At 56.4% G+C, this 110,143-nt stretch carries 115 protein-coding genes, 1 tRNA gene, 1 rRNA gene and 1 pseudogene (1 of these 118 running past the window's edge); 57 read left to right on the top strand and 61 right to left on the bottom strand.

Going from position 1 to position 110,143, the window contains the following annotated elements:
• From HKD40_RS04405 to HKD40_RS04395, 3 genes and pseudogenes are all read right to left on the bottom strand, one after another.
• Positions 1-62, bottom strand: a 16S ribosomal RNA gene (locus tag HKD40_RS04405); the annotation flags it as partial.
• Between the two features lie 545 nt (positions 63-607).
• Positions 608-1,410: pseudogene (locus HKD40_RS17815) on the bottom strand (DUF3445 domain-containing protein).
• A gap of 98 nt (positions 1,411-1,508) precedes the next feature.
• The gene (locus tag HKD40_RS04395; RefSeq protein WP_169194503.1) at positions 1,509-1,940 is read right to left on the bottom strand and encodes a MarR family transcriptional regulator; all 432 of its coding nucleotides are present in this window, start codon (positions 1,938-1,940) and stop codon (positions 1,509-1,511) included.
• A gap of 80 nt (positions 1,941-2,020) precedes the next feature.
• Between HKD40_RS04395 and HKD40_RS04390 the strand changes: the two genes are divergently transcribed.
• A complete protein-coding gene (locus HKD40_RS04390) occupies positions 2,021-2,539 on the top strand; it encodes a cytochrome b/b6 domain-containing protein (protein WP_169194502.1) in 519 nt (172 codons plus the stop codon).
• On the opposite strand, the gene HKD40_RS04385 is transcribed toward HKD40_RS04390, so the two are convergent.
• From HKD40_RS04385 to HKD40_RS04370, 4 genes are all read right to left on the bottom strand, one after another.
• Positions 2,536-3,840, bottom strand: a complete 1,305-nt coding sequence (locus HKD40_RS04385; protein WP_169194501.1) for a serine hydrolase — start codon at positions 3,838-3,840, stop codon at positions 2,536-2,538. The genes HKD40_RS04390 and HKD40_RS04385 overlap by 4 nt on opposite strands.
• Before the next feature lie 128 nt (positions 3,841-3,968).
• On the bottom strand, positions 3,969-4,496 hold the full coding sequence (gene ppa, locus HKD40_RS04380) for an inorganic diphosphatase (protein ID WP_169194524.1): 528 nt from the start codon (positions 4,494-4,496) through the stop codon (positions 3,969-3,971).
• A gap of 99 nt (positions 4,497-4,595) precedes the next feature.
• The gene (locus HKD40_RS04375; RefSeq protein ID WP_169194500.1) at positions 4,596-5,045 is read right to left on the bottom strand and encodes a universal stress protein; all 450 of its coding nucleotides are present in this window, start codon (positions 5,043-5,045) and stop codon (positions 4,596-4,598) included.
• Between the two features lie 82 nt (positions 5,046-5,127).
• Positions 5,128-5,574 (bottom strand): TerB family tellurite resistance protein, encoded by a 447-nt coding sequence (locus HKD40_RS04370; RefSeq protein WP_169194499.1) that lies wholly within the window; start codon positions 5,572-5,574, stop codon positions 5,128-5,130.
• 199 nt (positions 5,575-5,773) lie between these two features.
• Between HKD40_RS04370 and HKD40_RS04365 the strand changes: the two genes are divergently transcribed.
• The 3 genes from HKD40_RS04365 to HKD40_RS04355 are packed head-to-tail and all read left to right on the top strand — an operon-like array spanning position 5,774 to position 11,599.
• Positions 5,774-6,586, top strand: coding sequence for a hypothetical protein (locus HKD40_RS04365; RefSeq protein ID WP_169194498.1), 813 nt, complete (start codon positions 5,774-5,776; stop codon positions 6,584-6,586).
• Positions 6,507-8,147 (top strand): DNA polymerase Y family protein, encoded by a 1,641-nt coding sequence (locus HKD40_RS04360; protein WP_169194497.1) that lies wholly within the window; start codon positions 6,507-6,509, stop codon positions 8,145-8,147. The genes HKD40_RS04365 and HKD40_RS04360 overlap by 80 nt, the downstream gene beginning before the upstream one ends.
• Positions 8,144-11,599: an error-prone DNA polymerase gene (locus tag HKD40_RS04355; protein ID WP_169194496.1), complete on the top strand. Its 3,456-nt coding sequence runs from the start codon at positions 8,144-8,146 to the stop codon at positions 11,597-11,599. Before HKD40_RS04360 ends, HKD40_RS04355 begins: the two co-directional genes overlap by 4 nt.
• Here the strand turns inward: HKD40_RS04355 and HKD40_RS04350 are convergent, their stop codons facing one another.
• Complete coding sequence (locus tag HKD40_RS04350) at positions 11,600-11,887, bottom strand: 4a-hydroxytetrahydrobiopterin dehydratase (protein WP_169194495.1); 288 nt, start codon at positions 11,885-11,887, stop codon at positions 11,600-11,602.
• A 147-nt stretch (positions 11,888-12,034) separates the two neighbouring features.
• Between HKD40_RS04350 and HKD40_RS04345 the strand changes: the two genes are divergently transcribed.
• Together HKD40_RS04345 and HKD40_RS04340 are read left to right on the top strand one after the other, a co-directional pair.
• A complete protein-coding gene (locus HKD40_RS04345) occupies positions 12,035-14,347 on the top strand; it encodes an EAL domain-containing protein (protein WP_169194494.1) in 2,313 nt (770 codons plus the stop codon).
• Between the two features lie 121 nt (positions 14,348-14,468).
• The gene (locus HKD40_RS04340) at positions 14,469-15,218 is read left to right on the top strand and encodes a hypothetical protein (RefSeq protein WP_169194493.1); all 750 of its coding nucleotides are present in this window, start codon (positions 14,469-14,471) and stop codon (positions 15,216-15,218) included.
• A gap of 11 nt (positions 15,219-15,229) precedes the next feature.
• On the opposite strand, the gene HKD40_RS04335 is transcribed toward HKD40_RS04340, so the two are convergent.
• The 5 genes from HKD40_RS04335 to hemC all read right to left on the bottom strand — a co-directional run bounded on the left by HKD40_RS04335 (position 15,230) and on the right by hemC (position 19,640).
• Positions 15,230-15,305: transfer RNA gene (locus HKD40_RS04335), tRNA-Thr, on the bottom strand.
• A 33-nt stretch (positions 15,306-15,338) separates the two neighbouring features.
• A complete protein-coding gene (locus HKD40_RS04330; protein WP_169194492.1) occupies positions 15,339-16,724 on the bottom strand; it encodes a heme biosynthesis HemY N-terminal domain-containing protein in 1,386 nt (461 codons plus the stop codon).
• Positions 16,721-17,950 carry a hypothetical protein gene (locus HKD40_RS04325; protein WP_169194491.1) on the bottom strand — a complete coding sequence of 410 codons (1,230 nt, stop codon included), beginning with the start codon at positions 17,948-17,950 and terminating at the stop codon, positions 16,721-16,723. The genes HKD40_RS04330 and HKD40_RS04325 overlap by 4 nt, the downstream gene beginning before the upstream one ends.
• A 26-nt stretch (positions 17,951-17,976) precedes the next feature.
• Positions 17,977-18,714 carry a uroporphyrinogen-III synthase gene (locus HKD40_RS04320; RefSeq protein ID WP_169194490.1) on the bottom strand — a complete coding sequence of 246 codons (738 nt, stop codon included), beginning with the start codon at positions 18,712-18,714 and terminating at the stop codon, positions 17,977-17,979.
• A complete protein-coding gene (gene hemC / locus HKD40_RS04315; RefSeq protein WP_169194489.1) occupies positions 18,702-19,640 on the bottom strand; it encodes a hydroxymethylbilane synthase in 939 nt (312 codons plus the stop codon). Before hemC ends, HKD40_RS04320 begins: the two co-directional genes overlap by 13 nt.
• 77 nt (positions 19,641-19,717) lie before the next feature.
• On the opposite strand from hemC, the gene tsaD reads away from it, so the two are divergent.
• Genes tsaD through HKD40_RS04295 form a run of 4 tightly spaced genes read left to right on the top strand, consistent with a single transcriptional unit; the run spans position 19,718 to position 22,488 of the window.
• Positions 19,718-20,776 carry a tRNA (adenosine(37)-N6)-threonylcarbamoyltransferase complex transferase subunit TsaD gene (gene tsaD / locus HKD40_RS04310; protein WP_169194523.1) on the top strand — a complete coding sequence of 353 codons (1,059 nt, stop codon included), beginning with the start codon at positions 19,718-19,720 and terminating at the stop codon, positions 20,774-20,776.
• Positions 20,766-21,752: an NAD(P)H-dependent glycerol-3-phosphate dehydrogenase gene (locus HKD40_RS04305; RefSeq protein ID WP_169194488.1), complete on the top strand. Its 987-nt coding sequence runs from the start codon at positions 20,766-20,768 to the stop codon at positions 21,750-21,752. Before tsaD ends, HKD40_RS04305 begins: the two co-directional genes overlap by 11 nt.
• A gap of 2 nt (positions 21,753-21,754) precedes the next feature.
• Positions 21,755-22,048, top strand: coding sequence for a YciI family protein (locus HKD40_RS04300; RefSeq protein ID WP_169194487.1), 294 nt, complete (start codon positions 21,755-21,757; stop codon positions 22,046-22,048).
• 5 nt (positions 22,049-22,053) lie between these two features.
• Positions 22,054-22,488 carry an EVE domain-containing protein gene (locus HKD40_RS04295; protein WP_169194486.1) on the top strand — a complete coding sequence of 145 codons (435 nt, stop codon included), beginning with the start codon at positions 22,054-22,056 and terminating at the stop codon, positions 22,486-22,488.
• 49 nt (positions 22,489-22,537) lie between these two features.
• Here HKD40_RS04295 and HKD40_RS04290 read toward each other — a convergent pair whose 3' ends face one another.
• The 4 genes from HKD40_RS04290 to dapF all read right to left on the bottom strand — a co-directional run bounded on the left by HKD40_RS04290 (position 22,538) and on the right by dapF (position 26,600).
• Entirely contained in the window at positions 22,538-23,137 is a 600-nt protein-coding gene (locus HKD40_RS04290; RefSeq protein WP_169194485.1) for a septation protein A, read from the bottom strand.
• A gap of 109 nt (positions 23,138-23,246) precedes the next feature.
• The gene (gene ftsY / locus HKD40_RS04285; protein WP_169194484.1) at positions 23,247-24,470 is read right to left on the bottom strand and encodes a signal recognition particle-docking protein FtsY; all 1,224 of its coding nucleotides are present in this window, start codon (positions 24,468-24,470) and stop codon (positions 23,247-23,249) included.
• Positions 24,471-24,489: 19 nt separating this feature from the next.
• Positions 24,490-25,752, bottom strand: a complete 1,263-nt coding sequence (mtaB, locus tag HKD40_RS04280; RefSeq protein ID WP_169194483.1) for a tRNA (N(6)-L-threonylcarbamoyladenosine(37)-C(2))-methylthiotransferase MtaB — start codon at positions 25,750-25,752, stop codon at positions 24,490-24,492.
• Positions 25,752-26,600, bottom strand: a complete 849-nt coding sequence (dapF, locus tag HKD40_RS04275) for a diaminopimelate epimerase (protein ID WP_169194522.1) — start codon at positions 26,598-26,600, stop codon at positions 25,752-25,754. The genes mtaB and dapF overlap by 1 nt, the downstream gene beginning before the upstream one ends.
• 282 nt (positions 26,601-26,882) lie before the next feature.
• Here dapF and HKD40_RS04270 point away from each other — a divergent pair, with 282 nt between their 5' ends.
• The 4 genes from HKD40_RS04270 to rpsP all read left to right on the top strand — a co-directional run bounded on the left by HKD40_RS04270 (position 26,883) and on the right by rpsP (position 31,200).
• Positions 26,883-27,836: a hypothetical protein gene (locus HKD40_RS04270; RefSeq protein ID WP_169194482.1), complete on the top strand. Its 954-nt coding sequence runs from the start codon at positions 26,883-26,885 to the stop codon at positions 27,834-27,836.
• A 240-nt stretch (positions 27,837-28,076) separates the two neighbouring features.
• A complete protein-coding gene (locus HKD40_RS04265; RefSeq protein WP_169194481.1) occupies positions 28,077-29,006 on the top strand; it encodes a GNAT family N-acetyltransferase in 930 nt (309 codons plus the stop codon).
• 220 nt (positions 29,007-29,226) lie between these two features.
• Positions 29,227-30,810 carry a signal recognition particle protein gene (gene ffh, locus HKD40_RS04260; protein ID WP_169194480.1) on the top strand — a complete coding sequence of 528 codons (1,584 nt, stop codon included), beginning with the start codon at positions 29,227-29,229 and terminating at the stop codon, positions 30,808-30,810.
• A 27-nt stretch (positions 30,811-30,837) separates the two neighbouring features.
• Positions 30,838-31,200, top strand: coding sequence for a 30S ribosomal protein S16 (gene rpsP, locus HKD40_RS04255; protein ID WP_169194479.1), 363 nt, complete (start codon positions 30,838-30,840; stop codon positions 31,198-31,200).
• A gap of 80 nt (positions 31,201-31,280) precedes the next feature.
• Here the strand turns inward: rpsP and HKD40_RS04250 are convergent, their stop codons facing one another.
• Together HKD40_RS04250 and leuB are read right to left on the bottom strand one after the other, a co-directional pair.
• Entirely contained in the window at positions 31,281-31,529 is a 249-nt protein-coding gene (locus HKD40_RS04250; RefSeq protein WP_169194478.1) for a hypothetical protein, read from the bottom strand.
• 207 nt (positions 31,530-31,736) lie between these two features.
• Positions 31,737-32,840, bottom strand: coding sequence for a 3-isopropylmalate dehydrogenase (gene leuB, locus HKD40_RS04245; protein WP_169194477.1), 1,104 nt, complete (start codon positions 32,838-32,840; stop codon positions 31,737-31,739).
• A 181-nt stretch (positions 32,841-33,021) separates the two neighbouring features.
• Between leuB and HKD40_RS04240 the strand changes: the two genes are divergently transcribed.
• Entirely contained in the window at positions 33,022-36,240 is a 3,219-nt protein-coding gene (locus HKD40_RS04240; RefSeq protein WP_169194476.1) for a S41 family peptidase, read from the top strand.
• Positions 36,241-36,308: 68 nt separating this feature from the next.
• On the opposite strand, the gene HKD40_RS04235 is transcribed toward HKD40_RS04240, so the two are convergent.
• The 4 genes from HKD40_RS04235 to argC form a co-directional block, all read right to left on the bottom strand.
• Positions 36,309-36,704 carry a RidA family protein gene (locus HKD40_RS04235; RefSeq protein WP_169194475.1) on the bottom strand — a complete coding sequence of 132 codons (396 nt, stop codon included), beginning with the start codon at positions 36,702-36,704 and terminating at the stop codon, positions 36,309-36,311.
• A 3-nt stretch (positions 36,705-36,707) separates the two neighbouring features.
• Positions 36,708-37,136 carry a GNAT family N-acetyltransferase gene (locus tag HKD40_RS04230; RefSeq protein WP_169194474.1) on the bottom strand — a complete coding sequence of 143 codons (429 nt, stop codon included), beginning with the start codon at positions 37,134-37,136 and terminating at the stop codon, positions 36,708-36,710.
• Between the two features lies 1 nt (position 37,137).
• On the bottom strand, positions 37,138-37,743 hold the full coding sequence (leuD, locus tag HKD40_RS04225) for a 3-isopropylmalate dehydratase small subunit (protein WP_169194473.1): 606 nt from the start codon (positions 37,741-37,743) through the stop codon (positions 37,138-37,140).
• Between the two features lie 118 nt (positions 37,744-37,861).
• Positions 37,862-38,809 (bottom strand): N-acetyl-gamma-glutamyl-phosphate reductase, encoded by a 948-nt coding sequence (gene argC, locus HKD40_RS04220; RefSeq protein WP_169194472.1) that lies wholly within the window; start codon positions 38,807-38,809, stop codon positions 37,862-37,864.
• 123 nt (positions 38,810-38,932) lie between these two features.
• Between argC and deoD the strand changes: the two genes are divergently transcribed.
• The 3 genes from deoD (at position 38,933) to HKD40_RS04205 (ending at position 41,343) form a co-directional block, all read left to right on the top strand.
• Positions 38,933-39,643, top strand: a complete 711-nt coding sequence (deoD, locus tag HKD40_RS04215; protein WP_169194471.1) for a purine-nucleoside phosphorylase — start codon at positions 38,933-38,935, stop codon at positions 39,641-39,643.
• A 215-nt stretch (positions 39,644-39,858) separates the two neighbouring features.
• Positions 39,859-40,389, top strand: coding sequence for a 50S ribosomal protein L19 (gene rplS, locus HKD40_RS04210; RefSeq protein WP_169194470.1), 531 nt, complete (start codon positions 39,859-39,861; stop codon positions 40,387-40,389).
• Positions 40,390-40,536: 147 nt separating this feature from the next.
• Complete coding sequence (locus tag HKD40_RS04205; RefSeq protein ID WP_169194469.1) at positions 40,537-41,343, top strand: exodeoxyribonuclease III; 807 nt, start codon at positions 40,537-40,539, stop codon at positions 41,341-41,343.
• On the opposite strand, the gene HKD40_RS04200 is transcribed toward HKD40_RS04205, so the two are convergent.
• The 3 genes from HKD40_RS04200 to HKD40_RS04190 all read right to left on the bottom strand — a co-directional run bounded on the left by HKD40_RS04200 (position 41,340) and on the right by HKD40_RS04190 (position 43,399).
• Positions 41,340-41,804: a cyclic nucleotide-binding domain-containing protein gene (locus HKD40_RS04200; RefSeq protein ID WP_169194468.1), complete on the bottom strand. Its 465-nt coding sequence runs from the start codon at positions 41,802-41,804 to the stop codon at positions 41,340-41,342. The two genes, HKD40_RS04205 and HKD40_RS04200, sit on opposite strands and share 4 nt — an antisense overlap.
• A gap of 93 nt (positions 41,805-41,897) precedes the next feature.
• Positions 41,898-42,581 (bottom strand): response regulator transcription factor, encoded by a 684-nt coding sequence (locus HKD40_RS04195; RefSeq protein ID WP_169194467.1) that lies wholly within the window; start codon positions 42,579-42,581, stop codon positions 41,898-41,900.
• Positions 42,582-42,706: 125 nt separating this feature from the next.
• A complete protein-coding gene (locus HKD40_RS04190) occupies positions 42,707-43,399 on the bottom strand; it encodes a YggS family pyridoxal phosphate-dependent enzyme (protein WP_169194466.1) in 693 nt (230 codons plus the stop codon).
• Positions 43,400-43,529: 130 nt separating this feature from the next.
• On the opposite strand from HKD40_RS04190, the gene leuS reads away from it, so the two are divergent.
• Both leuS and holA read left to right on the top strand, forming a co-directional pair.
• Complete coding sequence (leuS, locus tag HKD40_RS04185; RefSeq protein WP_169194465.1) at positions 43,530-46,136, top strand: leucine--tRNA ligase; 2,607 nt, start codon at positions 43,530-43,532, stop codon at positions 46,134-46,136.
• Positions 46,133-47,155 carry a DNA polymerase III subunit delta gene (gene holA / locus HKD40_RS04180; protein ID WP_169194464.1) on the top strand — a complete coding sequence of 341 codons (1,023 nt, stop codon included), beginning with the start codon at positions 46,133-46,135 and terminating at the stop codon, positions 47,153-47,155. The genes leuS and holA overlap by 4 nt, the downstream gene beginning before the upstream one ends.
• A gap of 55 nt (positions 47,156-47,210) precedes the next feature.
• Here the strand turns inward: holA and HKD40_RS04175 are convergent, their stop codons facing one another.
• The 8 genes from HKD40_RS04175 to hemE form a co-directional block, all read right to left on the bottom strand.
• The gene (locus tag HKD40_RS04175) at positions 47,211-48,086 is read right to left on the bottom strand and encodes a ParB/RepB/Spo0J family partition protein (RefSeq protein ID WP_169194463.1); all 876 of its coding nucleotides are present in this window, start codon (positions 48,084-48,086) and stop codon (positions 47,211-47,213) included.
• A gap of 9 nt (positions 48,087-48,095) precedes the next feature.
• A complete protein-coding gene (locus HKD40_RS04170; protein ID WP_169194462.1) occupies positions 48,096-48,896 on the bottom strand; it encodes a ParA family protein in 801 nt (266 codons plus the stop codon).
• Positions 48,897-48,914: 18 nt separating this feature from the next.
• Positions 48,915-49,562 carry a 16S rRNA (guanine(527)-N(7))-methyltransferase RsmG gene (rsmG, locus tag HKD40_RS04165; protein WP_169194461.1) on the bottom strand — a complete coding sequence of 216 codons (648 nt, stop codon included), beginning with the start codon at positions 49,560-49,562 and terminating at the stop codon, positions 48,915-48,917.
• Entirely contained in the window at positions 49,562-51,424 is a 1,863-nt protein-coding gene (gene mnmG / locus HKD40_RS04160) for a tRNA uridine-5-carboxymethylaminomethyl(34) synthesis enzyme MnmG (RefSeq protein ID WP_169194460.1), read from the bottom strand. The genes rsmG and mnmG overlap by 1 nt, the downstream gene beginning before the upstream one ends.
• 107 nt (positions 51,425-51,531) lie before the next feature.
• The gene (gene mnmE / locus HKD40_RS04155; protein WP_169194459.1) at positions 51,532-52,821 is read right to left on the bottom strand and encodes a tRNA uridine-5-carboxymethylaminomethyl(34) synthesis GTPase MnmE; all 1,290 of its coding nucleotides are present in this window, start codon (positions 52,819-52,821) and stop codon (positions 51,532-51,534) included.
• A 20-nt stretch (positions 52,822-52,841) separates the two neighbouring features.
• Positions 52,842-54,107, bottom strand: a complete 1,266-nt coding sequence (rho, locus tag HKD40_RS04150) for a transcription termination factor Rho (protein ID WP_169194458.1) — start codon at positions 54,105-54,107, stop codon at positions 52,842-52,844.
• A gap of 260 nt (positions 54,108-54,367) precedes the next feature.
• Complete coding sequence (hemJ, locus tag HKD40_RS04145) at positions 54,368-54,796, bottom strand: protoporphyrinogen oxidase HemJ (protein WP_169194457.1); 429 nt, start codon at positions 54,794-54,796, stop codon at positions 54,368-54,370.
• A gap of 14 nt (positions 54,797-54,810) precedes the next feature.
• Complete coding sequence (hemE, locus tag HKD40_RS04140; RefSeq protein WP_169194456.1) at positions 54,811-55,845, bottom strand: uroporphyrinogen decarboxylase; 1,035 nt, start codon at positions 55,843-55,845, stop codon at positions 54,811-54,813.
• A 440-nt stretch (positions 55,846-56,285) separates the two neighbouring features.
• Here hemE and HKD40_RS04135 point away from each other — a divergent pair, with 440 nt between their 5' ends.
• From HKD40_RS04135 to dnaQ, 4 genes are read left to right on the top strand one after another with little or no spacing between them, the layout of a single operon-like run.
• The gene (locus tag HKD40_RS04135; protein ID WP_169194455.1) at positions 56,286-56,888 is read left to right on the top strand and encodes a Maf family protein; all 603 of its coding nucleotides are present in this window, start codon (positions 56,286-56,288) and stop codon (positions 56,886-56,888) included.
• Between the two features lie 3 nt (positions 56,889-56,891).
• A complete protein-coding gene (locus HKD40_RS04130) occupies positions 56,892-57,719 on the top strand; it encodes a shikimate dehydrogenase (protein WP_169194454.1) in 828 nt (275 codons plus the stop codon).
• A 3-nt stretch (positions 57,720-57,722) separates the two neighbouring features.
• Positions 57,723-58,319, top strand: a complete 597-nt coding sequence (coaE, locus tag HKD40_RS04125) for a dephospho-CoA kinase (RefSeq protein WP_169194453.1) — start codon at positions 57,723-57,725, stop codon at positions 58,317-58,319.
• Positions 58,319-59,032 (top strand): DNA polymerase III subunit epsilon, encoded by a 714-nt coding sequence (gene dnaQ, locus HKD40_RS04120; RefSeq protein WP_169194521.1) that lies wholly within the window; start codon positions 58,319-58,321, stop codon positions 59,030-59,032. The genes coaE and dnaQ overlap by 1 nt, the downstream gene beginning before the upstream one ends.
• A 51-nt stretch (positions 59,033-59,083) precedes the next feature.
• On the opposite strand, the gene secB is transcribed toward dnaQ, so the two are convergent.
• Together secB and HKD40_RS04110 are read right to left on the bottom strand one after the other, a co-directional pair.
• Positions 59,084-59,596, bottom strand: a complete 513-nt coding sequence (secB, locus tag HKD40_RS04115) for a protein-export chaperone SecB (RefSeq protein WP_169194452.1) — start codon at positions 59,594-59,596, stop codon at positions 59,084-59,086.
• A gap of 78 nt (positions 59,597-59,674) precedes the next feature.
• Complete coding sequence (locus HKD40_RS04110) at positions 59,675-60,136, bottom strand: FxsA family protein (RefSeq protein WP_169194451.1); 462 nt, start codon at positions 60,134-60,136, stop codon at positions 59,675-59,677.
• Positions 60,137-60,306: 170 nt separating this feature from the next.
• On the opposite strand from HKD40_RS04110, the gene HKD40_RS04105 reads away from it, so the two are divergent.
• The 3 genes from HKD40_RS04105 (at position 60,307) to HKD40_RS04095 (ending at position 62,016) form a co-directional block, all read left to right on the top strand.
• Positions 60,307-61,032: a Tim44/TimA family putative adaptor protein gene (locus tag HKD40_RS04105; RefSeq protein ID WP_169194450.1), complete on the top strand. Its 726-nt coding sequence runs from the start codon at positions 60,307-60,309 to the stop codon at positions 61,030-61,032.
• Between the two features lie 121 nt (positions 61,033-61,153).
• Complete coding sequence (locus tag HKD40_RS04100; RefSeq protein ID WP_169194449.1) at positions 61,154-61,651, top strand: Smr/MutS family protein; 498 nt, start codon at positions 61,154-61,156, stop codon at positions 61,649-61,651.
• The gene (locus HKD40_RS04095) at positions 61,648-62,016 is read left to right on the top strand and encodes a helix-turn-helix transcriptional regulator (RefSeq protein ID WP_169194448.1); all 369 of its coding nucleotides are present in this window, start codon (positions 61,648-61,650) and stop codon (positions 62,014-62,016) included. Before HKD40_RS04100 ends, HKD40_RS04095 begins: the two co-directional genes overlap by 4 nt.
• 38 nt (positions 62,017-62,054) lie before the next feature.
• Here the strand turns inward: HKD40_RS04095 and hslU are convergent, their stop codons facing one another.
• Genes hslU through hslV form a run of 3 tightly spaced genes read right to left on the bottom strand, consistent with a single transcriptional unit; the run spans position 62,055 to position 64,460 of the window.
• Positions 62,055-63,365: an ATP-dependent protease ATPase subunit HslU gene (hslU, locus tag HKD40_RS04090; RefSeq protein ID WP_169194447.1), complete on the bottom strand. Its 1,311-nt coding sequence runs from the start codon at positions 63,363-63,365 to the stop codon at positions 62,055-62,057.
• On the bottom strand, positions 63,358-63,903 hold the full coding sequence (locus HKD40_RS04085) for a GNAT family protein (RefSeq protein WP_169194446.1): 546 nt from the start codon (positions 63,901-63,903) through the stop codon (positions 63,358-63,360). The genes hslU and HKD40_RS04085 overlap by 8 nt, the downstream gene beginning before the upstream one ends.
• Before the next feature lie 2 nt (positions 63,904-63,905).
• Positions 63,906-64,460: an ATP-dependent protease subunit HslV gene (gene hslV, locus HKD40_RS04080; RefSeq protein WP_169194445.1), complete on the bottom strand. Its 555-nt coding sequence runs from the start codon at positions 64,458-64,460 to the stop codon at positions 63,906-63,908.
• A gap of 155 nt (positions 64,461-64,615) precedes the next feature.
• On the opposite strand from hslV, the gene hisB reads away from it, so the two are divergent.
• The 7 genes from hisB (at position 64,616) to coaA (ending at position 69,170) form a co-directional block, all read left to right on the top strand.
• Positions 64,616-65,203 (top strand): imidazoleglycerol-phosphate dehydratase HisB, encoded by a 588-nt coding sequence (gene hisB, locus HKD40_RS04075; RefSeq protein ID WP_169194444.1) that lies wholly within the window; start codon positions 64,616-64,618, stop codon positions 65,201-65,203.
• 130 nt (positions 65,204-65,333) lie between these two features.
• Positions 65,334-65,987 (top strand): imidazole glycerol phosphate synthase subunit HisH, encoded by a 654-nt coding sequence (hisH, locus tag HKD40_RS04070; RefSeq protein WP_169194443.1) that lies wholly within the window; start codon positions 65,334-65,336, stop codon positions 65,985-65,987.
• Positions 65,984-66,712 (top strand): 1-(5-phosphoribosyl)-5-[(5-phosphoribosylamino)methylideneamino]imidazole-4-carboxamide isomerase, encoded by a 729-nt coding sequence (hisA, locus tag HKD40_RS04065; protein WP_169194442.1) that lies wholly within the window; start codon positions 65,984-65,986, stop codon positions 66,710-66,712. Before hisH ends, hisA begins: the two co-directional genes overlap by 4 nt.
• Entirely contained in the window at positions 66,709-67,032 is a 324-nt protein-coding gene (locus HKD40_RS04060) for a hypothetical protein (protein ID WP_169194441.1), read from the top strand. The genes hisA and HKD40_RS04060 overlap by 4 nt, the downstream gene beginning before the upstream one ends.
• A 2-nt stretch (positions 67,033-67,034) precedes the next feature.
• A complete protein-coding gene (hisF, locus tag HKD40_RS04055; protein ID WP_169194440.1) occupies positions 67,035-67,835 on the top strand; it encodes an imidazole glycerol phosphate synthase subunit HisF in 801 nt (266 codons plus the stop codon).
• Between the two features lie 70 nt (positions 67,836-67,905).
• A complete protein-coding gene (locus HKD40_RS04050) occupies positions 67,906-68,220 on the top strand; it encodes a phosphoribosyl-ATP diphosphatase (RefSeq protein WP_169194439.1) in 315 nt (104 codons plus the stop codon).
• A gap of 2 nt (positions 68,221-68,222) precedes the next feature.
• Complete coding sequence (coaA, locus tag HKD40_RS04045; RefSeq protein ID WP_169194438.1) at positions 68,223-69,170, top strand: type I pantothenate kinase; 948 nt, start codon at positions 68,223-68,225, stop codon at positions 69,168-69,170.
• Between the two features lie 42 nt (positions 69,171-69,212).
• On the opposite strand, the gene HKD40_RS04040 is transcribed toward coaA, so the two are convergent.
• The gene (locus HKD40_RS04040) at positions 69,213-69,563 is read right to left on the bottom strand and encodes a VOC family protein (RefSeq protein ID WP_169194437.1); all 351 of its coding nucleotides are present in this window, start codon (positions 69,561-69,563) and stop codon (positions 69,213-69,215) included.
• A 108-nt stretch (positions 69,564-69,671) separates the two neighbouring features.
• Here HKD40_RS04040 and dapB point away from each other — a divergent pair, with 108 nt between their 5' ends.
• Together dapB and HKD40_RS04030 are read left to right on the top strand one after the other, a co-directional pair.
• The gene (dapB, locus tag HKD40_RS04035; protein ID WP_169194436.1) at positions 69,672-70,484 is read left to right on the top strand and encodes a 4-hydroxy-tetrahydrodipicolinate reductase; all 813 of its coding nucleotides are present in this window, start codon (positions 69,672-69,674) and stop codon (positions 70,482-70,484) included.
• A gap of 11 nt (positions 70,485-70,495) precedes the next feature.
• On the top strand, positions 70,496-71,110 hold the full coding sequence (locus HKD40_RS04030) for a 2,3-bisphosphoglycerate-dependent phosphoglycerate mutase (protein WP_169194435.1): 615 nt from the start codon (positions 70,496-70,498) through the stop codon (positions 71,108-71,110).
• A gap of 70 nt (positions 71,111-71,180) precedes the next feature.
• Here HKD40_RS04030 and HKD40_RS04025 read toward each other — a convergent pair whose 3' ends face one another.
• Positions 71,181-72,050: a bifunctional helix-turn-helix domain-containing protein/methylated-DNA--[protein]-cysteine S-methyltransferase gene (locus tag HKD40_RS04025; RefSeq protein ID WP_169194434.1), complete on the bottom strand. Its 870-nt coding sequence runs from the start codon at positions 72,048-72,050 to the stop codon at positions 71,181-71,183.
• Positions 72,051-72,120: 70 nt separating this feature from the next.
• The gene (locus tag HKD40_RS04020; RefSeq protein ID WP_169194433.1) at positions 72,121-72,600 is read right to left on the bottom strand and encodes a DUF2244 domain-containing protein; all 480 of its coding nucleotides are present in this window, start codon (positions 72,598-72,600) and stop codon (positions 72,121-72,123) included.
• Between the two features lie 48 nt (positions 72,601-72,648).
• On the opposite strand from HKD40_RS04020, the gene nth reads away from it, so the two are divergent.
• From nth to HKD40_RS04005, 3 genes are all read left to right on the top strand, one after another.
• Complete coding sequence (gene nth / locus HKD40_RS04015; RefSeq protein WP_169194432.1) at positions 72,649-73,323, top strand: endonuclease III; 675 nt, start codon at positions 72,649-72,651, stop codon at positions 73,321-73,323.
• 47 nt (positions 73,324-73,370) lie between these two features.
• Positions 73,371-73,931 carry a TetR/AcrR family transcriptional regulator gene (locus HKD40_RS04010; RefSeq protein WP_169194431.1) on the top strand — a complete coding sequence of 187 codons (561 nt, stop codon included), beginning with the start codon at positions 73,371-73,373 and terminating at the stop codon, positions 73,929-73,931.
• Between the two features lie 96 nt (positions 73,932-74,027).
• Positions 74,028-75,032: an adenosine kinase gene (locus tag HKD40_RS04005; RefSeq protein WP_169194430.1), complete on the top strand. Its 1,005-nt coding sequence runs from the start codon at positions 74,028-74,030 to the stop codon at positions 75,030-75,032.
• Here the strand turns inward: HKD40_RS04005 and HKD40_RS04000 are convergent.
• The 4 genes from HKD40_RS04000 to HKD40_RS03985 form a co-directional block, all read right to left on the bottom strand.
• Positions 75,029-75,796: a TIM barrel protein gene (locus tag HKD40_RS04000; protein ID WP_210257014.1), complete on the bottom strand. Its 768-nt coding sequence runs from the start codon at positions 75,794-75,796 to the stop codon at positions 75,029-75,031. The two genes, HKD40_RS04005 and HKD40_RS04000, sit on opposite strands and share 4 nt — an antisense overlap.
• A gap of 4 nt (positions 75,797-75,800) precedes the next feature.
• On the bottom strand, positions 75,801-76,502 hold the full coding sequence (pyrF, locus tag HKD40_RS03995) for an orotidine-5'-phosphate decarboxylase (RefSeq protein WP_169194429.1): 702 nt from the start codon (positions 76,500-76,502) through the stop codon (positions 75,801-75,803).
• 64 nt (positions 76,503-76,566) lie between these two features.
• A complete protein-coding gene (locus HKD40_RS03990) occupies positions 76,567-77,136 on the bottom strand; it encodes a histidine phosphatase family protein (protein WP_282567635.1) in 570 nt (189 codons plus the stop codon).
• A gap of 38 nt (positions 77,137-77,174) precedes the next feature.
• A complete protein-coding gene (locus HKD40_RS03985) occupies positions 77,175-77,720 on the bottom strand; it encodes an NADPH-dependent FMN reductase (protein WP_169194428.1) in 546 nt (181 codons plus the stop codon).
• An 83-nt stretch (positions 77,721-77,803) separates the two neighbouring features.
• Here HKD40_RS03985 and HKD40_RS03980 point away from each other — a divergent pair, with 83 nt between their 5' ends.
• Positions 77,804-78,211 (top strand): glyoxalase/bleomycin resistance/extradiol dioxygenase family protein, encoded by a 408-nt coding sequence (locus HKD40_RS03980; protein WP_169194427.1) that lies wholly within the window; start codon positions 77,804-77,806, stop codon positions 78,209-78,211.
• Between the two features lie 60 nt (positions 78,212-78,271).
• On the opposite strand, the gene dnaJ is transcribed toward HKD40_RS03980, so the two are convergent.
• From dnaJ to HKD40_RS03965, 3 genes are all read right to left on the bottom strand, one after another.
• Positions 78,272-79,402, bottom strand: coding sequence for a molecular chaperone DnaJ (gene dnaJ, locus HKD40_RS03975; protein WP_169194426.1), 1,131 nt, complete (start codon positions 79,400-79,402; stop codon positions 78,272-78,274).
• Between the two features lie 347 nt (positions 79,403-79,749).
• Entirely contained in the window at positions 79,750-81,657 is a 1,908-nt protein-coding gene (gene dnaK, locus HKD40_RS03970; RefSeq protein WP_169194425.1) for a molecular chaperone DnaK, read from the bottom strand.
• A gap of 227 nt (positions 81,658-81,884) precedes the next feature.
• On the bottom strand, positions 81,885-82,217 hold the full coding sequence (locus HKD40_RS03965; protein WP_169194424.1) for a hypothetical protein: 333 nt from the start codon (positions 82,215-82,217) through the stop codon (positions 81,885-81,887).
• 112 nt (positions 82,218-82,329) lie between these two features.
• Between HKD40_RS03965 and pabB the strand changes: the two genes are divergently transcribed.
• Positions 82,330-84,105, top strand: coding sequence for an aminodeoxychorismate synthase component I (pabB, locus tag HKD40_RS03960; protein ID WP_169194423.1), 1,776 nt, complete (start codon positions 82,330-82,332; stop codon positions 84,103-84,105).
• Positions 84,102-84,737, top strand: a complete 636-nt coding sequence (gene pncA, locus HKD40_RS03955) for a bifunctional nicotinamidase/pyrazinamidase (RefSeq protein ID WP_248305895.1) — start codon at positions 84,102-84,104, stop codon at positions 84,735-84,737. Before pabB ends, pncA begins: the two co-directional genes overlap by 4 nt.
• 23 nt (positions 84,738-84,760) lie before the next feature.
• Here the strand turns inward: pncA and HKD40_RS03950 are convergent, their stop codons facing one another.
• The 3 genes from HKD40_RS03950 to hrcA all read right to left on the bottom strand — a co-directional run bounded on the left by HKD40_RS03950 (position 84,761) and on the right by hrcA (position 86,794).
• Positions 84,761-84,979: a DUF6500 family protein gene (locus HKD40_RS03950; protein WP_169194421.1), complete on the bottom strand. Its 219-nt coding sequence runs from the start codon at positions 84,977-84,979 to the stop codon at positions 84,761-84,763.
• A 71-nt stretch (positions 84,980-85,050) separates the two neighbouring features.
• Entirely contained in the window at positions 85,051-85,635 is a 585-nt protein-coding gene (gene grpE, locus HKD40_RS03945) for a nucleotide exchange factor GrpE (protein ID WP_169194420.1), read from the bottom strand.
• A 73-nt stretch (positions 85,636-85,708) separates the two neighbouring features.
• Entirely contained in the window at positions 85,709-86,794 is a 1,086-nt protein-coding gene (hrcA, locus tag HKD40_RS03940; RefSeq protein WP_169194419.1) for a heat-inducible transcriptional repressor HrcA, read from the bottom strand.
• A 139-nt stretch (positions 86,795-86,933) separates the two neighbouring features.
• On the opposite strand from hrcA, the gene rph reads away from it, so the two are divergent.
• From rph to HKD40_RS03905, 7 genes are all read left to right on the top strand, one after another.
• Positions 86,934-87,650: a ribonuclease PH gene (gene rph / locus HKD40_RS03935; RefSeq protein WP_169194418.1), complete on the top strand. Its 717-nt coding sequence runs from the start codon at positions 86,934-86,936 to the stop codon at positions 87,648-87,650.
• Positions 87,651-87,801: 151 nt separating this feature from the next.
• Positions 87,802-88,446: a non-canonical purine NTP pyrophosphatase gene (locus HKD40_RS03930; protein WP_169194417.1), complete on the top strand. Its 645-nt coding sequence runs from the start codon at positions 87,802-87,804 to the stop codon at positions 88,444-88,446.
• A gap of 81 nt (positions 88,447-88,527) precedes the next feature.
• The gene (gene hemW, locus HKD40_RS03925; protein ID WP_169194416.1) at positions 88,528-89,679 is read left to right on the top strand and encodes a radical SAM family heme chaperone HemW; all 1,152 of its coding nucleotides are present in this window, start codon (positions 88,528-88,530) and stop codon (positions 89,677-89,679) included.
• 71 nt (positions 89,680-89,750) lie between these two features.
• Positions 89,751-90,641, top strand: coding sequence for a 16S rRNA (cytidine(1402)-2'-O)-methyltransferase (gene rsmI, locus HKD40_RS03920; RefSeq protein WP_169194415.1), 891 nt, complete (start codon positions 89,751-89,753; stop codon positions 90,639-90,641).
• Positions 90,607-90,984 (top strand): YraN family protein, encoded by a 378-nt coding sequence (locus tag HKD40_RS03915; RefSeq protein WP_169194414.1) that lies wholly within the window; start codon positions 90,607-90,609, stop codon positions 90,982-90,984. The genes rsmI and HKD40_RS03915 overlap by 35 nt, the downstream gene beginning before the upstream one ends.
• 14 nt (positions 90,985-90,998) lie before the next feature.
• The gene (gene gshB, locus HKD40_RS03910; RefSeq protein ID WP_169194413.1) at positions 90,999-91,940 is read left to right on the top strand and encodes a glutathione synthase; all 942 of its coding nucleotides are present in this window, start codon (positions 90,999-91,001) and stop codon (positions 91,938-91,940) included.
• Between the two features lie 27 nt (positions 91,941-91,967).
• Positions 91,968-92,603, top strand: a complete 636-nt coding sequence (locus HKD40_RS03905; RefSeq protein WP_169194412.1) for a MarC family protein — start codon at positions 91,968-91,970, stop codon at positions 92,601-92,603.
• Between the two features lie 53 nt (positions 92,604-92,656).
• Here the strand turns inward: HKD40_RS03905 and HKD40_RS03900 are convergent, their stop codons facing one another.
• The 3 genes from HKD40_RS03900 to galE form a co-directional block, all read right to left on the bottom strand.
• Positions 92,657-93,826 (bottom strand): DUF459 domain-containing protein, encoded by a 1,170-nt coding sequence (locus tag HKD40_RS03900; protein WP_169194411.1) that lies wholly within the window; start codon positions 93,824-93,826, stop codon positions 92,657-92,659.
• Positions 93,827-93,896: 70 nt separating this feature from the next.
• Positions 93,897-95,081, bottom strand: coding sequence for a lytic murein transglycosylase (locus tag HKD40_RS03895; RefSeq protein WP_169194410.1), 1,185 nt, complete (start codon positions 95,079-95,081; stop codon positions 93,897-93,899).
• 12 nt (positions 95,082-95,093) lie between these two features.
• Positions 95,094-96,080 (bottom strand): UDP-glucose 4-epimerase GalE, encoded by a 987-nt coding sequence (galE, locus tag HKD40_RS03890; protein WP_169194409.1) that lies wholly within the window; start codon positions 96,078-96,080, stop codon positions 95,094-95,096.
• A gap of 106 nt (positions 96,081-96,186) precedes the next feature.
• Between galE and galU the strand changes: the two genes are divergently transcribed.
• A complete protein-coding gene (gene galU / locus HKD40_RS03885; protein ID WP_169194408.1) occupies positions 96,187-97,071 on the top strand; it encodes a UTP--glucose-1-phosphate uridylyltransferase GalU in 885 nt (294 codons plus the stop codon).
• A 3-nt stretch (positions 97,072-97,074) separates the two neighbouring features.
• On the opposite strand, the gene HKD40_RS03880 is transcribed toward galU, so the two are convergent.
• The 4 genes from HKD40_RS03880 to HKD40_RS03865 all read right to left on the bottom strand — a co-directional run bounded on the left by HKD40_RS03880 (position 97,075) and on the right by HKD40_RS03865 (position 100,777).
• Positions 97,075-98,250: an outer membrane beta-barrel protein gene (locus HKD40_RS03880; protein WP_248306619.1), complete on the bottom strand. Its 1,176-nt coding sequence runs from the start codon at positions 98,248-98,250 to the stop codon at positions 97,075-97,077.
• A gap of 173 nt (positions 98,251-98,423) precedes the next feature.
• A complete protein-coding gene (locus HKD40_RS03875; protein WP_169194406.1) occupies positions 98,424-98,873 on the bottom strand; it encodes an NfeD family protein in 450 nt (149 codons plus the stop codon).
• A gap of 3 nt (positions 98,874-98,876) precedes the next feature.
• A complete protein-coding gene (locus tag HKD40_RS03870; RefSeq protein ID WP_169194405.1) occupies positions 98,877-99,860 on the bottom strand; it encodes an SPFH domain-containing protein in 984 nt (327 codons plus the stop codon).
• 89 nt (positions 99,861-99,949) lie between these two features.
• Positions 99,950-100,777 carry a glycoside hydrolase family 25 protein gene (locus HKD40_RS03865; RefSeq protein WP_248305894.1) on the bottom strand — a complete coding sequence of 276 codons (828 nt, stop codon included), beginning with the start codon at positions 100,775-100,777 and terminating at the stop codon, positions 99,950-99,952.
• A 175-nt stretch (positions 100,778-100,952) separates the two neighbouring features.
• Between HKD40_RS03865 and HKD40_RS03860 the strand changes: the two genes are divergently transcribed.
• Together HKD40_RS03860 and HKD40_RS03855 are read left to right on the top strand one after the other, a co-directional pair.
• Positions 100,953-102,479 (top strand): YifB family Mg chelatase-like AAA ATPase, encoded by a 1,527-nt coding sequence (locus HKD40_RS03860; protein ID WP_169194403.1) that lies wholly within the window; start codon positions 100,953-100,955, stop codon positions 102,477-102,479.
• 74 nt (positions 102,480-102,553) lie between these two features.
• Positions 102,554-102,934 (top strand): DUF1294 domain-containing protein, encoded by a 381-nt coding sequence (locus tag HKD40_RS03855; RefSeq protein ID WP_169194402.1) that lies wholly within the window; start codon positions 102,554-102,556, stop codon positions 102,932-102,934.
• Between the two features lie 52 nt (positions 102,935-102,986).
• Here the strand turns inward: HKD40_RS03855 and HKD40_RS03850 are convergent, their stop codons facing one another.
• Entirely contained in the window at positions 102,987-103,694 is a 708-nt protein-coding gene (locus HKD40_RS03850) for a YafY family protein (RefSeq protein WP_169194401.1), read from the bottom strand.
• 87 nt (positions 103,695-103,781) lie between these two features.
• Complete coding sequence (locus HKD40_RS03845; RefSeq protein ID WP_169194400.1) at positions 103,782-104,792, bottom strand: aldose epimerase family protein; 1,011 nt, start codon at positions 104,790-104,792, stop codon at positions 103,782-103,784.
• Between the two features lie 135 nt (positions 104,793-104,927).
• Here HKD40_RS03845 and HKD40_RS03840 point away from each other — a divergent pair, with 135 nt between their 5' ends.
• From HKD40_RS03840 to HKD40_RS03820, 5 genes are all read left to right on the top strand, one after another.
• The gene (locus HKD40_RS03840) at positions 104,928-105,956 is read left to right on the top strand and encodes a LacI family DNA-binding transcriptional regulator (protein ID WP_169194399.1); all 1,029 of its coding nucleotides are present in this window, start codon (positions 104,928-104,930) and stop codon (positions 105,954-105,956) included.
• A gap of 89 nt (positions 105,957-106,045) precedes the next feature.
• Entirely contained in the window at positions 106,046-107,509 is a 1,464-nt protein-coding gene (gene xylB, locus HKD40_RS03835) for a xylulokinase (protein WP_169194398.1), read from the top strand.
• Entirely contained in the window at positions 107,506-108,813 is a 1,308-nt protein-coding gene (xylA, locus tag HKD40_RS03830; protein ID WP_169194397.1) for a xylose isomerase, read from the top strand. The genes xylB and xylA overlap by 4 nt, the downstream gene beginning before the upstream one ends.
• Positions 108,813-109,253 carry a GNAT family N-acetyltransferase gene (locus HKD40_RS03825; protein ID WP_169194396.1) on the top strand — a complete coding sequence of 147 codons (441 nt, stop codon included), beginning with the start codon at positions 108,813-108,815 and terminating at the stop codon, positions 109,251-109,253. Before xylA ends, HKD40_RS03825 begins: the two co-directional genes overlap by 1 nt.
• A 9-nt stretch (positions 109,254-109,262) precedes the next feature.
• Positions 109,263-110,143 carry the 5' portion of a glycoside hydrolase family 43 protein gene (locus HKD40_RS03820; protein ID WP_169194395.1) on the top strand. 742 nt of this gene lie beyond the right edge of the window, so the window shows 881 of its 1,623 coding nt (coding positions 1-881); the start codon lies at positions 109,263-109,265; the stop codon falls past the right edge of the window.

Here is a 110,143-nt window from a genome sequence, read left to right as displayed (position 1 = left end):
ACTTGCATGTGTTAAGCCTGCCGCCAGCGTTCGTTCTGAGCCAGGATCAAACTCTCAAGTTTAATCATGACTATTGTCGCTAGATGCACGTTTGCGTTTTGACGAGGACACACATCAAATTGCGCTATTAAAGCGCTAAAAGAGTGTACCTCTAGAAACGTGCACCCATCGAAGTCTTGTATAACTTCCACCGGAGTAAACCCCAGCTTCCGTTCGCAAGAACCTCGCCGTCCACGTTTCTCTTTCTTCAATCTTCACAATGTCAAAGAGCTGACCCATCGGCGCAAACCGGACACGTCATTTTGGAAGCAGAGCTTCCTGAGTTCTTAGAGACAAAGCTTTTCGCGCCGTTACCGGCCAAACTGCCTGATCTTTCAGATTTCTGTGCCGCTAGAACTCAGTGCCGGAAGGCGCTGTGCTCTGCAGCGATGACCGGGTTATAGGGGCAGGCCGTTTTGCTGGCAACCCCTCATGACAAAATCACGACAAAACTGGCCGTGTTTCTCTTCCCGCTGTGAACAAATGTTGCGAGACGGCTAGTTTTCAAGGGGTGACGCAGAAATCTCAATATTTCAGGCTTTTAGCACTCACGCATGTATGGAAGCGCTTATGCCGTAACAAGCTCATCGAGACGTTCGATGACACGGGACTTCTCACGCGTGAGTCCCTTGTAATCCAGTTGCTCTTCACTGAGTGCATTAATCTGGTCGATAAGCGCGTGGGCGATCTCCCCTTGCCTCGGATGACCACTTAGCTTCTCGATCGGGTCGACAGATACACGAATGGTAAAGGCCAGCGCCCCAGTCTTAGGAAGCTTCCGCAATGTCTGTCGTTCAACGCGCATAAAGATCGGGTCTGCCCGAACTGCTGTCCCGAACCTCTGTTCAGTAGGTCCAGTGCTCTGCGGATGAAAAAGTCGATGGTCGCCATAAAGAGAATAGTTCCAGCGGATCATTGGTGTTTCCGGTCGCGCGGTATCGAACATCCGAGCCATAATTTGAGCTGAGCGCGTGCCAGGCCCAAACCCCGGAACGGGGGCATGGATATCCGCAAGGGGTTTGCCGATCTTCTCCGCTAACAGCCAGGTGATGGGAAACAGAGGCAGGCTGCCGTGAGGCGCCAAGCTTCGGTGTCGCGCTGCAGGATCAGCAGATCGTCTTGCACGAGGCGCGCGGCGGTCAACAGCGGACTGTCCTTCCCAGTTATCGGACGGACCTCGTTGATCGCCGATATGGCTAGGCCATCGACGTGACGCTGGTAGGCGCCCGGATGCGCTTCAGGCAGGTATTGGGTTAGAAGCGAAAGGAGTTCCTGCTGTGCTTCATAGCTTTCGACTTGTTCGGCATAGACAGCGGGGCGGTACCCCGTCAGCAGCCTGTCTTTTTCCCTGAGATGCGGCGCTAGACACATGTCAGGCTCCAACCAATGGTCGGGGCTGATTGGTTTGGTGCCTATCTGAAAAAGCTTGGATGAACCGTCGTAGGGCGTTGAGATCGTCATGTCACACATCACAGAGACCGATCGAGCGACGATATCACCTTGTTTAAGAGCGCAAAGAGCTGATGCGTCTCTTTTTCATCTAGGTTTGATAAGGCAATTGCATTGAGGCGAGCGACAGCGGCCTCCACTTTGGGCAGTGCTGCAAGTGCCTTAGGCGTCAGTGAGGCCAAGACGCTCCGACCATCTTCCGGATTTTTGTGGCGATCAATCCAGCCATCACGTTCCATTCTGGTCAGCGTTGCGGTCATCGTGGGCTGCTCGACCTGCGCCGCTTCAGCGAGTGCTTTCTGCGAGTGCGCGCGGTGCTGCAGCGCCAGAAGAACCGGCATATAGGCCGGACTCAGGCCCAGCGGCGTAAGCTCCCGCTCCAATAAGCGGATCAGCAAACGGGCAGCGTGATTGGTCGTATAGCCAACGGAGGTAGTCTTGAGCAGTGCCATTTACACGGGGATCGCAATATATATAGTAGGCTAACTATATTCACTTAGTCACTAACGTCAAAACCGAGAATGTGACGCCGATGAAGAGTTCTTCTGACCGTTATGGCCGCACAGCTGCGTTGCTCCACTGGATCTCAGCATTGATAGTCATTTTAATGCTGGCTAGCGGCCAAGCTTTAGACTGGGCACCACAATCACAGGTCTCGCCGATCCTACCGTTTCACGTCAGCTTGGGCTTATTACTTGGTGTTCTAACTCTCGTCCGTGCCGCTTGGTGGATATTTTTTGACAAACATCCAGCTCCACACGTCGGCATGACTGCAGGGCAAGAACGAGCGGCTAAAGCGGTACACTTGCTGCTCTATGGCGCGATCGTGGTCATGGTCGGTAGTGGCGTCGCCATGCTACTTTTGAGTGGCGCGGGATCAGCTGTGTTTTCAGGCGGCGCACTTCCTCGCTTTTCGACCTTACCGCCGTTTGGAGCCCATACGATCTTCAGCAAGATATTGTTGTTGCTGGTCATTGGCCATATCGGTGCCGCGCTTTGGCACCAGCTCGTCATCAAGGATAATCTGCTGGCGCGAATGCGGCCCCATTAGGTTTTCTTTTCGGCCCTCTGATCAACGCCATTTTGATGGAGCGTCAGGGCAACCGCCGCTCCATCGACAATCTCAAAACTCAACTGGGCGTCGACGACCTTATAAAAAAATTCATGCTCTGCTTCAGGAAACACTTCGAACTGATCCTGCCCGGTGAGTTGGGCGTAAAGTCGTCCTGCGCTTTGGGTGATGGTGAAGGCAACATCCGGGGTGAGCTGATAGGTCCCTACATACATAGGCAACACAGACGGATCGATCTCGATTTCCGTACGCAACTTTGGCTGTTCGCGTAGAGGCAACGATGGATTGAGCAAATGCATCCCAATGTCGTCGATACCGGCTAATGTTGCCATATTGGATAAAACGACGACGCCGTTTCCACTGAGCTTGTCATATCCAACAAAGCTGCGGAATCCGCCGGTACCACCATTATGCCAGATGATGTCGCCCTGCCCTAAATCAGTGATGAACCAACCCATGGCAATGGATTGTCCTTGGCTGATCTCTCCGGGTCGCTCCAGCATTTTTTCAAACGCCGGTTTTAAAGATGTGTCGCTATTGCCGCTGGCGGCAGCGATAAATTTTGCCAGATCTTCCGCATTGGTCACGAGAGCCCCCGCGGGTGCGAAAGCATCAAATTTCCAATTGGCCGCAGGCTCCCGGGCAGAGTCATAGCCTGTCGCCATACCTTCGATGGTTTCCCCGGTGAGCTGTATGCGGCTAGACGACATTTCGAGAGGCTCAAAAATGAGCGTTCGCATCAGCTCGCTGTAAGACACCCCGCTGGCTTCTTCCATCGCGATACCGAGCAAGGCGGCGCCTGCATTAGAATACTCAAATGCCTCGCCCACTGGGCGCGCCAGCGTCAGGCCAGCTAACCATGCAAACAAATCCTCACGCGATGTATCCCGGTAAGGATCATCGAGGCCTTTGTCTGTGATGCTTTGCGGCAGGCCGGTAAGCCCAGCTGTATGCGTGGCGAGAGTAAACGCCGTGATAGGCTGCTCGCTCTCAGGCAGTTGAGTGCCCTCCGGCAGGTAGGTGCTTATGGGTGCATCAACATCCATCACACCATTGAGCGCGAGTTGCGCCAGCAAGAGACTGCTAAAGGTTTTGGTAATTGACCCCGCCTCAAACAAGGTCTTTTGGTCGACCGGAGTGGGATCATCCAGCGAGATGGTGCCATGAGAAACAAAACGCGTCTCACCATCTTCCACGATCGCAACGGCTATGCCGACATTGGCCTGATCGCGACCGATACGATCGCCAAGGATCTGCGCGACGTCGCCATCCGAGGGCATAGCTGCCTCCTGTCCCATCACAGATGAGAGCATAAATATGGTAGCAGCCAGAACGGCGAAAATTCTCATAAAAACAGCTCCGGCGTTGTCGGCTTTAACCCACAACGCCGGAGCTGCAATTTGGTTGGTTATTTCTTCGCCATCGCGATCGAATCTAGGATCACCTTGCGGGCGTCCTCAATACCACCGATGCCATTGATCTTGGCCCACTTGCCTGGTTCAAGATCCTTGTAGTGGGTGAAGAAGTGCTTGACGCGCTCGAGCTGGATTTCCGGCATGTCACCAATATCCAAGATATTGTCATACATGCGGGTCAACTTGGACACCGGCACAGCAATGATTTTCTCATCCTGGCCGCCGTCGTCTTCCATAAACAGCACGCCAACCGGGCGCGAGCGCACCACTGCACCCGGTACAAGCGGACGAGAATTCATTACGATCACATCCAGCGGATCGCCGTCGCCGCACAAAGTGTGTGGAACGAAGCCGTAGTTCCCCGGATAACGCATTGGCGTATAGAGGAAACGATCAACAAAGAGAGCACCGCTGTCCTTGTCGATCTCATACTTGATCGGCTCGCCCCCAAGAGGAACTTCAATGATGACATTGAGCTCTTCGGGCGGGTTCTTGCCGGTCGGGATCGCGTCGATATTCATGGTCGTAACCTTGCCGTTCAATTTGATGACGGAATATTGGGCAGCTTCTGCCCGCAAAACCGACCAAAAGGCAAGACGCAAACGGACGCAGACCGTTCCCTATTTAATGACAAGTACGGGGATGGTCGATCGCGCAAGCACCTCTGCCGCCTGACTGCCGAGGAGCATACGCTGAAAACCACGCCGACCATGCGAACCCATAACAATGGTGTCACAGCCGATTTTCTCAGCGGCTTCAAGGATTGCGTCAGCCGGACGGTGCTCTGCCAGATAGCGCGTTTCGATATTTACCCCTTGGGCCTGCGCAATGTCGCGAGCTTGAGCCAAAATGGTTTTCGCATGCTTGGCATAGCTCTCCTCAAGCTCCGACAAGATCGACCCTGCATCAATCGCACCGAAACTACCGCCACCCAATGCCGACACAATTGGATCGGTAGAGGTCAGCGCAATTACGCTGGCGCCGTTAAGCTTGGCGAGCTCCAATGCAGCCGACAAAGCCTTGCTGGCAAGCTCGGATCCATCCGTCGCGATCAGAATCGATTTAAACATGTCACTGCCTCCGTATGTGGATGCCGATATCTTGGCGCAAAAACACCCGGGCCGCTTTGATCTGGATCAGTCTTTGATAATTTCACTCGTCAGATGAGGACAATTGCCGAACCTGATTGCGCAAAATTGTACGATCACGGCTGGAGACACCGATCAATTCGGCGATACGCCAGACCAAATTGTCCTCCAGCTCATGATTTTTGCTGTCAGCGAACACTACGGTCCACATCATACGAATAATCTCGATACGGTCATCCATCGGCAGATGGGTGATGCCACTGGTAAACTTGTAAAAATCCACCGACTCCGCATCGCGGCGAGACGCTTCCTGAACCAACTTTTCTACGCTGGCCTCGTTGAGGCTGTAATAGTCGCCCAGCACCTCGCGGATCGCTTTTTTCTCATCATCCTTCACGGCACCATCAACGGCGGCCAAATGCACAAGCAGTGCTGCGACAGCAACTTGTGGATCGAGAAGATCGGTTTGCGACTGGGGCTTGGAGAACAGTCGGGTCAGGGCCTCAAACATATATTACTCGTAAGAAGAAAGACGGGGCTGAGGAAAACTTAGCCGTAAGGGGCACAAACACAAAGCCTTCCAAGGCCTTTGTTGCGCTCTAGCTCCCTATTGATGCAGCTGCGTCACACTGCAGAGCAAGAAAATGGACTCGACTCTTCGTGGATTTAGAGTCATTTTGTTCTCGTTATGTTCACATCAGCGGTGACCTATGCAGGCCCCAAATCGACACCAGCGCCTTGCCGCGCTGCGTGACGTCATTGCCGATATTGAGCGCAAACCCGCCTTGGCGGAGGCGCGCCATCGCGTTGACGCCGACACAGTAAGCACGAGATTTCCGCGCTTTGCCGGAGGCTTAGTACAGGAAGTTTTTACCGATGACACGCGCCATTCCAGCGTCAGCCTTGGCTTTGCCTTGGCACAAACACGTGGTCTTTTAGCGGGTCGACGAATGGGCATTCTCTATGTCCAGCTCATCAACCAAGCGCAAGACATGGGCATGCCTTATGGCCCAGGCCTGATCAGCTTCGGCATAGACCCCGCGGCCATTGTCTTGGTGCGCGTAGCCAATATCACCGAGCTGCTCTGGGCCTGTGAAGAAGCACTTAACTGCAAGGCTATTGCCGCTGTCATCGCTGATGTCGCAAAACCCTCAAAGCATCTCGATTTTACCGCAAGCCGCCGCTTGAGCCTGCGCTCGGCCCAATCAGGGGCCAGCCTTTTTCTCTTGCGTTACGGCAAAACGCGCGAAGCAAGCGCGGCGCAATTGCGCTGGCAGTTGGCACCTATCACCAGTGGCCGCAAACCTTTTGACGATCACGCTCCTGGCCCTGCACGTTGGACGGTCAAGCTCGAGCGAGGCTCCCTCATCAAGCAGCACGCAGAATGGGTGCTGGGATGGACGGAAAATGGATTCACCAGTTTTACACCGCGACGCGGCCCCAATGATCGGATCCGCACGAATACGCCGCTTCCTCGTCCTCTACCTACCAAGCTGGGCAACCGATTATCTCAAGCGAGCTGAACCCACCCTCACCGGCCCTTTGGCGCTTTATGAACGCGTACAGGGAGGCCTTCGGATTGCAGCGCTAGATAGGGAAGCGTCACAACTGGGTATTCGCCAAGGTCAAACCTTGGCCGATGCCCGGGCTCTGGTTCCTACTCTCATCGTGCGGGAGATGGATCGCGATTGGTTTGAGGCTGGCTTCGCCGATTTTGCCGACTGGCATTCCAATGCTAGTCCGCTTGTCGCCGTTATGCAGGACCCGTCGAAGTTCGGCGATCTCGTTATGGACACAACCGGCGTCGATCACCTCTTCGGTGGCGAGCCGAATATGTTGCGAACACTGCTTACACGCCTTCGCGCTCTTGGCTACACCGTGGCAGGCTCGATAGCCCCAACCATTGGGGCCGCTTGGGGGGTGAGCCATTATGCGCGCAGTCAAATCGTCTCCCCTGACACTCTCGACAACGTTCTCGATACCCTGCCTGTCGCCGCATTGCGCCTGGATCAAAAGCAACTCGCCACACTTGCCCAAATGGGCCTTAAAACCATTGGTGAACTGCGCACACGTCCGCGCAAGCCCTTGCAAGCCCGGTTCGGCCAAAGCCTGATTTTGCGTCTCGATCAGGCTTATGGGCACGTGCTTGAGCGGATGAACCCGCGCCTCCCGCAAACCGAACAATTTGCCGAACGCCGCTTTGCCGATCCCATAGCGCTCCTCGACGATGTTTTGGCCACCACCAAAGACCTCGCGATCACCCTCTCACATCAATTGGAAAAACAAGGACAAGGCGCGCAAAGCTTTCACCTTTTTCTTTATCGCGTCGATCATAAGGTCATGACGCTTTCGGTGAACTCAGCGCGCGTAACCCGCGACGCTCATCACATCAGCCAGCTGTTCGTTCATCGTGCCGACCGGCTATCTGCCGAATACGACCCGGGCTTTGGCATTGATATGGTGCGCCTTTCGGCCAGTTCTTTGGATGATTTGGGCGAAGCGCAGGCCTCCGCCTTCAGCCTAGAAGATGGCACGCAAGATCTCGACCAGCTTAACGATCGGCTCGCCAGCCGGCTCGGCGTGCTTTCTGTCGTCCGCACCCAGCTTTTGCCTTCACACATGCCCGAGCGCGCCGCGCGTCTTGTGCCTGTGCAAGCGTGCCAAACATTCGACAGGCCAGATCATTGGCCAGAGATGACGCGCCCATTGCGTCTCCTGCCCTCACCCGAACGCATCGACATTAGCGCCGAAGTTCCTGATGGCCTACCCGCCTTGATGGTTTGGCGTCGCCTGCACTATCGCCTCGTTAAAGGAGCTGGCCCCGAGCGCTTGGGCGCTGAATGGTGGCGCGCGCCCGAGCGCTTGCAGCTTGCCCCAGAGACACAGCCTAAAGAGCCAGCAGAGGGTGAGGCGCAACTGGCACTGCCCTATTTATCACCCTTGCCTCTCTTCGTCCCAGACGACGCAACGCGTGATTACTACAGTGTCGAAGACGAAGTAGGACGCCGTTTTTGGGTGTTCCGGCAGGGCTTTTATGGCGGGCACACCCATCCCACTTGGTATCTCCATGGGCTCTTTGCATGACCGAAATTATCCGCCTTCCCACGCGAGAGCGCCCACCTAGCGCACGACCAAAAACTTCGCCTTTTGCCGAGCTCATCACCACCAGCAATTTCTCATTTCTACGGGGCGCGTCTCACCCCGAGGAGCTTGTGTCCGCAGCCATGCAATTGGGTCTGAATGGCATGGGGCTTTGCGACCGTAATAGTTTTGCTGGGGTTGTGCGCGCCTTCACCACCGTCAAACATCATGCCGAAAGGTTCAAGAGCTTCCGTTATCTCGTCGGCGTTCGCCTATGCTTTGACGATGGCACGCCCGATATTATCGCTTACCCCACTGATCGACCGGCCTATGGACGGCTCTGTAAGCTCCTCACCCTTGCCAATCAGCGCGGCGAAAAGGGATCCCCCTCACTTCTCCTTTCCGATCTCTTCGGCAATGGAGACCCAGCCTCACCCAAAGAACACGGCCCGCAAGAAAGCTTTGTCGAGGGGCAACTCTTTATTCTCATGCCCGATGAGCGCGATTGGAGGCGCACCGAGCAAACCCTTGCTGCGCTGACGCGATTTGGCGGAACACAAAACGTTTGGGTCGCTGGCGTGCCCCGCTTTGACGGTCATGACCGTGCACGCCTCAACCGTGTCGACATCTCCGCGCGTCGTCATAGGGCCAGAATGCTCGCGAGTAACGATGTTTATTATCACGAGCCAGATCGGCGCATTGTCGCCGATGTTGTCACCTGCATTCGTGAGCACACAAGCCTGCATGACGCCGGGTGGCTGCTGACCAAAAATGCAGAACGCCATCTCAAACTCCCTTTTGAGATGGAACGTCTTTTTGCCGAACACCCTGACGCCATAGCCCAGACCCAAGCCATCATGGCGCGGATTGGCTTCACCCTCGATCAACTCAAATACAACTATCCCGAAGAGACCATCGGCAATGGTGAAACTGCTCAACAAACGCTAGAGCGCCTCACATGGGAGGGTGCGGCACGGCGCTTCCCGGAAGGCATTCCCAATACCGTCAAGGCGATGATTTGGAATGAGCTCTGCCTCATCGCCTATAAGCACTACGCCGCCTATTTTCTCACCGTCCATGACATCGTGCGCTTCGCCCGCTACGAGCGAAAAATCCTTTGCCAGGGGCGCGGCTCAGCGGCCAACTCTGCCGTGTGTTTTTGTCTCCATATCACCGAGGTCAATCCCGTTACCGGCAACCTCGTCTTTGGTCGCTTTATTTCCACCGAACGCGATGAACCGCCCGATATCGACGTCGATTTCGAGCACGAACGGCGCGAAGAGGTGATGAGATATGTCTATGAAAAATATGGTGGTCGCCGCACAGGCCTAACCGCCAATGTCATTACTTATCGCTCTAAAAGCGCCATCCGTGAAACCGCAAAAGTCTTTGGCGTTTCCGAAGACACGGTCAATGCCTTCAACCAGCTTCATTGGGGCTTTGGCTCAGCTGTCGAGTTAGAAAAGGTGAAGGCCATTGGCCTCAACCCGGACGACCCGGTTCTTTCCCAGATGTTCGAAGTGGTGAAAGTGCTCCGCGGTTTTCCTCGCCACCTCTCTCAACACGTCGGCGGCTTTGTCATCACCCGCGACAGTCTTGAAACCATGGTCCCCATCGGCAAAACCGCCATGGATAGCCGCGTCATCATCGAATGGAACAAAGACGACATCGCCGCGCTCGGCATTTTGAAGGTCGATATTCTGGCCCTCGGCATGCTCTCCTGCCTCAGGCGTGCCTTTGAGCTTTTGCATGTCCATTATGACAAGCGGCTCACCCTCGTTGATATTCATGCCGAGGAAACCGGCGATGGCCCGCTGGATAAGGCCCGCGTCTACGACATGATCCAGCGCGCCGATACGCTTGGCGTCTTTCAAATCGAAAGCCGGGCGCAAATGTCGATGTTGCCGCGCCTCAAGCCAAAAGAATTTTATGACCTCGTCATTGAGGTCGCCATCGTTCGCCCCGGCCCCATTCAAGGGGACATGGTCCATCCTTATTTGCGCCGCCGTCAGGAATTGGAAAAACCAGTCTATTATAATGATCAGTTGAAGGATGTGCTGAAACGCACGCTAGGCATTCCCCTGTTCCAAGAACAGGCCATGCAAATTGCCATTGTCGGCGCAGGTTTTTCACCCGGCAAAGCTGATTCATTGCGGCGCGCTATGGCCTCTTGGCGTCGAACCGGACAGATCGCCCAATTTGGCGATGAGTTTCTCGCAGGCATGGCCGCCAATGGCTATCCGCTCGAGTTTGCTAAAAACTGCTTCGCCCAAATTCAGGGCTTTGCCGAGTATGGTTTTCCTGAAAGCCACGCCGCCAGTTTTGCCCTACTGGTCTACGCCTCGTGCTGGTTCAAATGCCACTACCCGGACATCTTTGCCTGCGCCCTGCTCAACTCCCAACCCATGGGCTTTTACGCACCCAGCCAAATCGTGCGCGATGCGCGTGAGCATGGCGTTGAGATTTTAGATGCAGACATCAATCTGTCTGAGCTTGAATGCGTCATGGAAGATGGCACCGCGCCGGCAGCCACCCGCCTTTGGCCCAAACATGCCAATATGGCAGGCGATATATTTTCGACCAAAGCCATTCGCCTTGGTTTGCGCTTTGTCGACGGCCTAGCCGAAAAAGACGTCAACTGCATCATAGCTCGACGCGGTTCGGGCTATGCTTCGGTAAAAGACCTTTGGCTTCGCACAGGCGTTTCGGTCGCCAGCCTAGAAAAACTAGCCAAAGCCGATGCGTTTGCCTCCATGGGGCTTAACCGTCGTGAGGCACTTTGGGCGGTAAAGGGCCTCGTCGGCACACATGGCGCTGAAACCCTGCCGCTTTTCGCCTCTGCCCCACCGCCCTCTTTGCCGGTCTTGGAAGAAGCCCCCAACCTCCCCCTTATGGCACCCGGAGAAGAGGTTATCCACGATTACGCCACGCTATCCCTTTCGCTCAAAGGGCACCCGGTTCAGTTTGTGCGCCCCATGCTGATTACACGCGGCACAACACGCGCTGCCAATTTGGAGACAGTTACACCGGGCCACCGCATTGAAGTGGCAGGTCTCGTGCTCGTTCGGCAACGCCCAGGCACTGCGGGCGGGGTCATCTTCGTCACGCTCGAAGACGAAACAGGCACAGCCAATATCGTCGTTTGGCCAAAACTCTTTGCCGACGACACAAATCGTAAAACACTACTCTCAAGCCGCATGCTTGCTGTGCGCGGGCAGGTGCAGCGCGAGGGCTTGGTTATTCACATTATCGCCGAGCAGTTAGTGGATTTGACCCCGCACCTGCTCGATATTTCCAATGGCATCGACATGGGCGACGCTGTCGTAGCGCGCGCCGACGAGGGAAAATCTGGTCCACCCGGCAGCCATAGCCGCGACCGCAACGCGCAGCGCGAAATCGAGCAGGCCCGTAAGCGCGCTTGGGCAGCGCTGCCAACAGGCCGCAATTTCCATTGATTATCGGAGCAAGGCTTCGATACGAGCCGCCAAGTCAAAATCCTTCTGGCTCACCCCACCGACATCATGCGTCGTCAACGCAATATCGACACGCCCATAGCTGTTAGACCAATCGGGGTGGTGCCCGGCCTTTTCGGCAAGCAGGGCAACGCGCGCCATAAAGGCAAAGGCTGCAGAAAAATTACGGAACTGAACCGAGCATGTAATCGCGCTAAGGTCTTCATTCCACGACCAATTCGGCAACTCGCCGATAAGGGTCTGTATCTGTTCAGCAGTCAGTTTACTCAAGTCGTCCCCACCTGGGCGAGAGGTCAGAATTTAACCAGCAATTTACACTAGTCAGCATTTGAGCGCACCTAATTCGAAATTCCTAACAACAGCAAGGAGATATTAAGGCGCCCGGGCGTTCACTCGCAATATTCAGGAGTGCTGTCCGTGTTGAACTCTGCGCGCAAAACCATGCCGGTTATGGACTACGTGTCCGTACTCAGGTCTGTTTATACAGATCAGAAAGCGACTTTAGGGGGAACGTTGGCTAGTGTGCTGATGTCCGGCATCGGCGCTTACAAGACTAGTTCTCCAGCCTTGTGCTTAGTTGCGGTTGCCTTTTTGGTCATCGGAATTGCGCGCTATTTTGACACGCGGGCGTTTTGGTCAGCGCAGATAGACGGCACAGATCCCGTAGCCGCCGAACATTGGGAAAACCGTGCCGTCTGGCTCGGGGGCTCCTTAGGCCTTGTTTATGGCCTTTGGTGTCTTGTCTCTTTGGTTTTCGTAGACGACACCCTCGCTGCCCTTTCGAGTGTTTCCATTTCCATCGCAGCAATGGTGGGTATTTGCGCGCGTAACTTCGGACTGGACCGTTTAGTATCGGTGCAGATGGTTATGGTCATCATACCGATGTCGCTGGGCCTCGCGCTGCACGGGGAAAGTTTTTACGTGGTTTTGTCCTGCCTGTTGCTCGTCATGCTGTTCAGCTTTCGAAAACTCGCGTCAGACATCCGAAACATATTGCTCTCCGCTGTTCACGGTCGCATGGAAGCGACGCGACTTGCAGCTGAACTCGACATCGCCATCACCACGCTCGAGCATGGCCTGTGCATGCTGGACGAGAACGGTACTCTGACGGTGATGAACGCCCATGTCGCTGCGACGCTCAAAACCCTAGGGGTCAACTACGTCGCCAACCGACCGTTCACCGCCATACTTGCCGATATGTCGCGCGCCGGGCAGGTTCCGCGCACTGCGATCGACCGGCTCAACGAGATGGTGAACCGCAGAATTTCAGGAAAGGTCCTACTGTCAGCCAAATCTGGCCGGTATTACGAGATCACCATCAGCAACAAGCAGGATCGTTGCGTCTTGTTGTTCGAAGACATTAGCGATCGTGTTGCAGCTGAAGAACGAATCTCCGTCATGGCCCGCCAAGACAGCCTGACGAATTTGCCCAATCGCCAGCACTTCAGTGAACTGGCGGTAGCGGAGCTAGCGCTGCGGTCGACAGGGCTGCGCCCATCAGCGATGATGATCTTTGATATTGATGAATTTAAACACATCAATGACAGCTACGGTCACATCATAGGGGACGATCTGCTGCGTTCTGTGGCGCAGCGTCTCAGTACCAGCCTGCCTTCGGGCACTATTCTGGGGCGCTTGGGTGGTGATGAGTTCGTGGCTCTGTCGCCTCACGACAGCAATCTTGAGGATATTACAAACGCTGTCGCTGCAACGCTTGCAGAATTCCGGCATCCCTTTGTGGTCTCCGGGCTACATTTAACCGTGCAAATGAGCATCGGCATTGCCACCAGCGAAAACAGCGCCGATGAACTGACGGAACTGATGACCAAAGCGGATCTCGCCCTCTATGCAGCCAAGGCCGCAGGTCGTGGGTGTAGCAGGGTCTTCCATGTCCAAATGGACCGAGATTATCACTATCGTCAGCGCCTCAAAGCAGACCTGAAGACAGCGATCGAGACAGGCACGTTGTCCCTAGCGTTCCAGCCACAGGTGGACATTACCAGCCGGAAGATTGTGTCCTGCGAAGCTCTTGCGCGCTGGGAGCATCCGCAGCTCGGTAACATTGCGCCCTCTGTTTTCATCCCACTGGCAGAAGAATCCGGGCTAATCTCAGAACTTACCGAATGGGTCATAGACCAGGCGGCCAGGGAATGCGCGTCTTGGCCAGCCGAAATCAGTGTTGCCGTAAACGTATCGGCCCGCGATTTCCGTGGCACTGACCTTGCCAAGGTGATCACCTGCGCGCTGCGCACACACAATCTGCCAGCGCATCGCCTTGAAATTGAGGTGACCGAAACGGCCGTGATCGAAGAGCGTGATTTAGCCAAGACGGTGTTGAACGAACTCGCCGCGATGGGGATTGCCATCGGGCTAGATGACTTCGGGACCGGCTATTCTTCCCTGAGCTATCTGCACACCCTGCCTTTCACCAAGCTCAAAATCGACCGCGCTTTTATTAGCGATATCGCAGACAACGATCGCGCTCGCCTGCTGTTGGCCAATGTCGCGCGCCTTGGGAGAGACCTTAACCTCACGGTTGTTGCCGAGGGCGTTGAAACGGAGGCACAACTCAATACGCTAACTGCTATTACAAGCGTCCAGCAGGTTCAGGGATATTTCTTCTCCCGCCCCCTTCCGCCACGCGATATTGCAGAACTGATCACACGCGTGAACTGCGCGGGTAAACCACGCAAGACCCAGCAATTTGATGCCATGGTTAACGCCCGTTAACCCAATATATTAACGCTGCTTTTTCACTGAGCGACAACTGTTTAGGCCGAACACCTAGGCAAATCTGCATAGTCTTATAGCTAATGAAAGGTTAAAACCCTCTCATTGCTAGGGATTAAAGATGAGTGCAGCGTCCGAACCACAAGTTCCATCTCGTTTTGCGGCGACGCTATTGGACCTTTTAGATCGTGTAGAGGTGCGACGCGTCTCGCCGGACGACCAATTCGATCCTGTCTATCGCCTGCGGTATGAAGCGTATCGCCGGGAAAATTTTATCCCGATCAACTCGCAACAGATCACGCGCGATCAGTATGATGAGGCCGACAACTGCTTTTGTTTCGGGGTCTATATCGACCAAAAGCTGGTGAGTTCCATTCGGCTACACATCGCCTCACCCCAGAACCCAACATCCCCCAGTGCTGCCATTTGGCCCGATATTTTGGGTGATATCGTCGGCAAGGGGCAAATCTACGTCGATCCGAGCCGCTTTACAGCCGACCATGATGCGACGCTGGCGTTTCCAGCGCTGCCCTATCTCACCCTCAGAACCGCTGTGATGGCATCGATGCATTTTGGCGCCACCTATTGCATCTCTTCCGTGCGATCTGAACACTCGGCGTTTTATCGGCGAGTTTTTCATTCTAAGCAGTTGGCAGGAGAGGGGTTTTGGGGGGAACTCACGTTTCCAGTGTGCCTTTACGCCTGCCACGTACCGACCATGGCGAAGACCCTGTTCGAACGCTTCCCCTTCTTTGATTCGACGCCAGAAGAGCGCGGAGCCTTATTTGCTGAAGGGCGAGACACGCGTGTGAGCATTTCGCCGTCGGCCAAGCAGGCGCGGCGGCTAAAGCAGATTGCCGAGGCTGTGTAAGGGAAGAAAAGTGGTGCCGCTTACGTGACTCGAACACGTGACCCCATCATTACGAATGATGTGCTCTACCAACTGAGCTAAAGCGGCGCCGTCGGGCGAACCGGACGGAATTTCGGTCTTTTACTGATCGTTTTCAGTGGTTGCAAGAGGCAAGGCGCGTTCCGGAGGCGGGAGTTCAGACATAGTTTGCACTGTCCCCTTCTCAATCGCCGTGGATCGCGCGGTTTGGGTGGTTGGCACTTTCCATTCGAACGCATCGAGACGCCCGGTAACCGGAGAAACCGGCTCCCATTCGTCGCTAATGATTCCATCTGCCGTCCATGCTGGATCACGTGGGGCCCGAACAGCGCGAGCGAACCATTCACGCGCTTTACCCTGATCCCCGCTTTGCCCCTCCTCAATCTCACCCATCAAGCTAGCGACGCCCTGGGTGAGGTCGTCATCAAGGAAGTTTTCCAAGCACTTGCGGGCAAGCGGCCAATCGTAAGCGTCTATGGCAGACCGGGCCATGACCATGGCAGCCGCACAATTTGTTGGCGGTATCTCGATCAGTTCGCCGATCCGCTTGAGGCGGTCCAAAGCCGAAGCGCCGGGCTGGGAGTTGGCATACAGCATGGCCACATCTGGATGACCGGTCGCTCGCCATGTGCGACGCAGCAGGCTTTGCGCTTTGCGGCTTTCGCCCCGATTGATGTAAATGCGCGCGCCGATAAGAGCGGCGGGTACGAAGTCTGGTAAAAGTTTCAAGGCGGTAAGGGCATGATCAAGGCCCGAGTTTGGCTCGGACACTTCCATTTCCCTGGCCCGCGCTGACTCAATCACAGCTTGTCGACGGCGCTTACGGGCCTTTTCCTCGCGACTGCCGGCAACCTCCACATTGACCATTGCAACAGCTTCAGCCCATCGGCGCGTGGCGACAAAATTGTCGAATACGGCCTGGTTGGCCCACGCGCTGTGCGGCGCTAAGGTCAAGGTTTTCTGAGCGAAAACAAGGGCCGCCTCAGGGCGGCCTTGCGCCTGAGCCTGGTCGTATAAGCCGGTCAAAGCAGCCACTGCGGTCGATTCGTTGGCGATCAGGGCGCGATAATGTTCGCGTGCGGCAGACATATCGCCCATTGCCAGATCGGCGCGTGCCTCAAGAAGTTTGGCAGCACTATTTTCAGGCAGCCGAGCTTGGGCCTCCCGCGCCATGATGCGAGCACGGGCCGGATCGCCGGATTGGAGAGCGATGACGGCTTGCGATAGGGCTTCGACGCCCTGTTCGCGGCGCTTACGATTACGACGACGGTTCAAGGCCTTAGGGGCCCCAATCACGCGGCGGACCAGCGCCCAAATGGCAATAATGATGATGGTTGCCAAAACCAGCAGTGCCACCGCCGTACCAAGGCGCGGTTGCATGCGATAACCAGCAATATCAAGGCTGATGGTGCCGGGGAGAGCAATGACCCAAGCTACAATGCCTGCAATGACAAGGCTGCCGATAATCCACGAGGCAAGCCTGATCATTGCGCCGCCTCCGCACTGAGGGCCTGAGCCCGGATGTCAACGAGGAAGCTATTGGCAATTGCTAGGGTTTCAAGGTCTGTCCCAAGATCGCCTGCTGCTGATTGCATAGCCTGCGGAAGCTTGGAGAACTCAGCGAAAGCTGTATCAAAATCAGCACGTTGGGTCGCAGCCTCTAGGCGCGCAACCACTGCCTCCGGGCTGTCGCCCTGAGCCTGTGCAGAAGGGCGCAGCGCAATCACGCCACGGAACCACCCGGCCGCCGTATCTTGCCAGCTGGCATTCTCAGGCAAGGGTTGGCCAGCCAGCATATCGGGCAAAACAGTGTTGAGTTTAGCCATCACGTCTCCCGGTCGCGGCAAGCCCGTTTCGGCCTTGGAGGCGATGGGCGCGGGAATGGCACTTGAGGGCATTTCCTGGCGTATTATGGACAATTCAGGGGCATAAGGCCGGGCATTTGCGAAGGCAAAGTCCAACGACGATAGGCTCAAAGCGAGCCGATCTGTACGGGAAGTATTGGCTTGTGCGCTTGTGGCCACTGCTGACAGCTGGCTCTGGGTCGCTTCAAGGGCGGAACTGGCATCCGCAAATTCGCTGCGCAACAGTTGCAGCTGCGATTTCAAATCCTCGACAGCTTCAACACTAACACCGCTCGATGGTCCGGGGACACTAAGGCTCTCTATCTGCGCGGCGAGCGCCGCAACCTCTTGCTCGAGCGCGGGGTCGACGGCAGGAGTTTCGACTGAAGCGGGCTGCTGTTCAAGCGAGGCGATACGTGTGCTGATGTCAGCCAATTCGGCTTGAACAGCGTCGGTGGCCGTCTGGAGCTGGGGAACCGCGGTCGCAAATTGTGCGATTCGGTTGTCGGACTGGACCGGAGCTGCTGGAGGTTGCGGCCAAAGACCTGCCGCGGCGAGACTATAGGCTGCGCCGAGACCGATGACACCTCCGACTATGCCTGCAATCACTGGATTGCTGCGCGATGCAGCTGCTGCGGCGGCGCTTTTGGGCGGGATTGGTGGCACCGGAGGAACAGGCGGTTCCTTTTGCGGTTGAGGCGCAGGTTTTGCTGTCGGTGCCTCGGCAGTAGCGGGCTTTTCAGAGACAGTGGCTGCAGGCCGGGCGGTCCCCTCTAACACCGGAGGCTTCACCGGGCCTGTCTTCGACCCTTTGGTTGAACCAGTGGTCGGGGCCTTATTTGGCGATTCGGTGCCGGGCGCGTCAGCCATTAGCGTACCTCTAACTTACAATCCGATCATGCCCCAGTTTGCTCTCTAGCAAAAGCAAGTGCCAGTGCCATCATGGCGTCTTCGCTGGGGTAGTCAGAAAGCAGAACGCGGCTGAAGTGGTTTTCGAGCAGTGGCTCTGCAACTTTTTCTGACATGCACAGCATGGGTATCGTGCGACGCTTACCAAGTTCTATTGATTGACCCAAAGAGCAGAAAATTTCTGCCGTGCGGCGCGAATAAAATAGGACCGCCCCAAAGCCGTCAGCCTCGAGATCATCGAGCAGGCCAGAAGGCAGGCTCGTCTCTGAAACCATTTCATAAACTGTTGCCGTTGCGACCAAAATTCCATGTGGCGCCAAAGCATGGCCCAGATCACCGCTCAGGTGACGTCCTGCAGGATAGAAAATTGGGCCCGGATTACGTGAAAGGGCAATTGTCGTGACCAGCGACGGCAGCGTTCCATCGGCGGCCACAACATTGGTGAAGCCCAAAGCCCGGGCTTCATACGCCGTGCGATCTCCCACCGCAAATGTGGGGACGTCACGAAAGCGCTCGATCAACGCCTGATCTTCGAGCGAGCGTAAAGCATTGGTGCTGGTGACTGCCACGCCAGCAAAGGCACCGGGCGGCACCGACGCATCAACGTTCTGGCGGATCATCAGCGGCGCGAGTGATCCCTCAATACCCAAGGCCGAAAGGCGATCTTGGGTCGCCTGAGCATCGGGCTCAGGACGAGTGATCAACATGCGCATTAGTTTTGCCATTGCGCAAACCACTCCGCGCCCGCTTTTGCTACGAGACTCTGTCCGACGGTTTCGCCCAAGCGCTGCGGATCGGTGTCTTGGCCTTCAGCCTTAAAGGTTGTTTGCCCATCAAGGCTCAAAATCTCGCCCTTAAGGGTATAGACGCCGTCGGCAAGGCTGGTCAGCGCACCAACTGGCGTGCGGCAGGACCCATCCAAAACCGCCAGCATGGCGCGTTCAGCGGTGATTTTACCAAAAGTTTCAGCGTGGTTGAGTGGCGCGATCAGCTGGGCCAATCGGTCATCACCGGTGCGGATAGCGAGACCGATCGCCCCCTGTGCGGGCGCGGGCATAAAATGGTCAGGCTCCAAAATACTGGTAACCCGGTGGGCCTCGCCAAGACGATTGAGCCCGGCCATAGCCAGCAAAGTGGCATCAGCAACGCCGTCGACCAATTTCTGGATGCGGGTGTGAACATTGCCACGGAACGGCACGATAACGAGGTCGGGGCGCAATCGCAGGGCTTGAGCCGCACGACGAATTGAAGAGGTGCCGAAGCGCGCGCCCTGCGGCAGATGGTCTAAACTGGGAACACTCACCGAGAGGAAAGCATCGCGCACATCCTCGCGTTCGAGGAAAGCCGCAAGGGTAATGCCTTGAGGCAGGCCAGTCGCAACGTCCTTGCTGGAGTGCACACCAAGATCGATCTCACCAGCGAGCAAAGCGTCGTCTATCTCTTTGGTGAAAACGCCTTTTCCGCCAATGTCGGAAAGAGTGGTGTTTTCCGCCTGGCTGCGGTCACCGCCTGTGGACAGGACACGAATCCCGATCAGCTCTTCGCTGACCCCATGGGCTTTTGCCAGCAAAGACCGCACAAGGTGAGCCTGCGCTAAAGCCAGTGGGCTACCGCGAGTTCCGATGGTGGCAAAGAGTGCTGACGATTGCATAGGCGGGCAGTCCTAGTGTAGGCGAGAAGCTTGTTTACGGGAGTAGACCGTTCGTCGTGACCGAGCAAGCACACACCATCATTCTTGGCATTGAGACCAGCTGCGACGAAACCGCCGCTTCGATAGTTGTCCGGGATGAAACCGGCCGGGGAACAATCCGTTCCAATGTGGTCCGATCCCAATTGGATGAACACGCAGCCTTTGGCGGTGTCGTCCCAGAATTGGCGGCGCGAGCCCATGTTGAATGGCTCGACCATATCATCGCACAAGCCGTTGACGAAGCCGGAATTGCGATCAGCGAAGTTGATGCAATTGCTGCAACCGCTGGCCCTGGCCTTATCGGCGGGGTGCTGGTGGGATTAACAACGGCCAAAGCCTTGTCGGCCTCGCTCGACAAGCCGCTGATCGCCGTCAATCACCTTGAAGGCCACGCGCTCACCGCGCGCCTGACCAATGAGGTGCAATTCCCCTATCTTATGCTGCTCGTTTCCGGCGGCCATAGCCAGTTTGTGCTGGTGCGTGGCGTGGGTGACTATGAGCGCTGGGGCGGGACAATTGACGATGCCTTGGGCGAAGCCTTCGATAAAACAGCAAAGCTTTTGTCGCTCGGACATCCCGGCGGGCCTGCTGTTGAGCAGATGGCAAAACAGGGCGACCCAAAGCGTTTCCGCTTCCCAAGACCTCTTCTGCGGGAAGAGCGGCTCGACTTTTCGTTCTCTGGGCTGAAAACCGCCGTGAGATTGCAGGCAGAAGCCTTGGCACCGCTCACCGACCAAGACGTCGCCGACATTGCGGCCTCCTTCCAGGCGACCGTGTCGGAAATTGTAGCGAAGCGCTCGTCTCAAGCACTCGACCGGTTTAAGACCGAGCTGCCTGATGCCGTACCTACGCTAGTGGTTGCAGGTGGGGTTGCGGCTAATCAGGCCATTTCGGCGGCATTGCGGGCCGTTGTGGAGGCGCATGGAGCGACGCTTGTTGTTCCCCCCATTGCGCTTTGCACCGATAATGGCGCGATGATCGCTTGGGCAGGCGCCGAACGCTTTGCACTCCATGCGCGCAATACGCTCGATTTTGCCGCACGCCCACGCTGGCCCCTTGATACGCCGGATATGAAGGTTTCGTCCGATGACGTTTGATCATGTTGCTGTCATTGGTGGCGGCGCTTGGGGCACCGCTCTAGCGCAAGCGGCGGCAATGGCCGGTCGCAGCGTCAGTTTAGTAGTCCGCTCGGCTGAACAGGCCGCCTCGATTAACGCCACGCGGATCAACGAAAAATCCCTGCCCGGGCAGATCTTGTCGCCAGCGATCAGCGCTGTGACCAGTTTGGGCGCTGCTGATTTGATTATTATGACTGTGCCCGCCCAGACGACACGGTCGGTTTTGGCGGCGCTTGACCCCAGATTATTGCACAATAAGCCCGTGATCCTTTCGGCTAAAGGCCTTGAGCAGGGCACGCTGGAGCGGCAGAGCGCCATTGTCGAGCAGCTGTGCCCAACTGCGGTCCCTTATGTCCTCTCTGGCCCAAGCTTTGCCGCGGACCTCGCCTCGGGGCGTCCCACTGCCGTGACACTGGCCGGCGATGATGATGAGGCCACCGAAGCTATCGCTGCCGCTTTGGCAGGACCGAGCTTCCGACTCTACGCCGCAGATGACCGCACCGGGGTAGAAGTCGCTGGTGCGCTCAAGAACGTCTATGCGCTGGCCTGTGGTGCTATAGAAGGGGCGAACCTTGGCGCTTCGGCGCGCGCCGCCTTGATCGCGCGCGGCTATGCAGAAATGGCACGCATGGTGACAGCCATGGGTGGCTCGGCCAGCACGCTCACCGGATTAGCGGGCATGGGCGATCTCACCCTGACCTGCACATCCAACCAATCGCGCAATTATCAGTTTGGTATTGCTCTGGGTGCGGGAAGTTCGACGCAAGACATTCTAGCCAGCGGCGCAAAACTGGCCGAAGGTGTCGCCACCGCGCCGGTTGCTGCTGCCTTGGCGAAGACCCTTGGGGTCGATGCCCCACTGATCGACGCGGTAGATGCTGTAGTAAGCGGCACCTCTAATATTGCGACCGTTGTCGCCGGGCTGATGTCCCGGCCTTTGAAGAGAGAAGACTGACCATGCTTTACGCCATGATTGCCAAGGATGCTCCCGGTGCTCTGCAGACGCGCCTTGACGTGCGTCCGGCTCATCTCGACCATTTGCAATCTTTGGGTAAGGCAGTGGTTTATGCCGGAGCCTTGCTGGATGACAATGATCAGCCCGAGGGTTCGATCGTTGTGTTTGAAGCGGAAGATCTCGATACCGCCAAAGCCATGGCTGCGGCTGATCCGTTCGTACCGGCAGGCGTTTTCTCGTCCTATGAAGTGAAGCGCTGGCGCATTGCCATCAACACCACCGGCGTGGAGTTCTAAGCCCTATGGCCTATTGGCTGATGAAGTCTGAGCCCGATGTTTTCTCATACGCAGACCTCGAGGCCAAAACGGCCAAGGGCGAAGTGGAAGAATGGCATGGGGTGCGCAATTATCTCGCGCGCAACAATATGCGGGAGATGAAGAAGGGTGACCTCGCCTTTTTCTATCACTCCAACATCGGCCGCGAGATCGTGGGCATCGCGCGTATTGCAAATGAGTCTCATCCCGACAGCACCGCGGAGCCCAACAACAAGGGGCAGATCGTTTGGGACTGTGTTGATCTCGAAGCGGTAAAACCATTTCCCCGCGCCGTGACCTTGGCTGAGATCAAAGGCACTGAGCAGCTCAGTGAAATTGAGCTGGTGAAATATTCTCGCCTCTCGGTCTCGCGCGTTTCGGAATATGAATGGGAACTGCTCTGCAAGATGGGCGGCCTTTAGGCCAATAAAAAAGGGCCACTCAATCGAGTGGCCCTTTTAATTTGAAGGGTTACCGCGCCTCGTTCTGTTCGGGCTGCGGTGCGTATTTCTGCAGCAGCGGTAGCTGCGTCATCGAGAAAATCACCGTCAACGGCATGATGCCCCAAACTTTGAAGGCGACCCAAAAGTCGGTGTCGAAATTGCGCCAGACAATCTCGTTGATGACGGCCAGTAAGACGAAGAACAGCCCCCAATTGAGAGTCATCTTCCACCAGCCTTCAGGCTTGAGCTTATAGACGTCGCCAAAGACGTATTTGAGCAAGGACTGACCGAACAGCAGCCCGCCAAGCAGCACCACTGCAAAAAGCGAATTGGTAATGGTCGGCTTCATCTTGATGAAGGTGTCATCCTGCAACCACAGGGTCAGGCCACCAAAAATCAACACCACTGCACCAGTGACCAGTGGCATAACCGCGATTTTGCGCAAGATCAGCCAAGACAATGCGAGGGAAAGAACCATCGCGCCCATGAACCATGCGGTCGCGACGAAAATATCGGTGCGGCCGTTCATGATGAAGAACAGCACCAAAGGCCCTAGTTCCAACGCAAGCTTGATCACTTGCGGCTTTAGCTCATCCCAACTCGGTTCGGCCTGGGTTTTGTCGGTCATAATATTTTCCAGTAAGACGCCAGAACTTAGGGGTTATGACGCGGTCTGCAAGCGACTTAGCGCGTAACAGTGGTTAGATTTTGGCCAGTGACCTGGCCTGTCATTCACTTTAATGCTGGCCAGCGATGGCCTTGGCAAAATCGCCTGCTTCAAAGGGCTCAAGGTCTTCAACCCCTTCGCCGACACCAATAAAATGCACAGGCAGGCCAAATTTACGGGCGATGGCCACGAGAATGCCACCGCGGGCCGTACCATCAAGCTTGGTCATCACCAGCCCTGTTACCCCACCGCGCTTGCCAAAAATTTCAACCTGACGAAGCGCATTCTGGCCGGTAGTCGCATCCAAGGTCAGAAGGGTCGCGTGGGGAGCGGAAGGATCAACCTTCTTGATCACACGGATGATTTTTTCCAACTCATCCATCAGCTCTTCGCGGTTCTGCAACCGTCCCGCCGTATCGATGATGAGTACATCGCGGCCCTCAGCCTTAGCTTGGGTGACGGCATCGAAGGCCAAACCCGAAGCGTCTGCCCCCGCTGGACGCGAGATGACGGGGGAATTGGTGCGCTGCCCCCAGACCTGAAGCTGTTCAATGGCTGCGGCGCGGAATGTATCGCCCGCGGCGAGCATGACCGACTTGCCTTCGCGCGAGAATTTCTGCGCCAGCTTGCCGATGGTGGTGGTCTTGCCCGAGCCGTTGACGCCAATCATCAAGATAATGAAGGGCTTTTGCGCGGCGTCGACAACCAGAGGCTGTGCGACTGGGGTGAGCACTTTTTCGACTTCAGCAGCGAGAACGGCACGGACGTCTTCACCCGACACGTCTTTATCAAAACGGTCGCGGCGCAGCGTTTCGGTGATGGAAATCGCCGTCTCAATCCCCAAGTCAGCCTGAACCAGAACGTCTTCCAGCTCATCAAGCGTTGCCGCATCAAGCTTACGCTTGGTGAAAACCGAAGTGATCGAGGTGCTCAGATTGTCTGATGAGCGTTTTAGGCCCGAGGCAAGACGCGCGAACCAGCCTTGCTTTTCGGCCGGAACGTCAACAGCTGACGCGGGTGCAAGCCGCACAGGGGTTGCGATCGCTTGAGGCGGCGAGACCAGCTGGTCTTCAACCTCTTCGACATAGTCTGGCGTCATTTCCGGTGGGCCGGGCGGCGGCAGGTCTTCCTCGACCGCAGGCGCCTCAACGACAGCAATTGGTTCGGGCTCGGGTGTTTCTGGCACATGGACTGGTGCCAAAGGTGAATCAGGCAAGCTTTCTGGACCCGCCGGTGCTGGAGCAGGCTGGCCACCGAAAAACCGCTGGAAGAAGCTGGGTTTCTTTTCGCTCATAGTCTCAGTTCGCCTTCACCTAAGCTGCAAGGGGGAGCACGTCGCCGACAAGGCAATCTGCGCTCGCGCCCGTAATTCTTACACTGACCAGTGACCCGTGTTCTATGCCAGCCATATTAACGGGAAGGAACTGTTGCGTGCGGCCGATGCCGGAGCGTTCAACAAGCACTTGTTCCACCGCGCCAATCCGCGTTTGGCTGAGAGCCTGAACCTGCCGATCCCCCTCCTGACGCAGAACATTTGCTCTTTGCTTTGCGACAGAGCGGTTGACCTGTGGCATGCGCGCCGCCGGTGTGCCCGGGCGCGGCGAATATGGAAAGGCATGGATATAGGTCAAGCCCGCTTCGCTAATAAAGCGGCGGGAGTTTTCAAACATGTCATCGGTTTCGGTCGGAAAACCGGCAATAATGTCTGCGCCAAAAACCATGTCAGGCCGCAAGCCCCGGAGCTTGTCGATGATCGCCAGAGCATCATCGCGCAAATGGCGGCGCTTCATCCGCTTGAGAATGAGATCATCGCCCGATTGCAGCGAAAGATGCAAATGCGGCATCAAGCGAAGATCGGTGACCGCTTCATAAAGCGCCGGATCAGCCTCAATGGAATCGATCGAGGAAATACGAAGGCGCGGGAGGTCCGGCACATGCCGCAAGATCGCCTGGACCAATTGGCCCAAACTGGGTGCGCCGGGTAGGTCGGGACCGTAGGAGGTAATGTCCACCCCGGTGAGCACCACTTCTTTGACACCATTGGCGACAAGCTTTTTGATCTGATCGACGACCAAGCCCATTGGCACAGAGCGCGAGGGCCCACGACCAAAAGGAATGATGCAGAAGGTGCAGCGGTGATCGCAACCGTTTTGCACCTGCACAAAGGCTCGGGTGCGGCTATCCATGCCTTCAATGAGATGAGCGGCGGTTTCGCGCACGCTCATGATATCATTGACCTGCACCTTGTCGTTCAGCGTCAGGCCAAAAACCATCGGCTTATAGCTATCGGCCTTGAGCTTATCGGCATTGCCGATGACCAGATCGACCTCGGCCATATCGCCAAAGCTGCGCGCCTCAGTTTGCGCTGCGCAGCCGGTGACGATGATTTTGGCCTCAGGATTATCGCGGCGTGCTTTACGAACCGCTTGCCGTGCCTGACGGACGGACTCCTGAGTGACGGCGCAGGTATTGATAATGATAGCATTATCCAACCCGGCCTTTTCGGCCTCGGCCTTCATCACCTCGCCTTCATAGGCGTTGAGGCGGCAGCCAAAAGTGAGTGTCTCAATGGCCATTAAGCGGCCTCGCTACGCGCCCAAATGCCCGTTGAGGGGTCAACCGTGCCGCGCCATTCATACTCTGCCGGTCCCGTTAGGGTCACGTGATCATCAGGCAGCCACTCCACAACGAGATCGCCGCCCGGAACGGTGATCGTCGCTTTGCGATTGCTGCGACGGGTACGAACGCCGTTGACGAGGGCAGCGCAAGCAGCGGTGCCACAGGCTTCGGTGATCCCTGCCCCACGCTCCCATGTCCGCAAAATCATGCGGTCTGGCGTGATGACCTCCGCGATAGAAATGTTGCAGCGCTCTGGGAAGAGCGGATGGTTCTCGAGCATGGGCCCGAACTTTTCCAGAGCGTAACCCCACACATCATCCTTCACCCAGAAGGTGACATGAGGATTGCCCATAGAGGCCGCCGAAGGGGAATGCAGGATAGGCGCATCAATCGGCCCAATCTGAAGTTCAATGGCGCGCGTGTCGCCAAACTCTTCGTTGAGCGGAATGTCGTACCACGCGAATTTGGGCGTACCCATATCCACAGTGATCAAGCCGTCTTCAGCTTCTTCTCCGAAGAGAAACCCTGCAACGCTTTCAAAATCGAAACGTCTACGCCCGTGCTCGGCTGTGAGGAACTGCACAACGCAGCGCATCCCATTGCCGCAAGCTTGAGCGCGCGATCCATCGGAATTGATGATCTCAATAAAATAGTCGGTTCCCGAGGTGCGCGGATCATGGATGGCCATGATCTGGTCGAACTTGGTTTCTGGATGCGCATTGATGGCAATCGCCGCTTCCGCCGTGACCCGCCTATCGGTGCCGCGCATATCGGCCACGATAATCTGGTTGCCCAGACCATTCATTTTCAAAAAAGGAATGTCGCTCACGGTCAATTCTTTCACGCAGTGTGCGCCGTTCGCAGAGGCGCGTTCGCCCACTATATGGCGGAATAGCTTTTCAATTGCCAGAGCGACACCTTCACCGAACGCGTTGGTTCGACGCGGTTAACCGACGCTTGCGTCAATCGGGTACATTAAAACGTAACCATTGGCCTTAACTAGAAACAAAATTTAATCGTGCAATCACAGAGGAAAGAGTGGCTATAGATCTTTGAAGCAGATCGCTAAGAGGGAATAACTATGAATATGGCTTTTTCGCCTAGTCATATTATCAGTGACTGGAAAGACTACTACGCCAATGTGTGGGGCACACAGGCACTTCGTCTCCAGCACACTTTAGCCCAATCGGATTTGTTTTCCGATGAAGCACTTTCCCGTCTGATCGACATGACCCCGCGTGAGGCCTATCACGTCAATTACTCTCAAAAGACCCCCGGGAACCCGCCTAAACGGCGCGAAGGCCAGATCAAAGACCTATCCGGTGCGGAGGTTTTGGAGGTCGTGCGTAATGGCAATATTTGGGTGAATTTGACCGCACCGGCCAAAACCAACCCAGCCTATGGCGCGCTGCTCGATAGCCTTTATAGCGAATTCGAAGGCCGTATCCCGGGCTTTAAGAGCTATAAGCGCAATCTCACCATTCTCATCTCATCGCCCAACGTCTCGGTCAAATACCACTCTGACGTTCCGGGCCAGAGCTTGTGGCAGGTGCGGGGCACAAAGAAGGTTTATGTCTACCCCGCCCAAGCGCCCTTTATTTCTCAGCCAGCGCTGGAAAAGCTTATCCTTGGGCAGTTGCGCGAAACCGACATGCCATTTGAGCAGTGGTTTGATGATTTCGCGCAGGTTTATGACCTTGAAGCGGGCCAGATGCTGCATTGGCCGCTCAATGGGCCACACCGCGTCGTCAATCACGGCATGCTCAATGTCAGTTTCACCACCGAGCATTGGACCGACGAACTGCGTAAGCACTATGCGGTAAATTACGCCAATGGCGTGTTGCGCAATAAGTTGGGCCTCACAAAGCTCGCTCAGAACACGAGCGGTCTTTCTTATCTGTCCAAACTCGGGCTCGCCGGCGCTGTAAAATTTTCGCCGCTCAACCCGCAGCGCAAGAAGGTTTACACAGTCGACTTCGAAGTCGATCCGACCAATCCCGAAGGTATCAGGGACATTCCCGCCTTCACCTTTGAAAAGTGATCTCGTCAAATCGCCGCGATAGACGCCCTTCACACTAAGGTTATAAATCAGCGCGAGGCGTTCGATCGCCTTGCGCCCCTTTGGCTCGAGCTCGAACAGCGCTCTGGGCGGGATGTCTTGTTCCAGAGCTTGGGTTGGGTTCGTGCTGTCTGGGATTTTGAGGTGGCCCGAAACAACGCAGCCTTCAGCCCCTTTATCGTTCTCGCTTACCGAGGCGAGAGCCTTATCGGCGCTCTGCCTATGGAACTCGTGAGCACAGGCATGCGTCGTGTCTTAGTGCCCATTGGCTATGCTTTTTCTCAGATATCGAATGCCTTGGTAGCCGCAGAAGAAGATGCTGAGACCGTGGTCGGACAACTGATCGATGCCACGAAATCAAAAATTTCCAGTGATACGCTGCTCTTCACGAAAGTGCGCAGCGGCTCGTCACTCTATAAAGGTCTGCCGGCCGATCACGTAAAAACCGCCGAAACCCTCGGTGCGCCCGTCGCAGAACTATCGGACTATCCTGACTTCGCTGCATATTTTCGCACGGTAAGGCCGAAAACACGCAAAAACATCCGCAATGCCCGCAATAGGCTCGAACGCGAGGCCACACTCTCCCACCACGTGGTTGATGATGCAGGCCAACAACTGGCCTTAATCGAAAGAACACTCAGCAGCCGTGACCAACGATTGAAAGAGCAGGGCCTGACGTCGCGCGCTTTCGGCACGCGTCATTTTCAGGACTTTTGCGCCAGCCTCGTCGGCAATCCAAATCTTTCAATCACTGGTTTTTCGCTCATTCACGGTCAAAATTTTCTGGCTGAACAATGGGGTTTCACTCACGGTGGACGCTATTACGCCTATGTGGCGGCTCGGGACTTTTCCCAGTCAGACGAAAGTCCGGGCAAGATGCACCTCGCCGAAGTCACTCAGGCCTGCGCAGACCGCGGGTTGGCCGCCTGTGACCTTGGTATTCCCACCATGCCTTACAAATTAACGTGGGCGACTCATGTCGTGGACGTCCACGATATCGCTATCCCTCTCACCGCACGCGGCAAGTTGATTGTGCGCGTTTGGGATGTTTGGTTGCGACCAAACCTGAAAGCGCTGGTTTTGCGTACCCCACCGACCCTCCGCGTCAAAGTCATGCGCTTTTTTGGGCGGAACAAGGACCAAAAACCATAAGGATTGCCGAGCTTCCTTGACTCGTTAGGCGCTTTCCCTTAGAGCCAAACTGTTCATCAGGCATTTGCTCCTGACCAGCCGACCGGGACCCCTAGGGGTATAAAGAGATCCCGGAGGCCAACATCCGCCAGCGCGTTGCGCCCGCGGGTGGGTTTGGTGTTTGGCTTTTTGGATCTTATCTCTCACAAGGAATTGGCCTTGCGAGTGAAAAGGAACCGGCATGTTCGAGAGCTTAAGCGACCGGCTTGGCAAAATCTTTGACGGGCTTCGTGGCCGCGGCGCGCTGAATGAAGCGGACGTCGATGCTGCAATGCGCGAAATTCGTCGCGCCCTTATTGAAGCCGACGTTTCGCTTGAAGTTGTCCGTGCCTTCGTTGAGCAGGTTCGTGAACGCGCTATTGGCGCTGAAGTCACGCGCTCCGTTACCCCGGGCCAGCAAGTCGTCAAGATCGTCAACGACGAACTCGTTGCAGTTCTTGGCTCTGACGCTGTCACCATCGATCTTAACGCTCCTGCCCCCGTAACCCTCCTGATGGTTGGTTTGCAGGGTTCGGGTAAGACCACCACCACCGCCAAGATCGCCAAACGTCTTAAGGACAAGCAGCGCAAGAAAGTGCTGCTGGCTTCGCTCGATACGCGCCGTCCGGCTGCTATGGAGCAGCTGCGCATCCTTGGCGAACAGGTTGGTGTCGACACTCTTCCAATCGTCTCGAGCGAAACGCCGGTCGAAATCGCGCGTCGCGCTGAACGCGAAGCCCGCCTCGGCGGCTATGACGTTCTGATCGTCGACACCGCCGGTCGTACGCATATCGACGAGGAACTGATGGTCGAAACGGTCTCCATTAAGGAGACCGTCAAGCCACACGAGATTCTGCTGGTTGTCGATTCGTTGACCGGTCAGGACGCGATCAACGTCGCCCGCTCATTTGATACCCGTCTCGATATCACCGGTATCGTGCTGACACGCGTGGATGGCGACGGTCGTGGCGGCGCTGCACTCTCGATGCGTGCAGCAACCGGCAAGCCGATCAAGCTGATCGGTGTTGGCGAAAAGATGGATGCCCTCGAGGACTTCCATCCAAGCCGTATCGCTGACCGTATCCTTGGCATGGGCGACATTGTTTCGCTCGTGGAAAAGGCTGCCGAACACGTTACCGCCGAAGACGCCGCGAAAATGGCGAAGAAGCTCAAGAAGGGCTCCTTTGACCTCGACGATCTGCGCGGCCAGCTTCAGCAGATGAAGAAGATGGGCGGCATGGGCGGCCTGATGGGCATGATGCCCGGTGCCGGCCAGATGAAAAAGGCTATGGCCAACGCGAACATCGACGAAAAGGTCTTTGATCGCCAGATCGCTATTATCAATTCGATGACCGCCAAGGAACGGGCCAACCCGGACCTGCTCAATGCCTCACGTCGCAAGCGTATCGCTGCTGGTGCCGGTGTTGACGTGTCGGAAATCAATAAGCTGACCAAACAGCACCGCCAGATGGCGGATATGATGAAAAAAGTCTCCAAGGGCGGCATGGGCGCACTCGGGGGCATGTTTGGGGGCAAGATGGGCGGAATGCTCGGCGGTATGCCGGACCTGTCCAAAATGGACCCTAAACAGCTTGAAGCCATGGCCCGTCAGGCCGGCATCAATCCCGATCAGCTCAAGGGCCTGCCCGGGGCTGATCTCCCTGCCCCCAAGGCGCTGCCGACTGACGTCAACGCGCTGCTCAAGTCCTCCGGCGGCCCGGGTCTTCCTGGTCTCGGCGGCATACCAAAATTCCCAGGCCTGCCCGGCTTGGGCAAGAAGAAATAGACCAAAACTCGAAACTAGGAGCCAATCATGGCACTCAAGATCCGCCTTGCACGCGCTGGCACCAAGAAGCGCCCTTTCTACCACATCGTTATCGCTGACGCGCGTTCGCCACGCGACGGCCGCTTCATCGAAAAGCTGGGCACCTACAACCCACTGCTGAACAAGGACGTTGAAAACCGCATCGTTCTGAACACCGAACGCGCTCAGCACTGGCTGTCCGTTGGTGCGGTTCCAACCGACCGCGTAGAACGTTTCCTCGACACAGCAGGCCTCCTGAAGCGCGACGCACGCAACAACCCAAAGAAGGGTGAGCCAGGCGACCGCGCTAAGGAACGCGCAGAGGAAAAGGCAGCTAAGGAAGCTGCTGTTGCTGAAGGCGCAGCTGAATAATTTTAGTCCTTTTGGACTAAGTTATAAAAAGACCCCGGTGCTCATGGCGCCGGGGTTTTTTCTTTATTCGCACGATATCGTTATTCATCAAAAAACGACGCACCCTGGCCTGACGACCAAGTGAACCCTGTCAACAGGGATCGAGTATTGGAAAGCAACTCTGTCGTAAAAAGAGATACCTTTTCATCGCCTTCTATCTTGTAAGCTGCGTCCTCAATATTTTTGACGAACCTATGTTCAAATTCTGGGTCAGCTTCAGCTAATGATTTCACAAGACATGCAACACGTATGGCAACTCCCTGGCCAATGATTTCTTGTGTGTCAGACATAACCTACTCCCAAAATACCTAAGCGAGCTCCACGCTATTCAAAGCTGGGACACAAGATCAATTCAGAATCGAATATTTCTTCATCCGCGCTGCCGCTTTCACTCAGGTGGCAAAATTAGGTTTGGAGAATGCAAAAACCCCGACATTGCTGCCGGGGTGTGCTCATGTATCTAAATTATGGAACTCGTTAGCGGAAAAAACTCTCCGTTATGCGGCCTTGAGCTTGGCGAGGATTGCTTCGCCCATTTCCTGGGTGCCGACAACCTTGCAGCCTTCTTGAGCGATGTCGGCTGAACGCAGGCCTTCAGCGAGTACGGCAGCGATAGCGCCTTCGACCTTGTCCGCCATCTCGATCATGCCGAAGGAGTAGCGCAGCGCCATGGCGTATGACGCAATCATCGCGATCGGGTTGGCGATGCCCTTGCCAGCGATGTCTGGAGCCGAGCCATGGACTGGCTCGTACATCGCCTTACGCTTCCCGGTGGACGCATCTGGAGCGCCAAGTGCTGCCGATGGGAGCATGCCGAGCGAACCGGTGAGCATGGCAGCGACGTCGGAGAGAATATCGCCAAAAAGGTTGTCGGTGACGATAACGTCGAACTGCTTGGGATTGCGGACGAGCTGCATAGCGCAGTTGTCAGCCAGAATATGATTGAACGCTACGTCGCCAAAATCCTTGGCAACGGTGCGAACGACTTCGTCCCACAACACGCCAGACTTCATGACGTTCTTCTTGTCAGCCGAGTGGATCTTGTTGCCGCGGGTGCGGGCAAGATCGAAGGCGACGCGTGCAATGCGATCGATTTCGTAGGTTTCGTAAACCTGAGTATCCACGCCGCGCTTTTGGCCATTGCCCAGATCGATGATTTCCTTCGGCTCGCCGAAGTAAACGCCACCGGTCAGCTCGCGAACGATGAGGATGTCGAGGCCTTCAACCAATTCGCGCTTGAGCGCAGAGGCGTCAGCCAGTGCTGGGTAGCAGATCGCTGGACGCAAGTTGGCAAACAGGCCCAAATCCTTGCGCAGACGCAGGAGAGCAGCTTCTGGGCGCTTGTCGTAAGGGACATTGTCCCACTTCGGACCGCCAACCGCACCAAAGATGACGGCGTCGGCCTTCGATGCCTTTTCCATGTCTTCTTCGGAGATCGCTTCGCCATGCGCGTCATAAGCGCAACCGCCAGCCAAACCGCGTTCAATCGCGAAGTCCGTCAGACCCGCTTCGTTGGACCAAGCGATGATCTTTTCGACCTCAGCCATGATCTCTGTGCCGATGCCGTCACCAGGCAGAAGGAAAAGGGAATGGGCAGCCATATTGGGATAAACTCCTCAACCGTACTCACGGGTACACCTTAGCTTGCACATAGCGCTTTTTTCGACGCTAGCGCAAGCGGCTGCCGCGTTTGCATCCAAAATTCCAGTTTCGCCCGCAGAGTAAATTAACAACACGCTAAGACCTACCCACGGATAAATACGGAGATTTTAGGAGGTATCAGTGTTTAAGAAATTTTTAGGGCTGTCAGCGCTCGCGCTGATGGCGGCCATAATTCCTGCCTATGCTCAACCCAACGGCGAGACACCTCGGTGGATGCGCTATGCCAGTATATCGCCAGACGGGGAAACCATCAGTTTCACCTATCGTGGGCAGATTTTTGTCGTACCTGCTGATGGCGGGCTCGCCGTTCCGCTCACCACCGCCGGCAATTTTAGCTATGGAGCGATCTGGGCGCCGGACTCAGAAAGACTTGCCTTTGCCACCGACATCAATGGCAATACCGAGATTTATCTCACCGATTTCAGCGGCACGCTCGAACGACGCACTTGGTCCTCATTTGGCGAGCAACCATCGAGCTTCTCGCCCGACGGAGAACAGATTCTTTATAGTAGAATAGCTCTCGGAGACGCTGAACGCAGCGTACAGACGGCACTTTCTAGCAAGCCACAGCTGTTTGCTCAAAGTGTCGAAACCGGCCGCGAAACCCTCGTTCTGCCTAACTACGCCAGCGACGCGCGCTGGAATACAGCGATGGACAAACTCGCGTATAGTTTCGACCCAGCAGGGGATCGTGCCGAGCGCCAACATCGCGTCACAGCCAATGCGCGACAAATCTATATGTACTCCCCTGCCACCGGGAACCACGAGCGGCTTTTCAATGTTGATGGCGTCGATCGCTACAACCCGGTTTGGAGCCCCGACAACAGCGCGATCTATTACCTCGCGGAAGGGACCGGCACGCTCAATGTCTGGCGCTATTCATTTGCCGATAAGACCGAAGAGCAGGTCACGCAGTTTCACGGCACACAGGTAATCGACCTGTCGATCGCCGATAACGGCATGCTGGCTTTTATCCACGACGGACGCATCTATACGATTAGCGCGGGAGAGACCGAGCCCCAACCACTTGAGGTGCTGACGCTTGAGCAGCTCGCCAGCTTGGATGTGAATGTGCCGCTCCTCGGGAGCGACGAATTTGTCTCATCTCCGGACGGCAATCATTTCGCCATCGCCCGCTATGGCAATATATTTTTGGTCGATACGACAGGTAAGGTACAGCAACTAACCGAAACCCCTGAGGAAGAGCGCAACGTAAGCTTTTCACCTGACGGTCAGGCGCTCACTTATGCCAGCGAGCGCGATCATCAGTGGGGCCTGTATCGCATTGCATTAACCTCCGCTGGTGCAGGCGAAGGTGAGAGCTTTGTTGAAGAAAAGCTCTATGTCCCCGAGGAAGGGAACGCATTCCAACCGCTCTACTCCCCAGACGGCTCAGAGATCGCCTTTATCGCGGATCGACGAGAAGTGCAGGTTCTCAATCTAGCAACTAAGGCTGTGACAAAGCTCTTCGCGCCCAGTGACTATAACTCGTCCTATCGAGAGGATGACATCTGGTTCTCTTGGGCTCCTACATCAGACCAAATCCTAACGCGTTGGCGCACTATTGGATCTGGTGGCGACAATTCTAAGGCCGCGGTTGTCCCCGCTGATGGTAGCGCACCGCCACAGCACGTAACACAAGCCCTCAACGTGAGCTTCAATGGGCAGTGGAGCACCGATGGCAGCCAGATTTTTGTTCAATCGGCAGTTGATACTGCGTGGTCCGCGCAGCTTCACATTGAAACGCTCGACCTGTATCGCATTTTCGTTTCGGCGCAGGCGCGCGCAGACTTTATCGACCTCGCCGATGGCACGGTCGATTTTGCTGAGCGCGGCCCGAAACGCTACGTACCAGAAGCGGAGCGCGCTTCCCGCCTCGAAACACACATCGGAGGCCACCTCGACTACTATTATCTGGAAGCCAATGGTACCGGCTTGATCGGGGTCGATCGCATCGACGACACGCACTTTTTGATTCAACGCATAGATTTGGCCGACGGTAGCGCCGAGACGATTCAAATCGTTGAGGCCCCCGGCACCGTTGGCTTTTCTCACGTGGCAGCAACAGATGTGATCGACTTCAAAGCTGACGATGAGATTGTACGGGTGTCAGTCTACAGCCCCAACGGCACTGAACACATCGCGATCAATCACGTCGCCAGCTTCAATCTCGACGCTCATAGAAGGGCCGCCTTTGAGCAGGCATGGTCGCACCTGAAGTATAATTTTTACTCAGCAGACCTAGAAGGCCGCGATTGGGATGCCATTGGCGCGAAGTATCGCTCGTATTTGGGCTCCATCAATTCGACGCGTGAACTTTCGGATCTCGTGCGCGCAATGTATGGCGAGTTGTCTGCATCACACCTCTTTTCCAACTCCGTGATATTCGAAGGCAATGTAGCGGGGATTGGGAGTCAGAGCGACGTCCTTGGCGTCTATTTTGACTATGGTTTTGAAGGCCCCGGTCTACGCGTGGCTGCGCTGCTCCCCGGTGGTCCACTCGACCGCGCCAGCCTGGGCGTAAACGCGGGCGACGTAATCACGAGCATTAATGGCAAGCAAATTCCAGACTTGGGCGGAACCGGTCGTCTTCTTGATCGCAACTCAGGCAGAGAGGTGTCGCTCGGTATCGCGAAAGCCAATGGTGAAGACCAACGCACTGTGAGCGTCCACCCGATCAGCGCCTTCGATGAGTACGAACTCGCCCGCGAACGATGGCGCGATAGCCGCCGTGAGATGGTGAGCCGACTCTCCAACAGCTGTGTGGTTTATCAGTACGTTCCAGATATGGACGAACCCTCTTACCGCCGCCTCGTTGGCCGTTTGACTGGGATGCGCGATGTCGCCAAGGCAGCGCTTATCGACGTGCGTTCGAACGGCGGGGGCAACCTCACCCGCGAATTGATGACACTGCTCAGCGGCGAAGCGTATAGCGTGACTGGTCGCGATGATGGCCCGAAGGTACAGGATCCCAACAATCGCTGGATTGGCCCGAGCGCAATTCTGGTGGATAGCTACGGCTATTCGGATGGCACTATGTTCCCTCAGGCCTATCACGACACCAAATTGGGGCTCATCGTCGGCGATGCGGTGTTGAACACCGGCACCTATGTCTCGTCCTATAAAAGCAAGATCGTCAGGGGCTTTGAATATGCGATGCCAACTTTGCCTATCCGCAATCTCGACGGGCATTTGTATGAAAACAGCATCATTCAGCCAGACATTCACGTGCCGTTTGACCCCAACTCTGTTGGCTTCAATACCGACCCGCAGCTCGAGGCCGCCGTGGCCGCTCTGATGGAGCAGATCGGCGCTGACAGCGACTGCCGTCTGCCGTAAGCAACGATTCCAAAAAGTAAAAAAGGCGCCTCTTGGGGCGCCTTTTCATTTTCCGCACTGAGATGCGATCAGCTGTGGCTGGTCGCCGCGCCGATGCGGGCCGTTACTTCGATCTCGATCTTCATGCCCTCTTCGATCATCTGCACAATCAGCATGGAAGCGGCCGGACGGATATTCTTGAACACCGGACCCACCGCTGCGACGACTTCATCAACCAACGATCGGTCAGCGACGTAATAGACAACGCGGACCGTATCCTCGATCGAGGAGCCCACTTCTTTGAGCGCTTTGTCGACGGTGGCCAGGGCGTTCTTGGCCTGCTCGCCAGCGCTCTCCGGCATGGTCATGGTGGCGTAGTCATAGCCCGTCGTACCGGACACATAGACTGTGTCTTCGTGGCGCACGGCGCGCGAATAGCCAAAGGTGGCTTCAAAGGGCGAGCCAGTGGAGACGCGCTGCACCATGGGTTAGTCCAATCTCTTGTGAAGGAAGTAACGAGTGTGACCGGGCGGATAGTCTTCTAGGCGGCCGTATTCAGTGTAGCCAAGCTTTGCGTAAAACCCAGGAGCTTGAAAACTCATCGTGTCTAACCGAATGCCGACACAGAGTCTTTCGCGCGCCAAGACCTCTGCCCTATTCATCAAGGCTTCGCCAACACCCTGCCCGCGCAAAGTCGCTGGCAGGTGCAATAGTTCAATCATCATCCAGCCGTAGCTGATGCGGCCAGTCAGGCCGCCAACAGTGTCGCCGCCGTCGTCTTTTACCGCCAGCACAAATGAAAAAAACGGAGGAGCAAACCGCCCCTCCGTTTTGGAGTCATTGTACTGGATAAGACCGCTCAAAATGGTCTGATGAGATGCCCCACTCTGACCTTCTTCTAGAACGATCTGGACCATTTTAGAGCCAGGGACGTTGTGCAGCCATTTTTCCCTCAAAGGAGGTTATGGATGCATCGGACTTCAAGGTGCCGGCAATGTCATCGAGACCTTCAAGCAGGATCTGCTTGCGCGATGGGTCGATGTCGAAGTGGAGTGTGCCACCATCTGGACCCTGAATGGTCTGCGCTTCGAGGTCGATGGTCAGAGTAGCGTTTGAGCCGCGCTCGGCATCGTCGAGCAGCAGTTTGAGCTGTTCTGGCGAAACGACGAGTGGCAGAATGCCGTTCTTGAAGCAGTTATTGTAGAAAATGTCCGCAAAGCTGGTGGAAATCACGCAGCGAACGCCGAAGTCAAGCAGTGCCCAAGGCGCGTGCTCACGCGAGGAACCACAACCAAAATTGTCGCCCGCGATGATGATCTGCGCTTTGCGATAAGCAGGCTGATTGAGGACGAACTCAGCATTTTCCGAGCCATCTTCATTGTACCGCATTTCGGAGAACAGCGCAGTGCCGAGACCGGTGCGCTTGATCGTCTTGAGGTACTGCTTTGGGATGATCATATCGGTGTCGATATTGATAATCGGCAATGGAGCCGCGACACCGGTCAGAGTGATGAACTTATCCATGGGGATTGGGACCTCGCTGTTACTAGCGTCATCGCGCAATCCGGGGGTATCGGTCAAGGCCTAACCGTACCAAAGCGTACGGCTGGAGTTTTCACCCCATCCGTACGTTTAAAAATGCTTAGAGGCTGGTCTTTGGATCGACGCCCAACATGATGTTGAGGTTCTGAACTGCAGCGCCAGAAGCGCCCTTGCCCAGATTGTCGTAAACCGCAGCAATGACAGCCTGATTGAGCTCATCATTGGCAAACACATAGAGCGAGAGCTTATTGGTGCCGTTATTGGCCTGAGGATCAAGCGAAGCGAGTTTGCCGGCGCTTGGATCATAAGGCATGGCTTCAACGAAGCTGTTCGGGATCGCTGCGTAATGTGCCGAAAGGCAATCATGCAGATCCTTGCCCGTTGGCATATCCGCAACCATGTCGAGGTGCAGCGGCATCGTCGTCAGCATGCCCTGAGCAAAATTGCCAACGGTGGGCTCAAACAATGGCGCACGGTTCAGATGTGCATATTCCGCCATTTCTGGCAGATGCTTGTGCTTAAAGGTCAGCCCATAAGGCATGAACTGGCTCGGCTTTGCGCCTTCTGCCTCATACTCTTCGATCATCTGGCGACCACCGCCCGAATAGCCGGAAATGCCATGGTAGCTCAGCGGATAGTCGCCGGGCAGAAGACGCGCTTCCACCAGCGGACGAGCGGCCGCGATTAGCCCCTGTGGCCAGCACCCTGGATTGGCAACGAAACGGGCCTTAGCAATGGCTTCGGTCTGACCGATGTCCATTTCAGCAAAGCCATAGGTCCAGCCTTCAGCGATACGGAATGCGGTCGAGGCATCAATGACACGAGTGGTGTCATTGTCGATGAGACGTACGCTTTCTTTGGCGGCTTCGTCGGGCAGGCAGAGGATCGCCACATCAGCTGCATTGAGCAGGCGCTTACGCTCATCCTGATCCTTGCGCTTTTCCGGCGCGATTGAGAGAACTTCAAGATCCTGTCGGCCAGCCAGACGATCACGGATCTGCAGACCAGTGGTACCAGCTTCGCCATCAATAAAGATCTTCGCGGCCATGAATGGGCTCCTCAATAAGACTTGGCTTAGATGGCGTTCTCTCGCGCCAACGTCAAGCGTTCTGCGGTTGTAATGCATGCCCAGCTTTGGCAATCCTAAGCATCTACAAAACGAGGGACGACTATGAGCACTCCACACAATCACGCCAAGCCCGGTGACTATGCAGAAGCGGTGCTGCTGCCGGGCGACCCTTTGCGCGCAAAATGGATCGCTGAGACGTTCTTCGAGAACCCCAAACTCGTCAATTCTGTCCGTAATTGCCTCGGCTATACCGGCACCTGGAAAGGCAAGCCTATTTCAGTGCAGGCCAGTGGCATGGGCCAACCGTCCCTCGCTATCTATGTGCATGAGTTGATCAACGTCTTTGGCGTCAAAAAAATCATCCGCGTGGGCACATGCGGCGGGCTTAGCGCTGATGTGAAGGTACGGGACATTATACTGGCGCAGGGTGCGTCCACCGATTCAGGCATTGTGAAGGGCCGGTTCGGTGCCTTCAACTTCGCCCCCATCGCTGACTTCGGCCTTCTGCGCACAGCCGCCAATCTCGCTGAAGAGCGCGGTTTGGCCTATCACGCAGGCAATATGCTGTCTTCAGATGTCTTCTACCACGCTGATGGCTTCGCAGGGTATGACAAGTTGCCGGAGCATGGCGTGATCGGCGTGGAGATGGAAGCGGCTGTGCTTTATACGCTCGCAGCGCGTTTCAAGGTGAAGGCCCTCGCCATTTGCACCATGACTGATAGCCTGATTACGCACGAGGAAATGAGCGCCGACGAGCGCCAAAGCTCGCTCAAAGAGATGGTTGAGCTTTCCCTCGATACCGCCGTCGCTTAAACCCGTAAAAAGGCTGAGAGTTAGAGGCCGAATGCAGCAGCAGGGCTGGACTCATTGACGTTTATCGCCTATGAGCCGCCCATTCGTGTGTTTGCCTCTCGGAGTAGACGCACGGGAATAACAAGAAGACTGCCCTCCGTTACAAACCAAGACCGGGCAACAAGGGTTTTCGGACCCCCAAATTGCTCCAGCGAAAAGATCAGAACGGATCGATTATGACCAATATCATCCAGCAGCTTGAACAAGAACAAGTTACTAAGCTCGCCGCTCAGCGCGAACTTCCAGACTTCACCCACGGCGATACCGTCAAGGTGTGGGTAAAGATCCGCGAAGGCGACAAGGAACGTCTCCAAGCCTATGAAGGCGTCGTGATTGCACGCTCGGGTGGCGGCATCATGGAATCCTTCACCGTCCGTAAGATTTCTTACGGTGAAGGCGTGGAACGCGTGTTCCCAATCTATTCCCCAAACATTGCTTCGGTTGAAGTGATCAAGCGCGGTAAGGTTCGTCGCGCCAAGCTGTACTACCTGCGCGATCGTCGCGGTAAGTCTGCTCGTATTTTCGAATCGACCAACGCTCGTACCCGCAAGATCGAAGCTGGCGAACGCGAAGCAGCACTGGCTGCTAAGGAAGCTCGTGAAGCTGAACGCGTAGCAGCAGCTCAGGCCCTCGCAGCTGAAGTCGCTGCAAAGGAAGCTGAAGCAGCAGCGGCAGCAGCAGCAGCCGAAGAAGCAAAGAGCGAATAAGACGCTCGAAGCTGATCGAATTGAGAGGCCCGGTGGCAACACCGGGCCTTTCCTTTTGCCACAACGATTCACGTGAAACGCTTAGCTCAATCGGCTAGGGCTGATAGAAGAGCACAAACAAGCGTCACCCGATTCCCGGAGTCTTTAATGACCACTTCCATTGTGACCTGGAACATCAATTCGGTTCGTCTTCGGATCGAGATGGTCCTTAATTTCTTGCGCGAGTATCAGCCGGACGTACTGATGCTGCAGGAAATTAAGTGCACGAATGACCAGTTTCCGCGCAATGCTTTCATCGAAGCTGGCTACCCGCACATGGCCGTGCATGGCCAGAAGGGTTACCACGGGGTAGCAACTGTCTCGAAGTTTCCGCTAACGGACATTTCAAGCCGCTCATTCTGCGAAATCCCCGATTCGCGTCACATCGCAGCGCTGATGGACTTTGGCTATGGCCCAACCACACTGCACAATTTCTATATTCCTGCGGGCGGCGATGAGCCGGACGTAACCATCAATCCCAAGTTCAAGCACAAGCTCGATTTCCTGGATGAGCTGAAGACGTGGTTCGCCGAGCCTGCCTTCCAGCATCGTCAGCTGATCGCCGGTGACTTCAACATCGCGCCACACGAGAACGACGTGTGGAACCATAAGCAACTGCTTAAAATCATCAGCCACACGCCGATGGAAACCGAGCGCCTCGATGCCCTGCTCAAGGGAGGATTTGGCTGGGTCGACCTAGTGCGCAAGCACGTGCCCTACGATCAGAAGATCTATTCGTGGTGGAGCTATCGCGGCAAGGATTGGAATGCGTCCGACCGCGGCCGTCGCCTTGACCACATTTGGTCAACTTCGGACATCGCCCAGAATTGTTCTGGGATAGAGATCGTTCGCGCGGCCCGAGGCTGGACAGCGCAACCTTCGGACCACGTGCCCGTCATCGCCCGTTTCGGCTAATCCGCGGAGCGAACCATCTTCTTTCGCAGTGGTTCGAGCGCGTGCATATATTGCCCCAGATCTCGTTGGATGCGCTCTGCGGCGCGTTGAGCGAGGCTGGGGCTTTGTTTTGCGAGCTTTAGAAAAGCAGACCGCGGGACAAAGATCAGCTCGCATTCCGTCTCAGCCGTAAAGGTCACGGGTCGCGGTTTAGCGATGATCAGCGAGGTTGGAGATATGACACTGCCAGGCTCGGTGAGACGATAGGCTTTGCTCGCCTCTGCGCCTTGATGTTCAACGAGCACAGTACCGCGCACCAAAACGGAAGCACCTTGCGGCTCCGTACCGCCGCGATAGATGACGTCACCGGCCGAGAAATGTTGGCGATCACCAGCAAATCCCAACATGGTGAGCTCTTGTTCATCGCAAATGTCGAAGAAATCGGCCTGGCTCAAGAGCTCGGCCGCGTCGTCCACTATCATCAGCCCAGACCCGCTATGCCTTTGGCCGCTTCATCGAAGCGGCCTTTGGCAAGCTATAATCGAGTTCTGGGGGAGAATGAACTCTTTTGTCTTTTAGGGAACGAGACGATACCCACCATCTTCCGTGACGAGAAGACGTGCATTGGATGGATCGCGCTCAATCTTTTGGCGGAGCCGATAGATATGGGTCTCTAACGTATGGGTGGTCACCCGATTATTATAACCCCAAACCTCCTTTAGGAGGATGTCACGCGTGATGGTTTTCGGACCCTGACGATAGAGAAACTTGAGTATCGATGTTTCTTTGTCGGTCAAGCGGACCTTGGTGCCGTCCGCCATTTCCATTGTCTTACCAGCAGGATGGAAATTGTAGGGGCCGATCGTGAAAACGGCGTCTTCACTGCTATCATGCTGGCGTAAAGCCGCCTGAATACGGGCCAAAAGGACTGGGTAGCGGAACGGCTTGGTCACATAGTCATTCGCGCCCGATTCAAGTCCCTGAATTTCGTCAGCGTCACTGTCGTGGCCGGTCAGGAGCAAAACGGGGCTCGAATAGCCTTCCTGACGCAGGGTGCGCACAGCATCGCGGCCGTCCATATCAGGCAAACCGACGTCCATGATGGTGAGATCAACATTGTTCCCACGCACCGCGACGAAAGCATCACTCGCTGTGCCTGCTTCAACGATCTCGAAATCGGGCTCCGCCGCGAGCTGTTCGACGAGCGTCTGCCGTAGATCGGTATCGTCATCCACAACCAAGATGCGCCGCTTATTCATATTTTACTCCGCGCGTTTCCACTCTGGTCGAGCGAGATCACAAAGACGCGACCTAAAAAGGGCACGCCTCATCACATCGCCGTTATTGAGAAGGCAACGTGGAAACATACGGAAAAGTTGCAGGTTTAGGCCGAGATTGTCGCCGGCCGCTTACCGAACAGGGCCGAACCCACGCGCACATGGGTTGCACCCATAGCAATCGCGGTTTCAAAATCGCCGCTCATCCCCATCGAGAGATGTGAGACACCGGCCTCCTGGCCAAGTTGGCTGAGATGCGCAAAATAGCTTCCTGCGGGCTGGCCGTCTGGGGGAATGCACATCAGGCCAATGATGTTGAGCCCGTGGACCTCGCGACAGCGTTTTACGAAAGCTACCGTGTCAGCAATCGCGATCCCGGCCTTTTGCTCTTCGCCACCAATGTTGACCTGCACAAAGCACGGTATGGATTTATCCGCACGCTTCATCTCCTCGGCCAGCACTGCGGCCACCTTCTCCCGGTCAACGCTTTCGATGACATCAAACAGTGCCACGGCCTCACGCGCTTTGTTGGTCTGGAGTGGGCCAATCAAGTGCAATTGCACGTTAGCAAACTTCTCGCGCAATGACGGCCACTTATCTTTGGCCTCCTGAACACGGTTTTCACCGAAAACGCGCTGGCCTGCCTGCAGAAATGGAAGGACCTCATCGGCTGAAAAAGTCTTGGAAACTGCAACCAAGTCAACGGTTTCGGGCAGCGCGCCGAAGCGAATCCGTGCCGTCTCTATCCGAGCATTAATGTCGTTGAGCGCAGTTTGGGCGCTGCTGATGCTGCCTGTCATTGCAGACCCCGTAGCTGTTGACCTGACAAGGGATTTCTGGTGATGGTCCGGGTAGCTAAAAACCCCTGAAAACGCAAGCGGCGCAACCCTCCTGCGACATGCTGTGTTAGATTTGTAAGGACGATCCGAGTTGAGCGGCGAACGCTACAATCCGCGCGAAAGCGAACCGAAATGGCAAAAGATCTGGGACGAGCGCCAGAGCTTTGTGACTTCCAACGATGATCCGCGCGACCCTTACTACGTCCTAGAGATGTTCCCCTACCCCTCGGGTCGCATTCATATGGGCCACGTGCGCAACTACGCCATGGGCGACGTCGTGGCGCGCTATCACCGTGCGAAGGGCAAAAATGTGCTCCATCCAATGGGTTGGGACGCTTTTGGTCTGCCAGCAGAAAATGCTGCGATCGAGCGCAAGACCCATCCGGGGACTTGGACCTATGCCAATATTGAGGCGATGAAGAAGCAGCTGAAATCGATGGGCCTCTCCATTGATTGGACGCGCGAAATCGCCACCTGCTCGCCGGACTATTACCAGCACCAACAGGCTATGTTCATCGATATGCTTGAAGCCGGTCTCGTGACCCGCAAGAGCTCAAAGGTGAATTGGGATCCGGTCGACATGACCGTTCTCGCCAATGAGCAGGTTATTGATGGCAAGGGCTGGCGCTCGGGCGCTGCAGTTGAGCAGCGCGAGCTGACGCAGTGGTTCTTCAAGATCTCTGATTTTGCTGAAGACCTGCTCGAAGCCATCGACACGCTGACCGAATGGCCAGAAAAAGTGCGCACCATGCAGCGCAACTGGATCGGCAAATCGGAAGGCATGCGCCTCCTGTTCGAACTGGTCGGCTCCGACAAGACCGCCGCAACGTCGGTCGAGGTGTTTACCACCCGTCCGGACACTATTTTCGGCGCTTCCTTCCTTGCCCTATCTCCAGACCACCCGCTGACCGCTGAACTGGCCAAATCGAGCCCAGAGCTCACTGAATTTGTTGCTGAATTCCGTCGTCAGGGCACAGCCACTGAAACGCTTGAAAAGGCGGAAAAGAAGGGCGTGTTCACTGGTCTTCACGTGAAACACCCGGTGGTTGAAGGCGCGACCCTGCCCGTCTATGTCGCCAACTTCGTCCTCATGGACTATGGCACTGGCGCAATCTTTGGTTGCCCAGCACATGACCAGCGCGACCTAGATTTCGCTCGTAAATACGACCTGCCCGTTAAGGCCGTCGTTCTACCAGCAGACACCGACCCGGCCACATTTGCTGTTGCCGACGAAGCCTATGTCGACGGTGGCACCATCTTTAACTCTGAGTTCCTCAACGGCCTCACCATCGATGCTGCCAAAGCAAAGATGGCGGAAGTCTTTGGTGCACGCACAGTTGATGGCCAGCGGCAGGGCGCAGTTGAAGTCAACTATCGCCTGCGCGACTGGGGGATTTCCCGTCAGCGCTATTGGGGTTGCCCGATCCCGGTCATCCACTGCGAAGTGTGTGGAACGCTGCCTGTGCCAAAGAAGGACCTGCCGGTCATTCTGCCAGAAGACGTTTCCTTCGATAAGCCGGGCAATGCGCTCGACCATCACCCGACCTGGAAGCACACCAACTGCCCACAGTGTGGTGTTGCCGCGCGGCGTGAAACCGACACCATGGACACCTTTGTCGACTCGTCCTGGTATTTTACCCGCTTCACTGCCCCACATGCGGATACCCCCACGGTACCAGCTGTCGCCAATCGCTGGCTTCCGGTGGACCAGTACATCGGTGGCGTGGAACACGCGATCCTCCACCTGCTCTACAGCCGCTTCTTCACCCGCGCGATGAAGGCCACTGGCCATGTGGGCGTAGATGAACCGTTCAAGGGCTTGTTCACTCAGGGCATGGTCACCCACGAGACTTACAAGTCCACGGATGGCGCTTGGGTCAATCCAACCGATATCGCCATCGAAACCAATGGTGACGTCCGTTCTGCGCGCCTGCTGTCCAACAACGAACCAGTGTCTATTGGTTCTGTTGAAAAGATGAGCAAGTCCAAGAAGAACGTGGTCGATCCAGACGAAATCGTTTCGTCCTACGGTGCCGATACCGCGCGTTGGTTCATGCTCTCGGATTCCCCGCCTGAACGCGACGTTCAGTGGACCGAAGCCGGTGTTGAAGGCGCAAGCCGCTTCCAGCAGCGCGTCTGGCGTTTGGTCAATGATCTCGTGGATGCAGCTCCGGCGACCGCAAGTGATGCCGTTGACGAAACCGCAGCCCTTGGTCTGCGCAAGATCGTGCACCGTTCCGTCCACGGCGTGGCTCAGGACATCGAAGGCCTGCGTTTCAACCGTGCCGTAGCTCAGATTTACGAACTCACCAACGCATTGGTGAAAGCTGTAAACGGCAAGCCTGGCGCCGCAACGCAAACAGCGCTCAAGGAAGGCACACGCTCGTTGATCCAACTGATCAGCCCGATGATGCCGCACTTGGCCGAAACATGCTGGGACGTTCTCGGCGCAGAAGGCCTCGTTGCCGACGCTCTCTGGCCACAGGTTGACGCTAAGCTTCTCGTCGATGATGAAGTAACCATGCCCATCCAGATCAACGGCAAGCGCCGTGGCGAACTGGTTGTTGCCAAGGGTACTGCAGCGGCAGAGGTGGAAGCTCAGGCACTTGCACTTGAAGCCGTCACCAAGGCGCTCGAAGGCAAGACCCCGAAGAAGATCGTGGTCGTTCCCGATCGCATCATCAACATTGTTGTATGACCTCGCTGAAAGCACATGAGGTGGCGCGCTATCTAGCGCGCCCCGACCTCAGCGAGGGCATATTCCTCGCTTACGGCCCAGACGGCGGTCTTGTTCGTGAGACCGCCCAGCGGCTAATCCGCTATCTGTCTGGTGACGATCCTGGCTCAGCCAATGTCACCATTTTTGATGGTCCGGAACTTAACGCAGATCCTTCACTTCTCGTGCTAGAAGCCCGGTCAGTCTCACTGTTTGGCGGCAAACGCATCATTCGCGTGAGAAATGCCAGTAAGACACTAGCTGCGCCACTCAAAGAACTCGTAGATGATCCCGGTGGCACTGCCATCGTGCTCGAGGCCGATAATCTCACGCCCAAGGACGCTCTGCGTGCACTTGTCGAAGCCGCTAAATTGGGGCGCGCTTTGCCGTGCTACCCGGATAGCGACGAAACCCTTATTGCGCTCATGCGTGAAACGTTTAACCAGAACGGCATTCGGCACGACAACGACGTTATCCCAAGCCTACGAGAAATCCTTGGCAACGACCGCGAGATCACGCGTCGCGAATTGGAAAAGCTGACGCTTTACTCAGCCAAAACCAAACACCTTACCCGCGAGGACGTTCTGTTGCTTTGTGCCGACAACGGCGCCTTAGCCATAGACGCAATTTTGGATTCGACAGGCGGCGGGCACGCCGAAAAGCTAGAGTTGGCACTCAACCGTGCAGTTTCCGCAAATGTGAACCCCCAGCAACTACTGGCTATGCTGACCAATCATTTTGCCAGTCTACGCCGTTGGCGGACCGAAGTGGACAAAGGCAAGCCAGCTCGCGCTGTGTTGGAGGGTGTAAAGCCCAAACCCCACTTTTCACGGATGGGAACCCTTGAGCAGCAGTTGCGCCTCTGGTCGGACCGCTCCCTAGCGATCGCCGCGGACCGCCTTCTGCAAGCGACTTCGGACAGTCGCCGCCGTCCCGCTTTGGCGGAGGCAGTATTGAGAAGAACGACCCTGGCACTGTGCATGATGGCTGCCACACAATAAAAAACGCGCCCCTAAAAGGGCGCGTTTCACGTGGAACATCTATTAAAACAAATACTTAATTAGTCCGCCCTGTTAGACGCATGCAGATATCGTCCAACTGTTCGAGTGTCTTGTAGCGGATTTCAAGCTTACCACCCTTGTCAGAATGGTTTAGAGCCACCGTCAGGCCCAGCGCGTCTGCTAGGCGACGCTGTAGCGCCAAAGTGTCTGTATCGGGCTCAGCGCGGCTTACAACCGGCTTCTTCAAAGGAATATCGCGCTGCTGGCTGAGCGCTTCTGCTTCGCGAACCGAAAGACCCTTTTCAACGATCTCATGTGCCAGTGCTGTCGGGTCGTCGACAGTGATCAGCGTGCGCGCGTGACCAGCAGTCAGCGTTCCACTCGACACCATGCCGCGAACGTCTTCTGGCAACTTAAGCAAACGCAGAGTGTTTGCTACATGCGAACGGGATTTGCCGATAACTTGCGCCAGGTCCTGTTGAGTATATTCAAACTGCTCAATCAGCTGCCCATAACCCATTGCTTCTTCGAGCGGGTTAAGGTCGGCGCGTTGAACGTTTTCAATAATCGCTAGTTCGAGCGCTTCCTTATCGTCGACATCACGAACGATGACCGGCACGTCGTGAAGACCTGCCTTTTGAGACGCGCGCCAACGACGTTCACCGGCGATCAACTCAAAAATATTTGGATCCGTTGTTGGACGGACCAGAAGCGGCGACATTACGCCCTTCTCACGGATCGAGTTCGTCAGCTCTTCGAGTTGCTCATCGTTGAACGTGCGACGCGGGTTCGCACGGTTCGGAATGATGAATTCCAGTGGCAATTTTTTGCCACCGGAACCAGATTCGGTCACGCGTGCACCTTCGATAGAAGCCATGTCGCCAATAAGCGCTGCAAGACCCCGGCCAAGACGTGTCGGTTTGTCTGTCATTCTGCGCTCCTAAGCTGCGTTCAGGCGCCGCTCGCGGCGGATAACTTCAGTGGCAAGGCGCAGGTAAGCCTGAGATCCTGCGCACTTCAAATCGTAAAGCAATGCCGGTTTGCCGTAGGACGGCGCTTCCGAAAGGCGAACATTGCGCGGAATGACTGTGTCATAGACCAGATCACCCATTTCGCTACGCACGTCCGCAAGAACCTGCTCGGAAAGATTGTTGCGCTTGTCAAACATGGTCATCACCACACCCTGGATCGAAAGGCGGGGATTGAGGGTAGAGCGTATCTGCTCAATGGTCTGCAGGAGCTGTGAAAGACCTTCAAGCGCAAAAAACTCGCACTGCAATGGCACCAGCACAGCGTCAGCCGCGACAAGTGAATTGATAGTAAGAAGGTTCAACGAGGGCGGACAATCGATGAGAATATAGCTCACCGGCTTGTCGTTGATCCGCATCTCATCAACTTGCTTGAAGGCATTGCGCAGCTTAAAGGCCCGATCGCCCTGCCCAGCAATGGTCAGTTCCACCCCGAGCAAGTCCATCGTCGACGGGACAATTGCCACATTGGGCACCGTCGTCATGATCGACGCTTCGACGACGGTCGCTTCACCAACCAAGACGTCATATGCCGACAATGCGCGGTCGGTACGATTGATGCCCAGACCCGTAGAAGCATTGCCCTGCGGATCAAGATCGACAATCAACACGCGCTCACCGATAGCGGCAAGTGCCGTTGCGAGATTGATGGCTGTTGTCGTTTTACCGACACCGCCCTTTTGATTGGCTAAAGTAAGGATTCGGGGTGCCAAATCGGCCTCCGCTTGCCGTTAACTCGCTAACCTCGGTTTTAAATCGGTGATCGTTAGGATCACGCCGCCCGGGTCAGTGTCACTACCTTTTGTTAACACATCAAAGTCCCAGTGGGTACGGGCTAGTTTGATCTCTTCAACATGTTCTCGGCCTTTGTGCAGAACTGCACGAGTATTTTCGCCGAAAAAGGGGTGCATCCAATGACATAACTGCGGCAAAGCAGCCAATGCTCGGGAAGTAATTACGTCTGGTACGCCTGTTTCACGTGAATCAATCTCATCAGTCCGATTCCCGAAGACTTGGACATTCAAAGTCAGTTCACGCGCTACAGTGCGGAGAAAGCTCACTTTTCTGGACGTTGGTTCGACAAGCACGAATTTGCGATCCATGCCTTTCGATCCAATTGCCATCGGCAGCGCGGGAAAGCCGCCGCCGCTGCCAATATCCATAACAAGCCGATCTGATTCTTCGAGCACTGTTAGGGCCTGGAGGCTATCAGCGAAATGGCGGGTCCAAAGCTCAATCAGTGTTTCACGTGAAACAAGATTCTGAACCTTCTGCCATTTACGCAAAAGATTGGCATAGGATTCCAAGTCTTTTGCGACGACCTCAACCGGTCGTGATAGCGCCGCAGCATAGGCGGAAACATATTGAGTATTAGACATTAACCCGCCTTACGAAGAGCACCACGTCGGATGACAGCCAATAGCAGCGTAATCGCTGCCGGAGTCATACCATCCATTGCTTGGGCTTGAGCAATGGTCTGCGGCTTGTACAGGGTCAGCTTGTGACGCAGTTCCATAGAAAGACCTGGAATCTCCATATAATCGAGATCATCGGGAATGGCGCGTTGCTCATCGCGACGGACCGCTTCGATGTCTGACTTCTGGCGATCGAGATAAACCGCATACTGCGCGTCGATAGACACTTGCTCCAACACTTCGGTTTCAAGATCAACGATCTCCGGCCAAAGTTTGGTCAAATCACTTGCCTCAAAGTCAGGGTATGACAAAAGCTCAAATGCGGAACGGCGTTTGCCATCTTCATTGACGGGCAGGCCCGCCTTACGGGCCTCAGTAGGTGAAGCGCTGAGCGTTCTAAGGAGTGTCCGCCCATGTTCTAGCTTGGCCGACTTTTCGGCGTAGTAACTGGCGCGGCGATCGCCCACCACACCCTTTTCAATGCCCAGCATAGTCAGCCGCTGATCAGCGTTGTCGGCACGCAAGTGCAAACGGAACTCTGCCCGCGAGGTGAACATACGATAGGGTTCGGAAACACCACGGGTGACAAGATCGTCGACCATGACGCCGAGATAGCTCTCCGTTCGCGACAGGATGAAAGACTCCGTGCCCTTTGAGGCGAGTGCAGCATTGGCACCGGCAAGCAGACCCTGCGCTCCCGCTTCTTCATACCCGGTCGTGCCGTTGATCTGACCCGCGAGATAGAGGCCAGGCTGGCGCTTAACCTCCAAGGTGGGTCGCAGCTCACGCGGATCTACATAATCATATTCTATCGCGTAGCCTGGGCGGATGATTTTGACATTTTCCAAGCCCGGCATGGAACGAAGGAATCTTTCCTGAACGTCCTCAGGCAAGGAGGTGGAAAGACCGTTTGGATAAACGGTCTTGTCCTCTAGCCCTTCTGGCTCCAGAAAGATTTGATGGCTGTCACGATCGGCGAAGCGGACAATTTTATCCTCGATCGACGGGCAATAGCGCGGGCCACGCGATTGAATGCGGCCAGAATACATGGCCGAACGATGAATGTTATCGCTGATAATTTTATGCGTTTCGGCGGTTGTGCGCGTGATGTGGCACGATACCTGCGGCGTGGTGATCTCGTCCGTCAAAGCCGAAAACGCTTCAATGGGGTCATCACCCGGCTGTTCTTCTAGAACAGAATAATCGATGGAGGTGCCGTCAAGGCGTGCAGGAGTGCCCGTCTTTAGGCGACCGAGAGCGAGACCAAGGCCTTCGAGACGTGTCGACAGGCCGAGCACTGGCTTTTCACCGACGCGACCAGCGGGCTCGGTAAACTCGCCGCGGTGAATGAGACCGCGTAAGAAGGTACCGGTTGTCAGGACAACTGCCTTGGTGCCAATGCGACGACCATCGAGCAGCACAACGCCAGAGACATGACCATTGGTGACTTCAATGTCGTCGACTTCGCCTTCGATCACATCGAGGTTTGGCTGTGCGGTGATCGCAGCCTGCATAGCTTCACGATAAAGCTTACGATCTGCCTGCGCGCGCGGGCCGCGTACAGCAGGTCCCTTGCGGCGGTTGAGGACGCGAAACTGGATGCCGGCTTTATCAGCGACGAGGCCCATGAGACCATCGAGCGCGTCGATTTCTCGGACGAGATGGCCTTTGCCCAAGCCACCAATGGCTGGGTTACAGCTCATCTCCCCAATCGTATCGAAGCGATGGGTAACAAGGGCTGTGGGGACGCCAAGACGGGCAGACGCAGCTGCGGCTTCCGTACCAGCGTGACCACCACCAACAACGATAACGGCGTAGTCGCTCATGGGTAAAACTCTTCAAGGCGCATCAAATAGGCCAGTGTTTCATGTGAATCAACATTTTGGCTTAAGCGTGAAGCTCCACGGGACGTTTCACCCGTGTTTCACGTGAATCACTTGCCAATGCAAAAGCTAGAAAAGAGCCGATCGAGAACGCGCTCGGCATCAAGGCGGCCGATCATACGCTCAAGTGCGGCTGATGTATTGCGCAGACTTTCAGCTGCAAGCTCCCAATCATGGAGGGAGCCGCGTGTCTCTTGCAAAGTGGTTAAGGCAGCCTGCAGGGACTGACGGTCGCGCTCGTGGCTAACAAGGCTCGGCTCAACACCCGTAACCGCTTCCCCAAGCTTTGCCAGATGAGCGAATAACTGAGGGAGCCCTGCCCCTGTTTCTGTGGAGATCGCAAAATCTGCGTCTACGGCAGCTATGTCTGACTTGGTGCCGAGGGTGAGGAGGTGACCAGATGTTTCTGGTACATCAATGTCTTCAACATCGGGGGCGCGAAGCCAGAGAACAATGTCGGCATCAGCAATCGCCTTGTGAGCGCGCTTAACCCCCTCGGCTTCAGCTTTGCTGTCGGTCTCCCGGAGACCAGCCAAGTCCAAAAGAACAAATTTCTGGCCGCCGATGTCAAGTGGCACTTCACGTACGTCGCGAGTGGTCCCGGCTTCATCGGAAACAATGGCGACATCGGATCGGGAAAGTGCGTTGATGAGGCTCGATTTTCCGGCGTTTGGCGCCCCAGCCAGGGCAACGCGCAGACCTTCGCGGACGATACGCCCACTTTCGACCGAATCCAACGCTCTACCAATGGCGCTTTCAAGGAATGTGAGTTGATCGAGCCAATTGCTAGGCAGGTCGTCTGAGACGTCCCCTTCGTCAGAAAAATCAAGCCGGGCTTCAATTTCGGCGCGCAAGTCGAGAAGCGTATCACGCCATTGATCGATCTCTTCCGTCAAGCGTCCATCATAACGCGCAAGAGCTTGCTGACGCTGCTTTTCTGTTTCGGCAGAAAGGAGATCGCCAAGCCCCTCAACTTCGATGAGATCCAGTTTTCCATTTTCGAACGCGCGACGGGTAAATTCACCGGCCTCAGCAAGGCGCAGCCCAAGCGTGGCCAGTTCGGCCAAAATGGCTTTTACGCCGGCAGGCGATCCATGGACGTGCAGCTCGGCGCAATCTTCGCCAGTAAAACTGTTGGGAGTGGGAAAGAAGACCACGAGGCCCTGATCGAGTGCTCGATCTGCTCCAATGGAGCGGAGAGCCATCTTGCGGGCGGCAGGGACGCCGCCTGCTAGAGTTTGTAGTGCCTGTTGGACCAGCGGGCCAGAGAGGCGGATTACTGCCACCCCGGCCGGCAAGGAGCCGGAGGAGAGCGCCATGATTGTGTCGCCCGCCTGCATGCCCGGCTCCGTCTAGTCTATTAGGTGTTCATTGAGTCGAAGAAATCGGAATTGGTCTTGGTCTGACGAACCTTATCGACCAGGAATTCCATCGCGTCGATTGTCCCCATCGGGTTGAGGATGCGGCGCAGGACATACATCTTGCGCAGGATATCCGTGTCGACGAGCAGTTCTTCCTTACGGGTACCGGACTTATTGATGTCGATAGCCGGGAAGACGCGCTTATCAGCGACCTTACGATCAAGGACGATTTCCGAGTTACCGGTGCCCTTGAATTCTTCGAAGATCACTTCGTCCATGCGCGAACCTGTGTCGATCAGCGCTGTCGAGATGATGGTCAAAGAACCACCGTCTTCGATGTTACGTGCCGCGCCGAAGAAGCGCTTTGGACGCTGCAGCGCGTTCGCATCGACACCACCGGTGAGAACCTTGCCGGAGCTCGGAACTACGGTGTTGTACGCGCGACCAAGACGGGTGATCGAGTCGAGCAGGATAACAACGTCACGCTTGTGTTCGACGAGGCGCTTCGCCTTTTCGATCACCATTTCAGCGACCTGAACGTGGCGGCTTGCTGGTTCGTCGAAGGTGGAGGAAATGACTTCACCGCGCACAGAGCGCTGCATGTCGGTCACTTCTTCCGGACGTTCGTCGATCAACAGAACGATCAAATAGCATTCCGGGTGATTGGTCGCGATCGACTGTGCGATATTCTGCAACAGTACAGTTTTACCAGTACGCGGAGGCGCAACAATCAATGCGCGCTGGCCCTTGCCGAGCGGTGCTACCAGATCGAGAAGACGAGCCGAACGATCCTTGGTTGTCGGATCTGGCAGCTCCATGCGGAGGCGTTCTTCAGGGTAGAGTGGGGTGAGGTTGTCAAAGTTGACCTTATGACGGACAGCTTCGGGATCCTCGAAATTGATTGTGCTGACCTTGAGCAGCGCGAAATAGCGCTCGCCTTCCTTGGGAGAGCGAATCTCGCCCTCAACCGTATCACCGGTGCGCAAACCAAAACGACGGATCTGGCTCGGGCTGACATAGATGTCATCCGGACCTGGTAGATAATTCGCATCTGGCGAACGTAGGAAGCCGAACCCGTCCGGGAGCACCTCAACCACGCCTTCACCAACGATGTTGATATCCTGAGCCGCCAATTCCTTGAGAATGGCGAACATCAATTCCTGCTTGCGCATGGTCGAAGCGTTTTCGACCTCCAGCTCCTCGGCAAAAGCCAAGAGTTCGGCCGGTGATTTGGCCTTGAGCTCGCTGAGCTTGATATTCTGCATGTATGCGACGGGCCCTTGAGGGATATCGATAAAACGAAGGTAAATCAGAAAATGGGGAGTTGATCAGCACGCCGCAACGGTTTGGGAAACCGCGCCCTATGGGGTGCTTCGCGTTATCATCTACTCCGATCCCAGAGATTTTTCAAGATTGAATAGCGATCAGGTGGATTCACGTGAAACGGCGCTGACCGTCGAGCAAAAAGAAAACGGAGTAAGCACTGCTCACCCCGTTATCAAATTCTTGAACTTTAGCGTTTTGCTTAGAACGGCTTCACGACCACCATGATAACGATGATCAGCATGAGAACCGTCGGCACCTCGTTGATAACGCGGTAGAATTTTTCTGACTTGGTATTCTTGTCCTGAGCAAAAGCTTTTAGTTGCTTAGCCAAAATCCCGTGACAGGCCGACATGCCGAGAACGGCAACCAGCTTAATCCAAGTCCAGCCGGTCGAAAAATCCATCAAACCAAGATGGATCATCCACAGGCCAAAAATCCAACTCGCAATCATTGCAGGGGTGGTGATGGCTCGGAACAAACGACGTTCCATCACCTTGAACATTTCCGACTGTTCAGAGCCGACGGCTACCTTGGTGTGATACACGAACAGGCGCGGCAGGTAGAACATCCCGGCCATCCAACAAATCACCGAAATGACGTGCAGGGCTTTGACCCACATTTCGAGCATTTTTGAAAAATCCCTTAACCGCGCTTAATGATTTCGATCAGACGTTCGACATGCGCAATCGGGGTTTCGGGCACAATGCCGTGGCCAAGATTGAACACATGCGGACGATCGGAGAAGGCCTCGATGATTTTACGCGCCTGGGTTTCCATCGCTTCGCCACCAACAACCAGACGAAGCGGATCAAGATTGCCCTGCACCGTCAGTGTGTTTGGTAGGGTTTTGCAGACGAAATCGAGTGGCGTGGCATAGTCGATCCCAACCGCGTTGACCTTGGTCGCTTCGGCATAGCGCAGAATATTACCGGCAGCACCGCGTGGAAAACCAATGATTGGCGCATTGGGGATGCGTGCACGTAGTCCCTCAACGATCCTCCGGTTCGGGTCCATCACATTCCGGACGAACGAGGTGTCGTCGAGATTGAGAGCCCAGCTCTCAAAAATCTGAACAACATCAGCACCAGCTTTGAACTGCGCTTCAAGATAATCAATGCTGGTGTCGACCAGGATATCCATCAGCTTATCGAAAGCCTGGGGGTGCTGGAGAGCGAACTTGCGCGCCACCCATTGATCCGAGGACCCGCGACCGCCGAGCATATAGGTCGCCACAGTCCATGGAGCACCGCAGAAGCCGATCAGTGTCTTTTCCGGTGGCAATGCAGCTCTGAGGCGACGCACTGTTTCGAGAACAGGCGCTAAGTGCTCCAAAGCTCTGCTCCGATCCAAGCGGTCAACACCGGATGGATCGAGTGGCTCGAGAAGTGGACCCTCACCTGTTTCAAAGCGCACTGATTGTCCTAGAGCATCTGGAATAACCAAAATGTCTGAGAACAGGATCGACGCATCGAGATCGAAGCGACGAAGCGGCTGAAGCGTAACCTCAACAGCCAAGTCAGGCGTGTAGCACAGCTCTAGGAAATTCTTCGCTTGGGTACGGGTCTCACGGTACTCCGGTAGATAACGTCCTGCCTGTCGCATGATCCAAACGGGAGGACGCTCTTGGCGTTGTCCCAGTACGGTCGCGAGCATGGGCTTATGGGGCACAGCGCTCATGATCCCTTCCCTTCCAAACCTAAAATAGAGTCTTTCTTACTTCGTATCTTTATTATCATAGCGGTGTTTTGAGTGAATTCCTTCCCGTCCACAATTGCGTGGCCGGCGACACGTCCGCGCAGAGGGTTCATTAACGCCCTGTTAAGTTCTGTAAACGAACTGTTAAGCAATGCCGGAGTCAAAATAGTTAACGAGAGATTAATCAGCGGACTCCCGAGTCAACGATTCGATTCCGGCTGTGAATCTTCAGTCGAATATCTGTATTCGCTTCTAGTATAGTTTTCCCCGAAGATTTACACAGGGGCATTCACGTCACTGCGAAAACGAGCTGTTAATGAATTTGGGAACAGGTCGAATAAGTTTTCGAAATCCCAAAACTTATGAGTCTTACGCACAGTTCTGCCTTGAGCTGTGGATGATAGTGGGGATAAACTCACCCTATGCTTATTCTCGCCTCCACCAGCAAAACACGTAAGTCTTTGTTAGATAACGCAGGTTTGCGCTTCAGCAGCCATGCTGCAGATGTGGACGAACGTGCCGAGGAACGCGCCGCTTCTGAGGCCGGAGGCGATGGCCGAGACGTCGCATTACTACTGGCGCGGCGCAAGGCGGAAGCTGTTTCGAGCCTCTTTCCTCACGCAATGGTTATCGGCGCTGACCAAACTTTGGCTCTCGGGCCAGATCTTTTGCACAAGCCTTCCTCAAGCCAATCGGCTGCCGACCAGCTTGATCTGCTGCGCGGCAAAACCCATCGGCTCCATGCCGGAGTTTCGCTCGTTCAGAATGGGCTTGAACTTTGGTCCCACCTTGAGAGTGCCGAACTAACCATGCGCGAGTTTACCCCCGAAGAGCGCGATGATGTGCTCATGCTAGAGGGGGAAGCAGTGTTAACTACGGTTGGTGGTTATCGCTTGGAAGGCCCATCCATTCGCCTTTTTGAAAAGGTGAGCGGCGACTACTTTACTATTCTGGGGCTTCCCCTATTGCCCCTCCTTCAAGCTTTGCGCGATTTTGCGCCGGACCTTCTAACTCCTCAGGACTAATCCTTGACCACCAAGGCTTTTGTTATCGGGCATCCGATTGCCCATTCCCGTTCGCCGCTCATTCACGGCACTTGGTTGGCCGAACATGGCATTGACGGAAGTTATGAAGCGATTGACGTTGCCCCAGATGCCTTGCCGGCTTTCTTTGAGCGGTTGCGTGGTGGCGAATTCGCTGGTGGCAATGTCACCATTCCCCACAAAGAGGCCGTCTTTGCGCTGTGCGATGAGGTTGACCCTCTGGCACTTAGCATTGGTGCTGTGAACACGCTAATTGCCCGCGACGGCCGCGTGACCGGCACCAATACCGACTATCTTGGTTTCCTTGGCAATCTTGATCAGGGAGCACCAAATTGGTCTGACGGGGCCAAGCCGGCGATCGTGCTGGGTGCGGGCGGAGCCTCACGCGCCATTCTCGTGGCTTTGGCCAGTCGTTCTATTCCCGTCATCCTTCTCAATCGCACGCGCGAAACAGCGGATCGTTTGGCTCAGGAATTGGATGGGGACATCACGGTAGCGCCTATCGACGCCTTTAACGATGTGGCGCCGCACGCCGGTTTGGTCGTTAACACCACCTCGGTTGGCATGCATGGCTCGCGTTTCGAGAATTTAGATCTCTCACGTTTGCAGCTCGGCTCTCTGGTGACAGATATCGTTTATTCGCCACTCGTGACCCCGCTTTTGGCGGATGCGCAAAAGCTTGGCTTACAAACCGTTGATGGATTGGGCATGCTCTTGCATCAGGCCGTTCCCGGCTTTGCGGCCTGGTTTGGTGTTACGCCACAGGTGAGTGCTCAATTGCGCGCCCGTATTGAAGCCACTTTGGGGCATTGATCCATGTATAAGCTTGGCGTCACCGGCTCGATCGCGACAGGAAAATCTACGGTTCTTGAGGGCTTTTCAAAGCTCGGCGTACCGGTGTTTTCTGCCGATCAGGCTGTCGCTGAGCTTTATTCGGGTGGTGCAGCCAAGGAGGTTGAGGCGCTGTTTCCAGGTGTTCTCGAACATGGTGTTGTGAACCGTCAAACTCTTTCCCTCAAACTAGCTGCTGATCCATCCGGCTTTGCGCGCTTAGAAGCTCTCGTCCATCCGCTGGTTCGTAAGAAGATTGCCCAGTTTTTGGCGGCATCAGAAAAAGCGGGTCATGCGCTCGCGGTCGTCGAAGTGCCCCTCCTGTTCGAAAGCGGCTTCAACTACGGCTTCGATGGTATCGCTGTTACTCATGTAAGCAGCGCTCTCCAACGCGATCGTGTTCTCGCGCGTCCCGGCATGACCGTGGATAAGATGGAGACCATCATTGCCCGGCAGATGCCGCAGGCAGCAAAGATGGAACGAGCAAATTATCTCTTTGACACCGAGCAGACGCGCGAACGAATTGAAGCGCAGATTGCTCAGCTGGTCGAAGATGTACGAGCGAAGCGGGATATCAAATGATCAGAGAAATCGTCCTCGATACCGAAACCACAGGTCTGTCTCCGCAAGGCGGCGATCGCTTGGTTGAAATCGGGGGCGTGGAGCTGATCAACCACATCCCTACCGGTAAACATTATCACGTCTATATCAATCCTCAGCGCTCGATGCCCGAGGAAGCTTTTCGCGTTCACGGGCTGAGCGAAGAGTTTCTATCCGGCAAGCCACTGTTTAAGGATGTGGTCGCCGAGTTCCTCGAGTTTATCGGGGACTCGACCTTGGTCATCCACAACGCGCCTTTCGATATGGGCTTCCTCAACCACCAGCTCGATGGCCTGGGCAAACCGAAGCTGAGCAATCCCGTTATCGATACGGTGATGGTGGCTCGGGCCAAACATCCAGGGGCACGCGTGAGCTTGGATGCGCTGTGTAAGGTCTACGGCATTGATAATTCGCGCCGCACGCTCCACGGCGCTTTGCTCGATAGTGAGATCCTAGCCGAGGTCTATCTTGAGCTTATTGGCGGTAAACAGGTCAGCCTTGCCCTTGCCGCGGAAGCCGAGACAACAGCGGCCGAGACAGTGGTTACGCGTGTGCCGGTTTTGCCGCGCCCCAGCCCTTTGCCGAACCGTATCCAAGCTGAAGAATTTGCTGCCCATGAGGCCTTTGTTGCCAAAATGGGTGATAGCGCCATTTGGGGTAAATACCGTGACCCCGCGTCAGAGACATCCCAATAAAAAAGACCCCGGCGCAAACCGGGGTCTTTTCATATTCGATAGAGCGAAAGCTTAGTTCAGCTTTGGCGCTTCTTCGGTTGCCGGTGCGGTATTGTTCTGCGCTGCGAGCTTGGCAAGGTTCTGACGGTAGATCACCGAGAAATCGACCGGTTCCATCATCAGTGGCGGGAAGCCGCCCTGCTGGGTAACGCTGGCGAGAACCTGACGGGCGAATGGGAAGATTAGGCGTGGGCATTCGACCATCAGCAGCGGCGAAAGCTGTGCTTCTGGAATGTTGCGAATGCGGAAAATGCCGCCGTAAACGAGTTCAACGTTGAAAAGTACGTTTTCTTCGCGCTGCGCCTTGGCGTTGAGGGTCAGCTCAACAGCAAACACTTCGTCGCTCTGCTTCTTCACGCCGACCGAGATCGAGACGTTGAAGTTCGGGTTGGTGCCAGCGGTAAGAAGGCTGTTGGGAGCACCCGGATTTTCGAAAGAAAGATCGCGGATATACTGACCCATCAGGTTCATGCTGGGCTGGTTACCGGATTCCGGCGCAGCCGCGCCCTGGGTCTCATCGGCCATTATGCTTGGTCCTTCTTCGTTCGGATCACCGAGAAATACTGGCCTTGGGCTAGCACTTTTGCCTTAGGCAAACAAGCGTTAGCCGTCTTTACGCCAATCGTCTTTGTCGAGGTCAATCGTGCGTTGTGGTTCCGCGCGGAAATCATAGCTTTCGTCTGCGCGGCGATAGCTGGTTGTGGTTTCTACCACGGTCACATTCTTGGCCAACTGGCCAAAGAGGAACCCGCGCACTGTTGGCAGCAACAGCAGCAGCGCCACGATATCGCTGATAAAACCAGGGATCAGTAAAAACATTGCAGCGACGCCAATCATGGTCGCGTCAAACATGGTCCGGCCAGGCACCGTTCCCTGATTAACATTTGTGCGCAGTCGATTGATCGCGCCAAGGCCTTGTTGTCGAAGCAGAAAGCCACCCAAAACAGCAGCTAGGATAACAAGCCCGAGCGTTGGTAATAGGCCGATGGCGCGCCCAACCACGACAAACATGGCAATTTCCAACAAGGGCAGTGCGATAAAACCGAAGAGGATAAATCGACCCACGGTTGCAGCCTTTCGCTAAAGTACCGCGTTGAAACCGCGGGAAATGACATTGCAGCCCATGTGAACTGGTTTTGGGCTAAAGCTTTGCCTATATATAGGGACAACTGCTGGCCAATCGAGCGCCAGAACCAAAATTTGTCGATGCCGACCAGCCCAAGGTGCCTTAATCAATGGATGATTTTCTCGACCTGCCGACCCTGATTGCCATCGTCGTGGCCGTATTCGTCCTTTTCCGCCTTCGTTCCGTGCTCGGCACACGCACGGGCAACGAACGTCCGCCTGTTGATCGGTCGCGTTCTGCCAACACTGAAAGCAAGGCTGACACTGACGATACGGTCGTGCCGATTCGTCCGCATTCGCCAGCAAGCGCACCCGATCTCGATGACGAGCGTCGTGCCCGTAAGCTTGAAGCTGAAATCGACCAGTTCTCGCGCGGCGATATGGAACTAGCCGAAGGCCTCAAGGCAGCAGCTGCCGCCGATTCGACCTTTACGCCGAAGTCCTTCCTTGAAGGGGCCAAGGCCGCATATGAAATGATCATTACCGCCTATGCGGAAGGTGATCGTCAGACGCTCAAGAACCTCCTCGAAAAGGACGTGTTTGAAGGCTTCCAACGCGCCATCGCCGATCGGGAAGCGGCCGGCCATAAGGTAGACTTCACCTTTGTCGGTCTGCCAAAGATCGAGTTCTCTCAGGCCGAATATGATCGCAAGAATGTGCTGGTAACGATCCGTTTCCACGCCGAAGTGGTTTCCGCGACGCGCAACGCAGTGGGTGACCTTGTCGAAGGCAACGCCGATCAGGTCCAGATGATTGCCGATGAGTGGACCTTCGCTCGCAATCCAAAGTCGCGTGATCCTAACTGGAAGGTCGTTACGACCAACCAGCTCGACTAATTCTTAATTCTTCTGTTGCGGCAGGCACATGTCTAAACGAGACCAACGGCGCCTGCCGCACGACTTTCACCTCTGGACCCAAGTCTCGGAAACGGTTGATCCGTTGCGGCGGAAAGGCTTGATGAAATTGGGGGGCGGTCCGCTCCCCGTTCCTGAGGAGTTTGCCCCTCCCCCAGTTCCCGAGAAAAAGGCACCGCCGAAAAAACTCACCCTCGGCAAGCCATTCCTTCCCCCTTATGTGCCGCCTAAGCCGATTGCGAGCGTGCCTGACAAGGCGCTAGACCCTGACATTCATAAGAAGGTGCGCCGTGGTCGGATTGAGATCGACGGTAAGATCGACCTCCATGGCATGACACAAGCTGAGGCGCGCGGGGCGCTTTATCGCTATATTGTCACGCGAGCCTCCTACGGAGCGCGGACTATTTTGGTCATTACCGGCAAGGGGATCAAAACAGACAATGACTATATCTCAGCGATGAGTGAGCGGGGGATTTTGCGCACAATGCTGCCAATCTGGCTTTCTGAGCCGGCTCTGGCTCCATTGGTTTCGGGCTGGAGCATGGCAGCGCGTGGTCATGGTGGCGAGGGGGCGTGGTATGTGCGCCTGCGGCGGACATGACACCACTGGGTATGAAGTTGCGTGCCATGCGTGAGGCGCGTGGCATATCGCTCAAAGAAATGGCTGCCGCGTTGAACGTGTCGAGCGCCTATCTCTCGGCCCTGGAACATGGCAAGCGCGGCGTGCCGACCAGTTTCCTTCTCCACCGCATCATCGCATTTTTCAATGTGATTTGGGATGAGGCTGAGGAGCTCCAGCGCCTGGCAGAAATCTCTGATCCCAAGGTGACTATAGACACGGGTGGTATGGCGCCCGAGGCAACGGAGTTATCCAATCGCTTGCGCGATAACCTCCACCGCCTTGAGCCTGAAGATTTTAAGTACCTTCGCGATGAGCTGATGAAGCGAGCCACGCGAAAGAGGTGAGATGCAAAAAGCCCCGGCACTGTGTCCGGGGCTTTTTGTTAGAGAACGTATTTCGACAGGTCGGTATCCCCGGCCAAGATGCCAACCTTTTCTCTTACGAACGCAGCGTCGATGCTAATCGTCGTCCCCGCGCGGTCCGGAGCATCGAAGGAAATCTCTTCAACGAGACGTTCCATAACTGTCTGCAAACGACGGGCACCGATGTTTTCAACGGTGGAGTTGACCGTCACCGCCGCGTCAGCAATCGCTTCAATGGCGTCTGGGGTGATTTCCAATGTGACGCCTTCAGTGCCCATCAGCGCAACATATTGCTTGATAAGGCTTGCCTCAGTGTCCGAAAGGATGCCGATGAAATCTTCGCGCGTGAGCGCTTTCAATTCCACACGGATCGGCAGACGGCCCTGAAGCTCTGGCAGCAAGTCGCTTGGTTTGGCGACATGGAACGCACCGGAAGCGATGAAGAGAATATGGTCTGTTTTCACCGGGCCGTATTTCGTCGCAACGGTTGTACCTTCGATCAGCGGCAGGAGGTCGCGCTGAACCCCTTCACGCGACGGACCACCCTGTGGGCTGCCTTCGCGAGCCGCGACCTTGTCGATTTCGTCGATGAAGACGATGCCGTGGTTTTCGACCAGTTCGATGGCTTCGGTCTTGAGTTGATCCTGATCGAGCAGCTTGTCTGCCTCCTCAGCGATCAGCGGCTCATACGCGTCCTTCACCTTGACCTTGCGCTTAACCCCGCGACCGCCCATTGCCTGCTTGAACATGTCAGAAAGATTGATCATGCCAATGCCGCCATTTGGCATCCCTGGGATTTCAAATCCGCCCGTGTTCGCCGCTGGCTGCAATTCGATCTCGAGCTCTTTGTCGTCGAGCTCATTATTGCGCAGCTTGTTGCGGAAGCTGTCGCGCGTCGATGGTGTGGCCGAAGTGCCAACCAAAGCATCGAGCACGCGCTCTTCTGCATTATGGTGGGCCTGAGCCTCGACATCACGACGGCGCTTGTCCCGCAGAACTGTTATGCCGGCCTCGACGAGATCGCGGATGATCTGCTCGACGTCGCGCCCCACGTAGCCCACTTCCGTGAACTTAGTCGCTTCAACTTTGACGAAGGGTGCCTGCGCAAGGCGGGCAAGACGGCGAGAAATCTCAGTCTTGCCAACGCCGGTTGGCCCGATCATCAGGATATTTTTAGGGGTGACCTCGCGGCGCAATTCGGGAGGAAGCTGCTGGCGACGCCAACGATTGCGCAAAGCCACGGCGACGGCGCGCTTGGCGTCGGACTGACCCACAATGTGGCGATCAAGCTCAGAGACAATCTCGCGCGGCGAAAAATTGGTTTCACTCATCTTTTTCACTTTCGGAAGTGCGCTGGGGCGAAGCTGGATGATTATCCAGGAAGCGCACCATCAGGTGTTCGTCGATAAATCGACCATTCACATAGAGGTAGCGGGGCTCTGTCCCATAGACCGTAAAGCCCAGCCGCTTGTAGAGTTTGAGCGCTGGTTCGTTCTCCGACCACACACCGAGATGAAGTTGGATAACGCGGGTCTGCGCATACTCCACAACAGTATTGATCAGTGCTTCAGCCATGCCCGAACCGCGATGTTCGGGGCGAACATAGACCTGAATGAGCCAGCCGCGATGCTGTTCTTTCCGGCCTTCGGCTTGATAAAAGGCTGCAATACCACCGAGCGAGCCTGTGTCGGTCTCCGCTGCAAAGACAGAGAGACTTTCAAGCGTTTCGGTCAGCTCGGCATCGGTCTTTTGCAAAAAGCCCTCTGCTGAAGCGACGAAAGCTTCCGGATGATTGGTGAGGGCTTCAAGCCGAATGGCCCGATAGTTTGCCTCATCCCCTGCCCGCAATTGCCGGATAGAATGGGTCACGATTAGAGCTCGATGGTTTCGATCGTCACATTGCCATTGGTGTAGACGCAGATTTCTTCTGCAATCTTCATGGCGCGACGGGCAATATCTTCGGCATCAAGTTCGGTCGCCTGATGGAGAGCGAGTGCAGCCGAATGGGCGTAATTGCCGCCTGAGCCGATTGCGATAACGCCATGGTCTGGGGTCAGCACGTCGCCATTGCCGGTGAGGACCAACGTATCGGTCTTGTCGGCAACGATCATCATGGCTTCGAGTTTGCGCAAATAGCGATCGGTGCGCCAATCCTTGGCTAGTTCCACCGCCGCCCGCATCAACTGATCAGGATATTGCTCAAGCTTGGCTTCGAGCCGTTCGAAGAGGGTGAAGGCATCAGCGGTCGATCCGGCAAAGCCGCCGATCACCTTGCCACCAGCCAGACGGCGCACCTTGCGCGCGCCATGTTTCATTACGGTTGGGCCCATGGATACCTGACCATCGCCAGCCACCACGACCTTATTGCCCTTGCGCACCGACACGATGGTTGTGCCGTGCCACCCGGGAGATTGATGTTCACTCATGTTGGGAAAGTCTCCAAACTGTTGATACCTATTTAGGAGGCTTCGCTGAGATTGCAATGCGTGGAGGGAGCGTCGACCAAAGCACAAAGCAACGCAATCTTTATGCATCCCCGCATATCTGGTAGGGACGATCCGTCCGCTCGGAGAAAAGACATATGCGTACCGCTTCCATCGCTCGTAAAACCAATGAGACCGAAATTTCGGTCAGCATCAATCTCGATGGCACCGGCGCGCATTCTATGAAGACCGGCGTTGGCTTTTTCGACCATATGCTCGATCAGCTTTCCCGCCACTCGCTCATTGATATGGAAATTGTCTGCAAGGGCGACCTGCACATTGATTTCCACCATACCGTGGAAGATGTCGGCATTGCGCTTGGCCAAGCAATTCGCGAAGCACTGGGCGATAAAAAGGGCATTCGCCGTTATGCCTCTTGCGACCTGCCGATGGATGGCACGCTGACCCGTGCCGCGCTCGACGTGTCAGGGCGCGCCTTCTTGGTGTTCAAGGCAGAGTTCAGCCGCGACAAAATCGGTGACATCGACACCGAGCTGTTCATGGAATTTTTCCAGGCTTTTGCGGTCAACGCTGGCATCACCCTGCACATTGAAAACTTCTACTTCGACAACAACCACCATTTGGCCGAGTCGATGTTTAAGGCTGTGGCGCGTGCGCTGCGCGACGCTGTTGAGATTGATCCGCGTACTGCAGATCGCATTCCCTCCACCAAGGGCACGCTCTAGCCCTTTTGTTCTCGGGCGTTTTGCACTAAGTCAGCCCTAACCCCAGCACTCTCGCTCTTTGCGTGAGGGTGCTCAGTTTCCTTCTGCGGTCCCTCGGGCGCAGAAGCTATCCTTGAGAAAGGCCATAACCATGAGCACAGTCGCCATTATTGACTACGGCGCTGGCAATCTGCATTCGGCAGCCAAAGCGTTCGAACGTGTGGCAGCAGAACGCGGTCATGGTGAAAGCGTCATCGTCACCAGCGACCCAGACCTCGTCCGTGCGGCCACGCGCATCGTCCTCCCCGGCGTCGGCGCCTATGCCGATTGTAAGGCAGGCCTCGATGGCGTCACCGGCATGGTCGACGTGCTGGAAGAAAAAGTTCTCAACGGCACCACACCCTTTTTGGGCGTTTGTGTTGGCATGCAATTGCTGTCCACCGAAGGTCGCGAGAAGGTGGTTAGCAAGGGCCTCGGTTGGATCGACGGCGCGGTGGAGAAAATCACCCCGTCTGACTCAAGCCTTAAAATTCCGCACATGGGCTGGAACACGCTGACCATCACGCGCCCCCATGCGCTCTTGAAAGACATTCCGGATGGACCTGATGGGCTGCACGCCTATTTCGTCCACTCCTATCACTTCAAAACCGACGCGGCAGAACACCTCTTTGCCACCACCGAATATGGTGGCTCGTTCACCGCTTGCGTTGGCCGCGACAATATCTTTGGCACGCAGTTCCACCCGGAAAAGAGCCAAGCGCTTGGCCTGCGTCTCATCAATAACTTCTTGGACTGGACCCCATGATCCTCTTTCCTGCAATCGATCTTAAAGATGGTCAGTGCGTTCGCCTCAAGCTGGGCGATATGGACCAGGCTACTGTCTTCAACGACAACCCAGCCGCTCAGGCCAAGAGCTTTGAAGATCAGGGTTTTGAATATCTGCACGTGGTCGACCTCAACGGCGCTTTCGCTGGTGAGAGCGTCAATGGGGGTGCCGTTGAAGAGATTTTGAAAACCGTCAAATTCCCGGTGCAGCTGGGCGGTGGTATCCGCAACCTCGGTCATATCGAAAGCTGGCTCGATAAGGGTCTTGCCCGCGTGATCCTCGGTACTGTTGCCGTGCGTGATCCAGCCCTCGTCAAGGAAGCAGCGCAAAAATGGCCGGGCCAAGTTGCTGTTGGTATCGACGCGCGCAAAGGCATGGTCGCCGTTGAAGGCTGGGCGGAAACGTCTGAACTTTCCATCCTTGAATTGGCCAAGCGTTTTGAAGGCGCAGGCGTTGCCGCCATCATCTATACCGACATCGACCGTGATGGCGTTCTGGCTGGCATCAATTGGGAGTCTACTCTTGAGCTTGCTCGCGCCACCTCGATCCCCGTTATCGCTTCGGGCGGTCTGGCGTCGATGGATGACATCGAACGCATGACCCAGCCGGAATATGCTGTGCTTGAAGGCGCGATTTCGGGCCGAGCGCTTTACGATGGTCGCATTGATTCACGTGAAGCATTGGCACGATTGAAGGCCAAATGAGTTCAGTTCGGCACCACCTATTTCCCTGGTGGGGCTATGGCCAGGCCTTGGTTGTGATTGCTGTGTTTGCCTCAGCCCCACTTGTCGGGACGTTGATTGCCAACACTCTTGCTGTCTTGGCTGGCTGTCAGCTCGTTGATCATAGTGTCACGAGCTGTCATTTCTTCGGCATGGATTGGGGCCCCGGTCTCTTCATCCTGTCGTTGCTGACTTGGTTTACGACGATCACTTTCCCCATCGCCTGGGGCGCGCTTTTGGCGTTGATGGTGATCATCACCACCCACCGCATCGCCTGGCGGCTGATGCCGAAAGCGCACTGATCATGAGCCTGAAAACCCGTATCATCCCCTGCCTCGACGTTGCCGGTGGCCGCGTTGTTAAAGGTGTACAGTTTGTCGATCTCGTCGATGCCGGCGATCCGGTTGAAGCCGCGATTGCTTATGACGCCGCCGGTGCCGATGAGCTAACCTTCCTCGACATCACTGCCAGTCACGAAGGCCGGGACACGATTTTTGACGTTGTCGCCCGTACGGCTGAACACTGCTTTATGCCGGTGACCGTTGGCGGTGGTGTTCGCACGATTGAAGATATTCGCAAGCTCCTGCTCGCAGGCGCGGACAAGGTCTCGATCAATTCCGCTGCCGTGAACGACCCTGACTTTATCGCCCGTGCGGCGGATAAATTTGGCAATCAGTGCATCGTGGTTTCGGTCGACGCCAAGCAGCGTCTCGATGCCAAGGTTGGCGGTGACAATCGCTCTGAGTGGGAGATTTACACCCATGGCGGTCGCAAGCCGACTGGCATTGATGCGGTGGAATTTGCTCACCGCATGGTTGAACGTGGCGCGGGCGAGTTGCTGGTGACCTCCATGGACCGCGACGGTACCAAGTCTGGTTTCGATCTCCAACTCGTGCGCTCTATTGCCGACAGTGTCGATGTGCCTGTTGTTGCCTCGGGCGGTGTTGGCAATCTCCAGCATTTGGTCGATGGCGTGAAAGAAGGTCATGCGAGCGCTGTGCTCGCGGCCTCGATTTTCCACTTCGGCACTTACACCATTCCTGAGGCGAAGCAGTATATGGTCGATCATGGCATTCCCATGCGCATGGACCGCACCAAGCCCTAAGTCAAAGGTGGCGGATGACGCCTCCCCAAATGTGTGATTTAAGCCCACTTCAAAGGGGCGGGAGTAATCCATGACACTTGAAGAACTCGAACAGCGTGTCGCTGTGCGCGCTGCAGCTTCACCTGACGAAAGTTACACCGCCAAATTGATTGCGCGCGGCATCAACAAAGCCTCGCAAAAGCTAGGCGAGGAAGCCACGGAAGCCGTCATCGCTGCGGTGACTGGCGACAGGGCTGAACTCGTCAAGGAAGCGGCTGACGTTCTCTACCATCTCTTGGTTGTTCTCAAAGCCGCTGACGTGCCTCTCGTCGAGGTCATGGCTGAGCTTGATGCGCGCACAGCCCAATCTGGCCTCGCCGAAAAAGCCTCTCGCAAGGAGCACTAGTGATGGCTAAGCGTCAACGGCCTGACCCCTATCGCACTTTCTCAAAGGCGGAATGGAGCGCATTGCGCAACGGTCAGCCGATGACGCTGGACGAGGCCGATATTGATCGGCTGCGTTCGCTCTCAGACCCTATTTCTTTGGCTGAGGCTGAAGAGGTCTATCTGCCGCTTTCGCGCCTTCTCTCCTATTACGTCGAGGCGATCCAAGGCCTGCACCGCGTGTCGAGCCGGTTTCTAAAGTCGCCCGATGCCAAGGTCCCCTTCATCATTGGTGTGGCGGGTTCTGTCGCTGTCGGCAAGTCGACGACTGCTCGTATTCTGCAAGCGCTGCTCTCGCGCTGGCCGTCCAACCCCAAGGTCGACCTTGTCACCACCGATGGCTTCCTCCACCCCAATGCGGTGTTGGAAGAGCGTGGTATCATGCACCGCAAGGGTTTCCCTGAAAGCTATGATCGCGCGCGATTTGTTAGCTTCTTGGCCGATATTAAATCGGGCAAGCGCAATGTGCAGGTCCCGGTCTATTCTCACCTCGTCTATGACATTGTGAAGGGTGGGGATGTCACCATCGACCGGCCAGACATTTTGATCGTTGAAGGGCTCAATATTCTGCAGCCCGGCGAACTGCCCAAAACCGGCAACCCAATTCTGTTCGCGTCGGACTTTATCGACTTCTCGATCTATATCGATGCGGAGTTGGAAGACCTCGAGGCTTGGTTCCTTGAGCGCTTCTACCGCCTGCGCGAAACCGCATTCCGCGATCCCAATTCCTTCTTCCGCAAATTTGCTGAGATGAGCAAAGAGGAAGCGGGCGAATATGGGCGCAATGTTTGGCGCACCATCAACTTGCCTAACCTTCTCGAAAACGTACAGCCGACCCGGGGTCGCGCTGACCTCGTTTTGAAGAAGGGTAATAATCATCGGGTCGATGAAGTCCGACTTCGTCGTCTCTAACGACGCTATCCAAGCCCGCGCATGTCGCGGGCTTTTTTGTGTTTAGTAGGTGCCCTGTTGCGGTTGTGACAGCACAATCAGATTGCCGTCTGGGTCACGAAATTTAGCCGTTTTGAAAAAGTCGCCAAAGGCTTTGGATACTGGCTTAATGCCGAACATGTCGAGGCGGCTGATCTCTTCGGCAATATCGTCGACGATCAGGATCACCATGCTGGCCCCTGCCCGATCCTCATCGGTCACGACGTGCACCCAGCCTCCGCCGGGTAGCTTCCATTCGGCAACATTGCGCATGGTTTGAGCATCAGCGGGGCGGCCGAACAAATACTCATACCACACGAGCGACTGGCTCAAGTCCTCCACGGCGATGCCAGCCAGCACATTCGTCAGTGTCATGACAGGGTCGACTTTCTTGGCTTTTCTCCGAATCGTAGCACAGTGTTCGACTTGGAGCGACGCATCAGCACTGCTATAGGCATCAACCATATTCTCGTGGAGGTTCTTATGACCAAGTTGCGCACCATCGTTGCAGGTGCCGGGGGCCGAATGGGCGCTGCCAATGTGCGCGCTGTCGCCGCTCATCCTGAACTGGAGCTTGTTGGTGCTCTCGATCGGTCTGGATCTCCCGTGTTGGGCAAAGACGTCGGTGTGCTCGCCGGTCTTGAAGAGCTTGGCGTCGTCGTCACCGATAATGCCGATAGCCTGCTCGACAATGCCGATGTGATTATCGACTTCACTGCTCCAGCAGCTTCCGTTGCTCTGGCGCAGAAGGCCGCTGCCAAGGGTATCGTCCACATCATTGGCACGACAGGTTGCCTTGAAGCAGACGACGCCGCCATTGCCGAAGCAGGCAAGGCCGGTGCGCGGATCGTTAAGTCAGGCAACTTCTCGCCGGGCATGGTGGCCCTGACGGTCCTCGTCGAAAAGGCTGCAGCCGCGCTGTCTGACTACGACGTCGAAATTCTCGAGATGCATCACAATCTGAAGGTGGATGCGCCTTCTGGCACCGCCTTGATGTTGGGTGAAGCAGCGGCAAAGGGCCGTGGCATTTCCTTGAAGGATAATTCTGTTCGCTCTCGTGACGGCCACACCGGTCCTCGTGAGTCTGGCACCATTGGCTTTGCTACCCTACGCGGCGGCAGTGTCATTGGCGATCACCACGTCATTTTGGCCGGTCCATCGGAGCGCATCGAGCTCAATCACCTTGCTCAAGACCGCACCATTTACGCCAATGGCGCCGCTAAGGCAGCGCTCTGGGCACACCGCCAGCCGGCGGGTCTTTACTCCATGGCCGATGTACTCGGCCTCAACAGCTAAGGGAATTTTCTATGACCGGCACGCTGATCCTGGTCCGTCACGGCCAGAGCGAGTGGAACCTAAAAAACCTGTTCACCGGGTGGCGCAATCCAAACCTCACCGAACAAGGTGAAGGGGAAGCCCGCGCAACGGGTAAGGCTTTGAAGGCTGCGGGCATCGCCCCCGACCTCTACTACACCTCGGGCCTGCGTCGTGCTCAGCACACGCTCGATTTGATGCTTGAGGAAATGGGCGTTCAGAACGTCACCATCACTCGCAATATCGCGCTTAACGAACGCGACTATGGCGATCTCGCCGGCCTCAATAAGGATGATGCGCGCGCCAAGTGGGGCGAGGAGCAGGTTGTCATTTGGCGCCGTTCATTTGACGTTCCTCCACCAGGGGGCGAAAGCCTTAAGGACACGGCAGCTCGTACCGTGCCTTATTATGAGGCCGAAATCCTGCCGCAGCTCAAGGCGGGTAAGACTGTCCTCGTTGCAGCGCACGGCAATTCCCTGCGGGCTCTCGTCATGGCCATTGAACGTCTGACCCCTGACGAAATTCTGGCGCGCGAAATTGGCACTGGCGAACCCACGATCTACAAGATCTCCGCTGATGGAAAATTCGAAGAGCGCGTGACGCTCTAAGCGACAAGACAAGAGTTTGATGAAGGGGCCGAGAGGCCCCTTTTTCATTTTGGATTCACGTGGAACACTTTTAGCTCCTGGTCGAAATCACCCCAGCTTCCCAACCCAATATGGCGCGTTTGCGAGGCACGCCCCAATGATAGCCGGTAAGGGCGCCGGTTGAGCCAACGACACGGTGGCACGGGATGACAAAGCTAATGGGGTTCCGTCCGACGGCTGCCCCCACCGCCCGTGAGGCTTTGGGCTTGCCAATCGTGCGCGCCACCTCGGCATAGGTCGCCGCCTGCCCCACCGGAATTTTGAGCAGCGTCTGCCAGACACTCACCTCAAAGTCAGTGCCGATCATGACGAGCTTGACGGGCTGCTCCGCCGACCAATTTTGTGGCGCGAAGATTTTTACGACCTCGGGTCCAACACGGGCATCGTCCCGAGAAAAGCGTGCCATCGGCCATCGGCGGGCAAGATCTAAAAATGCGTCTTCGACACTGGTCTCTTCGTCGGCAAAGCCAATGCCGGAAATGCCGTATTCTGTCATCGTGACCACAGCCGTCCCGAAGGGCGATGGCGCTGTGCCCCAGATCATATCCAGCCCTGCCCCGCCAGTACGGAAAACGCCAGGCGGCATGGCTTCATAGGTGACGAAGAGATCATGAAGCCGTGAGGTTGATGAGAACCCAACTTCATAGCTCGTGTCCAATACGCTGACATTTTCCGAGAGAAGTTTCTTAGCGTGATTGAGCGCGACAGCTTGGGCGAAGCTTTTGGGGGAGAGGCCGCACCAGCGCCGAAAGAGATCGGTCAGTTGGCGCTCGGTTAGGCCAATAGCGCGCGCGAAGCGGTCCAGCGCCAACTCATCGGCCCCCCGCTCGCTGAGATAGCGAATAGCAGCGCGGATGGTGTCATAGTCCTGTGCGGGAGAAATTTCGGGTCGTTGGTTCATCGCTCAATTCACCTCAGAGGCTGGGCTTAGTTTAGCCAGCTTGGAGCGGAACAAGCGACCCGTTTTTGACCTATCGATTACGTCGTGCTTGCCGCAAGGCGGCGCCAAAGGCTTTGGCAAAACTGCCCTTGTCATCCATCGATAGGAAGGCACCAAGCTCATGGATTTCGTCTTCATGCTTGAGCAGGATTTGGGTGGTCCGCTCAAAAGCATCGCGGTGCAGCACGAGACGGACAGTGTTGGGATCAAAGCGCTGCATGCGTTTGGGCTTGGCAAAACCCTGCTCAACAACTTCGAGCTGTTCGGGCCACAGCGTCACCGTTTGGGTTTGATGAGTTTTACGGCGCTGGCTCTGTCCGTAAACAATCAGACCCACTGCCGCGCAAGCGAATGCTAAAGCTCCGGTCAGGAGATATTCTGACGAGATCATCAAGACCGGCATCACTCCCAAAAAGGCCACCACCAGTGCCATCCAACCGCCGGTCAGTCGCATGGCGCGATCAGGGCGAAGTGTAGCAGCAAACAGGGGTTTGTTGGTCGTGACTTGCATGGTTATGCCTCTTACCGGAAATAGTGGCAGAGATTCGGAAGCGAGAGAATGGCAGCAACACAAAAAGTGAAGAGGCTCACCCGGGCTCAAGCCGAAGCTGTATTTGATCGTTTCCACGAAATCGAGCCCGAACCCAAGGGTGAACTCGATTATGTGAACGCCTTCACTCTGCTGGTGGCCGTGGTTTTGTCCGCGCAGGCCACCGACGTCGGGGTCAACAAGGCGACGAAAAATCTCTTCAAGCTCGCACCCGACCCCGCATCCATGGTGGCACTCGGCGTTGAGGGCATTGAGAACGAGATCAAGACCATCGGCCTCTACCGCAACAAGGCCAAGTTCACCTATGAGCTTTCCAAGCAGCTGATCGACAAGCACGGCGGGGAAGTGCCAGATGTGCGCGAGGCGCTAGAGGCCCTGCCCGGCGTCGGTCGCAAGACGGCCAATGTCGTGCTCAATATTTTCTTCAAGCAGCCGACCATTGCCGTCGACACCCATCTCTTCCGCGTCGGCAATCGCACCGGCATGGCCTTGGGTAAGACCCCGCTTGAAGTGGAAATGGCGCTCACCAAAATGGTGCCGGACCGCTATATGCTCCATGCCCATCATTGGTTGATCCTCCACGGTCGCTATATTTGCAAAGCGCGAAAGCCAGAATGCTGGCGCTGCCCGATACTGGAGTGGTGCAATTTCTCCCCCAAAACAGAGAACCCTGCCCGCAGCTAATCGCACCTTTGTTGACACTGCCAACATCGCCGCGCGATATGTGGTTCATGTCAACATTTCATCTGAGCTCTTATCATCACGGCAATCTTCGCAGCGTCATGCTGGAGGTTGCCATGGGCATTTTGGAACGCGATGGCGAGCAAGGCGTCGGCCTGCGCGATCTAGCGCGATTGGTTGGCGTCTCCCCAGCAGCCCCATATCGGCATTTTGATAGCCGCAACTCGCTGCTCGAAGCTCTGGCCATCACGGGCTTTCATCGCTTCTCAGCGCGCATGGCAAAGGTTGCCGAAGAGCATCCCGATAATCCGCTGTCGGCCATGGGCAAAACCTATGTGCTGTTTGCGCTCGAAAACGCCAATCTCTTCCGTCTCATGTTCTCGCCACAGCTGACCAAGATTGCGAGGCCAGGATTGAAAATGGCGTCAGACACGGCTTTCGATAGTCTGCGACAGGTTATCGGTGGCGACGATGAATTTGACCGTGTGAAAGCCCTGTCTGCTTGGGCCAAAGTTCATGGTCTGGCTATGCTCTTGCTTGATGGACAGGTGAAGGTCGAAACACCTGAAGAAACCAAGGCGCTCATCGCCGATGTTTTGGCCAGCCTTTAGGCCAAGCTGGCCAGCTGCGACATGCTGACGGCATTGCCCGCACCGGACGCTTAGCATAAGACTTTTTCGGTTTTCCTATCACCTCGGACCTTTTCAATGACGCAGACCCGCTTTGACGTGCTGACTATTGGCAATGCAATCGTCGACATCATCACGCCAATCGAGCCCGGCTTCATTGAACGCGAGGGCATGACCGAAGGCATTATGCACCTCATCGATGGGGATCGCGCCGAATATCTCTACGGCAAAATGCCTGCCAGCCGTCAACAGAGCTCCGGTGGTTCGGCGGGCAATACGGCGGCTGGCGTCGCCTCGCTCGGCGGGCGCGCTGCCTTTGTCGGCAAGGTGGCCGATGACGGTCTTGGGGATGTGTTTGACACCGATATGCGCGCGCAGGGCGTGCATTATTCGACGACCCGCCTCATTAACGGTGCGCGCACCGCCCGCTGCATGATCTTCGTCTCCGAAGATGGCGAGCGCACCATGAATACTTACCTCGGTGCCTGCCATGAGCTGACCGAGCGCGATATTCTGGAAGATGAAATCGGCGGTTCGGCCGTCACCTATATGGAAGGCTTTTTGTGGGATCCGGTGGAAGCCAAGAAGGCTTTCGTCCGCGCCGCCCACTATGCCCATAAGCATGAACGCGCTTCCGCATTCACCCTTTCCGATCCGTTCTGCGTTGATCGCTTCCGCGCTGAGTTCCTCGACCTCATTCGCTCAAAAACTATCGACTATGTCTTTGCCAATGTGAATGAATTGAAGTCTCTCTATGAGACCGATGACCTTGGTGCTGCGGTTCGCCAGATCGCTCAGGACGCCGAAGTTGCGGCCATCACCATGGGCGCCGAAGGCGCGATGGCGATCTGCAATGGCGAAGTGATTTCGGTTCCGGCCTTCCCGGTCGACAAGGTGATGGATGCGACCGGCGCTGGCGATCTATTCGCCTCAGGCTTCCTGCTTGGCCTCGCGCGTGGCCAGAACCACGAAATGGCCCTCAAGGCTGGTTGCCTCGCTGCGTCCGAGGTGATCTCCCACATTGGCGCTCGCCCGCAGCAAAGCCTTGCCGATCTGGCTAAATCCCACGGCCTCGCAGTTTAAAGCGAAAGGCTTTGGCGCATTTGTGCCAGAGCCGCATCCGTTGATCCGGTGGGGCGGAATTCGAGCCCCACAAATCCATCATAGCCTTCACCATGTAGCCACTCGAGCTTACGCTTGAGATCGAGCTCACCACTCCCCGGCTGATTGCGGCCGGGGTGATCGGCGATATGAAGATGGGCGATGGTGTCGATATTGCCCGCCATAATTGCCTCTGGGTCCTCCCCCATGACCATCGAGTGGTAGAGGTCATAGGTAAGCCCAATCTCCGCCCGGTTCACATCGCGAATGATATCAAGGGCTTCGCGCGTGTCGGTGAGGAAATAGCCTGGGTGATCAACGAGATCGTTGAGCGGCTCTAGCGCCAAGCGTACGCCTGAGCCTTTTAGGACATCTGCCGATTTTTCCATGGCCAGCGCCAGCGCGTCGCGTTGGGCACTGCGATCCATGCTTTCGAGCAAGGGGCCGGATTGGCAAATGAGTATCTTGGTGCCGAGATCAAGTGCCACGTCACGGCTCTTTTCGAGCCCGGCGAGAAAGCGATCGTGGTCCGCGGATGTTGTGAGTTTGGCAAAGGGTTCGGCAACAATCCCGGCCAAGGCGACCCCGGTTTCTGCCAGTACGTCTTTGATCTGGCTGAGGTCCTTGTTGGACCACAGCCAGAATTCCACGGCGTCAAAGCCAGCGGCTTTTGCCAGTCTGATCCGATCTGCCACCTCCCCGGTTTCGGGGACGAACAGCATTTCGACACAGGCTGAGAGTTTCATGATGTTAGGCCAAGCTGATGCGAGGGCCGTTCATTTCTGCAAGAATTGCCTTGGCAGCTGCGGCCGGATCGGCAGCTTCTATGATTGGACGCGCGACGACAAGATGGCTCGCACCAGCATCGAGCGCTGCGCCCGGGGTCATGGCACGCTTCTGGTCGCCCAGAGGGGCGCCGGATGGGCGAATGCCTGGCGTTACGATGGCCATTTTGGGGCCCAGGATGGGGCGTACCATGGCCGCTTCCTGCGCTGAGGCCACAATGCCACCAATGCCGGCAGCCCTAGCCTGTTCAGCACGCTGCGCGACTAGACCAACGGCGTCACGTTCATAACCGGCTTCGCGCAGATCAACATCGTCCATTGAGGTCAAGACGGTCACGCCGAGCACGCAGAGGGTCGAGCCTGCTGCAGCCTTCGCGGCCGAGCGCATGGTTTTGGGATAGGCATGGACGGTCAGCATTGCTGCGCCGGTTTCCGCAATCGCGGCCACGCCCTTTTCGATGGTGTTGTCGATGTCGAGGAGTTTGAGGTCGAAGAAGACCTTCTTGCCGGCAGCGATCAGCTCCTTACCGAGCGCAAAACCATCGGCGCCATAAAAGCACTGATAGCCAATCTTGTAGTACTCAACGCTATCGCCGAGGAGCGAAACGATCTCTTCAGCGCGTGCACGCGTCGGGACGTCAAGACCCACGATGAGATGGCCAGCCATTATAAAACTCCGCGATGTCTAGTGTTGGTGCTGTATGGACCAAATTGGTTTTGCCGACAAGGCGTCACTCCATCCAGGACGCGGGTAGGCTTTCCATAGCCATCCAATCGGATTCAAGCGTCTCGGCGTGCGGATCAAAAATGAAGCAATTGCCGCCACCGGCGACGCCCAGATGCTGCTGATCTTGGCTGCGAGAAATCGGGAGCCCGCCAAGGTGGCATTTGAGCAGCGTTCCAACGCCACCATGGCCGCAAAAGATCAGGGAGCGATCGGGTTCGGCAAAGGCAATGGCGGTCCGGATGGCCGCAACAATCCGCGCTTGCGCATCGACCGCCCTCTCCCACCCGGCAACACTTTGATCTGGCTGTGCGAAGAATTGGTTGGCGTGCTCATCAAAGTGTGGTCCGGCCAGAAACCCCGTGGCGGAGCGATCATTCTCATCCATGCTGGAATGGGAAATGATCTCCGCACCCAAGGGCGCACCAATGATGTGAGCCAACTCAATGGCTTTGCGTTCCGCGCTCGAAAATATCTGTACCGAGCTCGGCAGCAGATTGCGTTGCGCAAAGTGTTGCGCGCGGTCCCGACCGACAGATGAAAGCCCCCATTGGGGGACCGCAACATCTGGATCGATCTCTACCTGCGGGTGGGTGATGTAAAGTGCGCGAATGATTAGCCTCGGTTGAAGTGGGTCATCTCGATGACGATGGTATCGATCTTTTTGATCACGCCAGCTTCTGTGAGATTGCCCGCCTCGTCAAACGCTTGGCTGGCCGGACCAATGCCCAAAAGTGTTGGCACGACCAAAGCGCCGACCTTGGTCAATGACTCTCGGAGGTGGCTGAGGCTCCACAGCGTTCCATATTTGCCCGAGCTGACGCCGCCGATGCCGAAAGTCGCGTGACGGAAGGGGCTTGGACTTTGGCGCGAGAGCCAGGCCAGCGTGTTGACCAAAAGCGGGGTGTGCGAGCCGTTATATTCTGGGCTAGCGATGAAAATAATGTCGGCCTCGCGCCAAAGCTGGGCGAGTTTAACCGCTGCCTCCGGAACATTGTCCGGCTCTAAGTCTTCATTAAAAATCGGCATTGGGAAGTCGCCGAGATTGAGTGCATTGACCTCCACCCCTGCTTGGCTCAGCTTATCGCTGACGATGTGCTGCAGTTTTTGGTTATGCGAACCGGCGCGAATAGAGCCGGAAAGAGTGAGTGCTGTCTTCATTGTGAATTCCTAAAACCTCTATCGAGACGTTTGGGCAGCTCGGATGTTCCATCGCTCGAAGAGAAAAATGCGAGGAAGCCGTTATGCCTGAAATGATCTTCATCAATGTGCCGGTGCGCGACCTACCAGCCGCGATGGCTTATTATCGTGCTCTGGGGTTTGCACATAATCCGCAATTCACCGATGAGACTGCGGCCTGTGTGGTGATCAGCGAGACGATTTTTGTCATGCTGCTGACCCATGACAAGTTCCGCTTCTTCTCCCCCAATCCTATCTCGGATACGAAATCCTCGACCTCCGCTCTTTATGCATTGTCGCGCGAAAGCCGTGCCGATGTCGATAAAATCGCTGAGGCAGGGCTAGCCGCTGGTGGCCGCGAATATCGCGACATTCAGGATCTCGGCTTTATGTATTCTCGCGCGATTGCCGATCTTGATGGGCACGTCTGGGAATATATGTACATGGATATGAGCCAGATGGGGCAAGGCTAGCAGCTCTTCTCAACCGACAACAAAAAAGGCGACCCGTGGGCCGCCTTTCGTTTTAGACGCTTAAGCATCGAACATTTTCTTGAGCTTGTCGAAGAAGCCACCCGAGGTTGGGCTGGTGTCGCTGGTTTCGAGCTTGGCAAATTCTTCCAGGAGCTCGCGCTGGCGCTTGGACAGGTTCTGCGGCGTCTCAATATCGAGCTGCACGTAGAGATCACCAACATCCTTGCTGCGCAGAACCGGCATGCCCTTGCCCTTAAGGCGAACCCGCTGGCCCGGCTGCGTGCCTGTGGGCACCTTTACCTTGGCGCGGCTATTGTCGAGGGTCGGCACTTCGAACTCGCCGCCCAGCGCTGCTGTGGTCATTGAGATCGGGATACGGGCGTAAAGATCGGCACCATCGCGCTGGAACAGATCATGCGGACGGGCGGAGACGAAGATATAGAGGTCTCCCGGAGGACCACCGCGGACCCCAGCTTCACCTTCATTGGCGAGGCGAATGCGAGTGCCGTCTTCAATACCCTTTGGAATATCGACCGAAAGCTTGCGGCTCTGCTGGCGACGGCCCTGACCACCGCAATCGGTGCACGGCTGGTCCATCATCTCGCCACGGCCGCTACAAACTGGGCAGGTGCGTTCGATGGTGAAAAAGCCCTGCGCCGCACGTACCTTGCCATGGCCATTACACTGGCGGCAGGTGTGGGTGCCGGTGCCAGGCTTAGCGCCCGAACCATCGCAGGTGTCGCAGCCAGCAAGCGTTGGCACATCGATTTCAACCGTGCGACCCTCAAAGCTTTCTTCAAGCGAGATCTCGAGATTGTAGCGCAGATCCGAGCCGCGTGTTTTGGCCGAGCCGCCGCCACCGCGACGACCACCGCCCATGAAGTCACCGAATATGTCTTCAAAAATATCGGACATGGAGGAGTTGAACTCCGGACCAAATCCGCCACCGCCACGACCACCGCCGTTTTCAAACGCGGCATGACCAAAGCGGTCATAGGCCGAACGCTTCTGTGGGTCTTTTAGCGTGTCATAGGCTTCGTTGATTTCTTTGAACTTGGCTTCAGCCTCTGCGTTCCCCGGATTGCGGTCCGGGTGGAATTGCATGGCGAGCTTGCGATAAGCGCTCTTGAGGGCGGCATCATCGGCACCCTTTTGTGCGCCGAGCACCTCGTAGAAGTCGCGTTTGGCCAAGGTAGTCTATCTCCTGGATCGCGCCGGTCATGGTCGTCGCGCTGGACTTGAAACTGAAACAGCCGGTGTCATCCCGGCGAGTACTGCCGATATGGGCAGTTGTATGCGTCTTAGCAAGGGGTAAGGCTGCGATCAACCGGCGCAGGCTTTTGTCTTTTCGTCCAAAACGGATTCACGTGAAACTATAGCGAAGGCCTGTGCGAGCATCCGTCGCCCAATATGGCCTGGGATGTGCGGTAGGCAGGTCCTGAGGTCGAGAGCGCTTATGTGGGCAGCGGGCCAAAATCCCAAAACAAAAAAGGCCCGGTGTTGCCACCGAGCCTTCGAAAACGCCGTCGAAGTTATTCTTACTTCTTGGTGTCGCTGTCGTTTACTTCTTCGAAGTCGGCATCAAGGATGTCGTCATCGTTGTCGTCAGTAGTACCAGCGGCCTTGGCTTCAGCTTCAGCCTGCGAAGCCTTGTACATGGCTTCGCCCAGCTTCATGGACGCTTCTGCCAGAGCATTGGTCTTTTCCTTGATCAGCTCTGCGTCGTCGCCGTCGATGACAGCGCGCAGATCGGTGATCGCGGTTTCGATCGCGGTCTTGTCAGCAGCAGGAACCTTGTCGCCGTAGTCCTTGAGGGACTTTTCGGTCGAGTGGATGAGCGATTCACCTTGGTTCTTGGCTTCAACCGATTCGCGCTTGCGCTTATCGGCTTCAGCATTGGCTTCTGCGTCCTTGACCATCTGCTCGATGTCAGCGTCCGAAAGACCACCCGATGCCTGAATACGGATCTGGTGTTCCTTGCCAGTGCCCTTGTCCTTAGCGGACACGTTCACAATGCCGTTGGCGTCGATGTCGAAGGTCACTTCGATCTGCGGAACGCCACGCGGTGCTGGTGGGATGCCGGCGAGGTCGAAATTGCCCAAGAGCTTGTTGTCTGCAGCCATTTCGCGTTCACCCTGGAACACGCGGATGGTCACAGCCGACTGATTGTCTTCGGCGGTCGAGAAGGTCTGGCTCTTCTTGGTCGGGATGGTGGTGTTACGGTCGATAAGACGGGTAAACACGCCACCCAGAGTTTCAATGCCGAGCGAGAGCGGGGTCACGTCGAGCAGGAGAACGTCCTTAACGTCGCCCTGCAGAACGCCGCCCTGAATTGCTGCGCCAAGGGCCACAACTTCGTCAGGGTTTACGCCCTTGTGTGGTTCCTTGCCGAAGAGCTGCTTAACAGCTTCCTGGACCTTGGGCATGCGGCTCATACCGCCAACGAGAACGACTTCGTCGATCTGCGAAGCGGTCAGACCCGCGTCCTTCATTGCCTTCTTGCATGGCTCAATGGTGCGCAGGATGAGGTCTTCAACCAGCGTTTCGAGCTTGGAGCGCGAGAGCTTGAGGGTCAGGTGCTTTGGACCGGAAGCGTCTGCCGTGATGAACGGCAGGTTGATTTCGGTCTGAGTGGCGCTCGAAAGTTCGATCTTTGCCTTTTCAGCAGCTTCCTTTAGGCGCTGCAGAGCAAGCTTGTCGGAACGCAGATCGATCCCCTGTTCCTTCTTGAACTCGTCAGCGAGGTAGTCGACCAGACGCATGTCAAAGTCTTCACCGCCGAGGAAGGTGTCGCCATTGGTCGACTTCACTTCGAAGACGCCATCGCCGATTTCGAGGATCGACACGTCGAAGGTACCGCCGCCAAGGTCATAGACCGCGATGGTGCCGGAATTCTTCTTGTCGAGGCCGTATGCAAGCGCAGCTGCAGTCGGCTCGTTGATGATGCGCAGAACTTCAAGGCCGGCAATCTTGCCTGCGTCCTTGGTGGCCTGGCGCTGGCTGTCGTTGAAGTAAGCCGGAACGGTGATGACTGCCTGAGTGACGGTCTCGCCGAGGTAAGCCTCAGCGGTTTCCTTCATCTTCTGCAGGATCATGGCCGAAACCTGGCTTGGGGAGTACTGCTCACCCGAAGCTTCAACCCATGCGTCGCCATTGCTTGCGCGTGCGATCTTGAACGGAACCAGACCCTTGTCCTTTTCGACCATCTTGTCGTCGAAACGACGGCCGATCAGGCGCTTTACAGCGAACAGGGTGTTTTCTGGGTTGGTAACGGCCTGGCGCTTAGCCGGCTGACCGACCAGACGTTCGCCGTCCTTGGAAAACGCAACCATAGATGGCGTGGTGCGTGCGCCTTCTGCGTTCTCGATAACCTTCGGGTTGCTGCCGTCCATGACGGCGACGCAGCTGTTGGTCGTACCGAGGTCGATGCCGATAACTTTAGCCATTCTCTAGCCTCTCTTTCAGCGAACCCGCCGTGAAGTCCTTTGCAACGAAAGCAACTTCTGGCCCTTCGGGGCCGGGGTCCCTCGTAGGTTCTGGATCAGTGCCCCGTTCGGGGCCTAGGGCCGTATATAGGGGGGTGTGGCGAGGGCTTCAAGCGCGGGGGCGTTATGATTTTCGTCCCCGCACAATCAGTGGAAGACCCGGTGGATTACTCGGGTCCTTTTACCGCTTAGTCTTGGAGCGTGTAGCTTGCCAGCGAACAGATATCGACTTCGTTGACGATCAGCTCTTCCTCTTCGGCGCCAACAAACTTGAAGTCATAAAGGCACTGGTCCGAACCATCACCGATGGTGGCGGTGGCTTCGAAGCCAGCTTCGAGCACCCCGAGGTTTTCGAGAAGGTCTTCACCCCAAGAGTCTTCATTGGACGGGGTGGTGTAGAAATAATGCAGGTCAATGGAGCTGTTGTTGATGATTTGGAACTCAACAGTTTCTGCCATTGCAGGGGTAGCAGCGGCCAGGAGTGCGACAGCACCAATGGCGGCTAAGATATTCTTGGCCATATAAAACTCTCCAGAAAATAGGCATATAAAATCGCGTCGTCTTTTGCCATTTTCGCAAATCGGTGCCAAGGGGAGCAGTATCGGACGGCCGAGAAATCTTTTAGAAGGCGCCATGATTTCAAATGGCACGGTGCTGTTGCAGGACAGCGCTCACGCAGACAGTAAGAGCCTTTTATTTTCAGCGCCCTACCGCGTGCTGAGCGCCCATAGCTATGATCAGGCGCTATTGGTTATGGCGGAGATGGCCGAACTGCAGGCGCAGGGCTTCTGGCTGGCCGGCTATTTTACCTATGAAATGGGCTATGGCTTTGAGGAGCGTTTGCGAGGCTTTTTGCCCGCGCATTCCGCGTCTCCGCTGTTCTGGTTTGGCGTGTATGACGCCCCGAAATATCTTACACAAGATTCCGTCAATGCGCTTTTATCAGCAGCGCCTGTGGGCGCAGCCGCACGTTTGGCCCCTCGAACCGATTTCCAGACCTACAAATCAGCATTCGACCGGGTGAAAAACTATATCGAGGCGGGCGACGTCTATCAGATCAACCTCACCCTCAAGGCTGAGTTCGATTTGGTTGGCGATAGTCTCGGGTTCTATCGCAGTCTCGTGCAAAGCCAGCCCACCGCCTTTGGCACCTATATCGATGCCGGTGACCACAAAATTCTCTCGGCCTCACCCGAGCTGTTCATCTCGGCAAAAGATGGCGCGCTCAGCGCGCGGCCGATGAAGGGGACATTAAAACGCTCACCCCGCGCCGCTGATGACGCAGCCTATCGCGCTCGCTTGCAGAGCGACGAGAAAAACCGCGCTGAAAATCTCATGATCGTTGATCTCTTGCGCAATGACATGGCGCGGATTTCGGAGATCGGCTCGGTGCGGGTGACAGACCTTTTTACGGTGGAGACCTATCGTACGCTGCACACGATGACTTCGGGCATTGTTTCGCGCCTGCTCCCAGAGATGACCGCTATTGGTGCCGTCGAAAATCTCTTTCCATGTGGCTCAATCACCGGAGCCCCAAAATTGCGGGCCATGGAAATCATCCATGAGGTCGAGGATGGCGCGCGGGGCGTTTACACGGGCTCTATCGGCTTTATCGCACCAAATGGCGATTTCGGTTTCAACGTTGCCATCCGCACCGCGGTTATTGACGCAGCGGGTAAGGGTGAGATCGGCGTTGGCGGGGGCATTGTCGCCGACAGTGTTGCCGAAGACGAATATCAGGAGGCTTTGCTCAAATTGCAGTTTCTGGCTGACCCGGCCGAGCCGGTGACCCTAATCGAAACTTTTAAGTGGAGCCCGGAAGAAGGCTTCGTGCTGCGACAGCGCCATGTTGAGCGTCTGCTCGCCTCGGCTGAATATTTTGGCTTGCCGGTAGAAGCCGACGCGATTGAAAAATTTCTCGACGATAACGCCAGCGCTTGGACGCAGCCCATGCGGGTTCGTCTCACTCTTTCTGTAGCTGGGCTCGATTTGACAGCGGTGGCTCTACCTCCGAGTCCGAGCCTTTTTCGCTTCGATATCGCCAGCGACGTTTTGCAATCCTCGTCGGTTTGGGTCGCGCACAAAACCACCAATCGCGCCTTTTACGATGAACCGAAAAAGCGCGCCCATGATGAGCGTGGCTTGGATGAATTGGTTTTCACCAATGAGCGCGGCGAGCTGACCGAGGGCTCTTTTACAAATCTGTTCATTGAGCGGGATGGTCGGTTGCTGACCCCTGCTCTCAGCTCCGGCTTGTTGCCGGGAACATTGCGGGCAGAAGTTTTGGCGAGCGGGAAGGCGGAAGAAGCCATCCTGACCCTTGCCGATCTCGAAACGGCAGATGCAATCTATCTCGGCAACTCCGTGCGCGGTCTTATCCGCGCCGAATGGGTAAGGGGCAAAGCATGAGCTTTGAAATCAAATCCGACGACGTTCTGGTCGTTGTCGATGTGCAATATGATTTTCTGCCCGGTGGCAGTCTCGCCGTTGCCGATGGCGATGCGATCATTCCAGTGGTCAACGCCTTGGCTAAGAAGTTTGCCAATGTCGTGCTGACCCAAGACTGGCACCCTGCCGATCATATTTCCTTTGCCAGCCAGCATGTGGGCAAGTCGCCGTTTGAAACGGTAGATCTGGATTATGGAACACAGGTCTTGTGGCCGGACCACTGCATATGGGGCACGCGTGGCGCCGAAATTTCGGGCGCTCTCGACATCCCACACGCGCAAATGATTATCCGCAAAGGCTTTAATCGCGCCATCGATAGCTATTCGGGTTTTCAGGAAGCGGATCGCGCGACGCTCACTGGCCTCGCCAGCTATCTTGGCGAGCGCAATTTGAGCCGGGTCTTCGTGGTTGGCCTCGCCACCGATTTTTGTGTGGCCTGGACAGCTATTGATTCTGCCGCTGGCGGGTTTGAGACTTTTGTCATTGAAGACGCCACCCGCGCCATCGATGCCAACGGTTCGCTCGAAAAGGCTTGGGCTGATTTGGAAGAAGCGGGCGTGACGCGGATCACGTCGGCCGAGCTAATCAGCTAAGGATTCACGTGAAACTAAGCTGATTATCGTTCGGCAATGAGCATCGCCTTGATCGTGGTCGCTTTGACAAAATGATCAAGGCGGTGGGTTTTTATCCACCACGTAGCCATTTCCATCAGCAGATCAGGCGTGTCATTGCGGTTGGCGAAAAACGCATAAAACGAGAGGCCAACGCCCTCCCCCTTTTGTGCGATTTTGGCGGTACACACCGCGATGGCTTTTTCACGCAGTGCGGGTGTCATTTATTTTCCGTCCGCTTGAGGCATAAAAAAGGGCACCGGATGGCGCCCTTTCAAGTGTGAAGGCAGAGCGCTTAAGCGTTCTTGTCGATCGCGTCGCCTGCTTCAGCCGCTGGACCGCCCTTGGCAACACCAACCATGGCTGGGCGCAGAACGCGCTCGCCAATGGCAAAGCCTTCCTGAACGACCTGCACAATCGTGCCTTCTGGAACGGCCGGGTTCGGCACTTCGAACATCGCCTGGTGCTTATGCGGATCGAACTTCTGGCCAGCGGCTTCAATCGGCTTGACGCCATGCTTGGCAAGAAGACGGTTGGTTTCGCGTTCAGCCAGCTCAATGCCTTCGATCAGGCTCTTGAGTGAACCTTCAGCGCTCTCACGGACATCGGCTGGGATGACCAGCAGCGCGCGCGACAGCGCGTCGGTGGCGCTCAGCATATCGCGAGCAAATCCAGCGATGGCGTAGGTGCGGGTGTCAGCGACTTCGCGCTCCGTGCGCTTACGCAGGTTTTCCATTTCCGCAATGGTACGCAGAACGCGGTCCTTGAGGTCGGCGTTTTCCGCCTGCAATGCCTCAACGGGATCGACTTCTGGAGCGGTTTCGGTGGTCGGGATCTCGACTTCCGGATTTTCGCCCTGGGCGGCGTTTTCGTCGCTCATTGTGTCTTCTTCCGTTCGTTAAAACTTTCTGTCCCGCATATCGGTCAAGCGAGACGGTAATTCAAGCTCTCACTCACCGTGCTGCGCGCTTACGCGCAATCATCGCGGAAATGACGTTAGCCGTGTAGTCCACAACGGGGACAATGCGTGCATAGTTCAATCGCGTTGGCCCGATAACGCCTAAGACGCCAACGATCCGATCATTGGCATCCTTATAGGGCGAGAGAATCACCGAAGAGCCGGAGAGGGAGAAGAGCTTATTCTCTGAGCCGATGAAAATACGGACACCCTGCCCGCGCTCCGCATCGCCCAAGAGATCGAGCAATCCATCCTTGCTTTCCAGCTCATCGAACAACTGCCGCATCCGTGCCAACTCGTCGCTGGCCATGGTGTCATTGATGAGATTGGCGCGGCCGCGAACGATCACCGTGGGAGCATTGCCCGACGCAGGGGTGGACAGGGTCGCAATGCCAGCGTCGACGAGTTTTTGGGTGAGCTCGTCCAATTCGGCGCGTTGTTCATCGCGTCGCTCATTGAGCAGTTTTTTGGCTTCCGCCAAAGTGCGCCCGACAATGTAATTGGAGAGGTAATTGCCCGCCTGCTGCAAGGAGCTCGCGGCGTAGCCGGGTGGAAGATCGAGGATGCGGTTTTCCACCTGCCCATCTTCGCCAACCATGATGGCCATGGCCCGTGAATTATCGAGGCGCACAAATTCGATATGCCTCAGCACCATATCGGCCTTGGTGGCAATAACTACGCCAGCGCCGTGGCTAAGGCCGGAGAGGAGGGAGGAGGCTTCCGTCAGCATGTCCTCGACCTGCCCGCGCCCGGCCGTGTGTTCCATCTGACGGGCTATCCGGCCGCGCTCATCCTCATCCACCGCGCCCACTTCAAGCATGGAGTCGACGAAAAAGCGCAGGCCTTGCTGGGTCGGCGCACGGCCAGCGGAGGTGTGTGGCGCCGCAATAAGACCTAGGTCTTCAAGGTCTGCCATCACATTTCTGACAGAAGCGGGGGAAAGCTCCACCTGCAAAAGTCGGCTAAGATCACGCGATCCCACGGGCACACCGGTGTCGAGATAGCGCTCGACGAGGGTCCGAAAAATCTCCTGGGAGCGCGTGTTGAGCACGCTAAGGAAGTCTTCTGCCGGTCTGGTCATGGCTTTTATGCTAAATCTTTCGCTTTAACCCTGTACTCTCATTTAAGCTCTTCCTCCCCAAGCGCCAAGCTGCCGCAGCTTGTGAGTGGGGCCGTTGGAGGTTAAGAGGCGGTTAACACCATTTTCTAGCGGACAAAATATGCGCCCCTCCGGTCGACAGCCTTCAGATATGCGTACGGTGACCTTTGAACGTAAGGTCTCCATGAAAGCAGAAGGCTCGTGCCTTGTAACCTTCGGCAACACCAAAGTTTTGTGCACTGCTTCGGTTGAAACCAGCGTTCCGGGTTGGCTGCGTGGCAAGGGTCAGGGCTGGGTCACAGCTGAATACGGCATGCTGCCCCGCGCCACCGGTTCGCGCAATCGTCGTGAAGCCACAGCCGGCAAGCAGACAGGCCGCACCCAAGAAATTCAGCGTCTCATCGGTCGCTCGCTCCGCGCTGTTGTAGATTTGGCAGCGCTCGGCGAAGCTCAGATCACTCTCGATTGTGACGTGCTTGAAGCCGATGGCGGCACCCGTACCGCAGCCATCTCGGGCGCTTATGTGGCACTGGTTGATGCCATCGCCTGGATGGAAGAGCGCAAGCTGACCAAGGGCAAGGTTCTCAAGGACAGTATCGCAGCGGTTTCTTGCGGCATTTATCGCGGCACCCCGGTTCTCGATCTCGACTATCTCGAAGACGTCGAAGCGGAAACGGATGCCAACTTCGTCATGACCGGTTCGGGCAAGTTTGTCGAAATTCAGGGCACTGCTGAAGGCGCTCCGTTCGACCGCTCGGAGCTGGAAGCCCTTATGGGTCTGGCCGAAAAGGGCATTACCGAACTTTCCGCGCAGCAGCGCGCAGTTCTGGGTCAATAATGCACTGGTTGCGGAAGAAGCTACCGTTTCGTCTTGCTGACCGTCCTGCTCGCCCTGAGCAGGCGGCGCGGCCCAATGGCGAACGCCATTTTTCCGCTCACAATTCTCGCGTATGGAATGACATCGTCCGCGCACTCGAAGGTACAAAGAAATGACCATCCCTCGTCTTCGCCCCGGTGATCGTCTTTGCATCGCGACCCATAACGCGGGCAAGCTCAAAGAATTCCGCGAATTGTTTGAGCCCTTTGGTTTGGTTCTGGTGTCGGCGGGCGATTTGGGCCTGCCGGAGCCAGAAGAAACCGGCACCACCTTTGCCGAAAACGCGCGCACCAAGGCTCATGCTGCGGCGACGGGCGCCAATATGTTGGCTCTGTCCGACGACAGCGGCCTTTGCGTCGACGCGCTCAATGGCGATCCGGGTGTTTACACCGCCGATTGGGCTGGTGTGCCGCGCGACTTCAATCGCGCCATGAAGCGCGTGGAAGATGCCTTGCAGGCCGCAGGCGCAGGCTCTCCCGGCCAGCGTCGCGGCTCGTTTAATGCCACGCTTTGCCTTGCCCATCCCGATGGCCGCGATATGCTTTTTGTTGGCAAGTGCGAAGGGACGCTGATCTGGCCGCCACGCGGCGATGTCGGTCATGGCTATGACCCGATGTTCATGCCTGATGGCCATGACATCACTTTTGGTGAAATGGCGCCTGAGGTGAAGCATTCTTGGTCGCCCGGTCAAACTGGTCTTTCCCATCGTGCGCGGGCCTTTGCCCAATTCGTTGAGAACCAGATAGAGCATGCCTAGTCAGACCAATGTCTGGGCAGTAACAATTCTTCTGTCCCCGATGGGCGGGGCGGATCGGTGCATTATGCGAGGCGTTCGACCATGAACGGGAATGATCTCTTCGGCATTTATGTGCACTGGCCTTTCTGTGCCTCCAAATGCCCCTACTGCGATTTCAACTCGCATGTGCATCGCGGCCCGTTTGACGAAGATGCCTTCGTTGAAGGCTATAAGCGTGAGATCGCCCATATGGGTTCGCTCACGCCCGGCCGTCTAGTGCAGTCGATTTTCTTTGGCGGTGGCACGCCTTCGCTGATGTCGCCAAAGGCCGTTGGCACGATTTTGGATGCCATCTCCAATGAGTGGCAAATCGACAGCAATGCCGAAATCACCCTGGAGGCCAACCCAACCAGTGTTGAGGTGGATCGCTTCCGCGGCTTCCGCATGGCTGGCGTTAATCGCGTGTCGCTCGGTGTGCAGTCGCTGCGCCCTGGTCCGCTGGCCGAATTGGGCCGTCGCCACTCTGTCGAAGAAGCCATTGCTGCCGTGCGTATCGCGCAGTCGATCTTTGATCGATCGAGTTTTGATCTGATCTACGCGCGTCCCAAGCAGACGCTTGAAGATTGGGAAGATGAGCTCAAGGAAGCCATCTGGCTGGCCGATGGTCACTTGAGCCTTTACCAGCTCACCATTGAGCAGGGTACGCGCTACTACGATCTCTATAATGCCGGTAAGCTCATCATGCCGAACGAAGATCTCGGCGCGGATTTTTATGAGATGACGCAGGAGCTGACGTCGGCTGCTGGCATGCCCGCCTATGAGATTTCCAACCATGCTGTGCCCGGTCAGGAAAGCCGCCATAACATGCTCTATTGGCGTTATGGCGAATATGCTGGCATTGGTCCGGGCGCACATGGTCGCCTCATGGTCAATCATCAGCGCTACGCGACAGCCTGCGAGAAAATGCCATGGCAGTGGCTCGACCTGACGGAAAAACACGGCCACGGCATGGTCACCAATGATGTGCTGAGCTGGGAAGAACAGGGCGACGAATATCTCGTCATGGGGCTGCGTCTTAAGGAAGGCATTTCCCCATCGCGCTTCATGGCTATTTCCGGCCGTGGTCTGGCGGAAAGGCAGATCGAGGTTTTGAAGGGCTATGGCTTCCTCGAAACGCTCCCCAACGGCAATCTGCGCGTCACGGAGAAGGGTTTTCCTGTTCTCGACGCGGTTGTCGCCGATCTCGCAGCGTAAAACCTTTTTGGGTGATGGCGCCCGGCGCCCTCACCTGCTCCAAGTTTTGACTATTCATAAAAGGCGCTGTCATGAGTGAGACCAGCAAGAATTTCTTTATTGCCGGCAGTAGCTTTGACGCGCCGCTCTTGTTGCCTGGGCTTTATGTCGTTGCGACACCCATTGGCAATCTTCGCGATATCACCATTCGTGCGCTTGAAACTTTGGCTGCTGCCGACGCGATCCTCTGCGAGGACACCCGCACCTCGGCAAAGCTGCTTGATCATTTTGGTATCCGCGCCCGCCGCGTCGCCTTTCACGAGCACAATGAGCGCGAGAAGGCAGAAGATATCGCCAACCGCATTAGCGCTGGCGCAGTGATTGCACTCATTTCTGATGCGGGCACCCCCCTGCTCTCCGATCCGGGCTTTCCGCTCATCCGCGTCTTGGCTGAACAGAACCTGCCGGTCTTCCCCATTCCCGGAGCCTCGGCGTTGCTTTCGGCTTTGGTGGTGGCAGGCCTGCCAACCGATGCTTTTGCCTTCCATGGCTTCCTGCCACCCAAGGCCGGTGCGCGTGCCAATGCGCTCGGTCGTCTGAAGGATTCACGTGAAACCTTGGTGTTTTACGAAAGCCCCCGCCGCATCGCAGACACGCTCGCCTCCATGGCGGAAGTGTTTGGCGACCGACAGGCTTCGGTCTCTCTGGAATTGACCAAGCGCTTCGAGCGCACGTTTCGCGGGCCTCTTTCGGAGTTGGCTCAACAGTTCGCTGAAGATGACACCAAGGGCGAAGCTGTTATTGTCGTTTCCGGTGCGAGCGAGCCAACCGCCCCAGCGGCAGAAGATTGGCAGGCAGCACTGACCCAAGCCATGGCCGATGCGCCCCTGCGTGCCGCCGTCGATGACATCGCCGCGCGTTTCAATTTGAAGCGCAAGGAGGTTTACGATGCTGCCCTCGCGATCAAGGCGCAGTCGGAATAAGAGCATTCTGGCCGAAAAATTTGGCCAGCGCAGTGAGGCGCTGGCGGCGCTGTATTTGGGTCTCAAATTCTATCGCATTCGCAATCGCCGCTACAAAACCCCTGTAGGCGAGATCGACATTGTTGCCGAAAAGTCCAAAACCTTGGTCTTCATCGAGGTCAAAGCGCGGGCAAAGTTCTCGGATTATCTTGAGGCCAGCGAAGCGGTTAACCGCGAACGCATCACGCGGGCCGCAGAATTTTGGCTCATGCGCCACCCACACGAAGCAGGCCGAGATTGCCGCTTTGACGTAATTTTCCTTGCACCCGGCCGTTTGCCGGTTCATCTCATCAACGCTTTCTAGTGCGAGATTTGCTCATGTCCCTCAAAGTCGCCGTCCAAATGGATCACGTCTCAACCATCAATCCCAAGGGTGACAGCACCTTTGCTATGATGTTGGAGGCGCAATCGCGCGGCCATGAACTGGTGCACTACACCGCCGACACTCTAGCGCTGCGGGACAATGTGCTCAGCGCTTTGGTGCAACCGATCAAGGTCATTGACGCCGATAAGGGTGAGCACTTTGAGCTCGGCGCGGCCAGCCGCATTGATCTGTCGACCCAGGACGTGGTGCTGATGCGCCAAGACCCGCCGTTCGACATGAACTACATCACCATCACCCATATGCTCGAGCGCATTCACCCCAAGACCTTGGTGGTCAATCCGCCAGCGGCGGTGCGCAATGCGCCAGAGAAAATTCTGGTCACCGAATTCCCCGAGCTGATGCCGCCAACGCTGATCACTCGCGATCGCGCTGAAATCGAAGCGTTCCGCGCGGAGCACGGCAATATCATCGTCAAGCCGCTCTACGGCAATGGTGGCGCTGGCGTCTTCCTCATTCAGGAAAACGATCAAAACCTCGCTAGCCTTCTTGAGCTGTTTGAAGACAAATATCGCGAACCCTTCATGATCCAGCGTTACCTGCCGGATGTGCGCAAGGGTGACAAGCGCATTATCATCATCGATGGTGAGCCTGTGATGGGCCTCAACCGCGTGCCGGCAGAGGGCGAAGCGCGCTCCAACATGCATGTTGGCGGTCGTCCGGAACTCTCCCCGCTGACCGAACGTGAGTTGGAAATCTGCGCGGCCATTGCGCCAGCGCTGAAGGCTCGCGACATGATCTTCGTTGGCATTGACGTCATCGGCGGCTATCTCACCGAGATCAATGTCACCTCGCCCACCGGCCTGCGTGAAATCAAGCGCTTTGGTGGCCCCGATATTACGGCCATGATCTGGGACGCAATCGAAAAGCGTCGCTAAGCGTTTTTGTGAAGGGGGCGAAGGCTCATGGATGTTTTTCTGGTCGCTTTCGTCACCCTCTTCGCAACCGTGGGTGTCGCCGACATTCCCTTTATCTTTGCGGCGCTGACCAAGGATAACACGCCTGCGGAACGCAGGATTTTTGCCACGCGCGGTGTGCTCATCGCGCTGGGCATTCTTTTGTGCTTTGCCTTTCTCGGCAATTCCATTCTCGAAGTCTTCGGCATCACCATTCCGGCGCTGCGCACGGCAGGTGGCATTCTGCTGCTGTTGATTGCGATCGACATGGTGTTTGCTCGCCATTCCGGCGCGACGGGCACCACCTCCGAAGAAGAAAACGAAGCCCGTCAGTCCAACGACATTTCGGTGTTCCCTCTGGCGATGCCGCTGTTGAGCGGTCCTGGGGCTATTAGTGCCGTCATCCTGCTGACGACCGGGGCCGACAATCGCTTGGCGTTCTGGATGGTTGTTGCGGCTATCGTCGCCATTATGCTGGCGGCCTGGCTCACTTTGCTGGTCGCTATCCCGATCCAGCGCCTGCTCGGTATCACTGGGCTGGCAGTGGTCACTCGTGTGGTCGGGGTGCTTTTGGCAGCCCTTGCCGTGCAGTTTATCTTCGATGGCGTGCGCACCAGCGGACTATTGGGTGTGGTCGCTAGCTAACCCCACTCCTTGAACGCTGGTCGTGGTGCACGTGACGCATCATGACCAGCGCCTTAGAGCGCTTCTGTCTCACTGCGCGCCCGCTCGGCTGGATCATAGCCCAAGCCAAAGTCATCCACGCGGCCGTGAGGAGCATCCATCAGCTGCTCGAGCGTGAAGGCTGGTGCCGTGTGTGTAGCGCTCAGGTCCATCAAACTGTTGGCGCGCTGGGCTAGGCGCCCAAGCGGGAGCACGGGGCCGGCAACTTCCAGCAACCGGATTTGCCCTAGGCCCTGATAGGGCGGGCGCTGCATTAAGGCGGCATCTGTGCCAGCGAGCGGATCAACGGCCGCAAGGGTAATGGTACCACCGCGATAAAACACGCTGAGACTTTGGCTGACGTAAAACGCGATCTTGTCGGCGCCCGCATTGGCAAAGTGAATGCCATCGTCTTTGCGCATGCGTGCGTTCTGCCCGTTTAGATCCGGCCCGAACGCGGTGTAGCGGCCATCCTCGCTCAAGAAGCGGTCAAAAATATCGATGAACTCTGCGCCGCCAGAGAATGCCGCCATGCGTTGCAGGGCATTGATCTGGGCAATGTCGGCAGAATATTGACTGCGTTCCATAGGCGGCAAACCTACCCAGAGAACAGGTTTGCGGGCGCTCCTGAGCTGGCTCAGAAACTGATTTAACTGCGCCTGATAGCTGGCCGACCAGTTTGGTGAGAGAACAATGTTGTCGGATGCAGCCCCGGGAAACTCTTGGCGATCGTTGACGCCAATGCTGATAACGGCGACGTCGAAGCTATTTTCGGCAATAGCGCTGCCGATCTTTGCGCCCCAATCAAAGAAATCCGCCCGCACAAACCCTGAAGCGCTGACGCCTTCATCAAGGACCACAAGGTTTGGATCTTCTGCGTAGTGGCGTTCGAGCGCCTTTGCCAAATCAATGGCCAGGCTGTCGCCGAATACGGCCAAGCGCGTCGCGTCTACGCTTTTGACGACCACTGGCTTGGGCGGTGGCGGCGGCGGGGTTGGCGCGGCTTGCCGGCGTGGCTGTGTTCGTTGGACCGGCGGCGGCGCAGCGGGCTCCTCACCAAACAACAGATCAAAAAGCGTGCGGCGGCGCGGTTGTTCCTGCTGGGCAATAACAATCCGCTCGTCCCCGATCACCTGCGCCCACGCGGGTGCGGTGTCGAGCCCGACAATGCTCAAGAGCACTACAAATACGCCTAGCCGCTTCATCGGCCTCTCACTGCAATTTTCGCCGCCAGTTTAGCATATCCGCTTGGCTCAAGACCATGCGCTTCTTGGCTTAACGCAGTGCCTCATAACTGGCGCGCGTGACAAAGCCGTCGGCGCGTTGGCCTTGCGCTGCCTGAAATCGCGCATAGGCTGCCTGCGTCACCGGCCCGATGCGGCCGTCAACTATGCCGTCATAATAGCCAAGCTCTTTCAGTTTTTGCTGGATGTGCTGGCGCTGGGCGAGATTGGGAAATTGCGTATTGCGTGGCCAGTTCGTGGCAAGATTGCCCCCGCCTTTGAGCCGGTCGGTGAGATGGCCAATGGCCAGGGCATAGCTGTCGGAGAAATTATAGCCTTTGAAGGCAAGGTAATTGGCGGTCAGCAGAAATTTGGGACCCGTATGGCCTGCTGGAATGTAGAGAAAAACCGGCGTTTCGAGCGTTTGAAATTGCCGCCCGGCAACGCGCGCAATGCCGCGTTCGGCAAAGAAGCGGATTGGGCGAAGCTGGTCGCGCGTCGCGAGCAGATAGTCGAACCCTTCCGGCACGTCCACCTCAAAGCCCCAGTCCATACCCGGCTGGTAGCCGAGCGCGCGCAGATAGATCGCGCTGGTGACCAGAGCGTCGGCAAGCGAGTTATGGAGATCGACCTGCCCGTCGCCGTCCCCATCCTTACCATGGGCAAGAACATTGCTGGGGTTCACCTGAACATGGCCAATCGCCCCGGCCCATGACCCCATCGGCGAAACACCGCCACTGCGCTCGGTCAGTTTGAGCGCCGCGATGAAATCGGCCTTGTCTTCGGCAAAACGAACGCGTCTTTGCCAGACAACTGTTGCGAGCGAACGGACAATGGGGCGGATCAGCTTTGTCTGACTGAGCACAGTGCCATAATCGGTTTCCATCCCCCAGATCGCACCGAGCACATAAGGATCGACGCCTGAGGCCGCTCCCACGCTTTGGAACAGGTCTTTTTGGCGGGCCATAGCCGCCCGGCCCCGTTCAACGCGATTATTGGATATGCGCTGATCGAGATATTCCCAGACCGGCGTGGTGAACTCTGGTTGGCTCGCTACCAGATTGGGCACGTTGGGGTCCGGGGTGAGCCCCCCAGTGGCGCTATCATAGACAGAGGCGCTGACCCCTTGGGCCAGCGCCTCTGCGCGGAATTCACCGATAAACTGCTCAAAGCTCTCCCTCGGTTGGGCGAGTGTGGCGCCGGTACAAATCAACCAGATCACAATCGCCAAACGCATGGGAAAGCTCCTTTAGCGGTTTCGCGTCATCAAGTGACGTTCCCAAGCATACGCTGTTTCGACGATTTCGTTGAGATCGTCGTGTTCTGGCACCCAGCCGAGAAGCTGACGCACTTTTTCACCAGTGGCTGTGATGGACGCCGGGTCGCCCGCACGGCGTGGGCCTTCTTCGGCAACGAAGTCGACGCCGGAAACCTTGCGCACGGTGTCGACGACTTCACGAACGGAATAGCCACGACCATATGCACAGTTCAGGGTTGTGCTTTCGCCACCTGAACGCAGATGCTTGAGCAGCAAGGCATGGGCACTGATCAGGTCGGTAACGTGAATATAGTCCCGAACACAGGTGCCATCCGGTGTTTCGTAGTCGGTGCCGAAAATGTTCATTTTCTCACGCTGACCAAGCGCCGTTTGGCACGCGACCTTGATGAGGTGAGTGGCCTCAGGCGTTGACTGACCCGAACGCTTGCCCGGATCCGCACCAGCAACGTTGAAATAGCGCAGGACGCCATAGGTCATGTCATGCGCATCGGCGACGTCGGCGAGCATCCACTCGGTCATGAGCTTCGAGCGACCATAGGGCGACATCGGGTTGAGCTGTGTATCTTCGACAACCGGTGCAAGCCCGGTCATGCCGTAGACCGCGGCGGTCGAGGAGAAGATGAAGTGTTTCACGCCACCCTTGACCGCAGCCTCAATCAGGCTGCGCGAAGTAGACGTGTTGTTGGCGTAGTATTTTAGGGGATTGGTCACCGATTCCGGCACGACAATAGAGCCGGCGAAGTGAACGATCTCCGTAATGCCATATTTTTCGATCAGCGATATGACGAAAGGAATGTCGTTTGCGTTCCCTTCAACGAACTTCGCCCGAGCATCAATGGCCCAGTCAAAGCCGGTAACAAGATTATCCAAGACCACAACGTCTTCGCCAGCATCAGCGAGATTGAGGACCATGTGGCTGCCGATATAGCCGGCGCCCCCAGTAACCAGAACGGCCATGAAAGCTCTCTCCTATGGCGAAACGCTAGTTTTAAAACTTATCCTGTGGCAGATAGCTGTAAAGTTTTATGCCGACTACCCCTAAGAATTCATTTGGAGTGCCCACGTGACCAAGCGTGTACGTACCGCTGTCTTTCCTGTTGCCGGACTTGGCACGCGTTTCCTGCCCGCCACTAAGGCCATGCCTAAGGAAATGCTGACGGTCGTTGACCGCCCCCTGATCCAATATGCCGTGGATGAGGCGCGAGAAGCTGGTATCGAGCATTTTGTGTTCGTGACCGGTCGCAACAAGGCTGTGATCGAAGACCATTTTGATCGTCAATTTGAACTTGAAGCCACACTTGAAAGCCGCGGCAAGAATGCGGCTTTGGAAGAGTTGCGCAAGGATCTGCCCTCTGCCGGTCGCACCAGCTTTACCCGCCAGCAAGAACCGCTCGGCCTTGGCCATGCGGTGTGGTGTGCGCGCGATATCGTTGGTGACCAGCCATTTGCGCTGCTACTGCCCGATATGATTTTCCGCGCCAAGCCGGGCGTGTTGCGTCAGATGATGGACGCGTACGAAGAAACCGGCGGCAATGTCATTGGCGTTGAAGAATGCGCTTGGGACGATGTTTCGTCCTATGGCGTTGTTGTTCGTGGCGATGGCGACGACAAGGGTTTTGCGATCAGCGGCATGGTTGAAAAGCCAAAGCGCGAAGAAGCCCCGTCCAATCTCTTCATCTCCGGCCGCTATATTCTGCAGCCAGAAATCTTCTCGCTTTTGGCCGAACAGCCACGCGGTGCGGGTGGGGAAATCCAGCTCACCGACGCGATGCAGACCCTTATGGGCCAGCAGAAGTTCACCGGCGTAAAGTACGAAGGCAAGGTGTTCGACTGTGGCTCCAAGCTGGGCTTCCTCACGGCCAACGTCGTCTTCGCGCTCGACCGCGAAGACATCCGCGCTGGTTTCCTTGAGGAGCTGCGGGCGCTCGATCTGAGCGACAAGCTTTAAGGACTACCGCTTGAGCGTCACACCGACGCTGAGCTGGTGACTATAAAATGTGCCCGTCGCGCTATTGGTGCGGTGGGCATAATTGTAATCGGCGCTGAGTTTTGTGCGCGTGTTGAGGCCATAATCGGCCCCGAGGCCCGCACTGCGGCGATCTTCAGTTTCGCCACTATTTTCAACGCGTGAATGTGCGAGCTCGCTACTGGTGCGCAACGCCAGCGCGCTGTTGACTTGATAGCTGGCCGACAGCTTAGCGCTATCAATCACGCGTACAGCACCGGCACTATCCGCCCCTGTCGGCTCGATATTGCGCGCCAAAAGGCCGGTAACGCTCAGGGTTGGATCAGGCTTCCAAGTCACACCCGCTTCATAGAGACGGGCCGTCACTTCCGGCTGCGTTGCCGAGGTGAATATGTATTGGCCCATGCCAACGGCGGCATGGGCGGTAATCCGCTCTTGCCAGTTCCCGCTCACGCCCATTTTGACGTTGCGCGTATAGGCATCTGCGAATTGGCCGGAGCTTTTCCCTGCCTGGTCAAACCAATGGCGACCGAGCTGGCCTTCGCCATAGACTTCAACGATTGGGGTGATTTGATAACCGAGGCGCAGCGTGCCCTCCGCGCTCCATCGGTTCTGATCGGAATTATCGGTTGTGCCTGTGTCGCGCCTCTCGGTCGGCCCATAGGCAACACGCTCTATCTGGCCATTGAGCCTGAGGTTGAACTGGCCAAAACGATGAGCCATGCCAGCCTCAATATGGCCGGTGGTGATATCTGCGGGTCGAATAATTTGAGGATCAAAGCCGGGTGTGCCGAGCAATTCACGATCGAATTTTAGGCCGGCCTGGCCCTGCACCCGCGTGTTCTCGTTCAACTGCGAACCAGCCGTAACCGAAATTGCCGCGGTGGTTGGGGTGATCTGCGGGTCACTGCCGCGCGCCAATTCGACATGGGCATTGATATGAGTATCAACCACATTGCCCAGGCTGCGCAAATCGAGCTCGGGGCGCAGGTGGGCGCTAAAACTATTGCCATCGCTGGACGAGATCTGCGTGCCTCTTAGACCGAGTGACCAGTCTATCTCAAAGGGGGGAGCCCCTTCCTCTGTCGGGACAAAGCTTGTAGGCGCAGCCGGGTAAAGCCCTGGCTGTAGGCGGTCGTCACTAATGGGGTCGGCAAGCACTGACCCCGCGCACAGGCACGGTGCCAATGCGAGCAGCGTCAAATTCAGCTTCTTTACCAACAAAACTCATGGCTCCGCCGTCAAGCAGGGCGTTTCTTCGACCGCGTCGAAAACCCCTGTCATGCCCATAAGGAACCCTTGCACGTCATGGTTAAATACTGGTTGAGACGGACCTAAAACGGCTCCACTCTGAGGATATTACCGTCGGCGCCAACTACTCGCACTTTGCTCCCGGTGGTCAAGTCAGGCCCTGAGACACGCCAAACCGTGTCGCCAATATGCATTCGGCCCAAGCCGCTGATGATCGGTTCGGAGAGGATCCCTGTTTGCCCGATCAACTGATCAGTCCGTTGATTGAGCAGTGGTTTGTCGCTGTGTGCCTGCCGACGCTTCGCACTTTTGGTCCAGATGAAAATCGCGCTCAAAGAGAGGGCCGCGAAGGCCAGCCATTGGAGCGGCCAACTGACCGCAACCACCAGTGTCAGCGCCCCGATGACCAGAGCGGAGACACCGAACCAAATGAGGAAGCCGCCCGGCACTGCCAACTCAAGGCCGAGCAAGATCAGGCCAAAAACCATCCAGCTCCATGGTCCAAAGCTAGCGATAAGAGCAATAAGGTTCATGTCTTAACCCGCGTTTGGAGGACGACCAGTGCCGCGTGGCTGGGACGAACCCGCGCCAAAGGCTTCGCGGGCGATTTCGGCAATACCGCCGATTGAGCCGATCACGCTGGCGGCTTCCACGGGCAGCATCAGAACCTTTTGGTTTGGCGAGGTGGCGATGCCCTCGAGGGCTTTGATGTAATTGTTGGCGACAAAATAATTGATCGCCTGCACGTCACCCGAAGCAATGGCCTCCGACACCAGCTGGGTCGCGCGCGCTTCGGCTTCTGCAGCGCGTTCACGCGCTTCAGCGTCGCGGAAGGCAGCCTCTTTGCGGCCCTCCGCTTCGAGCACTTGCGCCTGCTTTTCGCCTTCTGCTTTGAGGATAGCAGCTTGGCGACGACCCTCGGCTTCCAAAATTGTCGCGCGCTTTTCGCGCTCTGCCTTCATTTGGCGGCCCATCGACTCCACAAGATCCTTGGGTGGATCAATGTCTTTGATTTCGATGCGGGTAATTTTAACGCCCCAAGGCGAAACGGCGGTGTCCACCACCCGCAACACGCGATCATTGATCTCATCGCGATGGCTGAGCAGCTCGTCGAGATCCATGGAACCCATGACGGATCGGATGTTGGTCATGGTCAAATTGAGGATGGCATTTTCCAAGTTCGACACTTCGTAAGCAGCAGCTGCAGCATCGAGAATTTGGTAGAATGTGACGCCGTTTGCCGTCACGGTCGCATTGTCGCGTGTGATCACCTCTTGATGCGGAACGTCGAGGACCTGTTCCATAACATTGAGCTTTTTGCCGATGACATCGATAAAGGGCACGATCAAATTGAGCCCGGGCTTCAGTGTGCGAATGTAGCGGCCAAATCGCTCAATGGTGTAGTGATAGCCCTGCGGCACGGTCTTGGCGCCAGCAAACAAGACAATGATCAGCAGTATCGCAAGTGCGATTAGAACTGTGTTCAAACCGCCTAGGCCCAATTCATCCAACAATCCCATCGCCGCGCTCCCATAACAAAAGTGCTGCCACGTTACCGCAGCAGCACTCTATTGGGGATAGGCTATTCGCTAAGATTTGCTGACCCTGGCTATTTGGCGTAGCCGCAACGGCCTGTCTGCTGCAGCGCTGGTATGGCGCGTGGATCACAGCCGGTCGACAGGAAGGTCATCCATTCGTTCTGTGAACCATAGAAGACGTTGCGATCCACCTCGCCCCGCACACCGGCCACAAGACCGGTCTGGGTATACTGCCAGAAGGTCCAAGGACGGTTCTTATAGCGCTCATGCGGCTCGGCAGCGGTGGAGCGCAGCCAGAAGCTATTGGGGAAGTACTCGCCTTCGAGAATGTCGCGGTGGAAGTTCATGTCAGTGTAGATGATCGGCAGCTTACCGCTATGGCGCTCCATCACATCCAGCATCAGACGAATTTTTTCCAAGGCATCGGCCTTGCTCGGCTTGGTCTTGCAGCTCGAGTGATTGTTCCATTCGAGGTCTAGAACCGGCGGCAGTGCCGACGGGTCTGCTGGCACATTGGCAACGAACCAAGCGGCCTGCTCGGAGGCCAGCGAACACCATGTCATAAAGTGATAGGCGCCGCGTGGCATGCCAGCCTGAGCGGCGCGCTGCCAGTTCACGCGGAAGTCTGGGTCAAGATAGTCCTTGCCCTCGGTTGCTTTCATGAAAACGAATTGAATGCCAGCACCGCGAGCGCGAGGGAAATCGACGTTTTCCTGATAGCGCGCGACGTCAATGCCCTGCACCGGCATCGAGCGGGCTCGATCAACGGCCTTATGCGGACGGTTGTCGCCCGGAATAGCTCCATAGAGCCCACCGCCAGTAGCACAAGCAGCCAATGCAACGCCGACGAGGGCGAAGACAGCGCCTTTCGCAAGGGTGGAGAGGCGGGGAGATTTCAAAACCGGTTTCATCAATGAAGGCACACGCTACGCACAACTTAAGCTGGCCTTTGTTTCAACATTTCTGGGTTAATGGAGTTTTAGGGTAACCAATATGGCAGTTCGCATGGTTAATAGACCATATTGCGTTCTGTTTGCGTTCTGTTAGCCTGCCTTTGGCTAGGGGGACATACCTATGGTGACACGCGTTGGCACCGTGGCGTTTCAGGGGATCGAAGCTGTTCCGATTGAGGTGCAGGTTCAGATAGCGCCGGGTTTACACCGTATTTACATGGTCGGGCTGCCGGATAAGGCCGTCAAAGAAGCCAGCGAGCGTGTCCGCGCGGCGCTCGTTGCCTCGGGACTTGGTCTGCCCGCCAAGCGCATTACGGTCAATCTGGCCCCAGCTGATCTTCCCAAAGAGGGTAGTCACTACGACTTGCCGATCGCGCTGGCGATGATGGCCGCTATGGGCGCGATCCCCAGCGATGCGCTCGATGGCTATCTGGTCCTGGGGGAATTGGGGCTTGATGGCCGCATTTCTCATGTCAGTGGCATCTTGCCCGCCGCGCTTGCCGCCAGTGAAAAGGGCATGGGCGTTATTTGCCCCGCCGCCTCTGGTCCCGAAGCGGCCTGGGCGGGCGAAGACATTGATATTATTGCTGCCGATAGCCTCCTCGCGGTGGCCAATCACCTTGTTGGCCATCAATTGCAGGCTCGGCCCAAACCCGCCCGCCAATCAGAAGAGCGCAGCAATTTGCCCGATCTCAGCGATGTGCGGGGACAAGCTGTCGCTCGTCGTGCCCTCGAAGTGGCCGCGGCTGGGGGGCATAATCTTTTATTCGTAGGGCCGCCCGGTGCTGGAAAATCCATGCTGGCGGCCCGCCTACCCTCTATTTTGCCGCCACTTAGTCCGCGAGAATTATTGGATATTTCCATGATCCAATCCATTTCCGGCGAGCTGGTCGGCGGCGTCCTCTCCGATCGTCGTCCCTTCCGCGCTCCGCACCACTCTGCCTCGATGGCAGCCCTTGTTGGCGGCGGCTTGCGGGTGAAACCCGGAGAGGTAAGCCTTGCCCATAATGGCGTGCTCTTTTTGGATGAATTGCCTGAATTTGCGCCCAATGTTTTGGATAGTCTGCGTCAGCCTCTAGAGAGCGGCGAAACAGTCATCGCCCGGGCAAATGCCCGCGTCACCTATCCTAGTCGCTTCCAACTCATTGCCGCTATGAACCCCTGTAAATGCGGTTACGCCGGAACGCCGGGTCATATTTGTAAGCGTGGCCCGGCCTGTGCCGGTGATTACCAGGCCCGTATCTCTGGCCCTTTTCTGGATCGCATTGATATCCGCATTGATGTGCCAAGCGTATCGGCCGCCGAGATGATCGGTGCCGTCGGGGAGGCCGAGTCTTCGGCCGTTGTGGCTAGCCGTGTGGCACGGGCAAGAGAGTTTCAGCGCCAACGCTATGACGCCGCTGGACACCCTGAGGTCCTCACCAATGCGTCAGCCACGTCAACGCTGATCGAGCGACTTGTTGAGCCTGATCGGGAAAGTCAAAACTTGCTGCTGCAAGCGGCAGACCGGTTCAATCTTTCGGCTCGCGCCTATCACCGCGTTCTCAAAGTCGCGCGGACCTTGGCTGATTTGGCTAGTTCTGAAAAAGTCTCTCGTCCGCATATCGCCAAAGCGCTGAGCTATCGATTGAGCTTTGAAACACGTTAGCGTTTAGGCCGATACAAAGCAGTTGTTTAAGCTTTGGCCTTACCAGTTGAGGCCCGGCAATAAGGACGAATTGAATGGCGAAAAAGCAGACGAGCAAGTTTCGCTATTTCTGCGTCGCAGCGCTGCTCTTGGCGCTCTGCTTTGGCCTTGTAACGTTCCGCCTGCCCTTCTGGGTCGCCGCACTGTATTTCGGCATGGGGCTCGTTAGTCTGGTGCTTTATGCCATCGACAAATCATCTGCGCGTGGGGGGCGTAGACGTATCCGGGAGCTGCATCTGCTGTTTGCGGACACAGCGTTTGGTATTCTGGGCGGGCTACTCGGGCAGCAATTGTTTCGGCACAAAACGCAAAAGCAGCTTTTTGCGGTGTCGGCGCTCGCACTTACCGCGTTCCATTTACTGGTTATTTTCGCTGTCATTGAGATGACACCAGGGCCGGTGCGCTCGCTCAACTAATGCCGTGTTTCACGTGAATCCAAAATTCCAAATCCGTGATTCACGTGGAACATCAGGTGTTCCCTTCGGTGTACTTCACATCGTGCTCCCACGAGGCGCGCCATTCCTTTTCGAGCTGACCCCGTCGCTTGCCGTAGCGTTCTTCGGTGAGCTGAAGGCTGACAATGCGATCCGTGCGGAAGTTTCGGAAGGCGTTGCGTAGCAGGCACCACGCTGCAATGGTTTGTTTTCCTTCGTAAAACGCGAGCCCGACAGGCCAGATCGTCCTTGAACTCGCGCGCGCCTGCTCATCTTGGTAGTCGATGATGACAGCGCGCTCCTGCCGCATAGCTTGGCGAATATCGCCGAGCACGGGCACGGGTTTTCTCTGGCCCCAAATGGCGACGGGCCAAAGAGCGGTGTCGCTGATCCGATCGCGCAAATCATCCAGCGACGCGGTCGCAATTTTTGCCAAGGCATTGCGCGCGGCTGCACCCAAGCCATCATCGGGTTGCGCCTCGACCCAGCGTGCGCCGAGGACGAGTGCCTCTAGCTCTTCGGGCGTGAACATGAGCGGTGGGAGGAAAAATCCGGGTTTCAGCATGTAGCCAATTCCCGCTTCGCCATCGATTGGGGCGCCCAGCCCAATAAGGGTTTGGATGTCGCGATAAAGCGTGCGCACAGAGACTTTTTGTTCCTGCGCCAAAGCAGCGGCAGTAACCGGCATACGGTGACGCCGCAAGGCGTCCATGATCGAGAAAAGTCGCTCGGTCTTATCCATAGAGGCGTTCCCATATTCCGCTCCTGAGCAGTGTGGCTCAGGAGCGTAACGAAGGGAACGCTCAAATCTTGTCAGCAGAGCACTGCGTTAGGAAATTTCGATTTCGCACCAGTGGCTGTACGGCTTGTCCGGACCGCAAATGATATTGGGGAAATGCGGGTTGTGCAGCGCGTCGGCTGGGCACTGGTCTTCTAGGCAGAAGCCAGAGTGCTTGCCGTACATCTTGCCCTCAAGGCCCGGCATTTTCATGTCGGTCCATACCGCATTGTAGAACTGCACGCCCGGACGATCCGACCACAATTTGAGGGTGAGGTCCTTGTCTGGCGAAACAACGGTTGCGAGCGGTTCGGAGAATTTTCTACCGTTATCAAGCACCAGCCCCATATCGTAATCGACCCCCGCGCCCTTTTCGTCGCGCATGGTGCGCGGCTTACGGAGATCGTAAATCGTGCCGCGCGAGGGGAGAATGGCGCCGGTTGGCGCCAGATCATCACCCAGGATCGTATAGGCGCTCGAGTTAATCTGAACGGTGTGGTCGAGGACCGTGTCGGTCGTGCCAAGATTGAAATACTGGTGCTGCACGAGGCTGATCGGCGTGTTGCGGTCCGTGGTGGCGCGAAGCTCCAACCGCAGGCGGTTTCCGATCAACGTATAGGTCGCATAAAAATTCACATTGCCCGGATAGCCCATGGCTCCATCGGGCGAGAAATGGCTGAAGCGAACCGAGTTGTTCGACGAATCAACTTGGCCCTGCCAGACCTGATGGCCCAAGCCATCGGTGCCGCCGTGCAGCTGTAGTTTGCCAACATTGGCTGCGAGTTGATAGGTCGTGCCATCGAGCTCGAAACTGGCGTCTTTAATCCGGTTGGCGACGCGTCCCGCGATCGCGCCGAAATGGGCGCCATGGTCCAGATAGGCCTCAAGATTATCGAATCCGAGAACGACGCTTCTCTCGCCCCCATTGACTGGAACGCGCCAATCGCGGACAGAAACGCCATAGCCGATAATATCGACAGAGACGCCGGTATCGCTGGTCAGGCGAAACTGATCGACCCTCTGGCCGCCGATTTCGCCGAATTGTGAGACGGTTACGCCCATAATGTCCTCCACTTTGGCACAAGGGTCTAGCTTTATTGTCTCTTCACCGCAACGGGACACTTGACCTTTGCTAGGCGCGCAACAACTCTGCAAAAGCAGACGCAAGTGTGGGGAAGCAGTTTGTCAGAGGAAAGCTTGAAACGTCGAGCAACTGTACATGACGTTGCTCGTGCAGCTGGCGTCTCTCTAGCGACTGTCGACAGGGTGCTTAATGGCCGCCCCGGGGTGCGCGCGGCAACAGCCACGAAGGTCGAAGACGCTATTGCCGAGATCGGGTTTACCCGCGATCTCAACGCTTCCCTAATGGCTCGTGCGCGCGATCTGCACCTCGTTTTCTTCATCCCTGAAAGCACCAATGAGTTTATGGAGAGCCTTGCCGACGCTGTGTCGCGGCGTGTTCTCTCTGCCCAATCGGACAGAATTCATCTCGAGTTGGTGCGCATTAAAGCGTTTGACGCGGTTGGTTTGGCGGAGCGCTTGGATAGGCTCGATCCCAAAACCACCGACTATGCCATTGTCGTTTCGGGCGATGAACCTGAGGTGATCGCGGCAATAGATTGCGCTCATCGTCGCGGCATTAGTGTCATTACGCTGGTTTCTGACCTGCCCTTGTCGGCGCGGCGGAATTTCATCGGCGTCGATAATGTTGCGGCTGGACGCACGGCAGCCTCGCTCATGGGGCGCTTCCTGCCCCAAGGGGGCAAGGTTGGGGTTATGGCGGGCTCGCTCCACCTGCGCGATCACCTGGATCGTCTCGAAGGGTTTCGGAGTGTGATCGCATCCGAGTTTGCACACATCGAACTTATTGGCCCCAAAGAAGGCCATGATGAGCGCAGCTTAACGCAAGCCTATGTCGCAGAACTTATCAAAGAAAATGAGGGACTTGCCGGCATTTACAATTTGGGTGCAGGCAATGCTGGTCTGGTCGCTGCGCTAGAGGCTTCCGGTCGCGGTGGTGATATCAAAGTGATCACCCACGAACTGACCGGGCCAACACGTTTGGGGCTCATGGGTGGAACTATCGATGTGGTTCTGGATCAGAACCCTGATGGTGAGATTCGTGAAGTTATTGCCGCTGCGCGCAGCCTAACCTTGTCGGGTGCTCGACCTGTACAGAGCGAGTCTATTGAATTAGCGATTTTCCTTCGCGATAATTTGCGCTAGATAGCGCTATCGATGTCAGCGGTGCGCTCCAAAAACGGAGCATTGGGAGTTGGGATGTTTTTGTTGATTGCTTCTGAGGTACGTGCCTCATGACCTTTCTTGGCATTGATATCGGCACTTCCGGCGTAAAAGCGCTGTTGATCGACGCGTCCGGGAAAGCGCTGGGCGAAGCGACGGCTGCGGCCGTGGAGCCGACCCGTCCCCATCCCGGTTGGTCGGAACAAAACCCGCAGGATTGGTGGGCGGCAACGCTTGCCGCGATCGACAAGCTTCACGCGTCCCATCCGCAGGCTTTGGCGGCGGTGAAGGGCATCGGCCTTTCTGGTCATATGCACGGCGCGACCCTCTTGGGGGCCAATGACGAAGTTCTGCGCCCCTGCATTTTGTGGAATGACGGTCGCTCGGCCGCTGAATGCGCGGAAATGGAAGCGGCCCTGCCCAGTCTGCGCGATGTTGCTGGCAATATCGCCATGGCAGGCTTCACTGCGCCTAAGATTGCTTGGGTGCGCAAGCATGAGCCAGAGATCTTCAAAAAGCTCAAAAAGGTTCTTTTGCCTAAGGCCTATGTGCGCTTGCTGCTGACCGGCGAGCATGTCGAGGACATGTCCGATGCCGCTGGAACGCTCTGGCTCGACGTCGCAAAACGCGATTGGTCTGATGAACTGCTCGCCGTGACAGGTCTCACGCGTGAACACATGCCGCGTCTGGTCGAAGGCTCAGAAAGCTCGGGTCAGCTCAACGCTGAATTCGCCGCGCGTTGGGGCATGACGGGGCCAGTGATCGTTGCTGGTGGCGCAGGCGACAATGCTGCTGCTGCTTGCGGGATCGGCGCTATTCGTCCCGGCGAAGGTTTTGTCTCGCTGGGTACTTCGGGCGTGTTGTTCGTCTCGAACGCCAAGTTCAGCCCGAACACCAATGGGGCCGTACACGCGTTTTGCCACGCGATACCAAATACTTGGCACCAGATGGGTGTCGTCCTTTCGGCGACCGACTCGCTCAATTGGCTCGCCCGCATCACCGGCAAAAAGCAGGCGGAGCTGGCTGGCGAAGCGGAGGCACAGTTCAACGGTCCGGGCGAAGAAATCTTCCTGCCTTACCTCTCCGGCGAACGGACGCCGCACAATGCGCCTAAGGCGCGAGGCTCGTTTGTTGGCCTCAGCCAATCGAGCGATACAGCGCAAATGGCGCAAGCCGTCATGGAAGGCGTCGCTTTCGCCATGCGCGATAGTCAGCGCGTTTTGGCGGATGCGGGCACAAACATCTCGCGGCTTCTGGCCGTGGGTGGCGGCACCAGATCCGCGCTTTGGCTCAAATTACTCGCCACCAATCTCAACATGGAAATCGCCCTACCCGCGGACGGTGATTTCGGTGGGGCATTGGGCGCTGCCCGTCTGGGCCTTTGTGCGGCAATCGGCGCCTCACCTGCAGAGGTGATGACCATGCCGCCCGTCAAAACAGTTATCGCACCCGACACAAAGCTGTCGGCTGCTTATTCAGAACAATACGAGCGCTACCGCGCCCTATTCCCGGCTATTGAGGAGATACGCCAGTGACCGACTTTTTCCAGGGTCTGAGCCAAGTTAAATTCGAAGGTCCAGAGAGCAAGAACCCGCTCGCTTACCGTCATTACAATAAGGACGAGCTTGTTGCTGGCAAGCGGATGGAAGATCACATCCGCCCGGCCATCGCCTATTGGCACACGTTCGCGCAGGAAGGCGGCGACCCCTTTGGCGGCCGTACTTTTGATCGTCCTTGGTTCGATAAGGGCCTCGAAGGCGCAAAGCTCAAGACCGAAGTTGCGTTTGAGTTCTTTAATCTCATCGACGTGCCCTTTTTTGCCTTCCACGACGTGGATGTGGCACCAGAAGGCGCAACTCTAGCGGAGAGTAATAAGAACCTGCGCATTATCGGCGATCTCATTGCCAGCAAGATGCAGAGCTCGGGCAAGAAGCTCCTGTGGGGCACTGCCAATCTCTTCTCTAACCGTCGCTATATGGCGGGTGCTGCGACCAATCCAGATCCAGAAATTTTCGCCTATGCTGCCGGTCAGGTGAAGGCCGTACTCGAGTTGACCCATGAACTGGGCGGCGAAAACTATGTGCTTTGGGGCGGCCGCGAAGGCTACGAAACCCTGCTCAACACCAAGATCGGCCAGGAACAGGACCAGATGGCCCGCTTCCTGACGCTGGTTATCGAGCATGCCGAAAAGATCGGCTTTACCGGTCAGATCCTCATCGAACCCAAGCCACAAGAACCGTCCAAGCACCAGTACGACTTTGACGTCGCAACGGTGTTCGGCTTCCTCCAGAAATATGGCCTCGACAAGAAGGTGAAGTGCAACATCGAAGTTGGCCACGCTTTCCTCGCCGGTCACTCCTTCGAGCATGAATTGGCTGTGGCCTCCTCGCTGGGCCAGCTTGGCTCGGTCGACGCCAACCGCAATGACTTGCAGTCTGGCTGGGATACCGACCACTTCCCGAACAATGCCGGGGAAATGGCCCTCGCCTTCTACTACATTCTCAAGCAGGGTGGTCTTGGCAAGGGCGGCTTCAATTTCGACGCCAAAGTGCGCCGCCAGTCGCTCGACCCAGCAGATTTGTTGCACGGTCATATTTTGGGTCTCGACACCTTGGCTCGTGGCCTCAAGGGCGCAGCTGCCCTGATCGCAGATGGCGAATTCGATAAGCTGCTCGATGACCGCTACGCCGGTTGGGACAATGGCTTGGGCAAGGATATTCTGGCTGGAAAGCTGTCGCTGGCTGACATTGCCGGCAAGGTTGACGCACAAAGCATCAATCCTCAGCCGCGCTCTGGCCGCCAAGAATATCTCGAAAATCTAGTCAATCGGTTCGTCTGATGATCCGGGCGATCGAACAGAGCGACCATCGGGTGTGGACCCAATTGTGGACTGCCTATTTGCAGTTCTACGAAACGGTTCTGCCGCAAGAGGTTTTTGCCTCGACGTGGTCGCGCCTTCTCGATCCTAACGAGCCAACCTGGGGCGCGCTCGCGCTCCAGGACGGCCAGCCTATTGGCCTCGTTCACTGGCTATATCATCGCACCAATTGGGCGGTCGCCGACAATTGCTATTTGCAGGATTTGTACGTCATGCCCGAAGGGCGTGGTGGCGGCCATGGTCGTGCACTGATCGAACATGTCGCGACAATCGCGCGGGCCAGACCCTGCGCGCAGCTCTATTGGACCACCCACAAAACCAATACGACCGCTATGCAGCTCTATGATCGACTGGCCAGCCAGACCGGCTTCGTCCCATATCGCATGACGCTGTCGGTCTAGGATTTAACGATGCCACAGATCACCAATCCCATTCTTCCCGGTTTTAATCCGGACCCGTCGATCCTTCGCGTCGGCGACGACTACTATATTGCCACGTCCACGTTTGAATGGTTCCCCGGCGTGCAGATCCACCACTCAAAGGATCTGGCCAATTGGGAGCTGGTGACGCGTCCGCTGACCCGCAAGGCCCAGCTCGATATGCGTGGCGACCCAGATAGCTGTGGCGTGTGGGCGCCGTGCCTGAGCCATGACGGCGAGCGTTTTTGGCTGGTTTACACCGATGTGAAGCGCAAAGACGGCTCGTTCAAGGACGCCCATAACTACATCGTCTGGGCGGATAATATTGAAGGCCCGTGGTCAGACCCGGTCTATACCAATTCCTCGGGCTTTGACCCCTCGCTGTTCCATGACGACGATGGCCGGAAGTGGTTCGTCAACATGGCCTGGGACCATCGCGTCCGCCCGCTGCTTTTTGCGGGCATCATGCTGCAAGAGTTTGATCCGGTGGCCGGAAAGCTCGTTGGCCCGATCACCAATATCTATCAGGGCACGGACCTTAAACTGGTCGAAGGCCCGCATCTTTATAAGCGCAACGGCTGGTATTATTTGCTCACTGCTGAAGGCGGCACGGCCTATGACCATGCCTGCACTTTTGCGCGCTCGCGCACGCTGGATGGGCAATATGAAACCCATCCCGACAAGCATATTCTGACCTCAAAAGACTCGCCCTTTGCCGCCATCCAGCGCGCCGGTCATGGTGATCTCGTGGATACGCCTGACGGCAAAACCTATCTCGTTCACCTCGGCGGTCGCCCGACCACGCAAGAACGCCGCTGCGTTCTCGGCCGCGAAACCTCAATTCAGGAATGCTATTGGGGCGAGGACGACTG

It is taken from the genome of Devosia sp. MC1541 (genome assembly GCF_012847305.1).
Taxonomy (GTDB): Bacteria; Pseudomonadota; Alphaproteobacteria; order Rhizobiales; family Devosiaceae; genus Devosia.
This window is presented reverse-complemented; position numbering and strand designations above follow the sequence as displayed.

Excerpts from the sequence above, each read along its gene's own strand:
- grpE (WP_169194420.1), bottom strand. The coding sequence starts at position 85,635 with ATGAGCGACGAAAACGCCGCCCAGGGCGAAAATCCGGAAGTCGAGATC.
- HKD40_RS04105 (WP_169194450.1), top strand. The coding sequence starts at position 60,307 with ATGGATGATTTTCTCGACCTGCCGACCCTGATTGCCATCGTCGTGGCC.
- hisF (WP_169194440.1), top strand. The coding sequence starts at position 67,035 with ATGAGCCTGAAAACCCGTATCATCCCCTGCCTCGACGTTGCCGGTGGC.
- HKD40_RS04135 (WP_169194455.1), top strand. The coding sequence starts at position 56,286 with ATGCTTATTCTCGCCTCCACCAGCAAAACACGTAAGTCTTTGTTAGAT.
- HKD40_RS04230 (WP_169194474.1), bottom strand. The coding sequence starts at position 37,136 with ATGGTCCAGATCGTTCTAGAAGAAGGTCAGAGTGGGGCATCTCATCAG.
- HKD40_RS03845 (WP_169194400.1), bottom strand. The coding sequence starts at position 104,792 with ATGGGCGTAACCGTCTCACAATTCGGCGAAATCGGCGGCCAGAGGGTC.
- ppa (WP_169194524.1), bottom strand. The coding sequence starts at position 4,496 with ATGAATATCGACGCGATCCCGACCGGCAAGAACCCGCCCGAAGAGCTC.
- HKD40_RS03915 (WP_169194414.1), top strand. The coding sequence starts at position 90,607 with ATGCTGCCCTCGCGATCAAGGCGCAGTCGGAATAAGAGCATTCTGGCC.
- HKD40_RS04270 (WP_169194482.1), top strand. The coding sequence starts at position 26,883 with ATGGCTTTTTCGCCTAGTCATATTATCAGTGACTGGAAAGACTACTAC.
- HKD40_RS04040 (WP_169194437.1), bottom strand. The coding sequence starts at position 69,563 with ATGACACTGACGAATGTGCTGGCTGGCATCGCCGTGGAGGACTTGAGC.
- HKD40_RS04205 (WP_169194469.1), top strand. The coding sequence starts at position 40,537 with ATGACCACTTCCATTGTGACCTGGAACATCAATTCGGTTCGTCTTCGG.
- HKD40_RS03855 (WP_169194402.1), top strand. The coding sequence starts at position 102,554 with ATGGCGAAAAAGCAGACGAGCAAGTTTCGCTATTTCTGCGTCGCAGCG.
- HKD40_RS04320 (WP_169194490.1), bottom strand. The coding sequence starts at position 18,714 with ATGGCAAAACTAATGCGCATGTTGATCACTCGTCCTGAGCCCGATGCT.
- HKD40_RS04005 (WP_169194430.1), top strand. The coding sequence starts at position 74,028 with ATGACGCAGACCCGCTTTGACGTGCTGACTATTGGCAATGCAATCGTC.
- HKD40_RS03900 (WP_169194411.1), bottom strand. The coding sequence starts at position 93,826 with ATGAAGCGGCTAGGCGTATTTGTAGTGCTCTTGAGCATTGTCGGGCTC.
- HKD40_RS04295 (WP_169194486.1), top strand. The coding sequence starts at position 22,054 with ATGGCCTATTGGCTGATGAAGTCTGAGCCCGATGTTTTCTCATACGCA.
- mnmE (WP_169194459.1), bottom strand. The coding sequence starts at position 52,821 with ATGCAGGCGGGCGACACAATCATGGCGCTCTCCTCCGGCTCCTTGCCG.
- HKD40_RS03825 (WP_169194396.1), top strand. The coding sequence starts at position 108,813 with ATGATCCGGGCGATCGAACAGAGCGACCATCGGGTGTGGACCCAATTG.
- HKD40_RS04370 (WP_169194499.1), bottom strand. The coding sequence starts at position 5,574 with ATGTTTGAGGCCCTGACCCGACTGTTCTCCAAGCCCCAGTCGCAAACC.
- HKD40_RS03930 (WP_169194417.1), top strand. The coding sequence starts at position 87,802 with ATGACCATCCCTCGTCTTCGCCCCGGTGATCGTCTTTGCATCGCGACC.
- leuB (WP_169194477.1), bottom strand. The coding sequence starts at position 32,840 with ATGGCTGCCCATTCCCTTTTCCTTCTGCCTGGTGACGGCATCGGCACA.
- mtaB (WP_169194483.1), bottom strand. The coding sequence starts at position 25,752 with ATGGCCATTGAGACACTCACTTTTGGCTGCCGCCTCAACGCCTATGAA.
- pyrF (WP_169194429.1), bottom strand. The coding sequence starts at position 76,502 with ATGGCTGGCCATCTCATCGTGGGTCTTGACGTCCCGACGCGTGCACGC.
- HKD40_RS04175 (WP_169194463.1), bottom strand. The coding sequence starts at position 48,086 with ATGACAGACAAACCGACACGTCTTGGCCGGGGTCTTGCAGCGCTTATT.
- HKD40_RS04360 (WP_169194497.1), top strand. The coding sequence starts at position 6,507 with ATGATCGGATCCGCACGAATACGCCGCTTCCTCGTCCTCTACCTACCA.
- dapB (WP_169194436.1), top strand. The coding sequence starts at position 69,672 with ATGACCAAGTTGCGCACCATCGTTGCAGGTGCCGGGGGCCGAATGGGC.
- hemE (WP_169194456.1), bottom strand. The coding sequence starts at position 55,845 with ATGAGCGCTGTGCCCCATAAGCCCATGCTCGCGACCGTACTGGGACAA.
- HKD40_RS03980 (WP_169194427.1), top strand. The coding sequence starts at position 77,804 with ATGCCTGAAATGATCTTCATCAATGTGCCGGTGCGCGACCTACCAGCC.
- HKD40_RS04100 (WP_169194449.1), top strand. The coding sequence starts at position 61,154 with ATGAAATTGGGGGGCGGTCCGCTCCCCGTTCCTGAGGAGTTTGCCCCT.
- HKD40_RS04385 (WP_169194501.1), bottom strand. The coding sequence starts at position 3,840 with ATGCCCTCGGATGGCGACGTCGCGCAGATCCTTGGCGATCGTATCGGT.
- HKD40_RS04300 (WP_169194487.1), top strand. The coding sequence starts at position 21,755 with ATGCTTTACGCCATGATTGCCAAGGATGCTCCCGGTGCTCTGCAGACG.
- HKD40_RS04235 (WP_169194475.1), bottom strand. The coding sequence starts at position 36,704 with ATGGTGCAGCGCGTCTCCACTGGCTCGCCCTTTGAAGCCACCTTTGGC.
- HKD40_RS04195 (WP_169194467.1), bottom strand. The coding sequence starts at position 42,581 with ATGAATAAGCGGCGCATCTTGGTTGTGGATGACGATACCGATCTACGG.
- dnaK (WP_169194425.1), bottom strand. The coding sequence starts at position 81,657 with ATGGCTAAAGTTATCGGCATCGACCTCGGTACGACCAACAGCTGCGTC.
- HKD40_RS04290 (WP_169194485.1), bottom strand. The coding sequence starts at position 23,137 with ATGACCGACAAAACCCAGGCCGAACCGAGTTGGGATGAGCTAAAGCCG.
- HKD40_RS04200 (WP_169194468.1), bottom strand. The coding sequence starts at position 41,804 with ATGATAGTGGACGACGCGGCCGAGCTCTTGAGCCAGGCCGATTTCTTC.
- HKD40_RS04025 (WP_169194434.1), bottom strand. The coding sequence starts at position 72,050 with ATGAACCAACGACCCGAAATTTCTCCCGCACAGGACTATGACACCATC.
- hisA (WP_169194442.1), top strand. The coding sequence starts at position 65,984 with ATGATCCTCTTTCCTGCAATCGATCTTAAAGATGGTCAGTGCGTTCGC.
- HKD40_RS03870 (WP_169194405.1), bottom strand. The coding sequence starts at position 99,860 with ATGGGATTGTTGGATGAATTGGGCCTAGGCGGTTTGAACACAGTTCTA.
- HKD40_RS04050 (WP_169194439.1), top strand. The coding sequence starts at position 67,906 with ATGACACTTGAAGAACTCGAACAGCGTGTCGCTGTGCGCGCTGCAGCT.
- rpsP (WP_169194479.1), top strand. The coding sequence starts at position 30,838 with ATGGCACTCAAGATCCGCCTTGCACGCGCTGGCACCAAGAAGCGCCCT.
- hisB (WP_169194444.1), top strand. The coding sequence starts at position 64,616 with ATGCGTACCGCTTCCATCGCTCGTAAAACCAATGAGACCGAAATTTCG.
- HKD40_RS04390 (WP_169194502.1), top strand. The coding sequence starts at position 2,021 with ATGAAGAGTTCTTCTGACCGTTATGGCCGCACAGCTGCGTTGCTCCAC.
- HKD40_RS03985 (WP_169194428.1), bottom strand. The coding sequence starts at position 77,720 with ATGAAGACAGCACTCACTCTTTCCGGCTCTATTCGCGCCGGTTCGCAT.
- holA (WP_169194464.1), top strand. The coding sequence starts at position 46,133 with ATGACCTCGCTGAAAGCACATGAGGTGGCGCGCTATCTAGCGCGCCCC.
- ftsY (WP_169194484.1), bottom strand. The coding sequence starts at position 24,470 with ATGAGCGAAAAGAAACCCAGCTTCTTCCAGCGGTTTTTCGGTGGCCAG.
- hrcA (WP_169194419.1), bottom strand. The coding sequence starts at position 86,794 with ATGACCAGACCGGCAGAAGACTTCCTTAGCGTGCTCAACACGCGCTCC.
- HKD40_RS04190 (WP_169194466.1), bottom strand. The coding sequence starts at position 43,399 with ATGACAGGCAGCATCAGCAGCGCCCAAACTGCGCTCAACGACATTAAT.
- HKD40_RS04095 (WP_169194448.1), top strand. The coding sequence starts at position 61,648 with ATGACACCACTGGGTATGAAGTTGCGTGCCATGCGTGAGGCGCGTGGC.
- HKD40_RS03875 (WP_169194406.1), bottom strand. The coding sequence starts at position 98,873 with ATGAACCTTATTGCTCTTATCGCTAGCTTTGGACCATGGAGCTGGATG.
- HKD40_RS04305 (WP_169194488.1), top strand. The coding sequence starts at position 20,766 with ATGACGTTTGATCATGTTGCTGTCATTGGTGGCGGCGCTTGGGGCACC.
- HKD40_RS04365 (WP_169194498.1), top strand. The coding sequence starts at position 5,774 with ATGCAGGCCCCAAATCGACACCAGCGCCTTGCCGCGCTGCGTGACGTC.
- HKD40_RS03895 (WP_169194410.1), bottom strand. The coding sequence starts at position 95,081 with ATGCGTTTGGCGATTGTGATCTGGTTGATTTGTACCGGCGCCACACTC.
- HKD40_RS04010 (WP_169194431.1), top strand. The coding sequence starts at position 73,371 with ATGTCAACATTTCATCTGAGCTCTTATCATCACGGCAATCTTCGCAGC.
- hemJ (WP_169194457.1), bottom strand. The coding sequence starts at position 54,796 with ATGCTCGAAATGTGGGTCAAAGCCCTGCACGTCATTTCGGTGATTTGT.
- xylB (WP_169194398.1), top strand. The coding sequence starts at position 106,046 with ATGACCTTTCTTGGCATTGATATCGGCACTTCCGGCGTAAAAGCGCTG.
- HKD40_RS04395 (WP_169194503.1), bottom strand. The coding sequence starts at position 1,940 with ATGGCACTGCTCAAGACTACCTCCGTTGGCTATACGACCAATCACGCT.
- rplS (WP_169194470.1), top strand. The coding sequence starts at position 39,859 with ATGACCAATATCATCCAGCAGCTTGAACAAGAACAAGTTACTAAGCTC.
- rsmI (WP_169194415.1), top strand. The coding sequence starts at position 89,751 with ATGAGTGAGACCAGCAAGAATTTCTTTATTGCCGGCAGTAGCTTTGAC.
- hemW (WP_169194416.1), top strand. The coding sequence starts at position 88,528 with ATGAACGGGAATGATCTCTTCGGCATTTATGTGCACTGGCCTTTCTGT.
- rho (WP_169194458.1), bottom strand. The coding sequence starts at position 54,107 with ATGCAGAATATCAAGCTCAGCGAGCTCAAGGCCAAATCACCGGCCGAA.
- gshB (WP_169194413.1), top strand. The coding sequence starts at position 90,999 with ATGTCCCTCAAAGTCGCCGTCCAAATGGATCACGTCTCAACCATCAAT.
- HKD40_RS03965 (WP_169194424.1), bottom strand. The coding sequence starts at position 82,217 with ATGGCCAAGAATATCTTAGCCGCCATTGGTGCTGTCGCACTCCTGGCC.
- HKD40_RS04030 (WP_169194435.1), top strand. The coding sequence starts at position 70,496 with ATGACCGGCACGCTGATCCTGGTCCGTCACGGCCAGAGCGAGTGGAAC.
- HKD40_RS04020 (WP_169194433.1), bottom strand. The coding sequence starts at position 72,600 with ATGCAAGTCACGACCAACAAACCCCTGTTTGCTGCTACACTTCGCCCT.
- HKD40_RS03850 (WP_169194401.1), bottom strand. The coding sequence starts at position 103,694 with ATGGATAAGACCGAGCGACTTTTCTCGATCATGGACGCCTTGCGGCGT.
- HKD40_RS04355 (WP_169194496.1), top strand. The coding sequence starts at position 8,144 with ATGACCGAAATTATCCGCCTTCCCACGCGAGAGCGCCCACCTAGCGCA.
- hslU (WP_169194447.1), bottom strand. The coding sequence starts at position 63,365 with ATGAGTGAAACCAATTTTTCGCCGCGCGAGATTGTCTCTGAGCTTGAT.
- pabB (WP_169194423.1), top strand. The coding sequence starts at position 82,330 with ATGATTTCAAATGGCACGGTGCTGTTGCAGGACAGCGCTCACGCAGAC.
- secB (WP_169194452.1), bottom strand. The coding sequence starts at position 59,596 with ATGGCCGATGAGACCCAGGGCGCGGCTGCGCCGGAATCCGGTAACCAG.
- leuD (WP_169194473.1), bottom strand. The coding sequence starts at position 37,743 with ATGGATAAGTTCATCACTCTGACCGGTGTCGCGGCTCCATTGCCGATT.
- hemC (WP_169194489.1), bottom strand. The coding sequence starts at position 19,640 with ATGCAATCGTCAGCACTCTTTGCCACCATCGGAACTCGCGGTAGCCCA.
- coaA (WP_169194438.1), top strand. The coding sequence starts at position 68,223 with ATGGCTAAGCGTCAACGGCCTGACCCCTATCGCACTTTCTCAAAGGCG.
- coaE (WP_169194453.1), top strand. The coding sequence starts at position 57,723 with ATGTATAAGCTTGGCGTCACCGGCTCGATCGCGACAGGAAAATCTACG.
- HKD40_RS03950 (WP_169194421.1), bottom strand. The coding sequence starts at position 84,979 with ATGACACCCGCACTGCGTGAAAAAGCCATCGCGGTGTGTACCGCCAAA.
- HKD40_RS04375 (WP_169194500.1), bottom strand. The coding sequence starts at position 5,045 with ATGTTTAAATCGATTCTGATCGCGACGGATGGATCCGAGCTTGCCAGC.
- HKD40_RS04325 (WP_169194491.1), bottom strand. The coding sequence starts at position 17,950 with ATGGCTGACGCGCCCGGCACCGAATCGCCAAATAAGGCCCCGACCACT.
- HKD40_RS03860 (WP_169194403.1), top strand. The coding sequence starts at position 100,953 with ATGGTGACACGCGTTGGCACCGTGGCGTTTCAGGGGATCGAAGCTGTT.
- dapF (WP_169194522.1), bottom strand. The coding sequence starts at position 26,600 with ATGAATGGTCTGGGCAACCAGATTATCGTGGCCGATATGCGCGGCACC.
- argC (WP_169194472.1), bottom strand. The coding sequence starts at position 38,809 with ATGGCCGCGAAGATCTTTATTGATGGCGAAGCTGGTACCACTGGTCTG.
- HKD40_RS03905 (WP_169194412.1), top strand. The coding sequence starts at position 91,968 with ATGGATGTTTTTCTGGTCGCTTTCGTCACCCTCTTCGCAACCGTGGGT.
- HKD40_RS04265 (WP_169194481.1), top strand. The coding sequence starts at position 28,077 with ATGGAACTCGTGAGCACAGGCATGCGTCGTGTCTTAGTGCCCATTGGC.
- HKD40_RS04000 (WP_210257014.1), bottom strand. The coding sequence starts at position 75,796 with ATGAAACTCTCAGCCTGTGTCGAAATGCTGTTCGTCCCCGAAACCGGG.
- HKD40_RS04340 (WP_169194493.1), top strand. The coding sequence starts at position 14,469 with ATGAGTGCAGCGTCCGAACCACAAGTTCCATCTCGTTTTGCGGCGACG.
- deoD (WP_169194471.1), top strand. The coding sequence starts at position 38,933 with ATGAGCACTCCACACAATCACGCCAAGCCCGGTGACTATGCAGAAGCG.
- ffh (WP_169194480.1), top strand. The coding sequence starts at position 29,227 with ATGTTCGAGAGCTTAAGCGACCGGCTTGGCAAAATCTTTGACGGGCTT.
- nth (WP_169194432.1), top strand. The coding sequence starts at position 72,649 with ATGGCAGCAACACAAAAAGTGAAGAGGCTCACCCGGGCTCAAGCCGAA.
- mnmG (WP_169194460.1), bottom strand. The coding sequence starts at position 51,424 with ATGAGCGACTACGCCGTTATCGTTGTTGGTGGTGGTCACGCTGGTACG.
- HKD40_RS04330 (WP_169194492.1), bottom strand. The coding sequence starts at position 16,724 with ATGATCAGGCTTGCCTCGTGGATTATCGGCAGCCTTGTCATTGCAGGC.
- HKD40_RS04250 (WP_169194478.1), bottom strand. The coding sequence starts at position 31,529 with ATGTCTGACACACAAGAAATCATTGGCCAGGGAGTTGCCATACGTGTT.
- galE (WP_169194409.1), bottom strand. The coding sequence starts at position 96,080 with ATGGCCGTTCTGGTTACTGGGGGCGCCGGCTATATCGGCAGCCACATG.
- pncA (WP_248305895.1), top strand. The coding sequence starts at position 84,102 with ATGAGCTTTGAAATCAAATCCGACGACGTTCTGGTCGTTGTCGATGTG.
- rph (WP_169194418.1), top strand. The coding sequence starts at position 86,934 with ATGCGCCCCTCCGGTCGACAGCCTTCAGATATGCGTACGGTGACCTTT.
- hisH (WP_169194443.1), top strand. The coding sequence starts at position 65,334 with ATGAGCACAGTCGCCATTATTGACTACGGCGCTGGCAATCTGCATTCG.
- HKD40_RS04060 (WP_169194441.1), top strand. The coding sequence starts at position 66,709 with ATGAGTTCAGTTCGGCACCACCTATTTCCCTGGTGGGGCTATGGCCAG.
- hslV (WP_169194445.1), bottom strand. The coding sequence starts at position 64,460 with ATGAGTGAACATCAATCTCCCGGGTGGCACGGCACAACCATCGTGTCG.
- rsmG (WP_169194461.1), bottom strand. The coding sequence starts at position 49,562 with ATGTCTAATACTCAATATGTTTCCGCCTATGCTGCGGCGCTATCACGA.